Consider the following 114,931-nt stretch of genomic DNA (forward strand, 5'->3'; position numbering starts at 1 on the left):
TGATGGTCGCCGACGCGAGCATTGCGCTCTCCTCGCAGGGCCCCACCGTCATGATTCCCCGGACGGCGCTGGTGGAGAGCGGAATGGGCACCTACGTCCTGCGGGTGCAGGATGGCGCGGCGAAGCGCGTGCCTGTATCGCGCGGCATGCGTGCCGGCGAGAAGGTCGAGGTGTTCGGCGCGATTGAGACCGGAGACGTGCTCGTGTTGAAGGCGTCGGAGGAGATGAAGGAGGGAATGGCCGTTGCCGGTGGCTGAGCTCCGCTCAGGCGGCCAGGAGGCCACGGCGAAGGCCCCGCCTACCACCGTCTGGATAAACGACCCCGCGCGGCTCTCCGCCTCACAGGAAGCTGCGCAGTAATCTCTCGAACGCACTGCCTCACTCGCGTTGACGGGTTCCGAGCGCGCCCGACGTGGGCGCCACCAACGTTCCCGACCTGCCCACGCCCACCCACTGATGAGGCGTGGTGGTTTGTACGTAGGCAAAGCACCTGTCCGTCCGCGCGACTGTCAGGGACGCGTCGTATGACTCGGGCTGCCGTCACGCGCGAGGCATGGACAAGCACCAACTCCGTGCTCCAGTGTGCGCGGCACCAACGCTCCTGACTCAGGGAAGAAGGCATGAAGACGAAGCTCGCCGCGGTGACACTGGTTGCATCCCTGCTCGCGTCCTCCGCCGCGTGGGCCGCGGTGACGGTGCGCTACTACAACCGAGATTCGCGCGACCACTCGTGGTCCGTGGTGTGTAGCGGCGTGAAGACGTCGGTGACGTTCAGCAAGAGCCAGACGGCCTCCGTCACCATCCAGGGCTCCGGGCCCTGCTCCGTGAAGACGGACGCGGGAACCGTGGTCCTCAAGGGCGGTGAAGACCTGGAAATCAAGGACGGGCGCATCCAGGTGAAGTGAGCCCCCGCCCGCCAGACAGCCTTGATTTAGATTAAATCCAGACCATTTTAACTCTCCCAAGTGCAGATTAAGCCCAACCTGGATTGAATCTAACGCGAACCCGCCACATACTGCATTGCGTCAGTCTTCCGGGTGGAGGCGCAATGAAGAAGTGGTTCGCGATGGCCCTTCTGGTGGGTGTGGGTGTGGCGGGGTTGCTGGTCGAACCGGCGGCGCAGTTGAAGCAAGGGGGGCCCATCAACACCGCGGACACGGCGTGGATCCTCACAGCCACCGCGCTGGTGCTGCTGATGACGCCGGGCCTGTCCTTCTTCTACGGCGGCATGGTGCGGCTGAAGAACGTGGTGTCCACGCTGCTGCAGAGCTTCATCGCCATGGCGGTCATCAGCCTGATCTGGGTGATGGTGGGCTTCAGTCTGTGCTTCGGCGACAGCTTCCATGGGCTCATCGGCGACCCGCGAACCTTCTTCATGTTCAGCGGCGTGGGCGGTGAGACGCACCCGGACCTGGCGCCCACCATCCCCTTGATGCTGTTCGCGCTGTTCCAGCTCAAGTTCGCCATCATCACCCCGGCGCTCATCACCGGCGCGTTCGCGGAGCGCGTGCGCTTCAAGGCGTACGTGCTCTTCATGGTGCTCTTCACGCTCGTCATCTACGCGCCGCTGGCGCACTGGACGTGGCACCCGGAGGGCTTCCTCCGTCAGTGGGGCGTGCTCGACTTCGCGGGCGGCACGGTGGTGCACATGTCCGCGGGCTTCGCGGCGCTGGCCGGCGCGCTGGTGCTGGGCCGCCGCAAGGTGCACGTGGAGAACACGACGCACGCGCCCGCCAACATCCCCTTCGTGATGCTGGGCACGGGCATGCTGTGGTTCGGCTGGTTCGGCTTCAACGCAGGCTCGGCGATGTCGGCCTCGTCGCTGGCCACGCTGGCCTTCGCCACCACCAACACGGCGTCCGCGGCGGCGATGCTGGGATGGATTGCCTTCGACTGGCTGCGCGGCCGCAAGCCCAGCGCCATGGGTGCGTGCATCGGCGCGGTGGTGGGCCTGGTGGCTGTGACGCCCGCGGCCGGCTTCATCACCGTGGGGCAGAGCATCGTCGTGGGCCTCGTCGCCAGCTTCGTGAGCAACGCGGCGGTGCACTTCAAGAACCGCACATCGGTTGACGACACGCTGGACGTCTTCCCCTGCCACGGCCTGGGCGGCGTGGTGGGCATGGTGCTGACGGGCGTGCTGGCCAAGGACGTGGGCCTCATCCACGGCGAGACGCGCACCTTCATGATGCACATGCTGGCGCTGGTGCTGGTGTCGGTGTTCTCCTTCGCCGGCTCGTTCCTGCTCTACAAGCTGGTGGACCGCATCGTCCCGCTGCGCGTCACCCGCGAGCACGAGGAAGAAGGCCTGGACCTGAGCCAGCACGGCGAGACGGTGGGCGAGTCCATCATCGCCCCCGGGCCGCAGTCCGCGCTCACCGCGACGACGGCGGTCGCCACCGAGCCAGCGTCGGACGCCTCCAGCCTGCCTCAGCCCGCCTGAGCCTCACCGAGGCAGGTGTCGCGTGCCGCCGCTCGGAGCCCCGGGCGGCGGCCTCGTTCGAAGCCTGAGCAGGCTCAGCTGCTCTTCTTCCTCGCCGCGGGCGCGCGCGCCTTGCGTGTCGCGGCCCGGGTGGGCGCGGTTTCCGGCATGGGGCCCGTCGAGGGCGTCCCCGCCTCCGCGGTGGGCTTCTGCCGGCGCTTCAACCGGCGCGGCGGCAGCAGGTCTGGTTCGCCGGGCACCTTCTGCGCCATGAAGATGGCGGCATCCAGCTTGTAGAAGCTCCGCGTCCGGTACCACGTCAGGGCGGACTCGTTGTTCTCCGCCACCTCCAGGACCAGGTGCGTGCAGCCTCGCGTCCGGGCCAGGTGCTGGAGCTGATCCAGCATGAAGCTGCCCACGCCCCGCCCCTGGTAGTCCGGATGCACCGCCAGCTCCTCCACGAAGAGCGGCCGCATGCCCCGCTTCTCGAACCAGCGGGGGTTCACCCAGTTGTCGTCCCCGGTGGCCTCGAAGGCGCACTCCGAGTAACCGACGATGCTACCGTCCACCTCATAGAGGAGCTGTTCGATCCACTCCGAGGTGTAGACCTCCAGGAATCGCCGCTTGGAGCGAGGCCGCTGGTACTCCACCGTCTCCCGGTTCACGTCCCGGAAGACGAGCTTGAGGAACTCCCAGGTCCGGTTCAGGTCCCGCCTGTGGATGCGGCGCACTCGGACTTCGAGTGAGTCCGGGGGTTTGGGAGTCTTGGCCTTCGGCATACGCCCGCCTCCTTAGCAGGCTGCCGGTGGGACGCCCAGTCTCGTCGCATGCTACGACCCGGCTGGGTGTGCCGCGACATCAGGAGGGTTGCCTCATGGGGGGGTGGGAGGATGGAATGGGCGAAGTTTCCCCGGAATGCCCTGCCTGAGAGTCCCAGCCCCATGACCCTACCCGCTGATGGTGACCTCCGCATTGATGAGGTCCTGCGGAATACGTACAGGATTGTCTCCCTGCTGGGACGGGGAGGAATGGGCTCGGTGTACCTGGCCCAGCACCTGCGGCTCCCCGGCAAGCAGGTGGCGGTCAAGGTGCTGCGCGGCGGCGACCACCTGACGCCCGAAATCTTCGCGCGCTTCCGCCGGGAGGCGGAGATTGCCTCGCGGCTGGGCCACCCCAACATCGTCGAGGTGCTCGACTACGACACCCTGGAGAACGGCAACCCGTTCCTGGTGCTGGAGTACCTGCGCGGAGAGAGCCTCCAGGAGCGGCTGGAGCGCGGGCGCCTGCCCATGGAGGACGTGGTCTCATTCACCCGGCAGATGGGCTCCGCGCTCCAGGCGGCGCACGGCGCGGGCGTCATCCACCGCGACCTCAAGCCGGCCAACGTGTTCCTGGTTCCCACCGACTCCGGCGGCGTGGTGGGCGAGCGCGTGAAGCTGCTCGACTTCGGCATCTCCAAGGTCCTCAGTTCCACGACGGTGCAGACGCAGGAGGCGACCATCATCGGGACGCCTCAGTACATGTCGCCCGAGCAGGCCCAGGGGAAGAACCGGGACATCGACGCGCGCACGGACGTGTTCGCGCTGGGGTGCATCGTCTACGAGATGATGGCCGGCAAGCCCGTGTTCGGCTCAGGCAGCCTCGCGCAGATGATCTTCCGCGTCGTCTATGAGCCGCCCGAGCCCCTGGCCCCGCTCTGTCCCGAGGCCACGCCGGAGGCCATCTCCGCGGTGATGCGCGCGCTCGCCAAGAGCGTGGACGAGCGCTACCCGGACGTCTCCACCTTCATCGCGGACCTGACGGGCACGCCGCTGCACTCGCTGTCCACCACGGCGGGGAACCAGCCTGCCCCGCGTCCCCAGGCCCCGACGTCCGGAATCGCCCTGCCCTCCGCGGGCCCGTCGTCGCTGTCCGCCACCGTCCCGCCTGGCAGCCTGAAGGTGGCACCGGACACGGGCCGCGAGGGCTTCGATTCCACGATGGCGCCCGGCACCGGCCAGCAGGGCTTCAGTCCATCCGCCACGGGGCAGATGGGCGTGGCGCAGGCGCAGGGCTTCAGTCCGTCCGCCACGGGGCAGATGGGCGTGGCGCAGTTGTCCGCCGCATCGCTCATCGACCCGCCTGGCCTGGAGCCCACGCTCATCTCGAAGCAGCTTCCGGCCATTCCCGTGCAGGAACGTCCCGCCCAGCACCACACGGCCGTGAGCGTTCCCGTGCCCATCCCGAGCGCCGCCGAGGCCCATGCCGCCGCGGCGCTGTTGTCCGCCCCGTCGACGCCGGTCTCGTCGCCCCCCGCGGCGAAAGGCCGCGGCGCCATTATCGGCGCCACCGCGGCGGTCTTACTGGCCTCCAGCATGGGACTCGTCTGGTGGATGAAGGGTGGCACCTCCGGCTCGGGCTCGCCCACGACGCCCGTGACGGACACCCGCGTCCCTCAGGACGCGCAGCAGGCCAACGGCACTCAGCAGGCCAACGGCACGCAGCAGGCCAACGGCACGCAGCAGGCCAACGGTACTCAGCAAGCCAACGGCACCGAGCAGGCCAACGGCACGCAGACTCCGCCGGACACAGACAACCCGCAGCAGGTGGTCGTGGCCACCAACACCGTACCCGACAAGCCGACCTCGCGCCCGGTGACGCGTCCCGAGGCCAAGGAAGAACTTCCGGAGCAGGTCCGCAAGCTGCTGAAGGACGGAGAAAGCGCGTTGGCCTCGGGTGACGCCAGCCGCGCCATCGCGCTGGCACGCAGCAGCCAGCGCACGAAGCGCTCCATGGCGGCGTATTCGCTGCTCACCCGCGCCTACTGCCAGCAGAAGGACCTGGGCGGTGCGGTCAGCGAGTGGCCCAAGGTCGCGTCAGCGGAGCGTGCCAAGGTCAAGAAGTTCTGCCAGAAGCACGACATCGAGCTCTGAAACAGCGGGCCATCCAGGTAGGGGGGCCCTCATGCAACACGAGGTGATTCGCTTGAGAAACATGGTCGCAGTGATTGTCGCGGCAGTCGCGCTGGGGGCGTCACAGGCCCTGGCCGCCGCGCCGGTGGAAGCTGGCAAGGTGTACTCCGGCACGGAGGGCGAAGAGGTGGCCGTGGTGCCGCTCACGCCCCGTTCCGACAAGAAGTTCATCCTGCGCGTGAAGGGCACGGGCTCGGAGTTCGATGGACTGGTGTTCCCCTACGAGCAGAACGACTGGAGCACCCGCAGCACCGAGCAGTTCAACTACAGCACCCAGTGGCACGGCCGGAAGTACACGGCCCTGCACGTGCGCGACACGAAGTACGAGCTCTACGTGCCCGGCCGCCAGCGCCCCATCCGCCTGGCCTATGACGAGAAGAAGACCGCCGCGCTGAAGCCGGAGGAGGTCTACGCGCAGCACCAGAAGCAGATGAAGGACGGCTCCCTGGCGAAGCTGATGGCCTTCGACCGCAAGGGCGAGGAGTCCGGCCACGAGAAGGAATTTGCCGCCACCCTCCAGGAGATGAACAACGCGTGTGGCACGTCCGTGGCCGCCCGCATCGACTGGAGCAGCATCAACGAGGACCAGCTCAAGGAGCTGAGCATCTCCAGCTTCTGTGGCACCCCGCTGACCAGCCTCAAGGAGCTGTGTACGGCGTCCGCCATCGCGAAGCAGACCATCCAGGAGAAGGTGAAGCAGGTCAGCTGCCGCTTTGGCTCCGCGTTGGAACCCAAGATTGAAGCGGACCGCGTCATCTGGACGACCTCCCGCGACGCCTCCAATCAGGACAAGTTCGCCACGAAGTACTTCAAGCAGAACCTGTAGTCGGAGCCTTCACGATGCGATTCCAGCGTTTCGCCTTCGCGGCGATGTCTTTCGCGTGTACCGCCGCCATGGCGGCCGAGCCCATCCAGCCCCCCTGGGGCAAGGAGTCCAACCTCGGCGAGAAGATGATGTTGGAGGCCACGTCGGTGTGCACCGACGGCAAGGGCCACTTCGTGGCGCTCACGCCCGACGACGAGGACACCAACGCCGTCCTCTACTACGGCGATGAGAAGCAGTTCGTCCAGGTGCCCCGCCCCGGCCCCTACACGTCGGCCACGTCCTTCCTGGACCCGCGCTTCTTCAACAAGGGCGCGAACCCCAACTTCCGCGGCATCGACTGGCGGGTGATGTCGAGCGTGGAGATTGACCGCAAGGAGCGCACCTGCTCCCTGACCTGCGGTGAGAAGAAGATTCCCCTCACCATGTTGGACGGTGAGCCGGCCTCCGAGCTGCTGCGCAAGGCCAGCTTCCAGCCCAACCCGCAGAAGTTCGTGCCCTACGCGCTGCTGCGTGACACCAAGGGCGCCTACTACTTCGTGGACCGTGGCTTCCACGAGGCGGAGAAGAAGAGCTACCGCGTCTTCATCGGGCCCCGCGGCAGCCTGAAGGCCCAGAAGATGACCAACGTCATCTCCGACTCCGAAGGCGAAATCTTCTCCACCAAGCGCGGAGACCTCCGCCTGCTGCTCGACAAGGCGAAGCCCGCCCTGTGGATTGAGAACACCAAGCGCCGCCTGGAGCTGCGCCAGGTGCCCGTGGATGAGAACCTGCCGCTCATCTACAACGAGCTCGGTGTGTACGAAGGCGCCCGCCTGGGCACGCCCTGCGACGACCAGTAGCCGTCCATCAGCCCCAGGGCCGGGAGCCGGCGTCCCACGGACGTCTTCCCGGCCCTTCGTGTTTTTGGCGTCAGCGGCTCACGGACGCGGCAGCGACGCCTTCAACTGCGCCACGCTCGCCTTCAGCTCCGCCAGCTCCGCCTTGAGCGCGTCGAGCTCGGCGCTCTTTGCGTTCAGCTCCCGCGTTCGCCGCTCCAGCGCCTGGATGGCGGCCATGTTTACCCCGTCGATGTCGAGCATGCCGATGCTGGTGTCATCGGTCCCCAGGCCAAACGCGGCGCGGAAGTCCTGCGCCACGGGCCCCAGGTGCCGCACCTGCCGGTCTTCGCCCTTGTAGCGCCAGGACTCCACGGGCAGTTTCGCCACCTTCGCCAGGAGGGCCTCCCCATCGACGTGGCGGAAGTCCTCCTTCATGTTGCGGTCCGACGTGCAGGTGAACACACCCGAGTTCGCCGGAAGGTCACACCCCGTCCCCAGGTCGGCGCGGGTCCGCAGGCGGACGCCTCCCGCGGCGCGCACCATGAACTGGTTGTCCGCGGTGCTGGTGGCGGTGGTGGTCGACCCGTCGCCCCAGATGAACGCGCCTGTGCGGCCCCCCGTGGACACGCGATAGCCCAGCGCGACGCCGTAATCGCCCGTTGCCTGGGCGCTGTACCCGAGCGCCACGCTCCCCTGCCCCGCCGCGGTGCTGGTGTACCCCAGGGCCGTGGAGCCAAAGCCGCTCGCGGTGTTGGACGCACCACTGGTGAAGCTCGCCGTTCCCGTCGCCTGATTGCTAGAGCCGAAGCACACGGCCACCGTGCCGCTGGCGACGCACTGGTCACCGAAGGCGAAAGTGCCGTACCCGCTGGCCCGGCTCCGGTTGCCTCCGGCCCACGAATATTCCCCCACGTTGGCGATGTCCCACTCAGTCTCCGCGTTGCCCGCGCGGAACACTCCGCGGGCCGGCGCCCACATGAGCCGCATGCCTCTGCCGCTCATCGGCAGCGGCGCTCCCAGCTCATACGCGCCTCGCGCCAGCAGTCCGCCGCCGGAGTCCACCGTGAAGACCGGCAATGCGTCCCAGACCGGCTGGGCCTCGCTCGTGTTCGTGACACGAAGCAGCGGTACGGGGGACGAGACAGCCGCCGCCGCGTCGACGAACAGACCGGACCGCGTGCTGGCCGTGCCCGCGAGAGACAGCGAGGCGTCCTGGGGCTGCGTCCCATTCTGGATGTAGCCCCCACTGCCCGGCAGCGGCGGACGCGCATCGCTCAAGCGAGGGTCGCTCCCTTCCACGACGGTCCCCGGCCCCGTTCCATACGCGACACTGACGACGTTGCTGTCATCCAACCGGAGCCCCGAACCCACCTCCCAATTCTGTGCGGGTGGCCCCTCGGAACCACACCCCGTGGTGGCCAGGGTGATGCAGCTCATCGCGGCGAACAGTTCTCTGCCCCTCATCTCGTCTCCCGGTGTGGAATCCGGGTAGGAAACGACCCCGACCGATTTCCTTCGCGGAAAGGTCCATACTCCCGAGGGGGGATTCCGGGACGCACGCGCGTTGACTGAGCATCGGCCCCCACCATGGGCCGTAGATGCGGCCACGCGCCTCCTTCCACGAGGAGGCCATCCGAGGGGGAGACACCGATGCAGCCTGCCGTCTGGGTCCTGGGGCTTGTGAGCCTGTTGTCGTCCGGGCTGCTCGTCTTCACCGCCATCCGGCTCGCCGCCGTGAAGAGGCGCTTCAAGCCCGTGCTCGACGTGGAGGCCGAACGCCAGCGCGTCCTGTCGGAGCTGACGCGCGAGAAGGCCGAATCCACGCACACGCTGGCCATGGAACGGAACCGGGTGGCCGCGGAGCTGACCCGCGAGAGGTCGGACACCGCCCAGTCCCTGGCCGCGGAGCGGAACCGCGTCACGGCGGAGCTGACGCGGGCTCGAGAGGACGCGGAGGCCGCCATCCAGAGCGCCAGGCTGAACTTGGTGCACGCGAAGGAGGAGAATGAACGCGCCATCTCCCAGGCTCAGACTCAGGCCCAGGCCGAGGCAACGCGCATCCGGGAGCAGGCGGAGAAAGACGCCCGTGAGGCGGAAGTCCAGCGCCAACAGGCGCAGGTCGAGCGCACCCAGCTCGAGAACACCATCTCCCGGCTGGCCGCGGAGCTGCGCCCTTTGGAGGAGGAGTCGGTCCTCCGCTCCTACGGGCTCTACAAACCCGTCTACAACTTCTCCACATCGGAGAAGTACGAGGAGCGCCTGGAAGACATCCGCGAGCGTCAGAAGGAAATGCTCAAGGAGAAGAAGGCCGCCTTTTGCAAGATTGAGTGGGAGGTCAACGGCAGCAAGGCGGAGGGCCGCAAGCAGACGGAGCGGACGCTGAAACTGATGCTGCGCGCCTTCAACGGCGAGGCGGACGCCTGCGTCGCCAAGGTCAGCTACAAGAACGTCAAGGCCATGGAGGCGCGCATCCAGAAGGCCGCGGACGCCATCAGCGCCCTCACCGAAATCCAGCAGTGCTTCATCGCCACGAAGTACGTGGACCTCAAGCTGGACGAACTGCGGCTCGCCCACGAGTACCAGGAGAAGCTTCAGCAGGAGAAGGACGAGCAGCGGCGCATCCGCGAGCAGATGCGTGAGGAAGAAGCCGCCCAGCGCGAGTTGGAGCGCGCCCGGCTCGAAGCCGAGCGGGAAGCGCGGCGCGACGAGGAGGCCCTGCGCAAGGCCCGCACCGAGTTCGAGCAGAGCACCGGTGCGCAGCAGCAGAGACTGCAAGAGCGCATCGCGGAACTGGAGCGCCGGTTGGCCGAGGACCTGGAGCGTCAACGCGCCATCTCCCAGGCCCAGCTCACCCGCACCGGACACGTCTACGTTATCTCCAACATCGGCTCGTTCGGCGAGGACGTCTACAAGGTCGGGATGACGCGGCGGCTCGTCCCGATGGACCGCATTGACGAACTGGGTGACGCGTCCGTCCCCTTCGAGTTCGACGTCCACGCCATCATCCGCACCCATGACGCGCCCAAGCTGGAGTCCGAACTGCACCGCACGTTCGCCAACCGGCGCGTCAACCGCATCAACGAGCGCAAGGAGTTCTTCCGGGTGAGCCTGGACGAAATCGCCGAGGCCGTGCGCGAGCACCACGGTGACTTCGAGCTGACTCGCGTCGCCGAAGCCGCCGAGTACCGCAAGTCACTCGCGCTCATCGACGAGGAACGAAACGGCGCGGAAACATCCACGGCGTCCGCGCCACGGCGCGCCGTCGCTTGAGCCCGCCACTTCGACGCAGCGGGCCAGACAACGCACCGCGTCTATCGCGTCACACGCGCACGACACTGAGGACTCTCGCCTGGAGTGCGACCTACCCGCGCTCGTTGGACTTCCAATGACGTTCATCCGTCCACGTGGAGACATGCGCTTCGGCGGAGGGACACTGGGACGGAACTGGAAACGTGGCATGTTGCGCTCGCCATGGCCGTCAGCGTCTTCGACCTCTTCAAGATTGGAATCGGACCCTCCAGCTCGCACACCGTCGGGCCCATGCGGGCGGCGCGCATGTTCGCCCGGAAGCTGGCGGACACGGGCGTGCTGGAGCGGCTCACCCGGCTCAAGGTGGAGTTGTTCGGCTCCCTGGGAGCGACGGGCAAGGGCCACGGCAGCGACAAGGCCCTGGTGCTGGGCCTGATGGGCGAGACGCCGGAGGGCGTGGACGTGGAGGCCGTGCCCGCCATCATTTCCCGCTGGCGCGCGGAAGGCCGCGTGGCGCTGCTCGGTCAGCGCGAGGTGACGTTTCGTGACGGCGAGCACCTGGTCATGCACCGCCGGCGCTCGCTGCCCTTTCATCCCAACGGCATGCGCTTCACCGCCTGCGGCGGGGACGGAGCGGAGCTGGCATCGGCCGTCTACTACTCCGTGGGCGGCGGCTTCATTGTCGACGAGTCCGCCGCCGTGGCGGGCAAGGACCCGCTGAGCAAGGACACCACGCCGCTGCCCTTCCCCTTCCAGTCCGCCGCCGCGCTGCTGGCGCACTGCGAGCGCGAGCGCATGAGCTTCAGCTCGCTCATGCTCGCCAACGAGAAGACCTGGCGCGACGAGGCGGAGATTCGCGCCGGGCTGCTGCGCATCTGGGACGTGATGCAGGCCTGCGTGCGCCGAGGCTGCACCAGCGGCGGCATCCTCCCCGGCGGACTCAAGGTGGAGCGCCGCGCCGCGGGCATGTACCAGAAGCTCATCAGCCGCCCCGAGGCTGGCCTCACCAACCCGCTCACCGTGCTGGACTGGGTGAACCTCTACGCCCTGGCCGTCAACGAGGAGAACGCGGCGGGAGGCCGCGTCGTCACCGCGCCCACCAACGGCGCCGCGGGCATCATCCCCGCCGTCCTGCACTACTACTGGCGCTTCGTGCCCGGCGCGAACGAGGACGGCGTGGTGCGCTTCCTGCTCACCGCCGGCGCCATTGGCGTGCTCTACAAGGAGAACGCCTCCATCAGCGGCGCGGAGGTGGGCTGCCAGGGTGAAGTCGGCAGCGCCTGCTCCATGGCCGCGGGTGCGCTCACGGAGGTCATGGGGGGCACGCCGCTCCAGGTGGAGAACGCGGCGGAGATCGCCATGGAGCACAACCTGGGCCTCACCTGCGACCCCATTGGCGGACTGGTGCAGGTGCCGTGCATCGAGCGCAACGCCATGGCCTCCGTGAAGGCCATCAACGCCACGCGCATGGCCCTCTCTGGCGACGGGCGTCACTTCGTGAGCCTGGACAAGGTCATCCGGACGATGCGCGACACCGGCCGCGACATGAAGGACAAGTACAAGGAGACGTCGCGGGGGGGGCTGGCCGCCAACGTGCTGGAGGTGGCCAACCTGAGCGTGGGCCTTCCGGAATGCTGAGCCACAACCAATCTCCGTCGTAGTCGTTGTGCTGTGCGTGGGTTGCGCGGAGCGCCGGACACGCTCTAAGACGCGCGGCAAGAGCGCGGCCACGCCAGGCCGCCTCGTGAGGACCCACTCCCCATGCTCAAGAAGATTCTCGTCGGCCTCGCCGCCGTCATCCTGCTGTTCGTCGGCTTCGTCGTCACCCGCCCCGACACGTTCACCTATCAGCGCGCCGCGGTGCTCCCCGTGTCCGCGGACATCGCCTTCGCGCTGGTGAATGACTTCCACCGCTGGACCGAGTGGTCCCCCTGGGACGGTCTGGACCCGCAGGCGCAGCGCACCTACTCCGGCGCGGAGTCTGGCACCGGCGCGGGCTACGCCTGGGTGGGCAATGACCAGGTCGGTGAGGGCCGGATGACCATCACCGACAGCAAGGCCAACGAGCAGGTCACCATCAAGCTGGAGTTCATCAAGCCCTTCGCCGCCACCAACACCAGCACCTTCGCCTTCAGCGCCGCCGAGGGCGGCACCCAGGTCGTCTGGGCCATGTCGGGCGAGAACAACTTCGTGAGCAAGGCGATGAGCCTGTTCATGGACATGGACGCCATGATTGGGAAGGACTTCGAGAAGGGCCTGGCGACCATGAAGGACGTCGCCGTGGCCGACGCGAAGAAGCACGCGGAGGCCGAGGCCGCGCGCATCGCGGAGGAGAAGGCTCGCACGGAAGCCGCCGCCGCTGCACCGGCCGGAGAAGGTGCTCCCGCCGTGGCCGCGCCCGCCGTGCCGTGATGCACGCCTGACGCCACGGGGTTCGAGCGCGCAGTGGCGGACACTGCCACGCGCGCGAGTGCCGACTCGCCGACGTCCCCCCAAGCCTCATGGCCCCAGGGTGGACGCGGCCAGCGTAGACGGCGCCTTCACCTCTCTCGTTGGCGACAGGCACCCATGAAACCGCGCAAGCCCTCGGCGAAGACCCGGCCCACCACGCTCAAGAGCGAAAGCCTCGAACCCCACCGGATGCATGCGGAGGGGAAGGTCCTCACCACGGACCAGGGCATTCCCATCTCGGACACGGACAACTCGCTGAAGGCAGGCATCCGCGGCCCCACGCTCCTGGAGGACTTCCACTTCCGGGAGAAGATGATGCGCTTCGACCACGAGCGCATCCCGGAGCGCGCCGTCCACGCGCGCGGCGCGGGCGCCCACGGGTACTTCCAGGTCTACAAGTCGCTGGAGAAGTACACCCAGGCCCGCTTCCTCACCGACCCATCCCTGCGCACGCCGGTGTTCGTGCGCTTCTCCACCGTGGGCGGCTCGCGTGGCTCGGCGGACACCGTGCGTGATGTGCGCGGCTTCGCCACCAAGTTCTATACGGAGGAAGGCACCTTCGACCTGGTGGGCAACAACATGCCCGTCTTCTTCATCCAGGACGGCATCAAGTTCCCGGACTTCGTCCACGCGGTCAAACCCGAGCCGCACAACGAAATCCCCCAGGCGTCCTCGGCGCATGACTCGCTCTGGGACTTCGTCTCGCTCGTCCCCGAGACGACGCACATGATCATGTGGCTGATGTCGGACCGCGCCATTCCGCGCAGCTTCCGGATGATGGAGGGCTTCGGCGTCCACACCTTCCGGCTGGTCAACGCGGCCGGCAAGGCGACGTTGGTGAAGTTCCACTGGAAGCCGCTGCTGGGCAACCACGCGCTCGCCTGGGACGAAGCCCAGAAGCTGTCCGGCAAGGACCCGGACTTCCACCGCCGCGACCTCTGGGAGTCCATCGAGAAGGGCGACTTCGCCGAGTACGAGCTGGGGCTCCAATTCATCCCCGAAGGCGACGAGCTCAAGTACGGCTTCGACCTGCTGGACGCCACCAAGCTGCTCCCCGAGGAGCTGGTGCCGGTGCAGCGCGTGGGCAAGCTGACGCTCAACCGCAACCCGGACAACTTCTTCGCGGAGACGGAGCAGGTCGCCTTCTGCGTGGCCAACGTCGTCCCCGGCATCGACTTCACCAATGACCCGCTGATGCAGGCGCGGCTCTTCTCGTACCTGGACACGCAGCTCACGCGGCTGGGCGGACCCAACTTCGCGGAGCTGCCCATCAACAAGCCGGTGTGCCCCGTCACCAACCACCAGCAGGACGGCTTCGGGCGGCAGACGATTCCCACGTCTCGCGCCAACTACCATCCCAACTCCCTGGGCGGCGGCTGCCCGGTGCTGGCCAACCCCACGAACGCCTTCCGCCACTACCAGGAGCGCGTGGAGGGCCACAAAATTCGCGCGCGCAGCGGCAGCTTCAGCGACCACTTCAGCCAGGCCACCCTTTTCTACAAGAGCCTGTCGAAGCCGGAGCAGGAGCACCTCGTGGCCGCGCTCGAGTTCGAGATTGGCAAGGTGGAGCGCGTGGAGATTCGCGAGCGCGTGGTGAACCAGATTCTGGTGAACGTGGACCCGGAGCTGGCCGTGCGCGTGGCGCGCGCCGTGGGCGTCACGCCGCCCAAGGTGTCCAAGCCCCCCAAGCCGTCCAAGGCCGCGGGCAAGAAGGCGGCGCCCTCCGTGGAGACGTCCCCGGCGCTGAGCATGGAGAACTCGCCGCATGACTCCATCCGGACGCGGAAGATCGCGGCCCTGGTGTCGGACGGTTTCGCCGGCAAGGAGCTGGACGGCGTGCGCAAGGTGCTGGAGGAGCGCGGCGCGACGCTGGAGCTGGTGGGCCCCACGCTGAGCCCGGTGACGAGCCAGGAAGGCCGGGAGGAGCGGCCCCTGCGGACCTTCTCCACCGCGTCCTCCGTCATGTACGACGCCGTCTACGTGCCCGGTGGAGAGAAGAGCGTCGCGGCCCTGCGGCGCGTGCCGCTGGCGGTGGACTTCGTGCGCGAGGCCTACGTGCACTGCAAGGCGCTGGCGCTCTCCGCGGACGCCGACACCCTGCTGGACGCCGCGGGCGTGCGCGACCTGGAGGCGCCGCCGAGCAAGGGCCTGGACGCCACGCGCGGCGTCGTCCGCAGCGCGAAGATGGAGACGAAGGGCTTCGGCCAGCTCTTCGCCGAGTCCATCGCCCGCCGCCACTGGGAGCGTGAGGCCCCGCCCCCCGCGTAGCTCAGCCGCCCCACCCCATCCGCCCCGCGAGCAGGCCCAGCACGAAGGCCAGCACGGCCAGCAATCCCGCCCAGAGGGGCGGGACGCCCGTCGCGCGGGCGGAGGCGGCGGGGCCCGCGACGCGCACCGTGCCCGCTTCCTCGGGGACGATGACGCGGACCTTGATGACGGCCTGGGTGAGCACGGCCTCGACGTCGGAGAGGAAGCGCTCGTACTCCTCGGCCTGCATCTCCAGCGGCTCGCCGTGGTGAAGCTCGTACCGCTTCGCCACCGCCTCGAAGTTGCGGAGCTGGGCCTCGCGCTTGGACACGTCCACCCAGCCACACGTCAGCGAGCTCCCCGCGCCCTTGCGAGGCACCAGGGAGATGGCCTGCCGCGCCAGCTTCCCGCCCGCGGTGCTGGGCCCTTCCGGCTCGTCGATGCGCAGCACCCGGTGAGGGCCGCGGCCATACATCTTCGTCGACAGCGCGTCGCGGAGCTGCTCGGCCAGCAGCGCCGAGTGGTTCGCGAACATCGTCCGCAGCGCGGGGGCCTCTTCCGCGGCCACCACCTTCGCGCCCAGGGGCTCCAGCGGGCTCAGGCGCACCACGCCCACGCTGGCGGGGGACGCACTGGCCTTCGGCGGGCTGGCGCGCTTCTCCGGAGCGCCCACCACCCCTCCCGTGGCCTTCGCCTCCGGGCCTCCGCGTGGCCTGGGAGGCTTCGGGGGCATGACGTCCGTGTGGACCTCGGCAGGCGGCGCTGGCGGCTCGGTCCGCGCGCTCCTGGCAACGCCGCGTGAGCGACCCGCCCGGGCAGCCCGAGCGTCGGGGACGGGCCCCATCCGCATCTCCAGCGCGAGAGGCTCCAAGGGGGGCAGGTCTTCCACCTGGGAGAAGGACTCCACGGGGCCCATGCGCGTCTCCTCGGTGAGCGGCTCCACCGGGCCCATGCGCGTTTCCTCGAAGCGAGGCTCCACGGGCCCCATGCGCGTCTCCTCGGGGCGCGTGAGGAGCGGAATGTCCCGCGTCGCGTCCTCGTCCTCGTCCGGGGCGATGCGTGGCTCCTCGGAACGCCCCGGGCGACCGGGCCGCCTCTTCCCGTCAGACATGTCCGTCCCTCTCCCGGGCGAGCATACTTCAAGGCCGGGCCGGCGCCCCTTCACGGACGCCTCCCGGCCTTCACCGCCCTGGATGCCGCGGACTCAGGCCCCCGTCGCCGGGGCCGGCGTCTCGCCTCGTGGCAGGACGGCCTGCATCACCAGGCCCAGCACCACCACCAGCGCGCAGCCGATGACGTTGAACCAGAGGTAGCCCACGTCCGAGAGGAAGAAGAGGGCAATCACCGTCGCCTGGGAGATGACGGCCGCCGCGAACACGGCATGGCCGCGAACGTGCTTCACGAAGAAGGCCACCAGGAAGATGCCCAGCACCGTCCCGTAGAAGATGGAGCCCAGGATGTTCACCGCCTGGATGAGGTTGTCCAAGAGCGACGCGAAGGTCGCGAAGCCCACCGCGACGACGCCCCAGAACACGGTGAACAGCTTCGACGCCACCAGCACGTGCCGGTCGGAAGCGTTGCGCTGGAAGACCCGCCGGTAGAAGTCCACCGTCGTCGTCGTGCCCAGGGCCGTCAGCTCGCTGGCGATGGAACTCATGGCCGCGGACAGGATGACGGCGATGAGCAGGCCGAACAGTCCGCTGGGCAGCCAGCGCTTCACGAAGGAGATGAAGATGTAGTCGGAGTCCTTCGTCTCCGCGCCGGGCAGCGCGCGGACCACCAGGTCCTTGGCCTCCTTGCGGACGGCGCTCGCCTCCTGCGCATGGCCTTGCAGCAGCGCCCGCGACGCATCCCCGGCCGCCACGTCGCCTGAATCGACGGCCGACAGGTAGCGCTCCACTTCCGCGCGCTTGCCGGACTGGACCTGCTCCCACTTCGACTCCAGCGCGGCGTACTCGGCCGCCTGCGCCGTGCCCTGCACGCGGGTGCGCAGCGCCTCGTTGAAGAGCAGCGGCGGCGTGCTGAACTGGTAGAAGGCGAAGACGAGAATCCCGACGAAGAGGATGAGGAACTGCATCGGGATTTTCAGCACGCCGTTGAAGAGCAGCCCCAGCCGACTCTCGGAGATGGAGCGGCCGGAGAGATAGCGGCCCACCTGCGACTGGTCCGTGCCGAAGTACGACAGGGACAGGAACAGTCCTCCGGTGATGCCGGACCAGAAGTTGTAGCGGTCCTGCATGTCGAAGTCGAAGCTGACCACGTTCATCCGGCCGAATGCGCCCGCGACGTCCACCGCCTTGCCGAACGACACGTGCTCCGGCAGCCGCCAGACGATGACGATGGCGGCCACCACCATGCCGCCCATCATCACCACCATCTGCTGCTTTTGCGTCTGGCTCACCGCCTTGGCCCCGCCCGTCACCGTGTAGAGGATGACCACCGCGCCCATGACGATGACGGTGGGCTCCAGCGGCCAGCCGAGGATGGCGGAGAGGATGATGGCGGGCGCGTAGATGGTGATGCCGGCCGCGAGTCCCCGCTGGATGAGGAAGAGGAAGGCGCCCAGCAGCCGCGTCTTCAGGTCGAAGCGTGACTCCAGGTACTCATAGGCCGTGATGACGTTCAGCCGGTAGTAGATGGGCACGAAGACGGCGCTGATGATGATCATCGCGATCGGCAGTCCGAAGTAGAACTGCACGAAGCGCATCCCGTCCTCGTAGGCCTGCCCGGGGACGGAGAGGAACGTGATGGCGCTGGCCTGTGTGGCCATCACCGCCAGGCCGATGGTGGGCCATTTCAGCTCGCGGCCGCCGCGCAGGTACTCCTCGCTGGAGGCCGCGCCGCGGGACTTCCAGATGCCCCACACCACGATGAACGCGATGGTGCCACCGAGCACCACCCAGTCGAGCCCCGTCACGAATACACCTCCGTGAGCACCCAGCCCAAGGCGAGGAACAGGACGAAGGTGCCCAGCACCAGGATGTAGATGTTGCGCCACGAGCCCAACAGCGGCGGCGCGTCATCGAGCTCGGGCCGGGGCGCGGGGGCCTCGGCGGAGGGCTCACTCGGATTCAGATGGGGGGCAGTGCTCATTGAGAAAGGATGTTGGCCAACAGGCGGTAGGCGCCGGGAACTCCGGCGGGAAGCTGACGGAAGAAAGCGAGGCCCGTGTAGACGAACGTGCCCTTGCCATGGCGGGCGACCAACAGCGCGCCCTGGAGCGGCGCCTCGCCGGCATCGTGCATGGCGAACACGGGCTGGTAGCGAGCGTCCCACGACGACGCGAAGTAGAGACCGCGCTCCTGGACCCAGCCCTCGAAGTCCGCGGCCGTCAGCGCATTGGGCGTGCGCAGCAGCGGCTCATCGGCGCGGAGCGGCGTCATCACGGCCGTCTCGTCCGTCACCCGGTCGCGACCAATCTCCAAGGGATAGGGCCCGACAAAGGACGTGAGCGGCCCCACGCGGCTGTTGGTGTTGTACTGCACCACCAACCGCCCACCGCCTTCCACGTACTGGAGCAGCCGCTCCCGATGGACGGTCAGGTGCGTGTTTGCGTTGAAGGCGCGCACGCCCACGAGGATGGCGTCGAAGCGCTCCAGCTTCTCCCGGGCCAGCCGCTCCTCGGGAAGCAGCGTCACCTCATAGCCCACCGCGCTCAGGCTCTCCGCGACGCGGTCGCCCGGCCCGGGGATGTAGCCGATGCGCTTGCCCTTCATGGCCAGGGAGAAGGGCACCACCGTGGCCGTGGACGGCTGGCGCACCGTCAGCGGCGGGATGTGGGGATAGGACACGGAGCGGGCACGCCAGGACCAGGCGCGGTCCCCCACGTCGACATCCACGGAGAGGTCACCCTTCTGCGTCGAGCCCTGGGGCGGCGTCACCTGGAAGGTGATGGTGCGCTCGTCGCCGCGTGTCGCGAGCTTGAACTCGACCGACGCGGGCTCCACGCGCCAGCCAGGCGGCGCCACCATCCGCACCGTGCCCGGCACCTGATCCATCCCCGCGGCCAGCACCACCGGCACGACACGGGACTCGCCGTTGGGGAACATGAGCACGTCCTGCGCCAGCGTGGCGGTGACGGGCGGGACGACCTCGAAGTCACGGTAGAGCTCGCCGCTCACCGGGTCCGTCCAGACGTAGACCGCCGGACGCACCGCGCGGAAGCGCCGGCCCGCGACCTTGTATTCGAACGCCACCGACAGCGCGGGAACGCCCTCTGGCTGGCCGGTGAGCGCGCGGTCCTCGCCTTCGAGCGTATAGAGTCCTCCGGTGACGGGCTCGCGGAGCCAATAGGGAGTGGAGATGGGCGCCGTCGTCGGCAGCGTCACCGTGCGCGACAGCTTCAAGGGCACGTTCGCCCCCAGCGCCTTCCCCACGGCCTCGGGTTTCTCGCCTGGCAGCGTCAGCCCCACCCACTCGACGGCGGCGGGAGAGCGGTTCAGCGCCACCACGTCCAACGCCACCGGCAGTCCCGGGATGCCCGTGGGCGCGGAGGCTCGCACCTCCAGGAACAGGCCCGCGCAGGCGGCGATGAGCGCCTCCGTCTCCCGCAGCTTGGGCGCCTTCCACGGGTGGGTGTCCGGCAGCGCGGTCAGCGCCTCGTGGACGCGGACAAGCGCGGGAAGGGAGCGGTGGGGGGCGCGCGCATCGAACGCCTTCGTCGCAGCGGCCACCGCGCGGGACACGGCCTCGGAGCCCTTCCAACGTTTCCAGGAGAAGTCGAGCCCCTCGAACACATCGCGCTTTGGCAGCGTCCCCGCCAGCGGTGTGAAGTACTCCGTGCTGGGGCCTCGGTCCGTGGCCTGGCCGAAACCCTGGCTCTTGTGCTGGCTGCGGCTCTCCGCAGCCACCTCGCCCCACGAACGCCCGAGCAACGCGTCGTAGCCGCCCACCTCCAGCTTCACGTAGCGGGACAGGTCCTCATCGGGCTTGAACCACCATTGGGAGGCGTTCTGCAGCAGGCGGTCCGTCTTCCAGGGCTTCACCTCGGAGAGCTGCTCGGGGAAGCGCTTCGGGTCGGCGGCGGCGATGAAGGCCTCCGCCGCGAGCAGCGCCGAGGCCGTGTGGTGGCCGTGGTTCGGCGGCTCCGTGGTGAAGCGGGTGATGATGACGTCCGGCTGGAAGCGGCGGATGGCGAGCACCACGTCCGCCAGCACCGCTTCATGTCCCCAGATGCGCAGCGCCTCTTCCGCGCTCTTCGAGTAGCCGAAGTCCCGCGCCCGCGTGAAGAACTGCTCCGCACCGTCCACGCTCCGCGCGGCGAGCAACTCGTGCGTGCGGATGAGCCCCAACAGGGCGTCCTGCTCGGTACCGATGAGGTTCTGCCCACCATCGCCGCGCGTCACGGACAGGTAACCCGCGCGCAGGCCGCGGTCTCCCACCAGCCACGCGAGCAAGCGCGTGTTCTCGTCGTCCGGGTGGGCCGCGACATAGAGAACACTGCCCGTCACACCGAGCCGCTTCAGGCCCGCCGCGATTTCACCCGCGTGGAGCTGCCGAGGAGGCTGCGCCACCGCCGTCGACCCGATTCCAAGGCTCATGGCCAGCGTCATTCCGAGGAGCAGGTTCCGCATTCGGGCGGACCCTATAACAAGCCTCTTCCCTGCGCGCGGCTCGCGTTCGACCCGGGATGACACGCGCCGTCACGGCCGCACATGACGTGCAGGCGTGCACTTCCGGTGGCGCGTCCGCCGCGACCTGTTATCACGGCATGCCGTGACGTCCTCGTTCTCGACCGCGTGGCTTCGCGGAGATGCGTCCGCGCTCTCCTTCCTTTCCGACGACTATCGACACCGTGAAGCGCGCGCCCGGGCCGTGGCCGCCGCCGCGTCGCGCGCGGTGTCGCCCGCCTTGCTGGACGTCCTCGGTGCGCAGAACGCGCGCCTCGCGCCCAGTCCCGCGCGGGAGCGCAACCTCGCGCTGCTCGCGCAGCCCGGCACCGTGGCGGTGGTGACGGGGCAGCAGATGGGCCTCTTCCTGGGGCCGCTGTACACGCTCTACAAGGCCGCATCCGCCATCGTCACGGCGCGCGCGCTTCGGGAAGAAACCGGCCGGCCCTGTGTTCCCGTCTTCTGGCTCCAGACGGAGGACCACGACCTTCCGGAGATTGACCACTGTGTCATCCCACGTCCGGGCGGAGGGCCATGTCGACTGGCGCTCGAGCTTCCGGATGCAGCAGCGTCTCGAGCGCCCATCGCCCACCGTCACCTTGGACCGAGCGTCCTCCCCGCCCTGGCCACCCTCCGCGCCGAGTTGGAAGCAGAACCCCACGCGGAGGAATTCCTCTCCCTGCTGGAGCGGGCCTACCGTCCCGAAGCCACGCTCGCGGGAGCCTTCACCGACGTACTGTCATCCCTCTTCGCCGACGAGGGACTCGTCTTCGTCGACCCGAGAGACGCACGGCTGGCGCCACTGGCCGCGCCCGTGCATCGCTTCGCCCTCCAGGAAGCGGGGGCACTCGCCTCGGTGCTCGCGGCCCGAACGGAGGCGCTCACCCGCGCGGGCTACACGGTGCAGGTCCATGTCCGTCCGGGCTCGCCGCTCAGCTTCTTCTCTCCGGATGCGCTCGATGGCCCGCGCTACCGACTGGACCCGGCGGAAGCGGGGGCCTGGAGTCTGGTGGGTCACCCGGACAGCAGCGCCATCACCCAGGACGCGCTGCATGCCGCCCTGGAGCGAGAGCCGCTGCGATTCACCACGTCCGCGCTGCTGCGTCCCCTCCTCCAGGACACCTGGCTCCCCACGGCCGCGTATGTCGGCGGCCCGGGCGAGCTGGCCTACTTCGCGCAACTGGCACCGCTCTACGCCCACGCGGGACGTCCGATGCCGCTCGCCATTCCTCGGGCCCGCTTCCGGGTGCTCGATGATCGCGCGCGACGGTGGCTCGGCAGGGTGGGACTCCAGCCGGATGAGGTGAACGTGCCGCGCGACACGCTGCTCACGCGGCTGGCCACGCGTGATGCCCCGGAGTCGCTGGAGACGCCCGAGGCTCTTGAGGCCCGCCTCTTCGGCGCATTCTCCTCCGAATTGGAGCGCGTCGCCGGGCAGGTGTCGGCGGTGGACGCGAACCTCCAGGATGCGCTGCGCCGCACCGAGGGCACGGTGCGTGTCGCGGTGTCCCGTCTGACGGGCCGCTACCGCCGCGCGCTCGCCCGGCGCGATGCCACGGCGGCCGAACAGGTGGACCGCCTGCGCACCTTCCTCTTCCCGGAGGGCGCGCCCCAGGAGCGGGTCCTCGGGCTGCCCTACTTCGCCTGCCGCATCGGGGCGCGAGCCTTCACCCAGTTGGTGCTGGACGCGTGTGTCCCCTTCTCCGGTGACTCGAAGGACCTGACGCCATGAGCGCGAACGGCACCGCCTACGGCATCGACGTGCTCGCCTTCGGCCCCCACCCGGATGACGTGGAGCTGTTCTGCGGCGGGCTGCTGGCGAGCATGGCCGCCCGTGGCTACCGCACTGGCATCGTCGACCTGACGCGCGGCGAGAAGAGCTCGCGCGGCACGCTCCAGTCCCGCGCGGAGGAGACGGAGGCCGCCACCCGCGCGCTGGGCCTGGCCCACCGGGAGAACCTGGAGCTGCCCGACGGCTGGCTCAATCCGTGGGCGGGCTTCGACACGCCCGAGCCCGAGCGCGCCCGCACCGCCGCCGTGGCCCGCGTGGTGGAAGCGCTGCGCCGCCTGCGTCCGGAGCTGGTCGTCGTGCCCTGGGAGCAGGAGCGGCACCCGGACCATGAAGCCGCCAGTGCGCTGGTGACGCGCGCCCTCTTCTTCGCGGGCGTGCGCAAGTTCGACGCCGAGCCCGCAGCGGAGCCCTTCACGCCGCGGCAGGTCCTCTACTACCCGCTGCGGCACCTGGCCGAGCCCAGCGTCGTCGTCGACGTCTCCGCCGTCTATGAGCGCAAGCTGGCGGCGGTACATTGCTACGCCAGCCAGGTGATGCCCCGGCCGGACGCCCCGCCCACGCTGGTGGGCTCACCGCTATCGCTGTCCTCGCTGGAAGCCAGGGATCGCTTCTATGGCGCGCAGATTGGCGTCACCCACGGCGAGCCCTACGTCCTCCGCGAGGCGTTGGGACTGGCCGACCCGCTCGACCACTTTCGCAGGAATAGCTTCGCCCGACCCCTGTTCTTCCCGGCACGCACATGAACGCCCCGCTCAACGTGGCCATCACCTGCTTTCCGACCTTCGGTGGCAGCGGCATGGTCGCCACGGAGATTGGCCTCGCGATGGCGGACCGGGGCCACCGCGTCCACTTCATCGCTCGGGACCTGCCGGTACGCCTCCATGGCGCGAACCGGAAGGTCGTCTTCCACGAGGTGACGGAGAGCGACTACCCGGCGCTCCAGCAGTCCAGCACCTATCCCATCGCGCTGGCCTCCAAGATGATCGAGGTCGCCAACTACGAGCGCCTGGACATCCTGCACGTCCATTACGCGGTGCCTCACGCCACCGCCGCGTGGATGGCGCGTGAGGTGCTGGGCCACAAGGCGCCGCGAGTCGTCACCACCCTGCACGGGACGGACACCACGCTGGTGGGAATCGACCCCAGCTACCTGCCGATTACGCGCTTCTCCATCACGCGAAGCGACGCGGTGACGGTGCCGTCGGCCTACCTGCGCCGCGCGACGTGGCGGGGCTTCGACATTCCCGAGAGCGTCCCCATCGACGTCATCACCAACTTCGTGGATACCGCCCGCTATGCCCCGGTGCGAGACCGCGCCTGCCTGCGCGCGCTCTTCCCGGCCCTGCGTGACCACGAGCCGGTGCTCATCCACGTCTCCAACTTCCGGCCGGTGAAGCGCATCGTCGACGTGGTCGCCATCTTCACCGAGGTCCACCGCCACCGTCCCTGCCGCCTAGTGATGGTGGGGGACGGTCCGGAGCGCTCGCCCGCGGAGCGGATGCTGCGGGAGATGGGCCTGGAGGGCCGCGTCGCGTTCCTCGGCAAGCAGGACCGCTTCGAGGAACTGGTCGCCGCCTCCGACGTCTTCCTGCTTCCCAGCGAGCAGGAGAGCTTCGGGCTCGCCGCGCTGGAAGCGCTCAGCTGCGGCATTCCCGTGGTGGCCAGCGACCTGGGCGGAATCCCGGAGCTCGTCACGCACGGGGAAACGGGCTTCCTGGCGCCGCTGGGTGACGTCCCGGCCATGGCCCGGCACGTGCTCACATTGGTCGAGGACGCGGAGCGTTGGCAGGGCTTCTCGCACCGCGCGCGGGCGCAGGTCCTGGAGCGCTTCCAGAAGGAACCCGCCATCGACCGCTACGAAGCGCTCTACCGCCGGCTCCTGACGGGGCCCCTCCGTCGCTGAGGAGCCCCGGGAGCGGCTGGCTACTTCTTGTTCTTCCACTCCGCCAGCGCCTTGGAGACCTGGTCACGGTAGAAGAAGTTCTTGTCCTTCTGCCCCAGGTCCCACGCGGCCTGCGCGGCCTTGCGGGCCTCGCTGTACTTGCCCATCTGCGACAGGACACCCGCGCGAACCCAGTGGTTGTACCAGGTGGGGTTGGCGGCCACGGCCGCGTCGGCGTGATTCAGCGCGGCGGCGTAGTCCTTGGTGGCCTCCGCCACGTAGGAGGCGGCGCTCGCGTGCATCATGGCCGTGCTCTTCTGCGCCTGCTCGATGTTCGCCTTCGCGAGGGCGGCGGTGTCCACAGTGATGGGCACGGAGATGCGCAGCTTCTCCCACTCCAGGTCCAGCCGCGTGCCGGTGTCCGTGGTGTCGGTGAAGAGGTACGTCAGGCGCTCGCGCGACGGAATCTCCGTGGTGGTGGCGCTCACCGAGGCCACGTCCTTGGCGGTGTCGTAGGGCGCGCCGCCCCGCCACAGGCCCAGGTCCGTGTTCAGCATCACCTTCCAACCCTTCTGCGAGGGCAGGCTGACGATGGCGTAGGAGCCCGCCGGAACGGCCTTGCCGCCAAAGGTGACAGGGTGGCTGAAGGTAATCTTCGTCGCCGAGTTGGCGCCGCTGCGCCAGGCCTTGTCATTGGGGACCAGCTCGCCCCAGACCTTCCGGCCCTTCACCGCGGGGCTGGAATATTCGACGGAAATCTCGGAGACACCCACCTCTTGCGTCACCTTCGCCGCGGGGCTGGCGGCCGGCAGCTTGAGTTGAGCCAGCGCGGGCATCGCCGACAGGGTCATGAGCGCGGAGGCCATACAGCTGAGAAGCTGGTTCTTCATCGTCCTCACTTCGTCCTTTCCGACCCGGAGGGGTCGCAGAGCCGGCGGAGTGTATAGACGAGGTCTCGCTCCACCTCACGTTCCACCTTGGCCTGCACCGCGTCATGCGGCGACCGTCCAGGGAGGGGCTCGGGCGCCCTCTACACACGAATGGAGGTGGACATTCCGTGACATTGCGCGGTTCCCCCGCGCGCCCACACTGGCCATGCTGCGCGCCGAGGAGACCCATGAAGCTCACGCGGCTCGAGGTCCATCACTACCGGAACGTCGTCCCTGGCACCTCGCTGGTGTTCAGCCCGTCCTACAATCTGGTGCTGGGAGAGAACGGCACCGGCAGGACGACGCTGTTGGAGCTCATCTCCACGGTGCTGGGCTCGGACTTCTCCAGCCTCATCCACGAGCCGTTCGCGCTGGAGTACGACCTGGCATTCCCAGGCATGAAGCTGCACGTCTTCGTCCGGAACGAGGAGAACGCTCCTGCGCCAGACGCGGAGGCACCGCCGCGAAAGGGCTCCGCGCTGATGCCGCTGCGTACACCCGCGCTGGATTCCTCGCTGCACCCGCGCATCGAAGTGGACGTGCTGTTCCATTCGCCGTCGGCCAGGTTGGTGATGCGTGCGGACGCAGCGGGCATGGACTGCAAAGTGGACGGCGAGGCCGTGTGGTCGCGGAGCATGCACTGGTCGCTGCTGGACCGGTCGGTGTGGACGCTGCTGTTCATGACGGCGCAGTACATCGACGCGGGGATGAAGGAGCGGCTCAAGGAGCTGCTGCGCCGCACGTTCCTGCTGGCGCCGCAGCGCTTCGACGAAGCGCTGGGGATGTTCGAGCGCATCGGCGCCATCCGCTACGCCATGGAGGTGCGGGACGGCGAAGTGTTCCCGCTAGGGCTGATGGCCCTGCCCACGTGGATGCCGGGCTGGCTGCGTGAGCAGATGGAGCAGCCATCCGTTACGGACGTGCTCGAGCTGACGCACGACGCGCGCGAAGGCAGCTTCCTGGCGAAGTTCGTGGCGCTGGCGGGCTTCGAGGCAGGCCGCTTCCGCGTGGAGGTGCTGGAGAAGCGGTCGTTCGAGAACGGAGGGCGAGTGGGCTTTGGGGGCTTTGGCTTCGAGTTCACGAGGCGCGATGGCCGGGTGCTGACACACGAGGCGCTGGGCTTCGGGCAGAAGCGGCTGCTGTCACTGCTCTATTACTTGGACGTGAACGAGGACTTCGCCATCGCGGACGAGCTGGGCAATGGGCTGCATCCGCGCTGGGTGGAAGCGAGCATGCGGGAAATGGGCGCGCGGCAGGTATTTCTCACCAGCCAGAATCCGCTCCTCTTCGAGCACACGCTGTTTCCGTCCGCCGAGGCGCTGAGGGCGTCGCTCCTGCTGTGTGGCAACACGCGAGAGGACGGGCCGGAGCGCATCGCGTGGAAGAATCCCACACACGAGGTCGCGGGCCGGCTCTTCGACGCGCACGGGCTGGGCGCACACCCGCTGGCTGAGCTGCTGCGCCAGCAGGGCCTGTGGTGAGCCCCGGCCATCGGCACGGGCGTGCGGCCGTTTCATTCTGAGGCGATGGAATGCACCGCGGGCGCCTCGGTGTCCGCTGCGGCCAACCGGTACCTCCCCGCGGGCGCGCGTGTCTCCGGCGGGTGTCCCCGAGGGTGCCTGCTCGCTGGGGCATTTGCGTGATTGCCTCGCGAGTGCGGTCGAATCTCCCAAGAAACAGCGCCTCGGGACTCCTAGGGTGGCTCATGGGTGGCCCGGGTAGAGGGAGCGGTTCGCATGCGGCGCATTCGTGTCATCGACAGTCATACCGGGGGTGAGCCCACGCGCGTGGTGACGGATGGAGGCCCGGAGCTGGGAGCGGGCGACCTGGCGAGCTTGCGCGAGCGCTTCCGCGAGAAGTTCGACGCCTTTCGCAAGGCCATCGTCTGCGAGCCCCGTGGGTCCGACGTCATGGTGGGCGCGCTGCTGTGTCCGCCTGTCAATGCGTCGAGCGTCGCCGGCATCATCTTCTTCAACAACGTCGGCTATCTCGGGATGTGCGGCCACGGGACCATCGGCGTGGTGAAGACGCTGGAGTACTTGGGGCGCATCGGTCCTGGCGTCCACTCGCTGGAGACTCCCGTTGGCGTGGTGAAGGCCACGCTGCATCCGGATGGGCGCGTCAGCATCGCCAATGTGCCGAGCTACCGGTGGGCGCATGACGTGGCGGTGTCTGTGCCGGGACATGGCGAGGTGCGCGGCGACATCGCCTGGGGCGGCAACTGGTTCTTCCTCTCCCGTGCCACGCACCTGCCGCTGGAGCTGTCGCGGACTCCCGCCCTCCTGGCGTACACCTCCGCCATCAAGCAGGCGCTCTCGGACCAGGACATCACCGGGGAGGGCGGCGCGGAGATCGACCACGTCGAGCTGTACGCCCCCTCTCCGACGCCGGGGGTGGATGCTCGCAACTTCGTGCTCTGTCCAGGGCTGGCCTATGACCGCTCGCCATGTGGCACCGGGACGAGCGCGAAGGTCGCGTGTCTGGCCGCCGAGGGTGTGCTCGCGGAAGGCGCGACGTGGGTGCAGGAGAGCATCCTCGGCAGTCGCTTCGAGGCGCGCTACGTCCGGGACGGTGCGCGCATCCTGCCCACCATCACCGGCACCGCGTCCGTCAACGCGGAGGCCACGTTGCTGGTGGACCCGACGGACCCCTTTGCCTGGGGCATCGGATGAGCGCCTTCGACTGCGTCATCGTCGGCGGTGGCATCGTCGGCGCGGCGCTCGCGGATGTGCTCAGCGCCGACGGCGTGTCGGTGGCGCTCGTCGAGGCGCGGTCCATTGGTGCGGGGACGACGGCGTGCGGAATGGGCCACCTGGTGGCCATGGATGACAACGCGGCGGAGCTCGCGCTGACGTCGTGGTCCGTGTCGTTGTGGCGTGAACTCGCGGATGGATTGCCTCGCGCGGTGGAGTACGACGCGTGTGGCACCCTCTGGCTCGCCGCCGATGACGAGGAGATGGCCGCTGTCTCCGCGAAGGTGGCCAACTACCGCGCCGCGGGTGTCCGTGCCGAGGTGCTCGACAGCGCGGCGCTCCATGAGGCCGAGCCCGCGCTGGCTCCGGGACTCGTGGGGGCGCTGCGTGTCGTGGATGATGCCGTGCTGTATCCGCCGCTCGCCGCGCGGACCTTCGCGCTGCGTGCCCAGGCTCGAGGTGCGCGGCTGATGACAGGGTGTCCGGTTCGGGAGCTGCGCTCGGGAAGTGTCGTGATCTCCAATGGGGAGGTGCTGACGGCACGGCACATCGTGCTCGCGGCGGGCGTGGCCAGTCCCACGCTCTGCCCTGGGCTGCCCATCTCTCCGCGCAAGGGGCACCTGCTCATCACCCGGCGCGGGGCTCCCGTGGTGCATCACCAACTGGTGGAGCTGGGCTACCTCAAGAGCGCGCACGGCACGGACGGCGCTTCCGTGGCGTTCAATGCCCAGCCGCGTGTCACGGGGCAGCTCTTGCTGGGCTCGTCGCGACAGCCGGGCGATGCGACGCGCGAGGTGGACGCGGCGCTCCTGGAGCGCATGCTGAAGCGCGCGGCCATGTTCCTTCCGGGGCTCGATGGCTTGCAGGCACTGCGCGTCTGGACGGGGCTGCGTCCGGCGACACCCGATGGTCTGCCCTTGCTGGGGCCTCATCCGGAGAAGCCGTGGCTCTGGCTGGCTTGTGGCCATGAGGGGCTCGGTATCACCACCGCCACGGGCAGCGCGCGACTGGTGGCGGACCAGCTGCTCGGGCGCACCAGCCCCATCGATGCGCGTCCGTATTCACCCGCGCGCTTCCTGGCGGTGTCCTCTCGGGAGGTCGCTCATGCGTGAGCCCGCGTCGAAGGCCACCCCGCTCGTCACCCTGCGCATCAACGGACGTGCTGTCACGGTGCCGGTGGGAACGTCTGTCGCGGCTGCGCTGGCGATGACGGACCGCTTCGTCAGTCGCGCCGACTTGAGCGGGCGCCCCCGCGGGCCCCTCTGCGGAATGGGGGTCTGCTTTGAGTGCCGAGCCACCATCGATGGTGTGCCCGAGGTCCTCATGTGCCTGACGCCGTGCCGTGAGGACCAGGAGGTGGTGACCGATGCGTGAGGCCTGTGACCTCGTGGTCGTCGGCGCCGGACCTGGCGGACTCGCCGCCGCTTGCCGTGCGGCCGAGGCGGGGCTGGATGTGCTCGTCCTCGACGCCCAGCCCGAGCCCGGTGGTCAGGTCTGGAGAGGCGAGGCCCGAAAGGGCGCGAATCGCCTCGCGCGCCGGTGGCTCACCCGCTTCGCCGCGTCGGGCGCTCGCTTTCGTCCAGGCGCCCGCGTCGTCGCCGCGCCCCAGCCGGGAGTGCTCCTGGTCGAAGAGGGCTCCTCCTCGTTCGCGGTGCGCTACGGCCGCGCGGTGCTCGCCACCGGCGCACGCGAGCGCTTCCTCCCGTTCCCCGGCTGGACACTGCCGGGCGTGCTGGGCGTCAGCGGCCTCCAGGTGCTCGTAAAGGATGGCTTCCCCATTCGCGGCAAGCGCGTGGTGCTCGCCGGCACGGGCCCGCTGTTGCTCGCCGCCGCCGCGACGATTCACGCCCACGGTGGCGAGGTCCTCTACATCGCCGAGCAAGCCTCCGCCGCGAGCCATTGGGGCTTCGCCCTCCAGCTCTGGCGACACCCGGCCAGGCTGCTCCAAGGCGCCTTGATGTCCGCGGCGCTCATCAGCGTGCCCACGTCCACGGACGCCTGGGTCATCGCCGCTGAAGGCGAGGGCCGGGTGGAGTCGGTGCGCCTGTCCGTGCGCGGTCGCGAGGAACAGCCGCGGTGCGACTACCTGGGCGCGGCCTACGGGCTCGTGCCCAATCTGGAAGTGGCCCGGATGCTGGGCTGTGAAACCTCGGCCAGCGCGGTGGTCGTGAACGAGCGCCTGGAGACGCGAGTCCCCAAGGTCCACGCCGTGGGCGAGCTGCTCGGCATCGGCGGCGTGGACCAGGCGCTCGTCACTGGAGAGCTGGCCGGACTCGCCGCCGCCGAGCAACCCATCCCCGTCGAGCTGGAGCACACCTGGCATCGCGTCCACGCGTTCGCCGCCCAGCTCGCGCTGCATGACGCGCCACGCGCGGAGCTGCGACGACTGGCCACGCCCGACACGCTGCTGTGCCGCTGCGAGGACGTGCCCATGTCCGCGCTGGAGGGCTGTCAGAACCTCCGCGAGGCCCGGCTGTACGCCCGGCTGGGCATGGGCGCCTGCCAGGGCCGCACCTGCGGCACGGCGGCGCAAACCCTCTTCGGCTGGCCGGGCGAGGACGTGCGCCCACCGTGTCTTCCCGCGCGCATCGGCAGCCTGCGCCTTCCCTCGGACGTTTCCTCTACCCACACGAGAGAGTCATGAACCTCTGGACTGGTGTCCTCCCCGCCATCACCACCCCCTTCAACGCGGACCTGTCCGTCGACCACGGCACGGTGCGCTCACACGTGCGCTGGCTGGTGTCGCAGGGCTGCACCGGCATCATCCCCTGCGGCTCACTGGGCGAGGGCGCGACGCTGAGCCAGGAGGAGAAGGTCGCGGTGATGCGCACGTGCGTGGACGCGGTGAAGGTGCCCGTCATCCCGGGCATCGCCGCCCTGTCCACGGCGGAGGCCGTGCGGCTGGCTCGCGCCGCGGAGGAAGCGGGCTGCGCCGGGCTGATGGTGTTGCCCCCGTATGTCTATTCCAGCGACTGGCGCGAGATGAAAGCCCACATATCCGCCGTCCTGCGCGCCACGAAGCTGCCGTGCCTGCTCTACAATAACCCCGTCGCCTACAAGACGGACTTCACCCCCGCCCAGCTCGCGGAGCTGGCCGCCGAGCATGACAATGCGGTCGCCGTGAAGGAGTCCTCCACCGACGCCCGTCGCGTCACCGCCATTCGCGCCCTCCTGGGAGACCGGCTGGCCGTGGGCGTGGGCGTGGACGACTGCCTCGTCGAGGGCGTGGACGCGGGCGCGCGCTTCTGGGTGGCGGGGCTGGTCAATGCGTTCCCCGCCGAGTCCGTGCGACTGTTCGAGCTGGCCCTCGCTGGAAAGAAGCAGGCCGCTTTCGAGTTGTACCGCTGGTTCCTGCCGCTCTTGCGCCTGGACACCGTCACCCGGTTCGTCCAGCTCATCAAGCTGGTGCAGCAGGAAGTCGGCTGGGGCCACGAGCGGGTGCGTGGACCTCGGCTGGAGCTGGCGGGTGCCGAGCGCGAGGAGTGTCTGCGCGTGCTGCGCGAGGCCCTGGCGAACCGGCCCGCGTTGTAGCGACCCGTCGCGAAGTGTCCTGTATCGAAGCTGGAGGGGCGATGGCCCCCTCCCGGAGTGAGGTCGCCGCATGAACTGGATGGGACTGTCCTTGATTGGCGCCGAACGCGGCGAGCCCGGTGGGCCGACGTTCACCGGCTGGAATCCCGCGGAGGGCGTGGCGCTCGAGCCTCGCTTCCACGGCGCGCGGCCCCAGGAGGTGGAGCGGGCCTGCGTGCTCGCGGAGCAGGCCGCCCCCACGCTCGCGGCGCTGCCCTCGCGTCAGCGCGCCGTGTTCCTGGAGCACATCGCCGAGGCGCTCCTCGCGGCGGAGGCGGACTTCCTCGCCGTGACGCCAAAGGAGACCGGACTTCCCCCCGCGCGCATCCAGGGAGAGCTGGGCCGCGCGGCCGGACAGTTCCGTCAGTTCGCCCGACTGCTGGAGGAAGGCAGTTGGGTGGATGCGCGCATCGACCGGGCCCTGCCCGAGCGCCGTCCCTTGCCGCGTCCGGACCTGCGCTCCCTGCTGCGCCCCGTGGGGCCGGTGGCCGTGTTCGGCGCGAGCAACTTCCCGCTCGCGTTCTCCGTCGCCGGAGGTGACACCGCGTCCGCGCTGGCCGCGGGCTGTCCCGTCGTCGCCAAGGCCCATCCCGCGCACCCCGCGACGTCGGAGCGCGCAGGCCTGGCCATCCGCGAGGCCGTGGCGGCGTGTGGGCTGCCCGAAGGCGTGTTCTCGCTCCTGTTCGACGCGGGCACGGAGGTGGGCGCCTCGCTCGTGAGCCACCCCGCCATCCGCGCCGTCGGCTTCACGGGCTCTCGTGGCGGAGGACGCGCGCTGATGGCGCTGGCCGCCGCTCGGCCTGTTCCCATTCCCGTCTTCGCGGAGATGGGCTCCATCAACCCCATCTTCCTCCTGCCGGAGGCGCTGGCCGCCCGTCCCCAGGCGATGGCGGACGCGCTGGCCATGTCCATCCTCCAGGGCGCGGGCCAGTTCTGCACCTCGCCTGGCCTGCTCGTGGCGGTGGAGGGCCCTGGGTACGAGGTCTTCCGCGCGCGGCTCGCGGAGAAGCTGGGGGCCGCCTCGGCCGCGCCCATGTTGACGCCCGCCATCGCCGAGCGCTTTCGCGAGGGCGTGAGCCGTCTCGCCGCTCGCACGGACACGCGGACCTGTGCACGGGGTGAGTCGAAGGCCGCGCTGGGCGCTGCCGCGCTGTTCGAGGCGGAGGCCCGCGTGGTGCTCGCCGAGAGCGCGCTCACGGAAGAGGTGTTCGGAAGCTGCGCGGTGCTGACGGTGGCGCGTGACGCGGCGGAGCTGGTGCACGTGGCGTCGAGGCTGGAAGGCCAGCTCACCGCGACGGTGATGATGGATGCGGGAGACACGGCGCTGGCCTCCGAGCTGCTCCCCACGTTGTCGGACCGCGTGGGGCGCGTGCTGATGAATGGTGTCCCCACGGGCGTGGAGGTCTGCCCGGCCATGGTGCATGGCGGTCCCTTTCCGGCCAGCTCGGATGGCCGCTTCACCGCCGTGGGCACGGGCGCCATCCGCCGCTTCGTGCGGCCGGTGTGCTTCCAGGATGTACCGGACGCGCTGCTCCCGCCGGAGCTGCGCGAGGCGAATCCCTTGAACCTGTGGCGAACGGTGGAGGGGGTACTGAAGCGGGAGTGACTCCCGGGTGCCCCGTCTTCACCCGGGAGTCATCCCGGGCTTCACGGCGCCGCGTCGAAGCGGGACTCCAGCTTCACGCCCGCGAACGCCGCGCGGGACCTCACCATGGCGTAGTAGTAGACGCCGGTCAGCGGCGAGGGGATGTCCACCACCTCGTCGTTGCCGGCCAGATACGGCCGGTAGTCATACGCCGTCGTCGACGGCCACTGGTTGGCGCGGATGTAGAGGTCCGCGTTGCCCGTGCCGCCGCTCATCTGGAAGCGCAGGTTGCGCGCGCCGGCGGGCACCCAGAGGTAGAAGTACTGGATGTTGTTTCCGGCCAGCGGGCCCCGGTAGCAACCGTTGTCCAGCATCCGGGTGTCCGCGCCCGTGCACGGCGTGCCGTTGCCGGGCCCCGGGCCCGGGTCCGGATTCGCGCAGGTGCTCGGGTCGGTCGCGGTGGAGACGCAGTCAATCCACTGGTGGAACTCCGCGTCGTTCGCCGAGCCCAGGCTGTCCAGCGACGTGCGATACCCGGTGTAGTTCCCCGCGCGGAACTGGCCAACGAAGGTGTCCACCTGCGCCGGGTGGCGCTCGAACATGAAGCGCACCGCGAGGTAGCCCCAGTAGTACACGCGCTCGGTGCCACTGTTGTAGTCGTTGCGCAGAATCTGGCTGAGCTGGAAGCTCTTGCTGGTGCCCAGCTCCACCGCGGACGCGTTGTCGTCCTTCTTGGAGACGTACTCACCCAGCCCTTCAATCCACCAGATGGTGGGCTGGCTGATGCTGTCGCCGAAGTCGCCCTTCATGTTGAAGCGGCCATCCAGGTAGTGGACGTACTCGTGGCGCAGGTTCCAGATTTCGAACGCGGGCCGAACCCACTCCGCCTCGTAGGCGATGAAGCGGGCCTGATTGCCGGACGCCGCCGGGTCTCCCTCCAGGTACATGCCGCCGTTGTTCGTGTCGATGCCGAACAGCGCGCCGGCATACGTCTGGTAGTCCAGGCTGCTGTCGAAGATGACCATCTCCAGCGACGTGTTGTTGTCACTGGCGACGGGCAGGCGGCCCGTCTTCAGCTTGTCGTGGAAGTAGGACTCCTGCGTGGCGAGCTGGCCGCAGCTCTGCGTGAGTTGCGTGGCCGTCATCTCCTGGGCGCGCATGCGCAGCGTGGCGCCGCAGTCGTGCGTCACGCGGAGCACCGCCTGCTCCAGCGTCCGCCGGAAGTCGCAGATGCCGTAGTACGCGCAGTTGGCGCCGTCGTAGTAGTCGGCCATCTCCGCGGCGCCCACCCAGACGCCCGCGGTGGGGCCCGTCATCGAGTGGCTGGTGATGAGCGCCTTCACCTTGGGGCGCGTCTTCGTCTGCACCGTCCCCGGGTACTGGAGGAAGCGGGACAGCTCGCGGGCCGCGTTGACGGCGAGGTACTGGTTGTCGGTGCCCAGCAGGTGCTCGGTGCGCAGGCCGAAGGAGTCCAGCGAGTCGATGATGGACGGGTCCTGCTGTACGGCCGCCACGAAGTCGTCGTTGTAGTGGCCGCGGAACAGTCCGACGAAGACGTTGCTGGTGGCGCTGCGCATGTACCAGGAGGCCAGGGTGGTGTCGTTGAAGCGGTCCAGCAGGCCCTTGAAGGTGCCCAGGTGCCGCGCGTTCTCCCCCGCGCTGTCGATGAGCGTGACGAACTCCCGCAGCACCGCGCCGTGGTCGTCGTTGACGTCCCGGAAGTGGCTGTTGGCCACGAAGGCGGCCAGGGCCGGGCGGATGGCGTTGGCCAGCGCCGTGCCGTAGCTGCCCACGACGTCCGGGGCGTAGTACTGCACGTAGTACCCCGCGCGCAGGAACATGATGAGCTGGAGCGTCTGGCCATTGTTGTTGCCCCCGTAGCCTTGCGCGCTGGTGGTGAGCGCGTTGGCGATGGTGACCATCTTGCTCTCGATGAACACCTGCCGGGCGAGCGTGCCCGTGACGCTGAACAGCGTGTTGATGCACTCCGTCGAGGAGCCCTTCACCAGCGTGACGAGCGCCGTGCCGGTGGCGGCCCCGAAGGCCGCCGTGTCACACGCCAGCAGAAAGCGCTTCGGTGCGGGTGGGGTGAGGGCCTGACGCAGCTGCTCCGGGGAGACATCCGGCTGCCGCTCGTCGGGTTGGATGCGTTGGTGCGCGTGCTCCAGTCCATGAACGCGCTGAGCAGACTCGGCCGGGAGAGGACCTCCGGGACGGGCGTCCGCTCCGGGTGCGAACAGGGTGAGACAACAGATGGCGAGGACGATGTGACAGCGACACCAATCCGTGACTGGACTGCGCATGGCTTCGTGCTCCGCGAATGGGGGGGCTTGCCGCACGGTGTCGTCCGTTCCGAGTAACACCGACGTGGGTTTCACGCGGCTTTCAAGGTATTCGTGAGCACGTGTGACATTCTTGTGTCTTTCCCATGTGGGGACGAATGGAAACCACCAAAACGCGTGAAACCTTGGAGCACTGGCGGATGGGCTTCATGGGGCGGGTGGCGAATCCGCTGTTCGCGGAGGAGCTGTTCGACCGGGTGCCGGACATCGTCTTCTCGGTGAAGGACATCCGGGGGCGCTACGTGTGCATCAGCGAGGCGTGCGCGGAGCGCTGTGGCCTGAAGAGCAAGGCGGCGGCGGTGGGGCGCACGGCGCACGAGCTGTTCCCCCAGTACATGGCGGACCGGTACGTGCGACAGGACGAGAAGGTGTTCCGGACGGGGCGCGCGCTCGTGGACAACCTGGACCTGACGTTGTTCAACAACCGCAAGCCGGGCTGGTGTCTGACGAGCAAGGTGCCGCTGTTCGATGCCACGGGCGAGGTGATGGGGCTGGCGTGTCTGTCCAAGGACGTGCACGAGCCGGGGCGCGCGGGGCTGGTGGACGAGCGCTTCGCGGGGACCATCGATTACATCCAGGCGAACTATGGGGAGCGGCTGCGCATCGACTCGCTGGCGCGGCGGGCGGGGATGTCCGCGGCGCAGTTCGAGCGGCGGATGCGGCGCATCTTCCAGCTGTCGGCCGGGCAGTTCATCATGAAGACTCGCATCGACGAGGCGGCGGAGCGGCTGGTGGAGGATGCGCAGCCCATCGCCGCCATCGCCCTGGGGGTGGGGTTCTGTGACCAGAGCGCGCTGTCTCGCCAGTTCAAGCAGGTGACGGGGTTGAGCCCGCGACAGTACCGGCAGCTCGTCGTCGCCACGTCCGTGCCGGGAGCGTCACGGGGCAAGAGGACTCGCTGAAGCCAGGCCACCGGCGTGAAGTTCACGCCGGAGCAACCACGTAACCCGCCTAGAACTGCCCCGCCCGAGCCTGGTCGAAGTCCACGCGGTGCTTCATGTACAGCGTGTCCAGCATGTGGTTGCTGATGGGGTTGGCATTCCCATCCGTGAACCGGTGCACCACCGCGCCCTTGCCCGCGTCCTTCAGGAAGGCCGTCGGGTCCACGCTCCCGCCCAGGCCCGTGAGCGTGGGCACCGGGTCCGCGTTGTTGACGTAGTGCACATACTTGGGCCCATCTACATACCGCGTGGACGCCGCGCCAAACGTTTCCACGCTCAGCTTGCCCAGCGTCTTCTCCACCTGCGCCTGGGACATGCCGTCCTCGATGCGCAGCCGCTTCGCCACGTCATCCAGCGCCCGCGCGGTGATGAGGCCGCCCTGGCTATAGCCCATGAGGTGCACCTCACGGCCCGCCTTCAGCTCGCTGTAGAGCGAGTCCGCCAGCGTATCCACCGCGGGGTTGCGGCCCTTGTCCAGCTTGTCCCCCACACACTGCGCCAGGTCCGCCACCAGGCCCTGCGTCGCGTTGTGGATGCCCACCACCTTCGCGTCCGCCGTCTCCGCGATGGCCTGCATCTCACTCAGCTGCCCCGACGTCGGCGTCATGATGCCGTTGACGTAGAGAATCGTCTTCGACGGGTTCGGGTTGTCCAGCGGCGTCACGCCCGGGACATCCTTCAGCGGCGTGCCGGGCGGAAACGTCCGCCCCTTGGCCCCCACGAACTTCCCGTCATTCATCCGGTCCGGCTTCGCATCCCCGCCGAAGATGCGCTTCAGCTCGTTCACATGCGCGGCCTGGAAGACGTCCTTGCCCATCTCGATGAAGCGGGGCACGTCGGCGATGCCGCCCTTGATGGCATCCACCACCCCGCCCACCAGGGAGTTCTTCGGAGCCGCCGTGGGTGCCTTCACAGTCGTAGGGGTGACGGCGCTGCGGCTGCGGTCGATGGGGCTCACGAGGACCTCCTGCCCGGTGGGGACGGGTGTTCTCCCCATCTTCTCGAAGTCCCAGAGGGAAGTTGCGTCCTCCCACTTCGCGCGAGTCGATCCATACGGAGGGCACGCGACATGCCGCGTCAATGCGGTACGGGCGGTGAGGGCTCACGCGTTTCGGGGCAGTGGTGGTTCAGCGTCTGCTCCGCCTGCTCGCGATGGAGGCGCCGCGTGGCCGTCTCCTCCTCTTCCGTCCGCTGGCGCCGCTTCACCAGGCCCTGCGTCTCATCCACGAACCAGAACACCACCCGGAAGAAAGCCGCGATGACGGTGATGAGCAGCGTGGACAGCACCCAGCTGAGCACGTAGCCCGGCCAGCCGCCCACCGTCACCCGGATGACGTTCGTCCCCGTGAGGGGCACCAGGACGAACGCCACGTAGTGCGACACGCAATAGGGGCACGACACCAGATAGCCCAGCCACGAGTCCTTGCCCCCCAGCCGCGCGCGCAGCGACGCGAAGATGCGCTCCCGGGACAGCGTCTGCGACACACCCATCACCACGGCGGAAACGGCGAAGAGCTGGAAGAGGTCCCCCATCCCGCCAAGGTGGCGATGACGCGCCGGGCAAGAAACAGCGGGTCTCCGTGAAGGGCCCCGCCCGCTCCCCCTGCCTGCCCCCCGGCGCCAACGGCCGCGTTGGCCAGTCAACGTTCGGAAGAGACTTCCGTGGGGCTGGCTGTAAAAACGACCGATTACCGCCCTTATGCACGGGCCGTTTTGGATGCAAACCCCTGGATTCACTTGGAAACGGTGGTGCCACCCCTTGGCACGCGGGTCGCAAAGGGCAACCCCCCGTAGCGGCATCGCGGTCCCCCAACCAGATCTCTTTTTCCCCGAGAGACACCATGCAGGCTTCCAACTCCTTCTCCTCCCCTGATTCGCTCTCCACCTACCTGTCGGAGATCAACCAGTACCCGCTGCTCACCCAGCCGCAGGAGCAGGAGCTGTCGAAGCGCTTCCGCGCGGGAGACCTGGCCGCGGGCCACCAGTTGGTGACGGCGAACCTCCGCTTCGTGGTGAAGGTGGCCTACGAGTACCGCTCCTACGGCCTGAAGATGTCGGACCTCATCCAGGAGGCGAACATCGGCCTGATGAAGGCCGTGCAGAAGTTCGACCCGGACAAGGGCATCCGCCTCATCTCCTACGCCGTCTGGTGGATTCGCGCGTACATCCAGAACTGCATCCTGAAGAACTGGAGCCTGGTGAAGCTGGGCACCACGCAGGCGCAGCGCCGCCTCTTCTTCAGCCTGGCCCGCACGCGCCGCGAGCTGGAGAAGATGGGCGCCGGCGACGCGAACGTCGTCAACGCCGAGGAGATTGCGCGCAAGCTGAACGTGAAGGCCTCCGAGGTGCGCGAGATGGAGCAGCGCATGGGTGGACGGGACCTGTCCCTGGACGCGCCCATGGGCGAGGACGGCGACGCCACGCACCTGGACTTCGTGGAGTCCGAGTCCGCCTCCGCGGTGGACGAGGTCGCCGACCGGCAGCAGGCCAACCTCACCCGCGAGCTCGTGCAGCGCGCCCTGCGCCGCCTGGACCCGCGCGAGCGCTTCATCATCGAGCAGCGCGTCATGGGTGACGCGGAGATGACGCTCAGCGAGCTGGGCGAGCACTTCGGCTTCTCCCGTGAGCGCGCCCGTCAGCTGGAGATTCGCGCGAAGGACAAGCTCAAGCTCGCGCTGGCCACGCTGATGGCCGAGGCCGGCGTCGACGAGAGCACGCTCAACGCCTGAGCCTCACACCTTCCTGGGGAAGACGACGGCGCTCCAGCCCGGCCCGGCTGGAGCGCCGCCTCCCCGCACCGGCTCGACATGGAGCGGGCTCACCCCACCCGCTCGAAGCGAATGTCGGCGTGCTGGACGTCCGCGGCGGCGAAGGCGAGCAGCCGCGCGCCCTCGTCAGTCAACGCGCTGCGGTCCTCACGCGACAGCCGCGCGAAGGGCGTGATGCTCAAGGTCGCGGTGCCGCGGGCGCGTTCAATGCGCCAGGTTCCTCGAACGAAGCCATCGACGAGGATGGTGGCGCGCACGATGCCGTTGATGGTGAAGACACGCTTGCGGGCGGCATCGGAGATGATGCGCGTGCGGTCCGCGTGGGCCAGCAGCACGCTGTCGAACTCGGACAGGAAGCGGACGGGCGCGGGCGTGTCCGGGTCGGGCCTCCGGGCATCGGGGGTGTCGAACAGCTCGACGCCGTGCTCGTCACGGAAGGCGCGCAGTCCAGGCCTCAACCGCTCCAGGACAGCGCCCATGCGTGACAGGCCCGACCAGGCCTGCAGGTCCTTGGCGCTCGCGGGGCCAAACGCGGCGAGGTAGCGCATCACCAGCGCGTCTGGCGGCGCGGCGGGCTCGAAGCGCTGGCCGAGCCAGGACTCGGCGGTGGCGTACACCATCCGCTCGCCATGGCCCCACGTTCCACAGGGTGGCACCACGACGAGCGGCTCCAGGCTCGAGAAGCCCATGCTCAGGGCGCTCGCATCATGGCCGGGCCACCTCTCCTGGAGCCGCTGGCCCAGCTCGCCCCGGGGACTGGGACGTGCCTCCAGCAGCGCCCGTCCCTCCGCCACCAGCGCCTGAGCCTCCACGCCCGCCAACTGCTTGCCATGGGAGGAGTGCTTCAGCCCCCTGTCCAGCGCGGGTTGCAGCACGGGACGCAGCGCGAGGCAGTCTCGCGCGGTCACCAGGTGCAACGTCCCGCGCATCATCCCGGCGCGCACCACCTGACGCTCGGTGATGAGCCGGGTCAGCGACTCTTGCTGGAAGCCGTCCAGCCGCGTCCACAATGCGCCGTAGGGAGGATGGGTGGCCTGGGCTTGAAGCCCCACCAGGTGCTCCAGTGCATCCACCACGCCCGCCCGGGAGCGCTGCAACAGCCACTGACGCTGGAGCAGGGCCCGGTTGAGGGCCCGCTGCCCCAGGACCCGGGCCGGCACGCTCCGCCGCCGCGAGGAGGCACGGACAGGCGGCGCGCTTCCGGATTCCTTCGTGGGTGAAGGCACTGGACTCAGCACCCCTTCCCTCCGTGCCTTGCTGGAGCGTCCACGTTTGACACCCGCGGGGACGAGCATCGGCAACATCATCAAGAAGGGAATCATGTCGGGTGGCACCTGGGGGTGGGATGCGAACGCCCCTGGGTCGGGAGAACCCAAGGGGCTTCGTGGACGCCATCCTGCGACCCGCCCCTGACAGTCCTATGTCAGGAATGTGCAACCCGCCGGGCCCGGCTCAGCGCCGCGACATGCCGTGGAGCGCCATCACGATGTGCTCGAAGGTGCGCCCGGGCAGCAGGCGCTTCGACACCAGGCCGACGCGCTGCGACAGGTGCCCCACGGAGTAGCGCACATCCACGCGCTGCCGCTCCATCAGGGCCAGGAGCTTCCGGGCGACCTGCTCGGGAGGAACGCCCGTGCCTTCTCCTGACTCCACCAGGTTCATGACGCGCTCGAAGGCCTCCTGGTAGGCGGACCCGGGACCGGATTGCCGGGCGCGCTGCCGGTACTCGCGCACGCGCGTGAGGACATCCCCGGGCTGCAGCAGCGTGGCCTCGATGCCGAAGGCGGCGACTTCCTGCCGGAGGCTCTCCGTCATCCCCTCCAGGGCGAACTTGCTGGCGCTGTAGAGCCCCTGGAAGGGAAGCCCGGCGGCGCCGCCCATGGAGCTGATGTTGACGATGAGGCCCGACCGCTGCGCGCGCATCGTGGGCAGCACCGCCCGGCAGACGCGCAGCACGCCGAAGAAGTTGGTGTCCATCTGCCGCTGGGCTTCTTCGACGGACACGTCCTCCACGGCGCCGGCCATCACGAAGCCCGCGCAGTTCACCACCACATCGAGCCGGCCCTCGGCCGCGAGCACCGACGCCACCGCGCGCTGAACGGAATCCTCATCCGTGACGTCCAACACGGCCATCCGATGGTGGGCACCATCCGCGCGGGGATGGCGGCTGGTACCATGGACGGCGTGGCCATGTGCCCCCAGGAGCTCCGCGCAGGCCTGACCGATTCCAGAGGATGCGCCAGTGATGAGGACCACCTTGCGTCGCGACTTGCTCATGCGTGTTCCCGCCCAGGCTCGTGACGAGCATCAACGTGGGAGCGCATAGTGAACCTCATCGAGCCCTGTGTCCTGGCGGGCGCGGTGGTGGGCACCCTCACCGGCGCCATCCTGGGCTTTCCCCATGGCCTGCTGTGGGGACTGGGCGGCATGGCGGCCGGCTTCGTCGGCGGCGTGCTCGTGCTGCCCTTCGTCATCCTCTTCCTCGTCATGGCCGGAATGGCGCTGTTCTTCTGGCCGCGCCACCTGCTCAGGCAGCTCCGGGGCACGCGGCCCGGGACGGATGACGCGCCGCGAGAACACGGCGACCACTGAGGCGTCTGTCTTTACGAGTCGCCGAGTCCTCGCTTAAGAGGCCGGCTCATATGATTTCCACGGACAGTGCGCATTCCCGCCGTCGAGGTTCCTCCGATGTCATGGGCGTCCCATCGCCGCGCGTGAAGTCGCTCCTGGCGTCGCTACTCCTGTGCCTGGCCCCCGTCACCTGGGGCTGTGGCGGTTCGGAGCCGTCGCCCTCCCCCAGACCCGATGCGGGCACCCAGCGGCCGGACGCGGGGGCATCGACGAACGACGCGGGCACGGATGCCGGCACGGAGGACCTCGACGCGGGAGAGCCGCCTCCCGGCTTCACGCTCCAGGCTCCGACTGAAGTCACACTCCGGTTCATCCCGGAGGTGAGCGCGGGGGTGCTCGTCACCATCATCCGCGAGCCCTCGTTCACCGATGCAGTGCACCTCTCCATCGAGGGAATTCCCGAGCACGTGCACTTGACCAGTGATGTGCTCGACGAAACGGAGACGGTGGGCCTGCTCTCGCTCTCCGTCCAGGAATTCGCCCACTACGGCACGGTACCCGTCACGGTGGTCGCGAGCAGCGGAGCGACTCGCGTCGAGCAGCCCATGAACCTCGTCATCCAGCCCGGCCCGGCGGCGTTGGACTCGTCGTTCGGCGGCAATGGCGTGGCGATGCCCGCCTTCGGCCAGCCGGAGGTGCGCATCCACGCCCTGGCGACACAGCCGGATGGCAAGTGGATCCTGGCAGGCGCCACGGGCTCCACCGGCCTGCGCGACGTCCTGGTGGCGCGTCTGCTCCCGAACGGGACGTTGGACCCGGACTTTGGCAACCAGGGCACCGTCACCCTGGATGTCTGCGGAGGTGATGACTACGTGGACGCCGTCACCGTGCTGCCCGACGGGCGAATCCTCGTCGCGGGGGGCGCCATCTCGGGTCCTGGGAGCTGCGCGGGGAGCCAGTACCAGAGCCTGCTCTTCGCCCGGTACACCTCGGCGGGCGCCCTGGACACCACCTTCGGCGACATGGGTGTACGCACCTTCCAGATTTCAGCGGGCAACGCCGCGCTGCATGCCGTCACGGTGGATTCGAAGGGGCGCATCGTCGGTGCAGGCACCGTGCAGCATGATGACCTGGACTTCGTCATCATGCGCCTCACGCCCACGGGCGCCGCCGATACGACCTTCAGCTCGGATGGACTGGCCTGGGATGACCTGGGCGAAGACGAGGACGGACTGGCCGTTGTCACCCTGGCCGACGACCGCATCGTGGTGGCGGGAACTACGAATGCCAGCCGCAATCGAATGGCCTTGCGTCGCTACAACGTCAACGGTACGCCCGACTCGAGCTTCACGTACCGCAGCGTGTCGGACTGGCCTCGCCTGACGCCCCGGACCCTGCATCTACTGGACGGGGACAAGTTGCTGGTGGGCGGCAGCGCGCGGTGGAATGCGGGCACCGATTCCCCCAACAGCGGCGCGGTGACGCGGGTCCATGCAAACGGCAGCCCTGATACGAGCTTCGGCTGGGATGGCGACAGCGTCACCCACTGGTCCGCGTCAGGACCCCAGCAGGAACGGCTGGTGGGCACGGGTATCCTGCATGGCGGCAACCTGGTCCTGGCGGTGGCCAGCACCATCGATGGCGCCACGGATGGCATCGGCATCATCCACCTGTCCGAGGATGGGAAGACCGCCTTGCGCACGCACCGCACCAACCTGCCGGGAACCGAGGTTGCCCTCGCCGCCGCGCTCGACACCGATGGCTCCATGTGCGTGGCGGGCCTCCGCGCCGACGAAGGCTCGTCCACCACGGCCCCCTTCGTGACGCGCTTCTGGCCCTTCAGGTGAGCGGGACGCCAGGGCCCCGAGCCTATGCGCTGGAGAATGGCGTCCACCTCCTCGCGGGTGGACGTCGCATGCGACACATCCGAACCTCACTCATGTCGCGCGCCCTTCCTGGCGCTGCCGCGCTCGGGCTTGCGGAGCTCCCGCTCCAGGGCATCCAGCCGGTCATTCCAGAAGCGCTCGTAGAAACGCAGCCAGTCGGCCGCTCCGGCCAGCGGCGCCGGCGCGAGGCTGCACCGATGCGTGCGCCCCTCCACCGACCTGTTCACCAACCCCGCACGCTCCAGCGTCTTGACGTGCTTGGAAGCGCCCGCGAAGGACATGCTGAACGGCGCCGCCAGTTCGCCAATGCTCCGCGGTCCCGAGGACAGGCTGCGCAGCATCTCCCGCCGCGTCGGGTCGGAAAGCGCGTGGAAGACCGCGTCGAGCTGCTCGGAACGTTGCTGAACCATGGGGGTGACCATAACGACCTCCGCCCAAAATTAAACCACCCAGTTAAACAACATGCCAGAGGGGCTGACAGGCGAGCAGCGACTGGAAGGCGCTCGCGGACGACCCGCCCTTCGCGCGACGGCCACGTCCCCAGGACCAGGCCAGGAGCACCAGCGGAATCAGGCCGGGGTTTCCGCTCCCTGCCGCCGCGCACCCTCCCTGCGCTGTTGCATCCCGCGGCTCGGAGCAGGGCAGCCACAGCCGGCACGCCGAGCCCGCCTTCACACACGGATGCTCCCCCAGCGCGCCGGTGCAGGCAGGCCCGAAGTGGCCCGCCTCGAGCCCCGCCACCGCGCAACTCCGGGTGCCGTCTTCCCTCGCGACACACGCCATGCCCACGGGACAGTCCACATGCGCACGGCACCGCTGCGCGCAGGAGTCCACGTCTGGCTCCACCGGCGTCCGGACGGGCGCGCCTCGTGAGGCGTCGTCAATGGCCGCCTGGATGAAGTCCGCGTGCACGTCGACGCGGGTGTTCGTCCCCGTGGTGCAGGTGAGGTCACCAAACGAAGTCACACCGACCAGGCGCTCGAGGCCGTCCTGTTCGATGAACACCGGGCCACCGCTGTCCCCGCCGCACGACATCGCTGGCGCCGCTTCGACGGAGAACGCGTCCGCTTCAACCGACGTGATTCGGGACAAGCCACCTCGGCGCAGGCCCGAGCCGCCCTCCCCGTCCACGCCGAAGCCCACCACCCGCGCCAGCCGCCCCACGCCGTCGGCGGGAAACGCCCGCGCCTCCCAGGCCAGCGGAGCGACTGGCGCATCGCTGGCGAGAATCAACACGCCCAGGTCGCTCACACCCGGACGCCACGCGGGATGGAGCCGGCCCTCCACCACGCGGATGCGCTGCGCGGCCGAGGCACGGGCCGTCTCCGCGGCGAACACCACCGAGAACACCCGCGGCGCATCCGCGGTCTCCACGCAGTGCGCCGCCGTCAGCACCACCCGAGGCGCCACCAGCGTGCCCGTGCAGAGCACGCGAGCCGCCTCGTCGGGCTCACCACAGAAGGGCGAGACGGGGACGATGGCGGCCACCGCGGGGAATCTCGGCTCGGGCGCTCCGCCCACCACGGCCCGCCGCGCCGGGGTGAGCGCCTCCGGGGAGACAGGGACGACAGAAGGACCACACGCTCCCGCCGCCAGCAGGAGTCCCACGGCGGCGGACGTGACGTCACTCGCTGTCGAAGTCGCCCTGCGGAACGTCCGTGGCGGCGCCCGCGACGTCCCAGTACTTCCAATCACCCGTCTTCTCCCCCTTCTCGTACTGGCCCTGCACGGCCAGCGCGCCATTGGGGTGCCACTCCGCATAAGCGCCCTGCGAGCGATGCCCCGCCAGCGTCCCTTCCGCCCACTTCGAGCCGTCCGAGCGCCAGGCGGTCCACTTCACCGGGCCGGAGCCGGGCGAATGGAGCTCCTCGCGGTTCTTCTGGCCCTCCTCGTAGTAGAGGGTCCACAGGCCCTGCTTGAGCCCGCCACGATAGTCGCCCTCGAACTGCTTCACGCCGTCCTCGAAGTAGCTGACCCAGCGGCCCTCCATCTTCCCGTCGACGTAGGTGCCCTCCGTCTTCAGCTTCCCGGTGGCGTGCCACTCCGCCCAACGGCCGTGCTTCTTGCCATCGAGTTGGGCGCACCACTGGAGGACGCCGTCGGGCGGCGCGCGACCCTGGAGCCGCGCGCCATCGGGACAGGGCCCGGAAGCCCGGTTGCACCCCAGGGCCATCCCGGCGGCGAGCGACAGCGCCGCACCTGTCAGCACGCGCTTCTTCAACTGCACGAACCCACGCCGCTGCAGCTGCAGTTGTTGCGCGCGAACGAGTAGTCATCCGACGCCGCCGCGAAGCTGCCCAGGCCGTAGTCGTGCTTGGCGCAGTCCTGCGTATAGGCCGTGGTGCCCACGCAGCGCGGCAGGCTGGTGACGCCGCAGCCCTGGCCGCAGCGGCCCTTGCAGCCGTTGCCCGAGCCGCCGGTGCAGCCGCAGCCCATGCCCGCCGTGCGGTAGTAGCCGGAACCGATGTACTGCTGGCCGCAGGAGCAGGAGATGTGCGTCCAGCCGCGCTCGGACACGTACTCGTACGCCGTGAGGACCTCGCCCACGGGGACGATCTGCATGAAGCTCGTCTGGCGCTCGGCGGCGTCCTCGACGCGGGTGCGGCCCTCTTCGGGAAGCTCGCGGGCAAGCCCCTCCAGCAGCGACGCGAGCAGGTGCGAATGGGTCGCGTCGAGCGGGCTGCCCGATGGCATGAACTGGCCCACGCCCTGATTGAAGTCGATGTGGAACCCAATGACGGGGTCGCCAAAGTCGTACGTCACCTCGACGACGTTGGCCTGCGTCTCCACCGCGAGCATCCGCACCACAGCGCCCCCGGAGCCGTACGTGGCCTCCAGCGTCGTCGCGTCGTGCTGGAGGACCTTGAAGCCCTCCTGCTCGATGGACTGTCCAGGCGGCGCGTCGGAACAGCCCACCACGACAGCCAGCGACAGGGCACAGAGCAGAAGCCTTTTCATGTCTCTCTCGATTCCAGGGATATGAGAATTCTCAGCACCCGAGAACCTAGAAACATGCGCACATGGGCGTCAACAGGCTTACCCTGAAATCAACACCATCCCAGCATAGACTCGACACCCGGCGATGGACGCCGCCCTCAGGAGAGACCCATGCCCCAGAATCGCGCAACCCTGATGTGCATTGCCGCCCTGCTGATGGGTGGCTGTGGTGGAGCCATGGACGAAGCCGCGGCGGAGCCTTCCGCGACGGAGTCCACGTCCCAGGCCCTCTACCCGGAGTACAACCCGGACATCCACTGCCTGGTCTGGTCCCAGTACGTGTCCTGCGGCAGCGGTCCGACGATGTACGCCTACTACAGCCCGGACTGGGGCTACTACATCGAGCGAAACGTCTGTGGCCGCAACGGGCCGGTCATCTGTCCGCTGTACTGATTCACAGGACGGGCATCCATCCCCGGCGCGGGCGGTGCTATCAAGCACCGCACCATGCCTGAAACGCCCCCTTCCCTGTTCGATGCGGTGCCCGCGGAGATGGACTTTCCTTCCGACGAGCGCCGCATCCAGGCCTTCTGGAAGGACCGCCGCATCTTCGAGCGCTCGCTCGAAACGCGTGAGGGTGCCCCCAGCTTCGTCTTCTACGAGGGACCGCCGACCGCCAACGGCCTGCCGCACAACGGCCACGTCCTCACGCGCGTCATCAAGGACCTGTTCCCCCGCTACAAGACGATGACGGGCCACTACGTCCCCCGCAAGGCCGGCTGGGACACCCACGGCCTGCCCGTGGAGGTGGAGGTCGAGAAGGAACTGCGCATCCACGGCAAGGCGGAGATTGAACGCTACGGCGTGGAGCCCTTCACCGAGCGCTGCATCGAATCCGTCTTCCGCTACACCTCCGAGTGGGAACGGCTCACCGAGCGCATCGGCTTCTGGGTGGACCTGAACCAGGCCTACGTCACCTACCACCGTCCGTTCGTGGAGAGCGTGTGGTGGGCGCTGGCGGAGCTGCACCGCAAGGGCCTGCTGTACCAGGGCCACAAGGTGGTGTGGTGGTGGCCGCAGGGCGGCACCGCGCTGAGCGCCGCGGAGGTGGGCCTGGGCTACAAGACGGTGGACGACCCGAGCGTCTACGTCGCCTTCCCGCTGCGCGACACGCCGGACACCGCGCTGGTGGTGTGGACGACCACGCCCTGGACGCTGCCGTCCAACATGTACGCGGCCGTCAACCCGGGCGTGGACTACGTCACCGTGGACGCGGGCGAGCGCAAGCTCATCGTCGCCGCGGCGCTGCGCGAGGCGCTGGCCAAGAAGCTCAAGCAGGACCTGCCGGTGCTCGCCACGCAGAAGGGCAGCGACCTGGTGGGCCAGCGCTACCAGCCGCCCTTCGACCTCTACCACCAGCGCGCGGGCGACACGCGGCTGCCGCTGAAGGACGGCGGTGAGGATGCGCAGGCCTGGCGCGTGCTGGGCGCGGACTTCGTGACGCTCGACAGCGGCACGGGCATCGTCCACATCGCCCCGGCTTTTGGCGAGGACGACTACGAGGCATTCCGCAAGGACAAGGCCCGCTTCGCCCAGCCGGAGGCGCTGGAGCTGTTCTGCGCGGTGAAGCCGGACGGCACCTTCTCCGACGACGTGCCGCTCGTCGCGGGGCGCTTCGTGAAGGAGGCGGACAAGGACATCCAGCGCCACCTGAAGGAGCGCGGGCTGGTCCTCTTCACGGAGCAGTACAAGCACGAGTACCCCTTCTGCTGGCGCGCGGACGACGACCCGCTCATCCAGTTCGCCCGGCCCGCCTGGTACATCCGCACCACGTCCGTGAAGGACGAGGCGATCGCCAACAACCGCGCCGTCAACTGGGTGCCCGAGCACATCAAGGAAGGCCGCTTCGGCGACTTCCTGGCCAACAACGTGGACTGGGCCCTGTCGCGCGAGCGCTACTGGGGCACGCCGCTGCCGCTGTGGGTGCACTCGGAGACGGGTGAGGTGGAGGCCATCCCCTCGCTCCAGGCGCTGCGCGAGAAGCCGGGCAACAACGTGGCCGCGGTGGAGGCGGAGCTGAATGCCTTCCTCGCGGGCAAGCCGCACGAAGCCAACGCGAAGCACCTCATCGTCCACAAGCCGTGGATCGACAAGGTGACGTTCGAGAAGCCCGGCACCCCGGGGCGCTTCCAGCGCGTGCCCGAAGTCGTCGACGTGTGGTTCGACTCCGGTTGCATGCCCTTCGCGCAGTGGGGCTTCCCGCACGCGCCGGGCTCGCGGGAGATCTTCAACCGCGCCTTCCCCGCGGACTTCATCTCCGAGGCCATCGACCAGACGCGTGGCTGGTTCTACTCGCTGCTGATGGTGAGCACGCTCATCTTCGACGAGGAGACGCAGGCGCGCATGGGCCTGTCACCCCAGCGCGGCTGGCCGCAGCCGTACAAGAGCTGCATCGTGCTGGGCCACGTCTCCGACAAGGAGGGCCGCAAGGAGTCCAAGTCCAAGGGCAACTACACGCCGCCGGAAATCATCCTGGACGAAGTGCGCATGGACTTCGCCGTCCTCACGGCCACTGAGGCCGGCGTTCCGGGTGAGCCGGGCGTAGCGCTCATCGCTCGCGAGGACCTGGAGGGCCTGGACATCCAGGAGGGCGCCAAGGTGCAGCTCTTCCGGCCGGACCGTCCGAACGTGGTCGTCACCGCGACGGTGAAGGCGCACAAGAAGCTCAAGCGCCGCGTGCTGCTGCTGGCGCCCGCTGACCTGCAGACGCTGGACGTGGCGCCCTCCGCGCGTGGCGCCAGTGTCATGCCGGTGGAGGTGCCCCGGCTGGCGCCTTCGGAGCGCGTGGTGCTGAAGGACCCCGCCGCCAAGGCGCCGGGCGCGGACGCGTTCCGCTGGTTCTTCTACGCGGCGAGCCCCACCTGGTCGAACACGCGGCACTCGCTGAGCAACGTGCGGCTGTTGCAGAAGGACTTCCAGGTCAAGCTGCGCAACGTCTACTCGTTCTTCACCATCTACGCGAACATCGACGGCTTCACCCCCGCGGCCGGCAACACGGACGCGTCCGACTCGCCGTGGGAAGCCATCCGCCGCAGCCAGGGCTGGCGCGAGGTGAAGGCGCGGCCGGTGCTGGACCGCTGGATTCTGTCCGAGGTCCACCTCACCCTGCGCGACGTCACCCGCGCGCTGGACACCTACCAGGTCTACGACGCGGCCCAGCGGATGGTGGCGCTCGTGGACGCGCTGTCCAACTGGTACCTGCGCCGCAGCCGCTCGCGCTTCTGGGCGCCGGGCTTCGAACAGGACAAGCAGGACGCGTACTTCACGCTCTACGAGGCGCTCACCACCATTGCCTCGCTATCGGCGCCCTTCATCCCCTTCTTCGCCGACGAGATGTGGGGCAACCTGGTGCGCAAGCCCTGGCCCACCACGCAGCCGGAGAGCGTCCACCTGGCGCGCTTCCCCACCGTGGATGCGTCCCTCATCGACGAGGGGCTCGCGGCGGAGATGGGCGCGGTGCGGGATTTGGTCTCCCTGGGCCTCAAGGTGCGCACGGACAACCGCCTCAAGGTGCGCCAGCCGCTGGCGCGCGCGGACGTCATCCTGGCGCGCAAGGAGCTGACGGACCGCGTGGCGGTGTATCGCGACCTCATCGCGGACGAGCTGAACGTCCACGAGGTGCGCTTCGTGGAGCCGGGCAGCCCGGAGGCGGACGTGGTGCGCTTCCGCGTCCGGCCCAACCTGCGCGCGGTGGGCGGACGGCTGGGCCCCAAGCTGGCCCCGGTGCGCAAGGCCTTCGACACGGGTGACGGCGCCGCGCTGCACCGCGAGTTGCTCCAGACGGGCCGCGTGGCCATGACGGTGGCCGGCGAGGACCTGGTCTTCACCGCCGAGGAGCTGGAGACGCTGGTGGAGGCCAACCCCGGCTATGCCGCCGCGGGCATGGGCGTGGGCGTGGTGGTGCTCCACACCGAGCTGAGCGAGTCCCTGGTGGATGAGGGTCTGGTGCGCGAGCTGCTCGCCCGCGTGCAGGGCGCGCGCAAGGACATGGAGCTGGGCTACACCGACCGCATCCAGCTCTGGGTGGACGGCGACGCGCGCGTGAAGCGCGTGACGGACGAAGCGCGGGAGCTGATCGCGCGGGAGACGCTGGCCTCCAGCATCCTCGTGGGCCCCGAGGGCCTCACCGGCCAGGAAGAAGAAGTCAGCATCAACGGCCTGCCCGCGCGCATCCGCGTGGAACGGGCCTGAGCCGCGAAAAAACACGGGCTGCCTCATCCCCGCGATGAGGCAGTCCGCAAGTCACGGCAAGACAGGGACGCGCCAGCCTTCACTCAGTTCGCGGTGAAGGTCGTGTCGTTCCGGTACAGCAACGTCTGGGACCAGTTGGACGTGTAGACGAGCGTGTCCACGCGGTACGTCCCGGCCGGCCACGAGGTGGGTCAGGTTGGCGTCGTGGGCCGCGCCGGCCAGCAGCACCGCGAGCAGGCACAGGCCCAACTCGGTCGCGAGCACGAACGCGGAGCCGCTGCGCATCGAGAAGCTCGCGCGCGTGGCGCACATGAGCACGTCCGCGCTCCATCACCACTTCAAGAGCATCACCGCCATGAGCCCGCTCCAGTACCAGAAGCACCTGCGGCTCCAGGAGGCCCGGCGCCTCATGCTGGGACAGGCGCTGGACGCGGCCTCGGCGGGGCACTCGGTGGGCCATGAGAGCCCCTCGCGGTTCAGCCGGGAGTACAGCCGGCTGTTTGGCGCGCCGCCCGCGCGAGACATCTCCCGGCTGCGAAGCACGCTCCAGGGCCAGGCACCGGCCCGGCAGGCCAATGCGTCAACTTGACGCACACCCCACTGCCATCGCCGGGATATGACGTGCGGGTGTCCACCGCGCCGACTCACGCCGAGGCGCCGTCGCCTGACGTCCCGGCCTCGCCCCCGCGCCAGCCGCGCTCCGCCTTCCGACGCTCCACCGGGGACATGGCGGCGAAGTTGTCCTCCAGCGACATCGCGCTCGGGTGGCTGGTCCGCCTGCGCTGGCACGCCGTCGCCGGACAAGCGCTGACGGTGGGCGTCGCCGTCCGGGTGCTGGAGCTGGAGCTGCCCGTGGCGCCACTGCTGGCCCTGGTGGCCACGACCGCGGTGTCCAACCTGCTCCTCGCGCTCTGGCTCCGCCGCGAGCCCGAGGTCCGTCCCGGCCTGCTGGGCGCCGTGCTCGCGTTCGACACCGCGTTGCTGACGGGGCTGCTCGCGCTGTCCGGTGGCCCGGCCAACCCGTTCGCCATGCTGTATCTCGTCCACGTGACGCTGGCGGCCATCGTGCTGGGCCCCCGTTGGACGGTGCTCATCGCGCTGCTGTCGGTGCTGGGCTCGACCAGCCTCTTCGCGTTCCACGTCCCACTGCCCGACACGGTGAACCCACCGGGCAGCCACGGCCTGGACTCGCTCCACGTCGTGGGCATGTGGGTCGCCTTCACGCTGACGGCGCTCATCATCGCCTTCGTCGTCGCCCGCGTGGCCGCCGCGCTGAGAGACCGGCATGCCGCGCTGGCGCGCACGCAGCGGCTGGCGGCGCGCGCGGAGAAGCTGGCGTCGCTGTCCACGCTGGCGGCCGGCGCGGCACACGAACTGGGCACGCCGCTGGGCACCATCGCCATCGCGGCCAACGAACTGGACGCCCTCATCCTGGAGGCGCCCCAGGAAGCGCTGGAGGATGCCCGCCTCATCCGGGACGAGGTGGAGCGCTGCCGGGACATCCTGGAGCGCATGAGCGCCCGCGCCGGACAGACGATGGGCGAGGTCCCCGAACGGACGACGCCGAGCGACGTGCTCGCCCGCCTCCGGGACCAGCTGGGCACCGCCGACCAGGCGCGCCTCCAGCTCGAGCCCGGCCCGGACGTGCCCTTCTGGTGCCCCGTGCGAGGACTGGTGCAGGTCCTGACGAACCTGGTGCGCAACGGGCTGCATGCCAGCGAGGCCACCGGAGCGAACGTCGTGGTGTCCGCGCACCGCGAGGTGGACCGCCTGCGCTTCATCGTGGAGGACCAGGGCACCGGCATCCCGCGCGCGCTGCTGCCCCGGCTGGGCGAGCCCTTCTTCACCACCAAGCCCGCGGGCCAGGGCATGGGGCTGGGCCTGTTCCTCACCCAGACGTACGCCGAGTTGTGTGGAGGCCGCCTGGAGCTCAGCTCCGAGGAGGGACAGGGAACGCGCGTGACGCTGGAGCTGCCCTTGAGGAAGGAGTCGTCCGATGCCACCAGGTGAAGCCCCCGCCACGGTGCTCGTCATCGACGACGACGAGCGCTTCCGAGAGCGGCTGGTGCGCGCCTTCGTGCGGCACGGCTTCCAGGCCCACGGCGCGGCCAGCACGCAAGCGGCGCTCGATGCCGCGCGGGCGTTGCGTCCGGGTTACGCCGTCGTCGACCTGCGCCTGCCCGACGGCTCCGGCCTGGAGTTGGTGCGCGAGCTGAAGGCCCTGGACGCGAGCATCACCGTCGTGGTGCTGACGGGCTACGGCAGCATCGCCACGGCGGTGGAGGCCGTTCGGCGAGGCGCCACGCACTACCTGGCCAAGCCCGCGGACGTGGACGACATCCTGCTCGCCTTCGCCGGCGCCACCCTTCCCTCCGGCCAGGAGGCCGCGCTCACCCACGAGGTGCCCTCCCTGGCGCGCGCGGAGTGGGAGCACATCCAGCGCGTGCTCGCCGACTGTGGAGGCAACATCTCCCAGGCCGCCCGGCTGCTGCGCATCCAGCGGCGGAGCCTGCAACGCAAGCTGTCCAAGTATCCCGTTCCCAAGTGAGCACCCCGGGGTGCGTCAGCAAGACGCACGAAACGCGGCGACCGAGCCGGTAGGGTGGAAGGTGTCAGGAGGTCCGATGTCCACGCCACGCACGAGTGCGCTGCTGCTCAGCATCATGGTGTCCGCCGGAGGCTGTACCAAGACGCCCACCGATGCGGGCTGGAAGGAAGCCAACGGCGGCATCCAGTGCCAGGAGCTCCAGCACCTGGCCTGCACCGGCCTCTACGGCGAGGGCGGCACGGGGTGGGCAGCCCGGGTGATTCCTCCCGAGGTGCGCCCCTACGAGCCCGGCCTCCAGCTGTGGAGCGACGGCTCGGACAAGGCGCGCTTCATCTACCTGCCGCCCGGCACCAAGGTGGACACGTCCAAGAGCGACGAGTGGCGCTTCCCCGTGGGCACGAAGCTCTGGAAGGAGTTCAGCTGGAAGGGGCGCCCCATTGAGACGCGCTTCCTCTGGAAGCGTCCGGACGGCAGCTGGCTGCGGACCACCTACCGCTGGAGCGACGACGGGAAGACGGCGCTCGAATTGACCGATGGCGAGAAGAACGTGCCCGGCACGGAGGGCTACGAAATCCCCAGCCAGCTGGACTGCCAGTCCTGCCACCGCGGGCGCGGCGACGAAGTGCTCGGCTTCGAGGCCGTCGCGCTGGCCCATGACGGCGCGCGGGGCCTCACGCTGGCGAAGCTGGTGGAGGAAGGGCTCTTGAGCCATCCACCCGCGAAGGCGCCCCGCATTCCCGGCACGCCGGTGGAACAGGCCGCCCTGGGCTACCTGCACATGAACTGCGGCGTGTCGTGCCACAGCGCCAACCGCATGGCGCTGGGCAGCGGCTCCGGCCTGCACCTGCGCCTGGAAGCGGGCGAGCTCGGCTCCGTGCAGGAGACGGACACCTGGCGCACGTCCGTGAATGTGAAGGCGCTCATCCAGACGTCGGGCATGTTCGAGAAGAGCTCGCAGCGCGTCGCGCCGGGTGACGTCCAGCACAGCTCGCTGCTCCACCGGATGAGCCAGCGCGGGGACTTCATGCAGATGCCCCCCCTGGGCACCCGCGTGGTGGACGAACAGGGCCGGGCGCTCATCCAGCGCTGGATTGAAGCGATGCCCGCGAAGAAAGAGGGCTAGGCGTCATGCTCTACTCGGGGGTGTTGCTCCTCCACTCCTGGCTGCGCTGGGGGGTGGTGGTGCTGGGCGTGCTCGCGCTCGTGAGGGCGCTGGCGGGCTGGGCGCGAGGCCGTGACTGGACGTCCGGCGACCGGCGGCTCCAGCGCTTCTTCGTCTCCGCCTTCGATACCCAGATGCTGCTGGGGATGACGCTCTACTTCGCGCTCAGCCCCGTCACGCCCCGGAGCCTGGACGCGCTGCGGATGAGCATGTCCATTGGCCACCTGCGCTTCTTTGGGCTGGAGCACCCGCTGCTGATGCTCCTGGCCCTCACGGCCGCGCACGCGACCTCCGCGATGACGCGGCGGGATGCGCCCTCGCGGTCCAAACACCGCACCTGGGCGGTGGGGCTCCTGCTGGCCATGCTGTTCGTCGTCCTGGCCATTCCCTGGCCCGGCCTGTCCCACGGCCGGCCCCTCCTCCGGGGCGTCTAGTCAGACAAACCGCTAGAGTGCCGCGCATGCGCGGACACAGAAGTTGGACAGACACGTCAGTGATTGCGGTGACGATTTGGCTCGCTTGCGGCGTGGCGATGAGCGGCTGCGGCAGGGGAAAGGAGCGCGCGGCGCTCGCCACGAAGCTGGAGCAGCGCGTCCACGCCGCCTCGGAGACAGGTGGCGACTTCCGCCTGTCAGAGGTGGCGGACTTCGACTGGGACACCTTCCACGTCTTCACGCCCTACGTGGGCGCGGAGGAGGTCAGGAAGTGGCTCGGCATCGATTGGTCCGGCGCCAGGGACGTCTACGAATCGGAGTGCCTGCTCGTCTTCGTCAAGGGAGGCGAGGTCGTCATGGACCTCGACTTCGCTCGGACGAAGGGCGACTTCTCCGCACTGAAGAAGCACCGCTTCACGCGGGACGAGGCCCGGTTCGCCGCCACCAAGGGCGGCAAGGACATCTCGCACGCGGTGGATGCGCCCTGAGCCTCCGGGTGCAGCGACGTGCCTCGGCCCGTGAGGAGAGGCACGCCCGCGAGCACTGCTAGGCTTTCACCCATTTCCCTTGGAGCACGTCCCAGCGCATCTCCTTGCCCTGGAGCGGCTCGGCCTGGTTGCTCGCGAAGCTGCCCGTCTCCTTCACGTTCGTGCAGCCAATGGCCTTCAGGTAGGCGAGACAGTCCTTGGTGAACTGATTGGCCTGGTCGTGGTTGTGGGCCCCCATGGCGCCATACATCTTCGAGCTGCCAGGACCGTCGTAAGTGAAGTTCTGCACATAGTACAAAGGCATGTCAGTCGCTCCCCTGAAGGCGTTGGTTGCCTTCACGACTATCGCACTTTCCGTTCCTCCTGTGAAAGTACGCCCGGAGCCATGCCCACGAGGTGGGAACCCCACCACCGCGCAGGCCAGCCTTTTCCCCCCGCTCCGCCAGACACCGACCCTTCTTCACAACGGGAATATTGCGACAAAACGATAAAACAATAAATTCAAGAAACCGAGAAAAGGAGCACCCGATAACGCCATGGGGCCTCCCCACGTCGTTTCCTCCTTCCTCGGTGAGAGATGAGAAAATCAATCCTCGCGCTCGCGACGCTGACCCTGGCCGCAACCAGCGCCACGGCAATAGAGCGCATGAACCCCGCGGACCTTCGCCGCGTCACAAAGGCCCGCGAGAGCATCGCCCCCGCGGTCCAGAGAGAGTTCGGTCCCAAGGCCCGGTTCATCAACCTCTTCGGACAGGGCCCGGGAATGCTCGCGGGCATCGTCGCCGAAATCCCAACGCAGCCCCTGGGCACGGATGAACTGCCGCTGCTGGCCATCGTCCACTACGACGAGGCGACCGGCGCCGTGAAGGTGGTGGACCGCGAGTTCAAGTATCGCGAGGCGCGCCTGGTGGGGCCCAACGTGGCGCTGCTGGACGGCGAGGGCAACCTGCGCCTGCGCGCCCCCGGCGGCCGCGAGAAGCTGCTGGCACAGCGGGTGGGCGGAGACCTGTTCCCGACAGCGAAGGGTGACGCGCTGGTGGCCACGCTGAAGGGCCGCGGGAACGAGGCGCACGAGACGTCCGTGGGCATCATCGACCTGAACGGCCGCGTGAAGGTGCTGGCGGACGGGCCTGGCGTGGACGCGACGCCCTCCATCTCCCCGGACGGAAAGACGGTGGTCTTCGTGTCCGGCAGGACCAGCGTGGCGTCATTCTACGTCACCTCGGTGGAGGGTGAGGCCCCCCGGCAACTCACCAATATCGGCATGGAGAACTGGATGCTCTTCGAAGGGGTCCCCGTCAACTTCGTGCCCCCTCCCGTCTCGAGCCACCACATGGAATGGCTCGACAATGACGTCCTTCGCTACAACGCCGGCGGCGGCGCGTTCTGGAAGATCAACGTACGCACGGGTCAGGCGGCTCCGGACCTGGGAGATGCCCGATGATTCGCGCGATGGCACGGAAGCTCACCCTGGCGCTGGCCCTCACCCTGCTGGCGCTTCCCGCCGCGTCTCATGCCCAGACGATGTTCCGCTTTCCCATCTCGATGCTCGGGGACCAGTGCGGCAACGGAGGCTGCGTCGTCAGCGCCTACAAGGACTACGGCGGCAGGGACTACGCGTGCGGCGGCGTGCGATACAGCGGCCACACCGGCACGGACTACGCCCTGTCGGGTGGGTTCGCGAAGATGGACTACGGCGTCTGGGTCATGAACGCCGCCAGCGGCGTCATCGAGTCCGCGGTGGATGGCTACTACGACCGCTGCAACTACTGGAACCAGAGCAACCCCTACGCCGCCTGCGGCCTCTACACCGCCAACTACATGATCATGCGGCACGGGGACGGCTCCAAGACGATGTACTGGCACCTGAAGAAGTTCACCCAGCAGTTCGCCCGGAACACCTCGCTCGCGTGTGCCTACTGGGTAGCCCAGGTGGGCTCGTCCGGCGCATCCACGGGACCGCACCTGCACTTCGAATACTGGGTGCCCGGCTACGGCACGGATGACCCCTACGGCGGATCCTGCGGGACGCCCTTCACGCGTTGGACGTCGCAAGGCGCTTACCGCGGGCTGCCTGGCATCGCCTGTCAGTAACCCGCGGACAGGGGGCCCTGGCCACACCAGGCCAGGGCCCCTCCACCGGCTACTGCCGGGCGACGCGCTTCAGCCGGGTCGGCACCGGGCTCTCGCTCATCGTGAAGTAACCGGCGCCATCCGCCTGGTACTCGATGGCCTCGCCCTGCCCTTCCACCGTGTCCGTCAGCGACACGGGCGTGGCCGCGAAGGCCGTCTCGAAGGCCGCGCCCGGCGCCGCGCGGAACTCATAGACCTTGCGGTAGGTGCGCAGCAGGAAGCGGTTGGCGCACGGGTGGATGGCCGCCGAGGTGGCACGCGCGAAGTTGGTGTCATCCGAGGTGGGCAACTGGATGTCCGCCACGAAAATCAGCGTGGACATCGTCCCCGGCGCGGGCAGTGGCTTGGGGAACTTGTAGACCTTGCTCAGCCCGCTGGCCGCCTTGGTGATGACGTAGATGTCCCCGTCGTCGGGTGCTCCATGATGGACTCCGCGTCCTTCGCCGGGTCCGGGTACACGAAGGGGAACTTCTCCGCCGTGAGCGCGCCGCTCGTCTGGCCCGCGCCGATGTCGGGCTCGGGGATGCGGTAGACGGCGAACTCGTTCGGCGGCACGGGGAAGTTCGCGCTGGAGCGGCCAGTGTCTCCCATGAAGATGCAGGAGCCGGCCGGGCACGGCCCCGTGGCGACGTCCTCCCAGTCCGCGGGCGTTACGTTGGCCACGTTGAAGGTGCCCAGCGTGCCCGCGTTGGTGGTGCTGATGGCGACCACCGTGGTGGTGTCCTCGTTGTGGACGTAGAGCACGCCCGGCATGATGCGGCTGGCGGCGATGCCCGACGGCTCGATGACATCCGGGGACGCCACCGTCCCCACCGTGGTGTAGGTGCTCGCGAAGGTGTCTCCCACGGAGCACGTCGGTGCCCACGCGGCCCGCAGCGCGACGACCTGCGCGACGTTGGTGTTGGGATACGGCGAGCTGCCATTGAACGCCGGATGCGCACCCGCCGCGCCCAGGCCCTTGTGGGCCATGTTGTACACGAGCCCCGTGTCCGGAGAGGCGAGGCACGTGTCGAACGCCTCCGTGAACCCTGAAGGCGGACCAATGGGGCTTGAGGGGCACGCCGAGCCCACCCAGATTTGCGAGCCGAACCAGACCGCCCGCCCCTGCGCCGAGCTGGTGGTGATAGGGGGCGTGTCGAAGTTCGGCATGAGCCCGTTCTTCTGACCGCTGTGCGTATCAATGGGGTTGGCCGTGTCCACGCCGGAGAACGCGGAGATGCTTCCCGCGACGTTGTTCATGACGCTGCCTGGCGGGGTGATGCCGAACGTGTAGCTGGCGGGCTCGGCGCCACCGGGGACCTTGTAGAAGACCCACGCTCAACGTGAGGGACGTGGTGTTCGTCGCGCTGGCCGTGGAGCTGCTCCCGTGGCTGATGGTCGACAACGCCTCACGCGAAGTGCCGACCTCCGCCTCCTCCAGTTCCGTATCCATCGGCCCACAGGCCGTCATGGCGAAGAGTGAAACAGAACCCACGAGCAGGGATGCGCATTTCCTGAAGACATTCAACGCCATCACAACCTCCAAAACACACCTGAGACACTCAGGATGGCGCTGACATGTCAGGATTTTCGTGAACTGGGGAGCCGGGGGCCGCGAGGTGTCCAACGCCCAATCACAGGCATCCACTCCCCATTCAAACTTCCATCCAGGTGCACCTGGGGCGCGCTAGGCCTTCAGCGCGGACACCAGGTCACCCGCGGCCAGCCGTGCAACGGACTCCGCGGACGTGTGGAGGAAGCGCAGCGCATAGCCCTCGCTGCCTGCCGGGAGCGACGGGAGGTCCGTCATCCCCGCGAAGAACGTGGGCGACGTGCCGGGCGTGAAGCCGTGGGTGGTGGCATCCGCTTCAATGCCACGCAGCCTGCGCAGGAAGGCGGCGGTGTCCTCGCCCGAGCCCCGCTTCAGGACGGACACGGTGCCATCTCGTCGCCGGACCTGCACCGTGCGGCTGCGCGCGGCGGCGTGAAGGCAGGCCAGTTCCCAGAGCGTCGGACGGGCGCCGGTTCCGAAATAGGCCAGGGTGTCCTTTCCAAGGTTCGCGAGCTCCCCCCGGGAGCGGTGCACGCTCTGGAAGCCATCCTCGGGAGGAACCTTCACATCCACCCAACGGAGCTGCTTCTCGACGAGGTCGATGACGAGCGGCACGGAAATCTGCCCGCTCCCTTGCAGGTCGAAGCGCTGCTCCACCGCGCGCGCATCGAAGTGAGGTCCGCCCTCTCCCTCCCGGACCATGAAGCCCGCGAACGCGTCCTCCATGCGGTCGAACGAGACGCTGTTATAGGAGAACACCACCGGGATGGCGTAGCGAACGCCCTGCGCCAGCAGTCGCGGGGCATGGACGTCCAGGAACTCGGCGCCTCCCATCGGCAGTGGGCCGGACGTGACATCCCCCGAATGCACCGCGGCGTCGTCGGCCAGCCGCAGGTTCGTGAAGTCACACAGGTCCACCAGCCACCAATCCTTGTCGTAGAAGGCCACCGACAAGTCCAGGTCCACCCGCGTCCCCTTGGGCTCCGTCCAGTGGACGAAGAAGCGCAAGGTCTTCCCTTCCGGCAGCGGCAGCAGGCTTCCACGCGGAACCGCCACCAACGCCCGAGAGGCCGTCTTCTCCGCCAGCGGCACCAGCAGATCGGCCAGGGCCTCATCGAGCACCGCGTGAGGGAAGGCCGGCAGGGCCTCCGCCCGGCGCAACAACTCCCGCTCCAGCGGCGCCACCAGCTGGCCAATGGCGTCACCGGGGAGCAAGGGGCGCTTGTCCTCCATGCCCCAGGCGTGGGTGGCCTCGCCCTTGGGAAAGAACACGCGTTTGGCGAACGGCTTGTGCCGCTGACGCAGGTGCGCCGCGGCGGTGAGCAGCAGCGCGGGCGCGCCCCGAGGCAGCACGGCCTCGAGCGCCGCGAGCAGCTCCGGGTCGAGCGCGGCGGAGCCCGACTGGGCCACAGCCAGGCGGCTCACATGGTCCAAGCGGCGCAGCAACTCGCCGGGCCGCTGCCGCAGCAGCCGCAGCGCGCCGCGGACATCGCGCTCGTCCAGCGCCGCTTCGACGTGCGAAGCCCAGGAGCGAAAGTAAAGGCGGATGCCTCCGTCGACCTCCAGCCTTTCAAAGGCCGCCGGATGCTCGCTGGCCAGACGCAGCACTGCTGCTCCGAAGGGTGTCTCCGGCACCAACACCGTCTCACGCAAGACAGCGAACGCGAGCGCGACCTTCGGATGGCGCTGCCACTCCTCGAAGACATGCAGGAGCTTCGCCTGGGCCTTCCACAGGCCAGGGTGGCGCCGGAGGTCCTCGGTGAGGTTCAGCAAGGAGAAGCCTTCCAGCATCCGCAGGACGGCGCGCCGTACCGGACGCGGAGGGCTCTTCAACGGAATCTTGACGGTGAGGTCGGGGTTGCCGCCTGCCCACGCGACGAGCACCCGGAGCACGTCCGTGGCGGTCTTCACGTGTGCCGAGGCGCTGGCCAGCACGTCTCCCGCCGTGTGGGCATCCCGAAGCAGGAGGCCCATGACGTGCGCCAGCGTCTCCTTCACCGGGATGCGCGGTGGGAGCCATCCCAGGATGCGCACACCCACGGCGGAGACGAGCATCCTCAGCAACATCACTTCGCTGGGGCGAAGCACCGTGGACCGGGCCACCAGGCGTCGCATGACCTCCCTTCCCGTGGCATCCGGGTCGGTCCCCAGCGACAGCCGCGTCAACCGGCCGGCGGCTGGGCCATACACGACCGCGGCGGCCTTGAGCTCCGTGGGCTTGAGGAACGGCTCGGACGGAGACAAGCGGCGGTGACAGATGGGACACGCGCTGTAGTCGCTCCCGTCGAAACACCGCTCGCAGACCAGGTGGGCGCACGGCGACAGCGCATGCACCGTGCCCTGCGCGCCACAGTGGATGCACGGCTGTTCCGGCGACTGGAACAACCAGCCCAGCATCCGTTGCACATACAACCGCCGGGTGTCGTGCGGCACGCTTTCGGGGAAGTTCCGGAACAATGGAACGAAGGGCCGGTTGGTCCCCCGGAGCGCCGCGCAGTTGTCGTAGATGAAGCGGCCGGAAGCCGCCATGACCTCGGTGGGCAGCGCGAGCAGCGCCTCCCGGAGCGTGCCGTCCAGCGTGTAGCCCACCCCCGCGAGGTCCGCCTCCAAGGCATCCATGCCCTGCTCCCGTGCCTGCGAATCACCGCTGGGCGAGAGTCCGGCGGGGAGGAAGACAAGCCCCGTGGTCCGGAGCAGCAGCGCGGCGGTATCGCCCGTCACGTCGAGCGAAGGGGAGCCCATGGTGACTCCAAGCGGGAGGAAAAACGGGGCGGAGAGCGGATCCGCTACCTCTAGAGTGAGAAGGAAGCACACCCAGGGCCGCCCCGTGGGGAACCCTATCAGGGCCCGGCGGGGCGCCGCTACCGTTGAAGCACGCGGCTGTCTCCCCGGGCGTCAATCACCACGATGCTGTCGTTGGGCGCCCGCCCCCTTGCCTCGGAAACCTGGCGGGCAGGTCCGCCGATTGATTCGAGTCACGCAAGGCGCCCTTCCTCGCACTGAGACGCCGGGCATCGCGCCTGACAGGGATTCTGAAACAAGCCGTGTGGCGCTCTGAACGAGGCGTGGAGGCCATGCGCGCTCCGTGATGAAGCCGTAACCTTCATCCCTGAGCACGCCGCGGTGGACGTGGGCCACACCGCGCTCAACGAACGGATGCGGGAAGAGGTGCTGCGCGACCAGCCGGAGGCAGGCGAGAAACGGGCGGCGTTTGGTTCGCGCGGCCTGAGCCGGGCGGACGCCCCGCCTACAAACTTCCCGGTGCACTTCACCCGTGTCCTTGAGGAGCGTCAGCCCTCGTGGACCTGGACCGGGCGGAGCCGTCAGACTGCGAGACATGAACCTCTCGCGAGCCGCCCTTCTCGTCCTGCTCCAGCCGCTGGCCGTCCAGGCCGCGGATTACCGCGTGGGCCCCGACCAGCAGTACACCCGCCTGGGTGACGTGCCGTGGGAGTCACTCGAGCCCGGGGACACCGTCTTCGTCCACGCACGGCCCACGCCCTACGCGGAGAAGTGGGTCCTGGGCCGCAGGGGCACGGCCGCCGCGCCCATCACCGTGCGCGGCGTGAAGGACGCGCAGGGCAATCTGCCCGTCATCGTCGGCGAGAACGCCACCACGCGCTCGCAGCTCAACTACTGGGGCGAGGAGCGCGGCATCCTGAAGATTGGTGGCTCCAACCGGCCCGCGGACACGCTGCCCGCGCACCTGGTGGTGGAGAACCTCCACCTGCGCCGGGCACGCGGCGCATTCACCGGCCGCAATGGCGCGTCCACCTACCTGGACAACGCCGCCGCCATCTTCATCGAGAAGGGCGAGCACATCACCATCCGAGGCTGCGTGCTCGAAGACAGCGGCAACGGCCTGTTCATCGCCAATCAGGCGTCGAATGTCACCGTCGAGCACAGCCACATCCTGGGCAACGGCAATCCCGGCAGCATCTACGAGCACAACACGTACACCGAAGCCCTGGGCCTCACCTACCAGTTCAACCGCTTCGGCCCGCTCTGCAGCGGGTGCCCGGGTAACAATCTGAAGGACCGCTCCGCGGGCAGTGTCATCCGGTACAACTGGATTGAAGGCGGCAACCGGCAGCTCGACCTGGTGGACTCGTCCAGCGGCACGTTGCGCGCGGCGCCGTCGTATGCGCGGACCTTCGTCTACGGCAACGTCCTGCTGGAGCCCGAGGGCGCGGGCAACCGGCAAATCGTCCACTTCGGCGGCGACTCTGGCACCACGGCCAACTACCGGGGCACGCTCTACTTCTTCCACAACACCGTGGTGTCCAGCCGCACGGACCGGACCACGCTGTTGCGGCTGTCGCACCAGAACCAGACGGCGCACGTGACGAACAACGTGGTGCTGGTGGCCGCGGCCAATGGCAATACGCTGTCCCTCACGGACGAAGCGGGCACGCTCCGCCATGGCGGCAACTGGTACAAGCCCGGCTACGTGAGCACCTTCGGCACGCTCACTGGCGCCGTGGTGGATGCGGGAGGGAATCTCACCGGAGCCGACCCCGGGTTCATCAACCTCGCCGGACAGGACTTCCGCCTGGCCGCTGCCTCCGCCCTGAGAAGTCAGGCGGTGACACTCCCCGCCGAGACCAGCAGCGAGCCCGTCACCTGGCAGTACGTGAAACACACCGCGGGAGAGCCGCGCGCCCAGGTGAGCCCGGCCCACATCGGCGCGTATGGGGATGCCTCCGAGCCAGGGACAGAGACGCCGGACGCAGGCACGGGCACCGAGCCCGACGCGGGGCCAGGAACACCCACGGATGCGGGAACAGGCACGCCCACTGACGCGGGCACGGGCACACCCTCGGATGCGGGCACGACGCCGCAGCAGCCGGACGACGCCGAGAGCTCGGGTGGCTGCGCGGCCGCTGGAGCCAGCTTCGCGGGCCCACTGGCGTTCGCACTCCTCGGTGTCCTGGGCCTCCGGCGGAGGCGGAACCCGGCGCGAGGCCAGTAGGTCCGTTCAGGTCGCGCAGGAGGCGGAACGCTCCGACGGGAGCCTCGACGCTCGAGGCCCCCGCCACGGCTTCAGAAGACGTCGGGACGCGGAAGGACTTGCGCGGGATAGACGAGCACGTGTCCCCCTTCGTCGAAGAAGGCCGGGTCGTGGCTGGAATTCACCTGGGTGGGACCACCCACCGTGGCGATGGACTGCCCCATGGAGACAAGCGGCGCATTGCATCGCTGAGGGAGCGCGGGAGCGTGCTTGGAGCAGGTCGTCCCCACCTTGTATGACTCAGGACATGGCGCGGGCGGGCCACCACAGGTGGGGCAAGGCGGGCCCATGGGGAATTCCTTGCTGCATTTCAGACACCAGTTGAAGCCAAGCGGAGGAGGCGCTGGGGGATAGGGATGTACGAGGCAGGGCATGGTATTGGTACAGCCGCCCACCCCACACTGCCACCTTTGCCAGGCGTAGCCGCACAGATGCCGCGCCTCGGTCGGACCGTGAGTCGGGCAGTCCCCGGGCGCGCTCCGCGTCTTGTTACAGCCGACGCACCACCGCAGTTCCTTGTCATGGGTGCAAAGGCCCGGCACGGTCGCATGCATGGCCGGATGGTCATCGCAGGAGTAGGCGCCATCCGTCACGCGTGCCACCGATGCGCACCGCTGACCATCGACGTTGAACACCAGACCGGGCCGCGGGGCCCCTTTCCAGGTGCACAGCTTCCCACGGCCAATGGACATGCCGAACGACGGGATGAGCTGGACCTGCACCCGCGGGTCGCCAGCCACTGCGCCAGGGGCCTGCGGCCCGAATGGGGGAACGGGGCTGTTCCCCCCGTGGTAGAAAAGGTCCAACCGGTTCATGGCGTGGTCCAGGCAGACTTCCAGGCCCAGGGTGACGCCATCCACGGTGACCACCGAGCCACCTCCGTCGCCCGACAGGTTGATTTCCGACCCGACGCGGTTCGGCCGGTTCAACCAGGTGGCTCCCAGCCCCACCCGGTTGGGGCTCGCCGCCGGTACGTCCGTGGAGCCTTCCGTGGGAAGCGCCAGCCTGTCCGTGGCGCCATGGACTTCGATACGCCGGCCCAAGCCCGTCGCGTCGAACCAGGCATTGGCATTGTGGGAGTTGGGTCCCACGAAATCGATGGCGGAGACATACTCCTTGTAGACGGCGGCCCCTTTCAGCCCCTGGCTGAGCAGGGGTGCTGGCCAGCCCTTCTGGACCATGACGACGTTGAAGATTTCCGTCGACTTGGGCTCGACGAGCTCCGCCGACCCGCTGGCGAAGCCCGCCTTCTTGTTCGCCAGCGTGAGGCGGTACCGGCCCGCCCCCAGCGGCACACACCCCTTGATGTCGTCCTCTTCGGGCCCCGTGCGCAGCTTCCACGGTGCAGCAGGCGCGGCGCCCGACGACGGGATGAAGATGCGAGAGCACACCCTGGAGTTGACCACGACCTCCGTGCAGGCCCCCGTCTGGTCAACGGTGTCAATCCAAGCCACGGGCTCGGACAACACGACAGGGCCTGGAGCAAGGCCGCTCTTGCCGTCCACGGTGAGCTGGTACTCGTCGGGCGTGAGCGTCGTCGCGACGCCCTTGAGTGCGTGGTTCTTCCCAACCCCACGCACCTTCCAGGTCGTGTCGGGAGGGCGCGAAAGCGTGACCGTGAGGACGTCATCCACGCCGGTCGTGTCGGCATCGAGGAGGACCGCGTGGACCTGCCCCTCCCCGCCATGTGTGAGCGGCGTCCCGGTGGGCGCCCCCGTTACCGCATCCAACTCCTCGTGCGGGAGGTAGCCGATGGCGCTGCCAAACACGAAGAGCCAGTCTGCATACTCCGGCTTGTCCGTCTCCTGCCGGAGCTGCCGCGTGACGTCCCAGAGCTTCTCGACCGGATATCCACCGTCCTTTCCTCGGAAGTAGAACTCCGGCGCCATGAACAACTTGAGGACGTTCTCCTCGGGACGTACGTGGCCATCCGCCGCCGCGAGCCGAATGGCATCCTTCATCACATCGCAGCGCTTCTGGATGTCGACGTCCGGGTCCGCGTCGCCCAGGTAGTCGATTCCGGGTCCAGGCACGCGAGGCTTCGTCCCCGGCTTGACGTTGAAGGCGATGAACTGCACCTGCGCATAGTCGAAGGCGCGGACCTGGGTGGGCATCACGGCCAGCGCGAGGCCCAGCGGTTCGTCTTCGTCACTGTGCGCCTGGAGCTGCACCCGGTAGGGCAACTGGTCGCGGCGAATCGCGGCCTTGTCCCACGTCTTCCGCGCATCCTTCAGGAACTCGTAGCGTTTCCGGGTCCGGAGCTGCTGCTCGTCCAGGGGCGCGAAGAACACCACGTTGTCGTCCTTGTCCCAGACGACGAGTTGCCCCCGCTTGAGCTTGCCGTGGTCGCCTTGCAGCTCCCACGAGACACTCAGCGTGTCCTCGTCGAGCTCGGGGTCCGCGCCCTTGACGGGCTTCCAGCGTGGAGCGAACGGCGCCAGGAGGATTTTCGCCGCGTTGTCCCGGTCATCCTTGTAGTACCGAACCAGCACGTCATAGGGCGCGCAGCCGTGGTGGATGAAGGTCCCCGTGCCCTCCCGCTTCAGCACGCCCTGCGTGGCCTCGCTCTCCCCTTTCCAGTCCGGGAGCTTCTGGGCCACGGCGGGCGGCCGCCTGTCAGCGACCTCGTAGCATTTGCGCCGGCGCAACAGGTGCGTGGAGCCCGCCTCCGTCGCATCCGTGTCGCAGGCCACCTGCCCGCCCTGGGGCGAAAGCGAGTGATACCCATGGGCGTGGACCTCGAAGTCCACCTTGTCGGCACTGGAGGCAACACCTTCCAGCACGTACTCCGCTTCGCAGGTGCCGGAGGAAGGCAGGAACCACCGGGTGAGCTTGCGGATGGACACCGCCGGAGCAGGAAACCGTCGCCGCACCTGCACGGTGTGCTCCGTGTCCAGGGCGAGCGGCGCGGCGGGCTTCCACGGCTCGGGTTTGTGAATGAAGGGCTTCGGTCCAAGCGCGGGGTCGAGCAGCGACGCGAGTGGGTCCGTCTCCGGCCTGGCGCAACCCACGAGCTCGACCAGCGCGCGGTTGATTTCCACCGGGACGAGGGTGCCCCAGTTGTAGAGGGCCACGTCGTTCAACCGGCCGCTGAGGCCGTTCGTGTCGAGCAACTCACCCAGCGTCTGCGGGTGCGTCACATCAATCTTGTTGGAATCCGACCGGAGGGCGAAGACAGGAGGCATGGACGCCCTCCGTTACGGGTTCAAGGCAATGAACTCGAAGACTTCGGGGGCACCGTCGTCCTCGAGTTCGAGTGCGTCGAGCGTCAACGCGGTCTGAGGCCCATTCACCAGGGGAATGTCCGCACTGACGCCCTGGTCGAGCACCCACTCCTTTGGCGAGGCACTCGGCGGCCATTGGACGGTGACGTGCGGCCGGTCGACGGGCGCCGTCGTCCCGTCGGGCCGCTGGAGCTGGACGGCGAGCTTGAACTGTCCCAGCCGCTGGACCTGGAAGTGGAAGTGAGGCCGGCCCGCGGGGATATCCAGCACAGGTGCGGCGTCCAGCAACTGGCCCGTGGCGGAATAGAGCTGGAACTTGCCGCCTCCCGCGAAGCGCAGGGCGAGCGGATAGGACCCGGGCACCAGCGGTTCCCCGCTCCATCCCGCCAGGCCCGAGGTCCCCGTGGCCTGAGCCAGGGGATGGGCATCCCCCAGCATGAGTTCCACGCCGCTGACGCCCGCGGCATCGTGCTTCCATTGCAGCAGGAACTCGGGGCGCGCCCCCACTTCGACTGGGACCAGGCACACCGGGCAGGTGTTCAAGAGCACCGGCTGCTCCCGGGCCCCTGGATTCAGGAGCAGGTCGTCCACCGCCGAGAGGCCATCCACCGTGACGGTGTAGGCCCCCGCATCCAAGGGCAGGAACCGAGCCACGCCGTCGCCTTGCGTCGCGGCCGTCATGTCATCCACGGCGTAGCGCAGGACGCGGCCCTTGGGCTGCATGGACTTGCTGCGGTGCGGATCGTACACGGGAGGAATGAGCCGTATGGCACGTCCCGACAGCGACACCTGGACCTGCCCCAGCATCTCCTGGGTGTCTGTCCGATAGACGAGCACCAACAGTCCCGTCCGGTGCTCGGCACAGGGAAGGGTCGAAGTCCCCACGACGGTCGACGCGGTCTTCTCCGCGGCCTTCAGGGCGGCGTCGAGATTCATCCTTCCCCCTGGCGCGCCTGAGCCAGCTCCAAGCGCGCATAGATGAGATTGAGCTTCTCGGAAGCCGGCCGCCGAGCGTCCGAGAGCAGGTCTCCCATCCAGCGGGTGGCTGGCGCCTTCTCGAACCCGGGTCCGTATTCGATGAACAAGAAGACGTACAACGTCACCTCACGGGCGTCCGTGATGCCGTGACGCTCGGCATGGGCGATGCCATCCTCCACCGCGCCGCGCAGGGCCCGGGCATCCTGGAGCCGCACGTCTCCCGGAAACACCGAGGGCAGGCTTTGGAGCGTCTCCTCGATGAAGCGCTCGCGCCCTTGCGCGTTCATGAAAGCCATCTGCTCCGGACGGATTCTCAGCATGGCGGGCACGGAGGCTATCAACAGCCCCAAAGCAGGAATAGAAGTAATCGAAGTAAAATCAATGCTCTTGGAATGCCACTTCCAGCCTGCCCTGCCGGAGGGCTTCGCGCCGGGACTACAGTGCGCGGCCATGACAACCCGATTCCACCTGCGGTCCCTCTCCATGGGCCTGGCACTGTTCCTGGCGGGCCCCGCGGGCAGCGTCTCCGCCGCACCGAAGGCCGCCGCGCCGAAGGTGACCATCAGCGACATCCAGGCCCAGGTCTACGACCGGCAGCAGGGCGCCGTGGTCGCGACGGATGCGGCTTCCGACCCCTACGGGATGAACGTGGACGCCTTCATCGTCGTGAAACTCCAAGGGACCTATGAGGGTGACGCGCCGCTGAAGCTGAAGCTGCTGGTCAGCGCGCCCAAGGAGTCCTCCGAAGCGGCGGGTGACCGGCCTGCTTGGAAGGTGACTCAGACGCGCGAGCTGGCGGTGCTCGCGGAGAATGGCGTCACGCAGGTGCCCTTCATCCTCCCGTACCACTGCGCCACCAAGGTCAAGGTGACGGCCACGCTGACGGGCGGTGGACTCAAGGACAGCAAGACGCTCGACACATCCTTCCCCTGCGCCGAGTAGCCCGTATGCTCGGGGCGTGAGGTGGATGCGTCAGGCAGGACAAGCGTGGGGCCCGAGGCCCTGGAGGACGGCACTCGCCAGCTCCGCCCGGTGGCAACCGAAGGAGCCTTCACGAGCGAGGCAGCGCCACCGAAGCGTCGTGGCCCTGGCGCGCGTCTCCCGCGCCTTCGAGTTTCCCCGCACGATTCTGCACGTCGCGCAGTCCGCCAGTGGTCCCATCATCGTCAGTGAGGACGACGAGGGCCGCCGCTACCTCCAGTTCGGGTGGATTGGCGCCTTCCAGAGCGCGATGTGGCCAGGTTTCCCTCTGCGCCTGGAGCTGGACTACACGCGAGCGGTGGCGGCGACGCTGGCCTTCGTGCCCGAGCCCTCGCGCCTGCTCGTCGTAGGACTGGGAGGCGGCACCATCCCCACCTTCCTCCGCGCGGTGCTCCCGCACGCGCACATCGACGCGGTGGAAATCCAGCCCCAGGTGCTGGACATGGCCCGGCGCTACTTCGACTTCCACGAGGACGAGGCCCTGCACGCCCATCTCACGGACGGACGGCGTTTCATCGAATCACCCGGGGCGCCATATGACGTCATCATCCTGGATGCCTACGGCACGCGAAGCATCCCGCCGGCGCTGGCGACGCAGGAGTTCCTGCGGGCCACGCAGGCGAGGCTGACGCCGGACGGGGTGGTGGTGGGCAACGTGCTCCGGACGTCAGGCCGGCCCGGCTCGCTGATGGACCCACTGTGGAAGGCCAGCTTCCCCCAGCTCTATGCCTTCGACGTGAAGGCATCGGACAACCGCATCCTCGTGGGGCTGCCCCATGCGCACAGGCCCCTTCGGGCGGAGCTGCTGGCACGCGCCGGGCGGCTCGCGCGCGAGTGGGGCGTGCCCTTCAACCTCCGCGCGCGGGTGGCCCGCCGTGTGAGCCGAAGCCGCCTCCCCGCGAGCGGCCGCGGCTGACGCGCCCTACTCCTGGACGAAGCGCTCTCCTTCGAGCCGGAACAACGCGCCGACAGGGGCATCCAGGATGGCCTCCAGGGCCTTGAACCGGGCCACGAGGACGCGCAACGGCACCACCGTGAAGTTCGACGGCTCGTCCATGTAGGCCTCATCCTCGACACCCGATGAGAAGGCCCAGCCGCTGTCCTCGGACGCGTGCGGCGTCATCCGCTCGGCGAAGCGGATGGGCTCTCCGTCATCCAGGATGGTCCGGCTGACAATCGCACCCCGCTGAAGCAACTGGAGGCGGCGCATCATCTTCTGCCGCTGTTCGGTCCCCAGCTCCACCCGGATGCGGACCGTGTGGCCCCGCGCGTCCAGGTGCCGGCTGACGTTGAAGATGCCATCACCCCAGCGATTGCCACATCCGACGACGCGCGCACCGTCGAGCACGAGCATCCCCGTGTCCTCCGGACTCTCGCGCAGCTGTGCATTCAGGCGTTCGAGGTTGCAGTGCGGCCGGTAGTCGACGCCAACGGCGAGAGACTCGGCTTCGATGCGCGCCTGCAACGGCGTCGCCTTCTCCCCCACGCGTTCCATGGGCAGGTCCTTCCAGCCGAACAGCCCGTTACCGAAGTCACTGGCGCCCAGCTCCCGGGCGAGCGCTGGCGCGTCCTCACCGCGGAAGACATAGTCCGCCAGCCCATCGAGCGGCTCCCACATCCGGAAGTGTCCCAACGGTCCGAGCCCCGCGAACAGCAGCTGGCCATGGTCCACCATCACCCCCGCCACCTCCTCCGACCGGACGGGCTCCGCCGTGTCATCCACGACGATGTCGATGGATTGCCAACGCCCCTCGAACGCGCCCCGCGGCATGGGAATGCCCCAGACACGCAGGCTCCGCTCGCGGGGCAGTCCACCCGCCGCCACGGCCCAGAGGCCGTTGTACTTCACCACGCCCAGGCCTCCTCCATGTTCGACGGCAAGCCGGGCTCGCTCGGCATGAGGGATGCGCGTTGGCATCACCTCCGCGCGGGCATCCAAGCCATTCTCCCGGGCGAACAGGGCGAAGTGCGCCATGGCGTCTTCGGGGTCCGTCCGATCGAACAAGAACCGGGCGTCGAACTCGCGGTCATAGGCACGCCCGGCCGCCGCCGCATCAGCGCCCGTGAGGCGCAAGTCGTACTGCGCGGGGTCCTTCTTCCTCGGAGACGCCGGCTCCGCATCGTGACGCCAGAAGCGCGCAAGTCCCGGGTCGAGGATGACGAGCACGCCCTCGGGAAGGTCGACTTCGCCCAGCAGCACGGGCGCCAGAGTCACTGCGGATTTCACCATCAGACCACTCTAGCTTCAGCGCGGACGCACACACTTCCGAAAGGCGCAGGCCGCACCTCAAGCGCCAGACGCGGCTCCGGCAGCCCAACTCCAGCCGAGCGCAAGCACTGCTCAATAACCAAATTTCGAGAATTAGACTGACATTGCGCATTCCGGCTCATTTGTGCGAATTTGAACTGCGGGGCTTGAAGCCAAACAAATCCACAGTTGGCCCTCAACCCAAGGCCATGAGCGCAGCGGCCTCCAGAACGCCCCGAACGTGAGAACATCCATGAATAGGAAACCTGACGTCTACACACTCATCCTGACATCCTGGGCCGCCCTGGCCGGCGGATGTGGCACGCCCAGCGAGCCCCCCCTCCTCCACGGCTTCCACGGAGGCTGGCTTCACAGCCCAGGTTGAGGAGGCGAACGAATCCTCCGAGGACGTATCCACAGAAGGGCTCGACACCGCGCTGTCCAGCTCAGCCACGGTGCTGGGGCGCTTCTCGCGCTACTGCGGCAAGGTCAACAGCCACCAGTCTCCTGGGGGCGCCTGGACGGAGGACCCTGACTGCACCTCGGGCTGCAACATCGGCGGCCTCTCCTACTGCCAGAAGTTCTGGCCGGGCTCCACCGCCATCCGCCAGGTCTCCGTCTCCTCGAAGCCCAACAATGCCTGGCGGACGGCCGGCTGTGGCTTCATCGTCGACGACTACGACGGCACCGACGAGTTCGAATGTGTGGCCAACTCCCCCTTCGCCACCGTGATGGCGCAGGAACAGCTCAAGGGCGAATCAGGTGGCGACAAGTGCAACCCGTCGCTGCCCGCCTATCAATTGCTGACGGTGGGAAGCGGGTTCAACAAGGAAGGCACCACGCAGTTCGGTGACCGGCGCTTCATCTTCAAGACGAAGAAGCTCAACCTCTTTCTGTTCCGCTCCATCTCCATCAAGGGGAAGCTCCAGCGCAGGAAGAAGGCGCTCTTCGTGAAGTACTGGGGCCCGTCGTATGCGGATGAAATCGTTGTCGGCTTCGACAACATGGACCTGCATACCAGCTACATCTTCCCCACACCGCAAACCTACAACACGCTCTTCAAGCCGAACTTCACGAAGCTCGTCAAGTTCAAGCTAGGCAACTGGCTGTTCGACGCGATGAACATCGACGTCAACATCAACGCCCTCCGCTTCAACCTCACTCAGGCGCAGATCAACTCCTTTGTGAACAGCCAGCTCAACCAATTCATCGGAGGCCAACTCAACAACGTGTGGGCTGGCATCGAACGAGGAATCATCAACGCAATCGACGCGTCCTACATCACCCGGTACGCGGAATACACCAAGAAGGTCAACTCACTGAAAGAGCAGAACCGGTTCCGCATGACGCTCGGAAAGGCCGAGAAGCACCAGGGCTACAGCCACAAGAACAGCTGGACCTTCGACTGGAACGTGGCGATCGGCCAGAGCACGTACTCGTACGACATGAAGGCCGGCAGCTTCCTGGGCCGCGCCAGGGTCGGCTGCAGCTGGCACGGAATCCGGATCGTGCGGCAGTAATGCGTTGAAAGCGGCCCCCTGCCCCGTACGGACAGGGGGCGGCACCACCCCGTGCCGTCGGGCAACCTACCTGCCCGCTCCGTCGTACGCGCGCTGCAAGCCCTGGATATCGAGCTTCACCATGCCCAGCATGGCTTCCATCACCCGGCGCGCCTTCTCCGGGTCCTTGTCATTCAGCATCGTCCCCAGCACGGACGGGATGATTTGCCAGGACAGGCCGAAGCGGTCCTTGAGCCAGCCACATTGCTGCGTCTGGCCTCCTCCCTCCAGGAGCTTCGACCACAGCTCATCCACCTCTTCCTGCGTCTGACAGTCCACGAACAGGGAGATGGCCTCGGTGAACTTGTAGTGAGGCCCTCCGTTCAGCGCCATGAACCGCTGTCCATGAAGCTGGAACGTGCCAGAAACGACCGGCGCGGTGTCCGAATCCCCGGCGCGGTTGAGGCTGAGAATCTTCGCGTCCTTCTTGAAGACGGACACGTAGAACTTCATCGCTTCTTCCGCGTTGCCGTCGAACCACAGGAAGGGCGTGATCTTCTGCATGGTGCGTTCTCCTCTGTTCAGGATGCGCCCGGCGTCAGGCGCGCTTGGATTGCTTGGACTTTGATTTCACCGGCGACTCGAAGAGCCCATCCAGGTACGTGCGCATCTGGCGCAGGTTCTCGATGACTGTTTCAGGCCGCTGCCGCGTCTTGCCCACCAGCATCGAGCCCTGCCAGGTGCTGTAGAGCATCCAGGCCACGGCGTCGGGGTCGAAGCCCACGCGCGGCGGATGCAGCCGCTTCGCCTCCGTGAGCAGCCCCGCCACCGCGCCGACCCAGGCCTGCATGTGGCCTTCGCCCGCCTGGCGAACGGTGGCGTTGGACAGCGCCAGCTCCTGGGACAGCATGCCCACCATGCAGGTGAGCAGCTCGCCGTGCTGGCGAGCCAGGTCGCTCATGACGTCCAGCAGCCGGTGCAGCTTCTCCAGCGGGTCCACGTCGGGCCCGTCCCAGGCCTCGGCGTACAGCCCCATGCCCATCTCCGCGAAGGCGGCCATCGCGGCGAGGCCAATCGCCTCCTTCGACTCGAAGTGGTGGAAGAAGCTGCCCTTGGTCAGCCCGGCCTCGGCGCAAATCTGGTCCACCGTCGTCGCAGAAAACCCCCGACGCATCATCAGGTGTGTCGCGGCCGCGATGAGTTGACGCCGCGTCTCGGGGGCGTCACGCCTTCGTCGGGTGGGCACCTGGCTCATACAAACTGGTTGGTATGTATTGAATCCGCGCCCACCCTGTCAAGCAACGGGGTGACACACCCGCTCCGCGACAGGGGGAACGGAAGCTTCCAGCACAGTGAGCCAGGAGACACACAGAACGCACACCTGAGACATGGTCGACGTTGCCCATCCGAGCATGCAGCGGATAATCCGTTGGAAATGACTCACAGCGTCGGGGACACGGCTCGAGCCGCCCCGCCGCTCCTTTCGAACCGGAGTTCCTGGATGCAGTCACATCGCGCGGTCTGGAGCAGGCGCCTGATACTCGTGGGGAGCGTCATCCTCCTGTCATGCGGGAAGGAGGGATTGACGCCTCCGGGTGACGACGCGCTGGCCGCCGCACGAGGCCAGGCCTTGTCCCAGTGGAAGCAGGCCCCTTCCGCCACCAGCGCCCTGGCGCTGGCGCTGGCCTACTTCCCCGACCTCGAAACGGGTCCGGCCCCTTCAGCGCCCTCGGCCCGGCAGCTCGAGGCCCAGCTCGGGAATGACGGAGGGCTGACGCTGACCACGCGTGGACTGACCTTCCAGGTCCAGCCGGCGGCCTCCACCCCGGGCACGCTCCACCGCGAGCGCTTCGCCGCGTTCCAGGGCGAGCGGCACCTCTGGTGGCCCGCGGGGAGCACGCAGACCACCGCACAGGGCTGGCGCACCTCGCGGGTCGAGGAGGCGTGGATTCTGGACGCGGTACCGGAGGCGCGCGGCGACAAGCCGTCGCACCGCGCCGAGTACACCGTCACGTTGCCGGCCTCCGTCCGGCGCATCCAGGACACGGGCGACTACCTCCAGTTCCTCGATGAAAGCGCGCGACCCGTGCTCCGCTTCCATCCCGCCGTGGTGCGAGACGCCAACGGCCACTCGCGCGCGGGCAGCACGCGGCTCGCGGGTGGACGCATGAATCCGCGCACCCAGGTGTTCGACGTGGACGGCGCGCAGGTCCGCATCACGACCGAAGTCTCCCTCGCCGGGCTCACCGCGCCGCTCGTCGTCGACCCGGGCTGGTCCTCCACCGCCGCCATGGCGGAGGCCCGCGCTCAGCACACCGGCGTCCTGCTCGGCACCGGCCAGTTGCTGGTCGTCGGTGGCGTCAACCGCCTGGGCTTCGTGGCTTCGTCCGAACGCTACGACCCCGACACCGACACCTGGAGCGCGGCGGCCGCCGCCGGGATTTCAGGCAACGTCGCCATTTCCGCGCGCCTCTCCGACGGGCGGGCGCTCGTGCTGGCGGACGGCGCCACGTCGGGGCGCATCTACGACCCCGCGACGGACACATGGTCGGCCACGGGCCCCATGGCCGCGCCCCGCTCCCTTGCCACCCTCACGCGGCTCGACTCCGGTCAATTCCTCATCGCGGGCGGCAGCAACCTCGCGACCGCCGAACTGTACGACCCCGCGAGCAACACGTTCCTCCCGACCGGCAGCCTCCTGAGGGTCCGGCGCTCCCACACCGCCACGCTGCTGCGGAACGGGCAGGTGCTCGCGGTGAGCGGCTTCAACAACGTGGACGACGAAGTCCCGGGCGCCGACCTCTACGACCCGGTGGCGGGAACATGGACCGCCGCCGCGCCGCCCCTGGTCCCAAGGCACTACGCCACCGCCACCCTGCTCCCCGATGGCCGCGTGCTGCTCGTGGGCGGATTCACCTCGGGCGGTATCGTCACCACGCATGCCGAGCTCTATGACCCGACGGCCAACACGTGGACGGCCACCGGCGGCCTGAACTTCGCGCGCAACGGCCACACCGCCACGCTGCTGCCCGACGGCCGGGTGCTCGTCGTGGGCGGCTCCAACGCCGCGCGAGATGCCCAACCAGCATCCGAACTCTACGACCCCGCCACCGGCACGTGGACCCTCGCGGGCTCCATGGCGACTGGCCGGGAGAACAGCACGACGACCCTGCTCCCCTCCGGCAAGGTGCTCACCACCGGAGGCTTCCACTCCAATCCGTCACTCACGTTCTACGCGGACACGGAGGTCTACGACCCTGGCGTCCAGAGATGGGCCGCGGCGGGGACCCTGGGCGCTCCTCGCATTGACCCGCTGATGGTGCTGCTGCCCACGAACCGCGTCCTCGTGGCGGGTGGCCGTGACGGAGCAAGCACCGCGCTGGCGTCCGCCTCGCTGTATGACCGGACGACGAACGCCTGGTCCGCGGCCGCGGGCCTCTCCACCGCGCGAGCGGATGCCACGGCGACGACGCTGGCCTCGGGCGAGGTGCTCGTCGTGGGTGGCACGAACGCAGGCGGCACGCTGAACACGGCGGAGCGCTATACGCCGACCACGAACACCTGGAGCCCCGCGGCGTCACCCACCCGCGCGAGACATCTGCACACCGCGACGCGCCTGCCGGATGGACGGGTGCTCGTCATCGGTGGCCAGGACGGCGCGGACGTGCTCGCCTCCGCGGAGCTGTACGACCCGGCCACCCAGGCGTGGACCGCCGCGGCGTCCGCGGCCGGGGCGCGCACCGCGCACGCCGCCGCCCTGCTGCCCGATGGACGGGTGCTCATCGCGGGCGGACGTGACGCGGGTGGAGCAGCCCTCGCGTCGGCGGAGGTGTACGACCCCACCACCAACACCTGGGCGCCCATCGCCGCCCTCGCCCTGGGCCGCGAGAGCTTCACGCTGACGCTGCTGCCCTCCGGCGAACTCCTGGCGGCGGGCGGCGTCGCGGGAGGCGTGGCGCTCGCCACCACGGAGCGGTACTCCGCCGCCGCGAACACCTGGACGCCGGACAGCCCGCTGACACAAGCGCGCTGGCGCCACACCACCACCCTGATGCCCTCCGGCACGCTCCTGGTCGCGGGCGGCCTGAGCGCCCCAGACACCTACGTGGCCTCGGCCGAAACCTACGGAGCCCCCTCGCGGACCTGGACACCGGTCATCGCGCCCGACGTGCGGGGTGGGGCCGTCGCCGTTGCATTGCCCACGGGCGAGGTCCTGCTCGCGGGAGGCACAGCCGCCACCACGGCCCAGCGCTACGAGGAAGTCCTCGCGCTTCCCGCCTGGCGTCCGGTCGTCTCTGCGCCAGAGACGCTCTACCAGACCTGCCCCACCGTCATCGAAGGCCAGGGCTTCCGGGGCATCTCGAGCGCATCCAGCAGCAACTACCTGGACTCGCCAACGGACTTCCCCCTGGTGCGCCTGGGCGCCGCCGAGGGCGGGCGGCTCTGGACGCTCCCCGCCACGGACATGTCCGCCACGCGCGCGACGGTGCGAGTGCCCGCGGAGGTGCTTCCGGGCCCGTATGCCCTGTCCATCTTCGCCAACGCCATTCCGGGCGGGCGCATGGTGCTGGTGCGCGCCAACACCGCGCCCACCGCGGAGGCCGTGAGCATCGCCACGATTTCCGGCGTCCCGCTGGACGTCACGCTCACCGCGACCGACCCGGACGTGGACCAGACGTTGACGTGGACCATCGTCACGCCGCCCCAGCATGGAACGCTGACCGGCACGCCGCCGAACCTCCGGTACACGCCCAACGCGGGCTACGTGGGCGCCGACAGCTTCACCTACCGCGTCAGTGACTGCGGCATGGACAGCAACGAGGCCTCGGTGGGCGTCACCGTGAATACCCCCACGCCCCTGACCATCACCTGCCCCGCGAACACCGTCCTGGAAGCAACGGGACCGGATGGCGCCCCGGGCAACTGGCCGCCCGCCACCGCGACTCCCGGGGACGGAGGGCCGGCCGCCATCACCTATGAACCCGAGGAAGGCAGCACGCTGCCGCTGGGGACCACCACCGTCACCGCCATCGCGGAGAACGCCTCGGGCGACCGGGCCACGTGCACGTTCCAGGTCGAGGTGCGGGACAGCACCCCGCCCGCGCTGACGTGCCCCGCCGACATCCGGACGACCTCCGATGATGCGTCGGGCACGACGGTGACCTTCGAGCTGCCCGAGGCCACGGACGGCGTCTCGACGCCCGCCGTCACGTCCTCGCCGGCATCGGGGAGCACCTTCCGGCACGGCAACAACACCGTCACCGTCACCGCCACGGACGCAGCGGGCAATGAAGCCCGCTGCACGTTCCAGGTCACCGTCCAGGCAACGGTCATCTCCATCGCCGGAGGCGGCTGCCAGGCCTCAGGCGGTGGCGCTGCCTCGTCCCTGGCCATCCTGGTGGTTCTGGCATCGTGGAGCGGCCTGCGTCGCCGCTCGCGCCACGCCTCGCACTGACCCGTACGTCACCCTCTTTCGCGAATGGACTTCACCTTGCGTACACAGGCTCGGAGCTGGGCGCTGGCAGCGCTCATCGCATCAATCGCGCCCAATGCCCTGGCACAAAGCACCACGGGCACAATCGTCCCCATCGACCTGGAGCGGCTTCGCTTCACCCCCGCGGCCACGGACTCCATGCTCGTGGACACGGGACACGTGCTCCCCAAGGGCGCCTACCGGCTGATGCTCATGGCCGGCTACGAGCGCGGCATCCTCCTGCTCAAGGGCAGTGATGGACAGGAGCGCTCCATCCTCGACTACCGCGTCTCCGGATGGCTCGCGGGCGCCTGGTCGCCCGTCGACAACCTGGAGCTGTCCGCGCGGCTGCCCGTCATCATCCATCAGGGCGGCAGTGGCGCGGACTCGCTGGTGGGCATCTCCGCGCCAGACGCCTTCGGCCTCGGCACGCCGGAGCTGGGCGCCCGCTACGCGCTGCTGCGGCGCGAGGACGGCGCCCCCGTCTTCCTCAGCCTGGGCCTGGACGTGGGCACGCCCGGTGGCACCGCGGGTGCCTTTGGCCGGCAACAGGGCTGGGCGGGCCTCCAGGTCGCGCCCCGGGTCGCGGTGAGCCGGGAGCTGGGCCCCGTCGTGCTCGGCGCCAGCGCGGGCGTGCGCATCCGCTCCACGGAGAACGAGCCCGGACGCGACTTCGGCACCGAGCTGGAGCAAGGCGTCGTCGTGTCCACGCGCGGCAAGGGCCTGCGCGGCGAAATCGCGCTGCAAGCCGCGGAGTCGCTGGTGGAGTCGGACTTCGCGCTGGAGCTTCTGGGCGGCGTGCGGCTGCCCGTGGGCGGCGGCTTCGAGGCCTTCGCCATCGCCGGCCATGGCTTCACGGACATCCCGGGCACGCCGTCCATCCGCGCGGCCGCGGGCATCGCCTGGGCGCATCAGCCGCCCGCCCGGGAGGACGTGTGCCGGAGCGGCCGGAGTCACACGCCGGAGCAGTGCCCCGCGCTGGATGACGACGGAGACACGGTGCCCAACGGGCAGGACCGCTGCCCGCTCGAGGCCGGCCCGCCTGAGAACGACGGCTGCCCTGACACCGACTCGGATGGTGATGGCGTCGTGGACCGCGAGGACGCGTGCCCGAACGAAGCCGGCTCCGCCGAAAACAAGGGCTGCCCTGACACCGACTCGGATGGCGACGGCGTCGTGGACCGTGAAGACGCATGCCCGAACGAGGCCGGTGTCGCCGCCCACCGTGGCTGCCCCGAGCCCAAGCCGGAGCCCGCGCCCCAGGCGCCCGCCACCGAAGCGCCGACGCGGCTGCCCACCGAGCACCACGTCCAGTTCCCGGTGGGCCAGTCGACGCTCTCCGACGAGGAACGGCGAAACCTGGACGCCGTCGCGGACTACCTGAAGGCCAACCCGGACCTCTCGCTGCGCATTGAAGGGCACACGGACAACACCGGCCCCGACGAGCTCAACCGCACGCTGAGCCAGGAACGCGCGGACGCGGTGCGCACGTACCTCATTCAGCGCGGTGTCACGTCCTCGCGGCTGACGGCGAAGGGCTACGGGCCCGACCGCCCCCTCACCACCAACGACACGCCCGAGGGCCGCGGCACGAACCGCCGCGTGGAGTTCGTCACGGAGACCGGAGGCGCGTCACCGGCGCGCTGAGCCCCCGCGCCAAACTCGCGGCCAGGGTTTGGCGCGTTCGTTCAAGCCCGCCCTCCCCTGCGCTCCTACCCTGGTGATGAAGCTGTCACCAGGAGGAGCGACATGGGAGCAACCACTTCGACGCAGGCTCCAGCGTTTCGCGCTGGAATGACCATGACGCGGCGCCTCGCCCGGCTCGCGCTCGCATGCTTCGCGGGTGCACTGGGCTGCGCCACCGCGCCGACGCACCAGGTCATCTTTCCTTCCGCGGAGCGACAACCCCCGGAGGTCCATCCCCCTGGGAGCGTCCTCATGGTCCTCTCGGCCGCGTCGGAGCAGAAGCTCGCGAATGGAAGCACGCGCCAGACGGGCGTCTTCCTGAACGAGTTCTATGAGCCCTACCGAGCGCTCATCGACGCCGGCTACGACGTGGTGGTCGCGACGCCCGAGGGCCGTGCACCGGCGTTCGACCCCGAGGGCATGAACCCTTCGTATTGGAAGGAGCACCCCGGGGCGCTCGCCGAAGCCCAGGCGCTCGTCACGCAGCTTCCCCAGTTGCACACGCCGCTGAACCTGTCCGAGGTCCGCGCGCGCGCAGACGACTTCCAGGCGCTGCTCATTCCAGGAGGACAGGGCGTCATGGTGGACCTGCTCGACGACGCGGACCTGCACGGCTTGCTCATCGACTTCGGTGCCACGGACCGTCCCGTGGGGCTCGTCTGTCATGCCCCGGCGCTCCTCACGCGCCTGCCAAAGCAGCAGAGCCCCTTCGCGGGCCGGCGCGTCACTTCGGTCTCCGGCTTCGAGGAGTGGTACATCGAAACCTTCGTCATGGACGCACGCGCCCAGGTTCGTGGGATTGGAGACCAGCTCGACGACGCCGGCTACCGCCATGAGACGGCGCTTCCGGGCCGCTCCCGCGCCGTGCGGGATTGCAACCTGGTGACCAGCCAGAATCCATTCTCGGGTGCCGACTTCAACGTGCACTTCCTCGCCGCGCTGAGCGACTGGCGCAACGCGGGCCGGTGCGCCGAGGACACCGGCGAGCCACCGCGCGCCTCGCGCTGACCAGGAGCTGCCGTTCATGGGCGTGGACCAAGGCACCATGACGAGCCCGTCCCTGAACGCCCTGTTGAAGGCGGCCGTCGCGCGGACCTACCCGGAGATTCCAACCGAGGGGCGCGACAAGGTCACCGTCCTCCAGGCCGTCATGGATGCCCATGGCTGGCGACCCGTGCTGGAGCTCGGCCGCGAGCTGCGGGCCCTTGCGTCCCATCCCGTCCTCCGGGCGCTCGTCGCGGGGCCCACGCCCCGGCACGCCGTGGAGCGGTGGACCACCCTGGAGCGCTTCCTTCACTCCCGCCACCGCACGCAACTGCTCTCCCACGACCTGGCCCGCGCCCAAATGACGTTGCGACATGCGGCCATCGACGGCGGGGCGATTCTCACCGTCAACGACCTGTTCATCTGGGGGGTGCTCGTCGCGCTCCTGGAGACCGCGGGTGTCACGGAGCTTTCCGTCACACTCGAGTCCGAAGGTGAAGCGCCCATGGCCATTCATGGCCCCGCCCTGGTGGACGAAACGCGAAGCCTGCCCGCCACGACGAACGTGGCGACGTTCCACTGGAAGCCTGGGAAGCCCCTCCGTCTCCAGGAGCCTGCTGCGCCGCGCGAGGGAGCCCCCCGCGAGGTCCGCGAGCGGCTCGAACAGGTGATGCGGGACGACCTGCTGCACCCCTGGACGCTCGAGGAGACCGCGCAGCGGCTCGCCCTGTCCCGCCGCGGCCTCCAACGCGCCTTGCAGCAGGAAGGGACCACCTTCTCGCAAACCCTTCAACGCGTCCGCGTCGGCGCGGCACACGCGCTGCTGGCAGACGCGCGCCTGACGCTCACGGACGTCGCTTTCTGTACCGGGTTCTCCGACCAGGCCCACTTCTCGAGGACGTTCCGCAAGCACAACGACGTCCCGCCCTCGGCACTGCGCGAGCTCGTGCTCACCCGTTCGCGCCGCTGACGCGCCACCCGGTTTCTGGCTCCGCCACGGCGAACAACGCACTCACGGGGAGTCGGTCAAATAAATTCTCATAGTGAAAACAACATCTTCTTGTAAACGTCGCATAATCAACAAAGCGCTGGAAGGCCGTTCAATCCAAAACTATAACGCCTCCCCTGAGTTCAACGAGGGGCGTCCATGGGTACGGCGAAAAACAAGCAGCCATTCGAACTGCCAGATTTCTATGTTCCCTGGCCGGCGCGCTTGAATCCCAACCTCGAAGGCGCCCGGGTGCATTCGAAGGCCTGGGCGCGCGAGCTGGGAATCATTGGCCGCCCGAAGGATGGCAGCGCTCCGGAAATCTGGAGCGAGGCGAAGTTCGATGCCATGGACTACGCCCTGCTCTGTGCCTACACGCATCCGGAGGCACCGGGCCCGGAGCTGGACCTCGTCACCGACTGGTACGTCTGGGTCTTCTACTTCGATGACCACTTCCTGGAGCTCTACAAGCGCTCCCAGGACCAGGTCGGCGCGAAGGCCTACCTGGACCGTCTGCCCTTGTTCATGCCGGTCGACCCGGCCGCCACGCCTCCGCCCCCTACCAACCCGGTAGAGGCCGGACTGCTGGATTTGTGGAACCGGACCGTCCCCAGCCGCTCCATGGCGTGGCGGCGCCGGTTCTTCGAGAGCACGAAACACCTGCTGGACGAGTCGAGCTGGGAGCTGTCCAACATCAGCGACCGCCGCGTCTCCAACCCCATCGAATACATCGAGATGCGCCGCAAGGTGGGCGGCGCCCCCTGGTCCGCCAACCTGGTGGAGCACGCCGTCTTCGCCGAAGTCCCCGACCGGGTCGCGGCCAGCCGCCCCATGCGGGTGCTGAAGGACACGTTCTCCGACGCGGTCCACCTGCGCAACGACCTGTTCTCCTACGAGCGGGAGATTCTGGAGGAAGGCGAGCTCTCCAACGGCGTCCTGGTGATGGAGAAGTTCCTGAACATCTCCCCGCCGAGCGCCGCGCACCTCGTCAACGAGGTCCTCACCTCGCGCCTCCAGCAGTTCGAGAACACCGTCCTCACGGAGCTGCCGTCCCTGTTCGTCGAGTTCGGCCTGAACCCGGTGGAGCAGGCCCAGGTGCTCACCTACGTCCGGGGGCTCCAGGACTGGCAGTCCGGCGGGCACGAGTGGCACATGCGCTCCAGCCGCTACATGAACAAGGGCTCCGGCGGCGCGGGCGGCTTCTTCCTGGGCCCCAACGGCCTGGGCACCTCCGCGGCGCGGCTGCCGCAGTCACCCACCGCCCTGGGGCTCACCCGCCTCAAGAGCTTCTCCCACGTGCCGTACCAGCCCGTGGGACCGGTGAAGCTGCCGAAGTTCTACATGCCGTACTCCACGAAGCCGAGCCCTCACCTGGATGCCGCGCGGCGCGACTCCAAGGCGTGGGCGCGGCGCATGGGCATGCTGGACGTGCTCCCCGGAGTCCCCGGCGGCTACATCTGGGATGACCACAAGTTCGACGTGGCGGACGTGGCGCTCTGCGGCGCGTTGATTCATCCCCACGCCACCGCCGCGCAGCTCAACCTGTCCTCCTGCTGGCTCGTCTGGGGCACCTACGCGGACGACTACTTCCCGGCCTTCTACGGGCACAGCAAGGACATGGCTGGCGCCAAGGTGTTCAACGCCCGGCTGGCGCTGTTCATGCCGGAGGACGCCGGCGCGGGAATTCCGCCCCCCACCAACCCGGTGGAGCGCGGGCTGGCGGACCTGTGGGCCCGCACCACCGAAGGCGTGACGCCCGCCTCACGGAGCCTGTTCCGCAAGGCCATCCTGGACATGACGGAGAGCTGGCTGTGGGAGCTGGCCAATCAAATCCAGAACCGCATCCCGGACCCCATCGACTACGTGGAGATGCGGCGCCAGACGTTCGGCTCGGACCTCACCATGAGCCTGTCCCGCCTGGCCCATGGCGACGCGCTGCCGCCTGAAGTCTTCCACAGCCGTCCCATCCGCAGCCTGGAGAACTCCGCGGCGGATTACGCCTGCCTCATCAACGACGTCTTCTCCTACCAGAAGGAGATTGAGTTCGAAGGTGAGCTCAACAACGGCGTGTTGGTCGTCCAGCGCTTCCTTGACCTGGACCCGGCGCGGGCCGTCTCCGTCGTCAACGACTTGATGACCGCGCGGATGCAGCAGTTCGAATACATCATCGCCAACGAACTGGAGCCGCTGGCGCGCACCTTCAACCTGGACGGCAAGGCCCAGGACAAGCTGAAGCAGTACGTCCAGAAGCTGCAGTGGTGGATGAGCGGTGTGCTCATCTGGCACCAGACGGTGGACCGCTACAAGGAGTTCGAGCTGCGCGCGTCCCGCAAGCTGGCGCCGCAGCTCTCGTCGGGCCCCACCGGCCTGGGCACCTCCGCCGCACGCATCACATCCCTGTTCGCCAACCTGCGCTCCGGCGCCTGATCTTCCATTCCACTCGAAAGGCCTATCATGTCGAACATCATCAAGCCGGGCGGTGACGCCGAGAAGTCCCAGTTGAGCTTGGGCACGGCCGCCGCGCGCCAGCTGGCCACGACGACCAAGTCCGTCCCGCAGATGCAGGGCATCTCCTCCCGGTGGCTGCTCAAGCTGCTGCCCTGGGTGCAGGTGTCCGGTGGCGTGTACCGCGTCAACCGCCGGCTGAGCTACGCGGTGGGAGATGGCCGCGTGACGTTCACCACCACCGGCGCCAAGGTGCAGGTCATCCCGCAGGAGCTGTGCGAGCTGCCCCTGCTGCGCAGCTACGACGACGTCGAGGTGCTGACGGCGCTGGCCAACCGCTTCGAGCAGAAGACGTACAAGGCCGGCGAGGTCATCACCGAGGTGGGCAAGGAAGCGGACTGCATCGTCCTCATCGCCCACGGCAAGGTGAACATGATTGGCGCCGGCAAGTACGGTGACGCCACCGTGCTCGGCGTGCTGGCGGACGGCGACCACTACAGCTACGAGGCGCTGCTGGAGTCGCAGGACTACTGGAAGTTCACGGCCAAGGCCGTCACGGCGACCACCGTGCTGGTGCTTCAGCAGTCCGACTTCGAGGCCGTGGTGGCCCAGTCGCCCTCGCTGAACAAGCACGTCGAGCGGTTCAAGGCGCGCTCGAAGAAGAAGCAGGACACCACGGGCCAGGCCGAAATCGAGCTGGCCGCGGGCCACACCGGCGAGCCGGTGCTGCCGGGCACCTACGTGGACTACGAGACGTCGCCCCGCGAATACGAGCTGAGCGTGGCGCAGACGGTGCTCCAGATTCACACCCGCGTGGCGGACCTCTTCAACGAGCCCATGAACCAGACGGAGCAGCAGCTCCGGCTGACGGTGGAGGCGCTGAAGGAGCGCAAGGAGCACGAGCTCATCAACAACCGCGAGTTCGGCCTGCTGCACAACGCCGGCCTCAAGCAGCGCATCCACACCCGGCACGGCCCGCCCACGCCCGACGACATGGACGAGCTGCTGGCCACCGTGTGGAAGGAGCCGTCCTTCTTCCTGGCCCACCCGCGCGCCATCGCCGCCTTCGGCCAGGAGTGCAGCCGCAAGGGCATCTACCCCACCAGCGTGGACTTCAACGGCAACATGGTGCCCGCCTGGCGCGGCATCCCCATCTTCCCGTGCAGCAAGATTCCCGTCAGCGACTCGCGCACCACGTCCATCATGCTGATGCGCGCGGGTGAGAAGAACCAGGGTGTCATCGGCCTGCACCCGGGCACCATCCCCGACGAAATCGAGCCCGGCCTCAACGTCCGGTTCATGGGCATCAACGAGAAGGCCATCATCAACTACCTGGTCACCAGCTACTTCTCCACGGCCGTCCTCGTGCCCGACGCGCTGGGCATCCTGGAGAGCGTCGAAATCGGCCGCGGCGACTAGCCCTCCTTCCGCTCGGATGACGTGAGGGAATCCACATGGCGAATTTCGTGAAGACGGGTGGCGACGACACCCCGCGCCTGAGCCTGGGCACGGCCGCGGCGCGTCAGCTGGCGACGACGACGAAGACCGTCCCGCAGATGCAGGGCATCACCCCGCGGTGGCTGCTGCGCATGCTGCCCTGGGTGGAGGTGACGGGCGGCACGTACCGGGTCAACCGTCGGCTGAGCTACGCGGTGGCGGATGACCGCCTCGTGTTCAGCAACATCGGCGCGAAGGTGCAGGTCATCCCACAGGAGCTGCTCAAGCTGCCGCTGCTGCGGGGCCTGAGCGGCGACGACGAGGTGATTGCGGCCCTGGCCAGCCGGTTCACCCAGGCGGAGTACAAGGCGGGCGACGTCATCGTCGAGGCGGGCACCCCCGCCGAGCACGTGTTCCTGCTGGCCCACGGCAAGGCGCGCAAGCTCCGCACAGGCCCGTATGGCGCGGCCGTCACCCTGGATGTGCTGGCGGACGGCGACCACTTCGGCGACCAGGCGGTGGCGGAGTCGGATGACGTCTGGACCTACACCGTCAAGGCCACCACGCCGTGCACGGTGCTGTCCCTGCAGCAGCAGGTGTTCGAGGACCTGATTGCCCGGTCCGCCACGCTGCGCGCCCAGGTGGAGCGGTACCGGGAGCGCCTGAAGAAGCCCCAGGACAAGCTGGGGCAGGCCGCCATCCCCCTGGCCGCCGGCCACTCCGGTGAGCCGGACATCCAGGGCGGCTACGTGGACTACGAGCTCACGCCCCGCGAGTACGAGCTGAGCGTGGCCCAGACGGTGCTCCGGGTCCACACGCGCGTCTCCGACGTGTTCAGCGACCCCATGGACCAGACGGAGCAGCAGCTGCGGCTGACCATCGAAGCGCTGCGGGAGCGGCAGGAGCACGAGCTCATCAACAACCGGGACTTCGGCCTGCTCCACAACGCCGACCTCAAGCAGCGCGTCCACACCCGCAACGGGCCGCCCACGCCCGATGACCTGGACGAGCTGCTCAGCCGGCGCCGCAAGTCGCGCTTCTTCCTGGCGCACCCGCGCACCATCGCGGCGTTCGGCCGGGAGTGCACCCGCCGGGGCATCTATCCGACGCCCGTCGAGGTCCAGGGCACGCCGTGCATGGCCTGGCGCGGGGTCCCCCTGCTGCCGTGTGACAAGATTCCCATCACCGAGCAGCGCACCAGCTCCATCCTCGTGCTGCGCACCGGCCAGGAGGACCAGGGCGTCATCGGCCTGCGCCGCACCGGCCTGCCGGACGAAGTCGAGCCCGGCCTCTCCGTGCGCCGCATGGACGTGTCGGACAAGGCCATCTCGAACTACCTGGTCAGCACCTACTTCTCCGCCGCGCTGCTCATCCCCGATGCGCTGGGTGTGCTGGAGAACGTGGAGCTCGGCGTCTGATTTTTCAGAAAGTGACACGGCGGGTTCAGGCGCAATGCCTGGACCCGCTGTGCCGCCTGAAACGCTCACATGCCGCATCCGTCAACCGGCGGGCCAGGTTGATTCCCTTTGTGTGACGGAGCATCGTCCGCGGCCATGAGTTCGAGCGAACAAGCCCAGACAGTCATGGCCCTGGCCGACATCTTCGTTCCGCTGGCCGTGGGCATCATCCAGGGCATCCTGGTGATGAAGTTCGTCAGGCCGCTGCTCATGGAACGGCTGGGCGGGCTCGCCGGCATGGTCCGCTCCCGGGCCAACACCTTCTTGGGCATCGTCCAGATGTTCCTGTTCCTGGGCGTGGTGGCGGCCTGCAACGCCGCCTACGCGCCGCAGACGCTCGCCTGGCTCCAGGAACGCGACATCCTCCCTTTCGAGCCCACGCTGCTCGTGCTGCGCATCTCCGCCATCATCGCCTCCTACCTGAGCGGAACCAACCTGGTCCATCTGGTCTCGGCCCTGTCGGACGACACGGAGTCGAACACGCTGGAGCCGCTGCCGCTCAACGACCGACGCCAGCGGTAACGCGCTCGATGAGCGCGAGCATCGCCGCGCGGTAGGCGTTCGCATCGCCGCCGGTGCTGATGGCCAGGGCCGCGCGGTCGAAGGCGGCGGACAACAGGCTGGCGAGCGCGGGCACCAGCGGCCCGTCCCCCAGCAAGGCGGCGAGCCCTTCTCGCAGCGAGCCCGCGGCGGAGGCCTCGTCGAGTGCCATCATCTCCGCATGGCCGAACACCGCCGGCCCATCCACGAGGAGCAGGCGCGTGCGGCCCGGGACGGCCATCGCGTCGAGGTAGGCCAGGCTTCCCTCGATGAGCGCCTCACGCGCGTCCAGGGCCGGCGGCGTCGCCTGGTCGATGGCACGGCGCAGCTCGGCGAATTCCCGTTCGAGCACCGCCCGCAGCAGCGCCTGCTTGTCCTCGAAGTGGTGGTAGAGCGCCCCGCGCGTCACGGCGGCGGCGGCCACCACCTCCGGCGTCGACGTCTGCGCGTACCCCTTCTCCACGAACAGCGCCCGGCTCGCGCTCACGAGCGCCTGCCGCGTCGTCGCGCTGCGCTCATCGTTGCTTCTTCGTGCCCTTGGCTGCATACATGCAGCCTGTATGTTACCTCATCGAAAGACAAGCACGAAGGAGAGCGGGAGCCCATGAAAATCACCAGTTACTACCCGGTCATCATGACGAACGACGTCGCGGGTACGGCGGCGTTCTACACGGCGCACTTCGGCTTCAGCCCGCGCTTCACCAGCGACTGGTACGTCCACCTCCAATCGGACGATGCCGAGCATGTCGCGCTGGCCATCCTCGACGGCCGGCACGAAACGGTGCCGGCGGTGGCCCGGGGCACGGTGGCGGGGACCATCCTGAACTTCGAAGTGGAAGACCCGGACGCCGTCTACCGGGACGTGCAGGCCGCCGGCCTGCCCATCCACCTCCCGCTGAGGGACGAGGCGTTTGGCCAGCGGCACTTCATCACCGCGGACCCCAACGGGGTGCTCATCGACGTCATCAAGCCCATTCCGCCGAGCGAGGACTTCGCGAAGCAGTACGAGGCCAGCGCGCTTCCCGTCGGGTGACGGGCTCAGTGCGTGACGATCTTGGGTGCAATCCCACGCAGCGGCCCTGGCAGCGCGTCCAACATGCCGCCCAGCGCGGGCAGGGAGTTGCGCCCCTGGTACACGGAGGCCAGACGGGGGCGCCAGTAGGGGTTGAAGAAGTTGGGCTGCTCCGCCCAGTTGCCCGGCCGGTGGTAGTAGGACTGCCCGCGGGAGATGACGTTGAGTCCCTCGACCATGCCGAGGAACTTCTTGCGGTTGTTCATCATCTCCAGGCCCTCGCTCTCCGGAGAGAAGGCGAAGGTCACCTTGCCCTGGTTGTTGAGCAGGGCAGGCGCGTTGCTGCCGGCACCATCCGCGTTCTGACGGTTGATGACCTCGTCAGGCGACTTGTTCATCGCCACCCAGGTGGAGGGCTGGTTGAAGTCGACCTGACGCGTCGCCGCTTCCCGCATGTTGGCGTTGGCCATCGGGTTGCACACCGACCCGAACTGGCCGGGCTCGAAGTGCATGAAGGGCACGAGCCCCGCCCAACGGTGATTGCCATCCTGCACGGGCCGGACGTTCGCCGCGTAGACATTTGTCTCCAGCAAGCACACCAGGCCCCGCACCACGCAAATCTCCGTCTCATGGATGCCGAATCGGCCCTCGCGCCCGGCGGGCCGCACATGGCCTCCCCAGGACCGGCCATAGTCCGAGTAGTTGACCCGCCAATGGAGCCCTCCTCGCCGGCTTCCGCTGTCCACGTCGTTGAGCGCCCAGATGCTCGTCTTCATCATGTGCCTGTAGGGCAGCTGGGCTCGGTTGTTGTCGTTCTTGCGCCGGCGGTTGTCGCCAAAGCACTTCCAGTAGTCGTCGTCCTTGGTGCAGGCCAGGGGATTGTCAATCTTGAGGGGGCCGCGCCCCAACTCGGCGGGACCGATGTTGATCCAGTACGGGTCATCCGAGCCGATGTTGTCGCCTTGCGCCATCATGCCCCACGGCTGCAGGTTGTCGTTCCAGTCCCGGATGAAGTTCCGCCCATCGTTGCCAGGCCCTCGGCCCTCCCGGAGCTTCCCCGCGTTGGGATAGCTCGAGGAGAGCATGCGGGTCTGGCCCATCTTTCCGAACTGCATGACCCCATCGACGTCGATCCCCTCGTTGAGGAAGTCCTTCAGGAAGCCGAGCATGTTCGGTATCGGCAGGAGCCCGCCCAGACCGCGATTGCCGACGAAGCCTTCCGGGCACTCCAGGACGCCTCCGGACGAAGCGGTATCGCAGGGATACCGAGTGGCATTGGTGATGCCTCCCATGGCGCGCTTGGCGCGCGCGACAGGGTCATTCGCGGCTCGCTTGGTCACGTCCAGGGCGCCGAAGGGGTTCTTCAATGACAGCGGCCCTCCGCCCGCGTGGGTGTTGTGCGCCTGGCCGAACAGGCATTGGCTGTAGGCTCCCGTGGCCAGCTGGCTCATCATGGAATTGACGTTGCTGTCATTCGCCTCGACGACGGACTGACTGGACTGCACCACGTGAGTGGATGCCGAGACCATCACCGCTTGGGATGCGAAGAACATCACGCCATTCAAGGCCCGATGCGCGGGGATGACGAGCTGTCCGATGATGGCATCCGGATTGAGGGTCCGGATGGTCGTCTGGACCAGCCGCAAGAAGGTATCCCGGTAGAGCGTCATGATGCGGCTGACCACCCGCAGGAGGGGCCCGACGATGGGGACGAGTTGCAAGACCGGACAGATGAGCATCCAGTAGCCGGAAGGTGACCCCGCGCAGGGATTCAGCGTCTTCATGAGCCCATAGAGGTCCGTCAGGAACGCCTCGATGGAGTAGACGAGCGACAGCAACGACTGCCACATCATCGCCGACACGTAGTGCGACACCTGTGTACGATTGGCGTATGCGTAGAAATTGAAGGCCCGGGCCTCCATGGCCGCCATGGAGTACGCCGCCGCATCCGCTGTGTTCTGGAGGCGAATGCGCTCATGCACCGTGTGGCCGATGTTGACGGTGGCCAGCACGGCCAGGGACATGATCAGCACCATCAGCGCCATGAGCACCAGCGCCTGGCCCTCCTGGCGGCGGAAACTCTGGCGAAGGCTCCGGGTCAGCATGGGGCAGGTCTCCTCGCGCGGGGGCGCAATCCCAGAGGAGCTTTGGCATGGTGGACGCGGCTGGCGCAAAAAGCCTTGCGCCCCCTCCAGCGGCCCCCCCAGGAAATCTGGACCCTATGACAATGAATTGCACCACGCAAGGCGCGCTCCCGCCACTCATTCCCATTCGTGGGTGAATGAAAATGGCGCACCGCGCAACTCCTTGCGGCACCGCCCCTGCCCGAAAGCCAGGCTTCCGCGCGCCAGTGCGACGTCGTCCCGCTCCGGCCCCAAGACACGTCGTTCTTCGCGTCAGTGGCGGAGGAGGCTTCACCGAAGCGAGGCCGAGCCATCCGCGGCCGGCGGGAGCGACGAGCGAGGGCTCTCCACGGAGGGGCCCGACGTCGTCGTCCAGCCCCCCCAAGGGCCCCGCCGTTCCCGCGCCCGCGCCGGCCTGCTCATTCCCCCCAGCATGTTCTCGGAGGCAGAGGGGCGGGGTTCGCCTTGACGAATCGCACGACCTGACGGGTACGCACCAACGTGGGAGGCGCCAGACCCACCCGGTGCGCGAGCGACCACGCCCCACGGCCAGTGACATCCGCTTCGACCCAGCGCTCACCGCCCGCATCGACGCTTGCCTGGACACCGCGTGCAGCGGACGGCGCCGTGCCACCTGATGCCCCCGCCAGGGCCCGGCGCCGTCCGGAGAATGCGCTCCGCCATGCCTCAGGCACGACAGGCGCGGAAAGGCTGTGTTTCACGCAACCTCATCCAATGGCTTCTCACGAGCTGAGAACGCCGATTGTTTCTCGAATTCGCCGCACCTGAGCAGCCCCGAAACATCACACGGGGTATGAGACACTGGCGAAATGCGCCACTCTGGCTTCACCCTGAGCGCATTCGCGAATCCCATCGAAAAGACACACGCAATTGTTTATAGATGCGTGTACTTTTCGATACGGCTCTGGAGGCTTCACTGAAGCGCTCGCACACCCGGGAATTCCCCACGCACGTCCTGTACTGGCTCGCCGCTGGCTTCGCCCTGATTTACGTGGTGGCCGCGGCATTTCTCTCGTTCGGCAAGATTTACCTGCTCCCGCAGGACTTCATCAAAGGGCTCTTCCGCTACCAAGCCGCGCCCATCATCCTGCTGGCGGGCATCCCCTGCGGCCTCTACTTCATCTTCTGGCGGGCCAGCGACTTGTTCGCATGGCTGGCCGCGCCGCCCAAGCTGGTGGTGGATGAGGAGTACCTGCGCGCGGGCGACACGCGCATCGCGTGGCGGAACGTGAGCGCCATCATCACGGTGCAGAACCACGACCGGCTCGTCCTGCGCCACCGCGGGGGCACCTACCGGCTGAGGCTGAACCTGTGGAGCGACGCGGACGAGCTGTACGCCCACGTAACGGACCATGTCGTCGATGCGCTGATCGAAGGCGTGCACCGGCAGGTCAACGCCGGCAAGGCGGTGCAGTTCGGGCCCCTCACGCTCAGTGGCGCCGGGCTGACACACAAGAAGCGGCTGATGCGCTGGGACGACATCGAGAGCATCCGCTTCCAGGACGAGTTCGAGGAGGGTGTCTCCACCCGCGAACTGGTCATCGCCGCCCAGGGCAAGCCGCTCAAGATTGACGAGGCCCGCATCGTCAACGCGCCCGTCCTCCTGGCCTACCTGTCGCAACGGCTGGCCAACTGATTCCCCTCTCCCCTCACAGGTCGCACGTCATGGAAATCTACAGTTCCTCACAGAACAAGCAGAAGACACAGAAGCCGCGCGAGGTCTACTACTCGCGCACGAAGCTCATCATCGGCGCGGTCATCTGGACGGTGGCCTCGGGCCTCTGTGGCATCCTCACCTTCCGGCTGGCGGACAGCCCGGGCGTGATGGCCCTCTGCGGGGCGGTCAACCTCTGCATGCTCTGGATGCTCTACGGCTGCATCAGGCCGCTGGGCAACCTGGACAAGCCCGCGCTGATTATCGGCCGGGATGGCATCCGCTTCGAGGACGGCCTGCTGATTGAATGGGCCGACATGACCGAGAATACCTATTACAGCCAGTCCTACATGGGTATCCCCACGCTCAAGCTGATTCAAATCAAGACCACGCTGGAGAAGCCCAAGCTGAAGAAGATCCGGGTGGCGGCGCTCGACATCGACAGCGACGAGTACCTGGAGCTCTGCGACACCTACAGCAAGCGCTCGGCGCTGGCCCCCGCCCGGGCGTAGTAGGAAACCTGGCACCCCTGGGTAGATACCGGGGGCGTCCGGTCAGCGGTAGCAGGGTGACACCGCCGCGGAGACACGCGCGAGCAGGTCCTCGGTCTCCAGCCGTGCGTCACCCCTCAACTGCCTCAGTCCGTGAAGCGCTCGATGAGCAACTCCAGACGCTGACGCAGCACCCGCGTCGTGGGCAGGTCGGACTGGAGCCCGTCGACGGCCAGCATGAACACCTCGGCGAGCGGCCGCGACTCCAGGACGGCCTGCGTGTACTTGAGCCAGCGCCGACGGTGTCTCGCCTCGACCTCCGGCAACAGCCGCTCGCAGGCGGCGTAGAACTCGGACGCCATGGGCGCCCCGACCATCAACTCCCACGGCTCCAGGAGGATGATTTCGTACACCTGGAGCAGCTTGTCGCGCGCGGCGCCCGGACGCGCCAGCACCTGCTCCACGCGGGGGTAGCGCGCCTCGAACAGGGATTCGAAGACGGCCGAGAAGATGTCCTCCTTGTTCTTGAACTTCAGATACAGGAGCGGCCGAGACAGGTTCGCCCGCTTCGCGATGTCGTCCAGGGACGTCTTCGCGTAGCCGAAGCGTAGGAAGCACTCCAGGGCGGCGTCGAGAATCGCCGCCCGGCGCAACGCATCACGCTCCTCGCTCCTGGTGCCCGTCATGCGGAACAAATTGACAAAAATAGCCTATTTCGTCAATTCATCACCGCACAACGACGAGCACGGGTGGACGGCATGACGTGGCGCAGAAGGCTGGCGTATGCGGCAATGGGGATGGCGGCGCTGCTGGCCCTGCTGCTGACGGTGGTCGCCATCGAGGCCTGGCCGGCACTGGGCCAGGCCGCGGACGGCGCGCGGAGGGCACGCATGGCGCGCTCGCCCCAGTGGCAGGGCGGCCACTTCGACAACCCGCAGCCCCTGCGCACTGATACCTGGGGCTCCATCGCGAGCATGTTCAGCGCCAGTCCCGACGTGAGCCCCGCCCAGGGGGCGCTGCCCTCGGTGGCGCTGGACGGAAGCGCTTTCGGCGCGCCGCCCGCCACCGGCCTGCGCGTCACGTGGTTCGGACACTCGACGTCGCTCGTGGAGTTGGACGGGCAGCGGATTCTCATCGACCCGGTGTGGAGCGAACGCGCGTCCCCTTTGAGCTGGATAGGACCGCGCCGCTGGTACGCCCCGCCCCTGGCGCTGACAGAACTGCCCGCTGTCGACGCGGTCGCCATCTCCCATGACCACTACGACCACCTGGACCATCGAACGCTGCTGGCGATGAAGGACTGGGACACGTCCTTCATCGTGCCGCTCGGCGTCGGTGCACACCTGGTGGGCTGGGGCATCCCCGAGTCGCGCATCATCGAGCTCGACTGGTGGGAGCGTGCACGCGTGGGAGCGATGGAGGTCGTCTGCACCCCCGCCCGCCATGCCTCGGGCCGGACGGGCATCGACAAGGACGCGACGCTGTGGTCGGGCTTCGCGTTCCTGGGCCCCACGCACCGCGTGTACTACTCGGGCGACACGGGCCTGTTCCCCGCCATGAAGGACATTGGCGAGCGGCTGGGGCCCTTCGACCTGACGATGATTGAGGTGGGCCAGTACCACAGCGCGTGGCCTGACTGGCACATCGGCCCCGAGCAGGCCGTCACCGCGCACCAGTGGGTCCGGGGGCGCGTGCTGCTGCCGGTGCACTGGGGCTTGTTCACCCTCGCGCTCCACGGGTGGACGGAGCCCATCGAGCGCGTGCTCGCGGCGGGCGAGGCCGCGGGCGTGAGCGTCATCGTCCCGAAGCCGGGTGAGCGCGTCGAACCCGGTGCGCCGTCCTCCCCCGAGCGCTGGTGGCCCTCGCTGCCGTGGAACACGGCGGTGCAGGACCCCATCGTCTCCACCCAGTTGGACTGACGTCCCTGCCCGTCTGACTTCAGGAGTCCCCCACATGCGAGTCATCCTCTTTGGCGCCACGGGCATGGTCGGCCAGGGCGTCCTGCGCGAATGCCTGTTCGCTCCGGACGTGGAGCGCGTCCTCACCGTGGGCCGCGGTGCCACGGGGCAACGCCACGAGAAGCTCACCGAACTGGTCCACACGGACCTCCAGGACTTCTCCGCCGTGGCGGAGCAACTCACGGGCTACGACGTGTGCATCTTCAGCCTGGGCGTGTCGTCGGCGGGCATGACGGAGCAGGCGTACCGGCGCGTCACGTTCGACCTCACGCTGGCTGCGGCCCAGGCGCTGGGCCAGTACAACCCTGGCATGCGCTTCCTCTACGTCTCGGGCGCGGGAACCGACAGCTCGGAACGCGGGCGCACCATGTGGGCGCGCGTGAAGGGAGAGACTGAGAACACGCTGCTCCGGCAGTCCACCCTGTCCGCGTACATGTTCCGGCCCGGCTATATCCAGCCAATGCACGGCATCCGGTCGAAGACGCGGCTGTACCAGGCGCTCTATACGGTGATGGCGCCGCTCTATCCCGTCTGGAAGGCACTGTTCCCCACCTTCGTGACGACGACGGAGCAGCTGGGCCACGCGATGCTCGCCGTCGCCAGGCAGGGCGCTTCGAAGCGCGTGCTCGAAAATCGGGACATCAACGACCTCGCGGTGGCAGCGAGCTGAACCGGACTCCAGGTTGCCCCCAGGACTTCGAGGGCGACCGGGCGTTCACTCCCTGGCAGGCCGAGCCGCTCGCCTGCCGCCCGAGTTGGCGCCTGCCCGTCCGCCCGGCCCAGGTGCCCCTCCCTGCGCCAGGAAGCACCTTGAGCGCGGGAGGCAGAGAGCGGATGAACAGACGACTCGCTTCGTTTTTCCGAAGAGACCCGGCCGAAGTCCAGGGCGCGTATTTCCTGCTGAAGGGCCTGTTGCCCTGGTTCCAGCCGAAGCGGGTCACCCGGTTCACCGGGCCCATCCGCGAAGGCTGGCTGATGAAGACGGTGGGCGGACTCGCCGGCACGGTGGGCGCGACGCTCCTGTCCGCGCACCGCCATGGCCGCGTCACGCCGGAGCTCAGGAAGCTGGGCATCTGGAGCGCGCTCACACTCCTGATGGTCGACGTCTCCACGTACGCCACGAACCGGAAGCGGCGCTCCGTCGTCTTCCTGGCCGATGCGGCCGTTCAGTCCGCGCTGCTCGCGGCGCAGTGGCGCGCGTGCAGCCGCAGGCCGGTGGTCATCGACGCACGCGCCTCCAGCCTTCGCGACCCGTCGCGGTACGGCGCGGGCGAGCATGGACGGTGGAACATCCTCCCTGGCGAGTCACGCGACGCGGCGGGCAATCGCGACATCGTCGCCGAAGGCTCCATGTCTTCGTTTCCCGCCAGCGACCCGCCTTCCTACATGGGTTGACCGCTCACCACTGTGTCTCCCAGAGCGGTCGGTGTAAACCGGGGAGCGTGAACGAAAGCTGGGAGCGGCGATTCCGCCGAGAGGTAAAAGAGATGGACGCCGCCCTGCGTGGCGTCCTGTCCCGGACACAGTCCGACGAAGAACTCCGTGCCGCCCTCGAGGAACTGGCGCGCCGCTCCGCCTTCCGGTCCTTCACCTGGCTGTGGGGGCCCGCCCTCCACGCCAGGGACCGCGTCCGCTTCCGCCCCCTCATGCTGTCCTGCTTCTCGCCCAGCAGCATCACCGCCGACGGGCAGTGGCAGAACCCCTGGCTCGGGGAGAATGCCTCCGCGCTGGAGGTCTGGCTCTTCGACGCGGACCGCACCGACGACGTGGAGATGTTCCGCCGCCTCCTGGCCTGGAAGCTCGCGGGTCTGCGCCTCCCCCGGCAGACGGAGTTCTGGCAGACAGAGGTGGTGCGGCGTGTCCAGAAAGCGCCCACGCGCGCGGCGCGGCACACCGAACTCGCCAAGATGGACATCGGCTGGGGCCGGCTGGACGAGCCCACCGCCCTGGCCCTGGACGCACTGGACGCGGAGGCCGCCCGGCCCTTCATCCTGGAGCACCTGCCGTTGAGATGGCCCCGCGAGCGCCAGCCCATGTGGAACACGCTGCGCGAGCGGGCCCAGGCGCGGGGTGACGCGGCCCTGGCCTCCGCGCTCTACCGGCGATGCGTGGATGAGCCCACATGGTGCCGTGATGCCCTGGCGCTCGCACGCACCGTCCAGCCCCCCGCCGAGCTGGTCGCCGCGCTGAAGGCACACCACCCGGAGACGCCCATGCCCGGCGCGGCGCAGCTCTTCGTGGAGCTGGCGGAGGCGCGCGGGCGGGACGTAGTGCCCTACCTCCTCGGCCATCTGCGGGCGGTGGCTCCTCGCTGGGGCGCGCTGGGACGAAAGGACGCGAAGGGCTTCCCGGAGCTGCTGGCGCTCGCGCGGGCGCGGGACTGGGACGATGTATGGGGCGCGCTCCTGCGCACCTCGGCCATGGCGGAGACGTATGACGCGGAGGTGCTGCGGCTGGTGCGGGACGACGCATCCCTCCCGGCCCGGACTCGACGCCGGCTGCTCCAACTGGCGGGCGCGGGCGGCGAATGGAATCTCCCCGGCCTGGGCCTGGCCCGGGTGCAGCGGCTGACGGACGCCACCGCCACCGCACTGTACGCGCGCTTCCCGGAGTTGGTACGTGGCCCCTTCCGCATGCACGTCGCTTCGAGCTGGCGCGCCGCGTACCCCAAGCTGGTGATGCGCGCGCTGGAAGCGAACGACGAGGACCTGCTGGACTTCCTCGCCAGTCGCGCCGCCATGCACGTCCCGACGACGGGGAGCGCGAAGGAGTGGGAGAAGGTGCTCGACGCGATGGCCGCGCACTACGAGGCCCTGCCGAAGGAGGGCGGCGTCTTCGCCCGCCGCGCCGCCAACGCGCTGGGCACCCTGCCCGCCTATTCCATCTGGACCTTCGACACGCTGCTGGAGAAGAACCGGCTGGCGCGGCTGTTCTTCCTCCGCTCGGATGACTTCTACCTGGCCGAGCCCCGCGCCGTGCGCGACCTGCTGGAGGCGCCGCAGATTCACGTCCAGGCGCTGGCCTTCCGGCTGCTCGGCCGCGACTCCGCGAAAGCCCGTGAGGTGGCCGCACAGAACGTGGACCTGCTCCAGGCCACCCTGCTGAGGCCCCTGCACCGGCGCACGCGTCACGCCGCCTTCGACGCGCTGGCCAACGCCGCCGCCCACAGCGTGGAGGCCGCCCGCGTGCTGGTGCCGCGCGTGCGTGACGCCTTCGCGCTGCCGGACTCGCGCTATCCCAAGGAGTCGCTGATGGCGCTGCTGGCCCGCATGCTGACGCGCTGGCCCGAGCTGCGAGGCTCCGCGGAAGTCCCCCACGTCTTCGGCCTGCCCGCGAAAGGAGACGGCGCGTGACGGCCTCCAGCTTCCTCTACGCCACGCCCTCCGTGTTCGAGTCCACCCGGGAGCGCGCGCAGCTCAGCCTGTCCGCGGACGCGCACCGCCCCGTGCGTTTCCACGCGCGCGTGGCCCGGGACGTCCTGTCCCTCCGGATGGCGCTCCAGGCGCTCGGCGGGCTCATCTGGCAATCGGACGCGTGGAACGAGACGTGGGGCGGCGGGTTGCTGGACCCGCTCATCACCGTGCACCCCGACCGCGTCTTCTTCGAGGCCTTCAGCCAGGACCAGAGCGCCTACGGGCTCGTCATCGTGGACCGCGGCCTCTTCGAGCCCGAGGGTGAGGTGCGCTGTGGCACCACCAACGTGGACTTCACCGCCTGGCTGTGGGCGGCGCTGGCCGAGATGCGCTCCACCCGGGAGACACACCTGCGCATCGGTCCGGAGGGACTCGACGTGCGCACCACCGGCGCGGGCGGTCGCTTCGAGCAGAAGGTGGACGTCCCGGAGCCCTGGGTGCGGGGCCTGCTCCAACTCCAGGGCGGCATGGCGATGCCCGGCACCCGCCTGACCGCGCGGCCGGTGGACCTGCTCTCCGCGGTGCGCTTCCTCAGCCACACCAAGGCCAAGGTGTCACCGCGCGCGCTGCGCTACGAACTCCACCCGGGAAATGACGCGCGGCTGATGCTGGAGCCTTGGGAGCACCCCGTGCCCTTGAAGGGCGCGGTCCACGGCTACACGGCGCCTCGCATCATCCGGGCCTGGGGCCGCCGGCGGCTGCGGCTGCTGGAGCCGCTGCTGCCCTACGCGGAGCGGGTGGACATCTACCTGAAGGGCCGCGCGCTGCCGCACTTCTATGTCGCGCACCTGCCCGGCGGCGTGCGCTTCCTGTTGGGCCTGTCCGGGTGGACGGCGAATCATTGGACGAACACCGCGGGCATGGACCTGCTGCTGGAGCCGGCGCGCGACGACGCGCTGGCGGAGCGTGTGCTCGGCGTGCTGCGCGAGCGCTTTCATGCCTCGACCGAGGACGTGGCCACCGCCCTGGGCGTGGACACGGCGCGGGCCGCGGGCGCCCTGGCGGCGCAATGCGCGGCCGGGCGTGCCCTCTTCGACGTGGAGGCGCGGAACTGGCGCCACCGCGAGCTGTTCGCCACGCCGGTGGACCTGGGCCGCCTGTACCCGCCTGACGCCCGCCGTGAGGAAGCGGAGCGCCTGGAGGCCGCGGGCGAGGTGGAGGTGACCTCCGCGGCGCCGAGAGAGAAGCGCAATGTCCGCACGCTGAACACGCCGGAGGGGCCCGTCACGCGCGAGGTGGTCCACCGGGACTGGGTGGTCCATGGCCGCGCGGGCCCGCAGTCGGGCGTCGAGCTGGTGATGAACGACGAGGACCGTGTCCTCTTCGGCCGGTGCGGCTGCGAGTACTTCAGCGAGCACCTGCTGAACCAGGGCCCCTGCGCACACCTGCTCGCGCTCAGCCGCCTGGCGCGAGCGCAGCGCCGCGAACTCAGCAGCTCCGAGCCCGCCTCTGCGGACGCGCTCGCGGCCCGGGCGGCGGAGGCGGGCGCGCGGCGGCGGCCCACAGAGGCGCTTGACCCGGGAGACGACGAATGACGATAACAGCAGGTGCTCTCGGGAGAGGCCAGGGCTCGCAGATGAGCCATGAGTACCGCGGTGTTTCGCCGCGGGGGTGTTCTGTCCCCATCTCTTCGCCAGGGTCCCAGCGTACGCAACGCCGGGAGCCCCGGGTCCAACGCCTCGCAGGTCGTCCCCTGGCCTCTTCCGGAGCACCATGAGCTGGTTCGACAACGCCCTCTCCCGGCTCAAGGGGTTGTTCAGCCGTCCCGTGACGCGGAGCACCACCGGGCTGGACGTGCCGCTGGATGCCCACGGCCGCCCACAGGACGTGGTGAGGGAGACGGTCTCCACGTCGGGCCCTCTGAAGCCGGGGCACCTGAGACAGATTCGCCGGGATGCGCGGCTGCTTCCCAAGGGCATCCGCCGCTACACGCCTGGCCGGAAGAAGTGGATGGAGGCCGCCGAGGCCCGGCGGCTGTTCTCCGCCACGCTGCGCACGCGGAACCGGAACCTGAGGGACTTGCTGCCCGACGAGGCACAACTGGCGCGCTACGGCCTGCCGCTCTGGCGCACGGAGGAGGACGTGGCCGCGGCGCTGGGCGTCTCGGTGGGCGTGCTCCGGCACTACAGCATCCACCGACCGCGTGAGCGGGTGCGGCACTACGTGACCTTCGCGGTGCCCAAGCGCTCCGGAGGCGTCCGGCTGCTGCATGCGCCCAAGCGGCGCCTGAAGGCCCTGCAACGCCGGCTGCTGGCGCTCCTGGTGTCGAAGCTCCCCGTGAGTCCACAGGCCCATGGCTTCGTGCCGGGCCGCTCCATCAAGACGGGCGCCGCGCCGCACGTGGGCCGGCGGGTGGTCCTGAAGCTGGACCTGAAGGACTTCTTCCCCTCCGTCACCTTCGCGCGGGTGCGGGGGCTGCTCATCGCCCTGGGCTACGGCTATCCCGTGGCGGCCACGCTCGCGGTGCTGATGACGGAGTCCGAGCGCCAGCCCGTGGAGTTGGAGGGCACCCTCTTCCACGTTCCCGTGGGCCCGCGCGTCTGCGTGCAGGGCGCCCCCACGAGCCCTGCACTGTGCAACGCGGTGCTGCTGCGACTGGACCGGCGGCTGGCGGGCCTGGCGCGGCGGTACGGCTACACGTACACGCGCTACGCGGATGACCTCACCTTCTCCGGCGATGACGTCACGGCGCTGGAGCGAGTCCGCGCGCTGGCCGCGCGGTACGTGCAGGAGGAAGGCTTCGAGGTCAACCGCGAGAAGACCCGCGTGCAGCGCCGGGGCGGTGCCCAGCGCGTCACTGGCGTCACCGTGAATACGACGCTGGGCTTGTCACGCGAGGAGCGGCGGCGGCTCCGGGCGATGCTGCACCAGGAGGGGCGGTCGGAGGACGGCGAGGCACACCGCGCGCACCTCGACGGCCTCCTGGCCTACGTGAAGATGCTCAACCCGGAGCAGGCGGAGCGGCTCGCTCGCCGGCGCAAGCCGCGCGGGACGTGAGCGAGGGCTCAGCTCCGGATGGGCCAGGGTCTGTCGCGCGTCCCGGCCTCCCAATTGTCATGGCGGCCGTCCCAGTACACGACCTTGAGCTCACCGGGGTCGACGTCGTCCAGGCACTGGATGTTGACGGACCGGAACTCTCCACCGAGCTCCTCGACGAACCCGGCGGAGAAGCAATGGATGCCGCAGTGCTTGCAGAACGAGCGGAAGTTCGGGCTCGAGCCCTTCCGGAACTTACCCAGGTGCTCCGCGCCCGCGGTGACGCGGAAGGCGCTCGGCTTCGGGTAGGCCTGCGTGCCACCCACCTTGGTGCAGATGCTGCAATTGCAGCGGCTCACGGGCTCCGACAGGTCCATCTCGGCCTCGAAGCGCACCGCTCCGCAAAGACATCCCCCGGTGTAGTGCTTCAGCTTGCTGTCCTTCGACATGGCGGAATCTCCTCGAACGAGTGAAACGACGCCCATGACTTAGGCAGCCCGCATGACAGGGGTATGTCAGGTATCTACCGGCCCGCCGCCGCGGCAGGGACTCCCCGGCCCGGAGACTGGAGACAGCAGCCCCCCCCCGGCCTTCGACACCTTGCGTCATGTCACTACGGACGCAGAGTCACTGGAAACTGCAACGCAAGGTGGAATCCAGCCTGCCCGCTCGCCGCTGAGGGATGACACTTCCCACCTCGGCGTGGTAACCGGACTCTCCCTCGTTGGTGGTCAAACGGTGTGCGCTCACGCCCGGCCACCAGCCAGGGTGGCCGCTGTGGACCTCGTGGCCGCCCTGACTACCGCAGGAGAAACGAGACATGAGCGTTATGTCAAACGCAGCACTGGCTCTGTCCACGGGTCGCCGGTACCGTGCCTACACCACGCGACACCTGGACGAGCTGACGACTCGGGCCGGGCTCTCAGCGGATGAACGGCTCGCGGTGCAAGCGGTGGCGCACGTGCTGCCCTTCCGGACCAACAGCTACGTCGTGGACGAGCTGATCGACTGGGCCGCCGCGCCCGCCGACCCCATCTACCGGCTCGTCTTCCCGCAGGCGGACATGCTGCCCACGGACGATGTGGCTCGCATGGCGGACCTGCTGAGCTCCGGTGCATCAACCCTGGAGCTGAACGCGGCCGCCAACCAGATTCGCGCGCGGCTCAATCCGCACCCCGCCGGGCAGATGCAGCTCAACGTTCCCAAGCTGGCCAACGAAGAGCCCGTCCCGGGCCTCCAGCACAAGTACAAGGAGACGGTGCTCATCTTCCCCAAGCAGGGCCAGACGTGCCACGCCTACTGCACGTACTGCTTCCGCTGGGCGCAGTTCGTCGGGGACGCGGACCTGAAGTTCGCCTCGCGGGAAATCGAGCCGCTGGTGAACTACATCCGCGCGCACCCCGAGGTCACCAACGTGCTGTTCACCGGTGGTGACCCGATGATCATGACCGAGGCCGTGCTGGCCAAGTATATCGAGCCACTGCTGGACATCGAGCACCTGGAGGCCATCCGCATCGGCACCAAGGCGCTGGCCTACTGGCCGCAGCGCTTCGTCACGGATTCGGACGCGGACGACATCCTGCGCCTGTTCGAGAAGGTGGTCGCCTCCGGCAAGAGCCTGGCCTTCATGGCGCATTTCTCTCATCCCAACGAGATGGTCCCCGAGATTGTCCAGGAGGCGGTGCGCCGCATCCGGGGCACCGGCGCGGTCATCCGCACCCAGGCGCCGCTCATCCGCACCATCAACGACACCCCGGACACTTGGGAGAGCATGTGGCGCACGCACCTGCGCCACGGCATGGTGCCGTATTACATGTTCATCGAGCGGGACACGGGGCCGCAGGACTACTTCGCGGTGCCGCTCGCCGAGGCCTACGACATCTTCCGCAACGCCTACCAGAGCGTGTCCGGACTGGCGCGCACGGTGCGCGGCCCGTCGATGTCCTCCACGCCGGGCAAGGTGTGCGTGGACGGTGTGACGGAGATTGCCGGCGAGAAGGTCTTCGTCCTCCACTTCATCCAGGCGCGCGACCCGGAGCTCGTCGGCCGGCCCTTCTTCGCGAAGTACGACGAGAAGGCATCCTGGCTGTTCGACCTCAAGCCCGCGCTGGGCGCCACCCACTTCCCGTGGGAGGAGCCGTCCGCGCAGTCGTAGCCGCCACGCGGCGGGAGGGTTTGTGACTTCCAGCGTCACACGCCCGCGACGCCTCCCAGGCCAGACGAGCACCCACCCGGCACCTTCCTCCTGGGGCGCACGGTGCATACCGTGGCGTCATGCTCGGCGACCGTTCCTGGGAGGCGTGGATTTCGGAGTACTCGAAAAGCCACACCCATGCTGTCAACCGTCTGTGTCATACGGTGGGCATTCCGATGATTGCGGCCTCGGTCCCCCTGGCCGCCGCATCCCCGTTCGTCCCTCGCCTCTGGAAAGTGCCCGCCGCCCTCTTCGTCGTCGGGTGGAGCTTCCAGTTCGTGGGCCATGCCTTCGAGCGCAAGCCCCCTGAGTTCCTCAAGGACTGGCGCTTCCTCTTCGTGGGCCTGCGGTGGTGGGCCGCGAAAGTGGCGGGCAAGGCTTGACGCCCGCCGGAATCGCTCAGGCCCTGGGAGGCGCCGCTGGCGTGCGCACGTGTTCGGGCCGTATGCCCATGCCCACCAGGCGCGCCGGAATGCGCCGCAGGAAGGGGACGTGCTGGACCAGCCACAGCGGCAAGGGAAGCGCGGTGGACGCCGCCGGGCTTCGCAGCGCGGGCCCAAGCACGCGATTCTGGATGAGGACCTGGGCCCGCTGGGTGAAACGCGTGGGCCACTCCCGGCGCTCCTGGACGCGCCGCAGGTCCATGGGCGTCACATGCCGGGCGAGCAGTGGCCCCGCGAGGATGTTGGCGGCGGCCACCGCGTCCTGCACCGCCAGGTTGATGCCTACCCCACCCACGGGTGACATGGCATGCGCCGCGTCGCCAATGCAGAGCAGGCCCGCCTGGTACCAGGTGCGCAGCCGATCCACCCGCACGGTGAGCAGCTTCACGTCGTCCCACGTCGCCAGCTCGTGGGTCCGGTCCGCCAGAAAGGGCGCCAGCCGGGCGAAGTCCTCGCGGAAGGACGCCAGCCCGGCCTCGCGCAAGGCGTCGAAGCTGCCCTTCGAGATGACACGCCCGCACTGCCACGAGTCGCCCCGGTTGATGAGGACGAAAATCTGTCCCTGCTCGAAGCGGCCCATGGGGTCCTCGGGGTCTTCGGGCTTGCGCGCGACACGGAACCAGAGGACGTCCATGGGCGCGCCCAGGACCTCCACCTCCAGGCCGGCGCGCTGACGCACGACGGAGGTCCGGCCATCCGCCGCCACCACCAGCGACGCACGAACCTCCAATGAGCCCTCCGGCGTCCGGGCCTGGACGCCGACGACACACCCCTTCTCACGCAACACATCCGTCACTTCCGCGCACCGGCGCAGGTGGAAGCCCGGGTACTCGGCGGCCTTCCGCGCGAGGAAGTCGAGCAGGTCCCACTGCGGCATGAACGCGATGTAACGCGCGCGCGTGGGCAGGTGAGAGAAGTCTCCGACGACCACGTCATGGGCGCCGCGCTGGAAGCGCAACACCGGCGCCTTTTGATGCGGCAGGGCCAGGAGTTCCTCCAGCCACCCCAGCTCGTGCATCAGCTCCAGGGTGGAGGGGTGGATGGTGTCGCCGCGGAAGTCACGCAGGAAGTCCGCGTGCTTCTCCAGCACCGTCACCTCCACCCCCGCCCGTGCCAGCAACAAGCCCAGCATCATCCCCGCCGGGCCTCCTCCCACGACACAACACTGCGTGATGCGCACCTCGTCGGCCATGTCAGTCCCCCGCCATCTCAGCCCCAGCCAGCAAGATTCTACGAGCGCCCCCACCCGGAACGACCAGACCTTCCAGGACCGAACGTATCTCCCTGACAGCAGGGCGATTCAAGGGGGGCGCTGCTCGGCGCACAAGAAACGATGTCATTTCAAACCCGTCATGACACACCGCCAGGCCGTCTGCCGAGTCCGACAGAAAGTGTCGGAAACAATGGCTAACAAATATTTCTGAATTTAGATGAAATTCACGGACGCCGGCCGCTGGCTCGAAACCCGGTGCGTGTCCGCGTGAGTGGGGCGGCCCTGGCCTGAGGTGAGGCCTGGGGTGCCCGGCTCGTGTTCGTCGTCTCATCCCAAAGGACGCATCCACATGTCTCGTTTTCGCGCTGTCTCAGTGCGCGCCCTCCAGGGCGCGTTGGTGTCATCCGTTTGCCTTGCTTCAAGCGCCCTCGCCCAGGACCTCCGCGGGACCCCGGCCCCGGTCTTCCTGAGCGGAGAGGACGCGCATTGGGGTTATTCACAGACGGTCAGCCCGCAGCACTGGGGCGAACTCCCGGGCAATGCGTTGTGCGCGGCGGGACTGGACCAGTCCCCCATCGCGCTGGTGACGGCGGAGACGGACCGGCAGCATCACCTGGACGTCCCCAGCTTCCATTACGGCGCCAGCCGCGTGCGCATGACGAACAACGGCCACACCGTGCAGTTCACCTATGACGCCGGCAGCACCCTCCAGGTGGGTGGCAACACGTATCACCTGGCGCAGTTCCATTTCCATACGCCCAGCGAGCACACGAAGGACGGCGTGGAGTACCCGCTCGAAGTGCACCTGGTGCACACCGACGCCCATGGCACGCCGGCCCTGGTCGTGGGCGTGCTCATCAAGGAGGGCCTCGTGCACCCGGGGCTGCTCACCGCCTTCCGGAATCTGCCCAAGCACGCCGGTGAGCACAGCCAGCCCCTGTCCGCGCTCATCAACGCCAGCTCGCTGCTCCCGTTCAACAAGGCGTTCTACAAGTACGTCGGCTCACTCACCACGCCCCCGTGCACCGAAGGGCTCCAGTGGTATGTGATGAAGAACCCCATCGAGATGTCGGACTCGCAGATTGCCGCGTTCCAGCGTCTGCCCTACCTCAACCCGAACAACCGCCCGCTGCAGCCACTGAACGGCCGCGTCGTGAGCGCGCAACGCAGGCACTGAGTTCTCGATGGACACGTCCCAGGCCGGCTCGTTCCGGCCTGGGCGGTATCGCGCCCTACTCCCGCCCCCGCGGCGCGGGACTTGCCACGCCGCAGCCCCACGAGCCCGGCCACGTCGCTCTGCCGCGGGGACTCCGGCGCGCGCCATTCTCCAGCACCCCATGCGACGGGAAGTCCACCGTCGGCTCATGGAACAACCCAATGGACACCAGGCCCTTGCCCGCCAGCTCCTCCCAGATGGCCGAGCCAGGAATGGTGTTGTACCTCTGCAGGTAGACGCGGACGTTGTATTTGACGAGCAGCTTCGAGGCGAACTCGATGGTCCGCAGGCAGTCCTCGCGCGTCTCGAACGGGAAGCCGATGACGAACGAGCACACACACTTGTGGGAGAGCCCCACCTCCTGAAGCATGGCCGCGGCCCGCTCGAGCACCTTCGTCGTGCAGCCCTTGGCAATCTTCTTCAGGCCCTCGTCGTAGCCACACTCGGCGCCGATGAGCATGTGGTTGGTGATGGGGGCCAGGGCTTCGCAGACCTCACCCCGGATGACATCCGTGGCGCGGGCATCCAGGGTGGCCTGGATTTTCATGCCGCGGCGCTTGAGCTCGCGGGTGACGTCGGCGACCCGCTGGATGTCCAGCGTGTAGAGGTCATCGATGATGCTGAAGACCTTGTAGCGCGTGCGCTTGAGGTAGGGATGAAGCCGCTCCAACCGGTCCACGAAGTTGCCCGCGGACACGCCCCGCCAGCTCCCGAGGAACCTGGTGGAGCAGAACGTGCACTTGAACTTGCAGCCCCGGGCGGACTCGGCTGACCGCCCCCCTCTGGCCCACGCTGTTCGCGGTGGCTTCGTTCTCCCTGACGGATGGCTGGGCGAACCTGGGGCATGAGCGTCACTGGAACTGGTACGCCCCCCCGGACCTTCCGGATGTTCCATGGCGGATGCGCGGCCATCGCGGCGGCGGAGCTGATGCTCTTTTTCGCCCTGCTTCAAAGACTGCCCGCATCAATTCTCACCCCGTGAGATTTCGACTCAGCGAGCATGGCATTCTGCAACGCCGTGCTCCCGAAGCCCGAGAACTCCAGAGACACCGGCGGGAATTTGAGAACGCCGCTCGAGCGAGTGCATGACGAAACCTTCCCGCGCCGGGAATGACAGAGCCATGCGTTAGGGTCTCGCCCAGCTGGGAGATTCTTCCCGGCATTCCACTTCGTAGAGGTTTCCTGATGCGTTTTCCTGCCTGGGCGCGCGCGTTGCGCACGACTTCCTTCTGTCTCGTGGGTGCCTGCTCGCTGTTGACGGCCTGCGATTCCAGCGAAGAACCAGGGCCCGGCAACGAGCCCCCGCCCGACACCACCCCTCGTACGCTGACGCTGCTGCAGACGAGCGACCTGCACACGAACATCTTCCCGTGGGACTACTTCTCCGGGAAGCCCGACGCGAAGCGAGGCGTCGCCAAGGTGGCCACGCTCGTCAAGCAGGAGCGGGAGAAGAACCCGGACTGCACGCTGCTCGTCGACACCGGCGACACCATCCAGGGCTCGCCGCTGGGCACCTACTATGCCCTGGTGGACAACACGCCCCAGCATCCCATGGCCGCCGCCATGAACGAGATGGGCTATGCCGCCATGGCCCTGGGCAACCACGAGTTCAACTTCGGCCTGGACGTCCTCAACAAGTTCAAGAGCGAGGTCAACTTCCCACTGCTCGGAGCCAACGTGCGCAACTCCGCGGACGGCTCCGAGGCCTTCACGCCCTACATCATCAAGACGGTGTGTGACGTGAAGGTCGGCATCCTCGGCCTGGTGACGCCTGGCGTGACGACGTGGGAGCGCGCGGAGAACATCGCCGGCCTGCGCTTCGATGACCCGCTTCAGACGGCGAAGGACTACGTGCCGCGGATGAAGGACGCCGGCGCGGACGTCGTGGTGGTGGCCATCCACAGCGGTCCCGACCGGCAGCCGACCGGCAGCGCGAGCAACCCTGAATCGTGGCTGGCCGACTACGCGGATGATTCGAAGTGGGCGGACCGGGGCAACCTCCCGGGAGAGAACCAGGCCGTCCAGATTGCCCAGCAGGTCCCCGGCGTGGATGTCCTCCTCACGGGCCACACGCACCAGCCCATTCCGAAGATGCTGCTGCGGAACGTGGACGGGAGCGAGGTCCTCCTCACGCAGCCCAACCGCTGGGGCAGCCACCTGGCCGACGTCCAGCTCCAGGTCACCTGGGATGGCGGGCGATGGGGCGTGAACACCCATGACGCCCAACTCCACGTCGTGGACGACACGGTGGCGGCGGATGCCGCCGTCACCCAGAGCACCCAGGTCCACCACGACACGACGGTCGCCTACGTGAACCAGAAGATTGGCACCACCACCGGCGTGTTCCCGGGCGGCTTCGCCGGACGCTACGTGGACGGCCCACTGGGGGACCTCATCAACATCGTGCAGGAGCAGGCCGCGCTCGAAGCCGGTTTCGCCGTGGACCTGTCCCTGGGCGCCATCTTCACCAACGATGTCTCGCTGCCCGAGGGAGACGTCACCCTGCGCGATGCCTACAGCGTCTACATCTACGACAACACGCTGTACGTGATGGAGATCAACGGCTCCATCCTCCGGCGCGCGGTGGAGATGAACGCCAACTACTTCGCCACGATTGACCCGGACAACCTGCCCCCGACGCCCGCGGCGGCGAAGGCCACCTCGCCCTCCATCGCGGACTACAACTGGGACCTCTACTCGCACATCGAATACGGCTACGACCTGACGAAGCCCGCGGGCTCGCGGACCACGCACCTGCGCTTCAAGGGCAATGAAGTCACCGATGACCAGGTCTTCATCGTCGCCATCAACAACTACCGCGCGGGCGGTGGTGGCGGCTACAGCATGTTCAAGGAAGGCCGTGTGCTGTGGACGTCCGCGGATGGCGTGCGGGACTACGTCGCGCGCTACCTGCAGCAGAACCAGGGGCTGTCGCCGGACGCGGTGAACACCTGCAACTTCACGCTCGGGCCCGACCTCTACACGCCGTACTACGCGGCCACGTTCGGCCCGGCGAAGTGCCTGACCGTGGAGTAGGCACACGCTGATTTCACGCGGGGCCGGGCGCACGCCGTTCAGGTGCGCCCGGTCTCCGGCGCGAAACTCACTTGCGCCGGGGCGGAGTGGGTGGCGCCTGGTCCTGCGTGCCTGAGATGTTCTGTGGGCTGGCGAGCCGCATGTCTCCCTCGGGCGTGACGACCACATCCGCGCCCAGTCCATCCGTCCCCATGAAGCCGGGCTTCGAGGTCACGCAGGACGTAGCCCGCGAAGTCACGAATGGCCTCCGATTCCTCCCTGAACAGCGGGAGGAGATACGGAATCGCCGCCGCGCCATGAGCCTGGATGCGGCTCGCGAGTCCTTGCGCTTCCGTGCCGACGCCACCGCTGTCATCGACGACCTCAAGGATGCGCTCCACGAGCTGCTGGAGCGAGGTGCTTCCGCCAGGCACGGGTGCGCTGGCCAGCGGGGCGGGCACCATGGGCGTGACGCCATCAATGGCCGGCTGAAGCCCCTTCGCGCGCCGCCAAGGGGCTTCGAGCCATTCTTCGCCGCTCAGAGACAGTACGACGTGGGGAAATAGCATTCGGACACGTTCGTCGAGTACCAGGCCCCGTAGATGCAGATCTCCTGGCGGCGTCGGGTTGCCGTCTGTGTGCAACACCCATCCCGCACCCAGCGGGTCGAGTTATGGGAACAGGCGGCCGCTGCCACGGTGCCCTCCTCGGAATGAAGCGGGACGATGTCCTCGGAGTACAACGCGGACTCGGGTGACACCTCCAGCACCGACATCTCACCCTCGGCGCCGCATCCAGCGACCAGGGCACTTGCTCCCACACACATGGCCAGCATGGGCATGAACCGGAGTTTCAAGGGACCGCTCCTTTCGTGTTTGACATTGCCAGGATCAACATCCCGCGGCCTGGTGGCGAGGGCGGATGAACAGACGGTGCTCGCCCCTGAACACTCTTCGCATTGACAACCACGGCGACATGACCTCTCCGCACGCATGCCAGGCGAGCGCCATCTACAGACACTGGAAAGGTCTGTTCCCAGGCATTCAGCACTGTCGGGCAGAATGCCACCATCCATCAGCACGCGCGGTGCCGTCAGACTCTCTCGGGAATACGCACGCAGGGTCGCGCTGGTGACACGGGTGGTGGGGAATGATGGACGGGAGAAGAGCATCATCAACGTCCACCTCGCCTCGGGCAACGAGAACGCGGCCCTGCGCGCGAAGCAGCTCGACTATCTGGCGGACGTCGTGCGGGCGGAGAGCAAGGGCCCTCCAGCCCGCGAGGTGGTCGTGCAGGGAGACTTCAATGACTCCACGAAGAACGTCGGCGCGGCACTGGAGGACGCCGGGCTGCGCCGCGTGGTGGGCGGATAGAAAGCGAATGGCGATAACTTCAACCAGGTCTGGGTGTCCGCGGGGCTCGATACCGACACCAGCGCCCAGGTGAAGGCGGACGGCGTCACCGACCACAAGCACGCCGGCTACACCGTCCTCCGCTGAGACCATCCACGGCCAAGGGACCGCCGCATCGACAGCGCGTACTGCTCGGCAGGGGGTTGTACTCCCACCACCAGGGCATGTCGGTCAGGCCGAGGACGCTTCGCCGACATTCAAAGCGGGGAACGCACGCAGTGGCACCTGCCGGGAGGCGTGGCGCAATGGGCGGACCGCAGCATCCCAAGCCCCTGTACTAGCGGCGGACATCCACAAGGAACTCCAGCCCATCCTGGTGGAAACACTGCGTGAACATCGCGTGTCGCCGAAGCGGCTGAAGTTGCGCGCAGCCCGCTCGCGGTAGCCCCCCCTTGATTTCCGGGTGCGCCGTGTGGGGCTTTCCGGGGAAGAACGCGCCCACGCAGCGCGGAAGAATCAAGGAAGCATCGGACTCTCAGAATTCTTCCATACCATGAGGCAGACACGGCGCCACCGTGGGGGGGCCGGCTCGGTCCCGCTTGAGGGAAGTGTGGTACGAGAAGCCCGTTCCGCGAACCGGAGGATTGCTTTGACGTTGTTTCGAGTGTGTCTGACTTCGCTGCTGGTCTTCGTGGCCGCCTGCGGGGGGGATTCGGATCCCGTAGTGACTCCTGACGCCGGCCAGACGCGACCGGACGCGGGCGGCGAAACGCCGGACGCGGGCGGCGAAACGCCGGACGCGGGGGAAGAGGCGCCTGACGCCGGTGAGGAAACGCCGGACGCCGGCAGCGAGACGCCGGACGCGGGCGAGGAAATCCCGGACGCCGGCGGCGAGACGCCGGACGCGGGCGAGGAAATCCCGGACGCTGGCAGTGAGACGCCGGACGCGGGCGAGGAAATCCCGGACGCTGGCAGTGAGACGCCGGACGCCGGCAGTGAGACGCCTGACGCGGGTGTGGAGCCCGGGGGGAGCGTCATCGACAACTGGGGCTTCGAAGAGTGGCCCGGTGCGCTTCCGGAGATGTGGCTCGGGAGCAAGTCGAACATCACGTCGGACAGCGTGCAGAAGGTGACCACGAACGCCTTCGAGGGCGTGAACGCCGTCCGCCTGACCAACACTTCGGGGACGCACCGGCGCTTCACCACCGGAGCGAAGTCGATGCCCGCGGGCCGCTACGCCTGCACCTTCCAGGCGCGGGGCATTGGCGACGTTCGAAACGCCTTCTTCGACGACGACTACTCCAGCTACTCGTCCTACACGGCCGTCAACAGCGCGACGTGGACGCAGGTGGCGTACAGCTTCAACCTCGCCAACAACGTCTTCGACACCTTCGAGCTCATCTTCAGCATCCGCAACACCAGCGGCGAGCACCTGAGCATCGATGACGTGCGCTGCACGCGGGCCGCCGAGCCGTGTGACGATGTCAGCTGCGAGTCCTGGGAGCGCTGCGTGAATGCCACCGCGACCTGCGAGCCGCTCGCCGGCCGGTGCAACGCTGCCGAGGACTGCAGCGAGTGGCAAGCCTGCGACGAGACGAACACGTGCGTGGTCGCCGCCGACCGCTGCACCCGCCACGCGGATTGCGCGGGGACGCCGGAGACGCCGGTCTGCGATACGGCCAGCCACCTCTGCGTCGAGGGCGACCCTTGCGCCGGCGTCGTGTGCAATCACCCGGCGACGAGCTGCAACCCCACGAGCGGCGTGTGCGAGCTGTCCGCGGGAGCCTGCTTCACCACGTACGACTGCGTGGGTGAGCTGCCGGCCTGCGACACGGCGACCGGACGCTGCGTGTCCGCCGACCACCCCGCGAACATCATCCGCAATGGTGGGTTCGAGAGCTGGAACACCTACAACATCCCCTACCACGGCAACCATCTCATCCCGGACTACTGGTACGGGCTCGACAACGGCGTCGCCGACCCGGGCACGGAAATCAGGCCCTCGCGACTCGTGCGCTACACGGCGGCGGTGCATGGCGGTTCGTCGGCGCTGCAGTTCGTGGTCCCCATCCAGGTCGCCGAGCGCTTCACGCTCGAGAAGTTCAACGTCCCCAGCGGCAACTACTCCTGCTCGTACCGGGTGCGGGGCCACGGCACCATCCGGCATCGCAGCTACTCGAGCGCCGGCTGGAGCCCGGCCACCGACTTCCTCACCGTCGACAGCGACGAGTGGCAGCCGGTGTTCTTCCGCATCACGGGCAACGTGCGTGACTGGCGCCTGTTCTTCTATCCGAGCCGCAGTGAAGCCGACCGCGACCACCTCCAGGTCGACGACGTCGTCTGCACGAAGGACTAGCGAGCCGCGGCGAAGGACCGCGGGCTTCCAAGCCCGCGGTCCTCCGCCTCCCGCCCGGTGCCCTCAAGAGGGCGACCTGCCCCCGACGCCGCCATGAGCCACGACGCCGGGAAGGCGCATCAGGAGCGGCGATGCGCCCAGGCGCCGTGGCTCAGGGCAGCGGCACCGGGATGGGGGCCGGGTAGGACCAACTGTTGATGACGCCGTCCGGGCCGAGCGAGCCGTTGAGGTTCCAGCCCCAGGCGAAGACGGAGCCATCCCCGCGCACGGCGATGACGTGGGTGGCGCCCATGCCCATGGAGGACAGCGGCGCGACCTCCGCCGAGGAGGCCGTGGGCTCCGGATGCGACTGCACCGTGGAGCCCAGGGCGAGCTGGCCGTTGTGGTTCTGTCCCCACGCCATCAGCGAACCGTCCGCGAGCCGCGCGAAGCTGTAGTTACCGTTGGCGAACACCGCGCGCGCCTGGGTGACGTTCTTCACCTTCACCGGCGTGGCGCTCTCGCCGCCCGGGGTGAGGGCGCCCGTCCCGAGCTGGCCGCTGGCGTCCAGGCCCCACGCGGACACCGTGCCGTCCGCGTGCACCGCGAGGATGTGGTCGCGGCCGTTGGCGATGTCCACCACGTCCGTCACGCCCGGCACCTGGTTGGGGAGCGGGTGGCTGTCACCGTCGACCACGCCCGTGCCCAGGTTGCCGTAGTCGTTGCGCCCCCACACCCACACGGTGCCATCGCGCTTGAGCGCCGCCGAGTGCATGGAGCCGCCAATCACCTTCACCACGTCCGTCAGGCCCGACACCACCACGGGGTAGTCCCGCGACGCGGTGGTGCTGTCGCCCAGCTGACCGTTCTGGTTGTTGCCGAAGGCGCGCACCGTGCCGTCCTCCATCAGCACCAGCGAGTGGCGGAAGCCCGGGCCCACCGCGACCGCGCCCGTCAGCCCCGGCACGCGCGTGGCGGAGTAGCGAGGGGTGACGTCCGGCGTCCGCGTCTCGCCCTCCACGGGCGGCGTGCCCAGGCCGAGCTGGCTGTCTCCGTTCTCTCCCCACGTCCACACCTCGCCGCCAGCGGTGAGCGCCATGGCGAAGTTCTGGTTGAAGGCGATGGAGGTCACCGACTCCAGGCCCGGGACCGCCTGCGGGTTCTTCTGGTCCGTCGTCACGTCCGCGCCCAGGCCGAGCTGGCCACGGTTGTTGCGACCCCACGTGTAGACAAGGCCATTGCGCACCGTGCCGCTGTGCAGGCCGCCCGCGGAGGCCAGGCCGCCGAAGTGGAAGGACACCGTCGACTCGCCCGTGTTGCCCCGCGCGTCACGCGCCTTCAGCGTCACGACGTTGGCGCCCGGCCGAGGAGTCACCTCGAAGGCCAGCGTGCCCTCGGCGTTCGCAGGGGCGTCCAGGGACTGCTCCGCACCGCCGTTGAGCGAGTAGCTCACGCCCGCCACGCGCTTGTTGTCCGTGGCCACGGCCTCCACGCGCACGCGGCGCACGCTGATGGCGAGGCCCTCGTCCGGAGACACCACCTGCACCTGGG

At 68.5% G+C, this 114,931-nt stretch carries 98 protein-coding genes (2 of these 98 only partly in view); 63 read left to right on the forward strand and 35 right to left on the reverse strand.

Features of this window, described 5'->3' with window-relative positions:
• The 3 genes from BHS09_RS31860 to BHS09_RS31870 form a co-directional block, all read left to right on the forward strand.
• Positions 1–257, forward strand: the end of a protein-coding gene (locus BHS09_RS31860) for an efflux RND transporter periplasmic adaptor subunit (RefSeq protein ID WP_140799895.1). 847 nt of this gene lie to the left of the window's left edge; only the last 257 of its 1,104 coding nucleotides appear in the window; its start codon lies beyond the left edge, outside the window; the stop codon is at positions 255–257.
• A 363-nt stretch (positions 258–620) separates the two neighbouring features.
• On the forward strand, positions 621–905 hold the full coding sequence (locus tag BHS09_RS31865; RefSeq protein WP_140799896.1) for a hypothetical protein: 285 nt from the start codon (positions 621–623) through the stop codon (positions 903–905).
• A gap of 143 nt (positions 906–1,048) precedes the next feature.
• Entirely contained in the window at positions 1,049–2,440 is a 1,392-nt protein-coding gene (locus BHS09_RS31870; protein WP_140799897.1) for an ammonium transporter, read from the forward strand.
• Between the two features lie 74 nt (positions 2,441–2,514).
• Here BHS09_RS31870 and BHS09_RS31875 read toward each other — a convergent pair whose 3' ends face one another.
• Positions 2,515–3,198: a GNAT family N-acetyltransferase gene (locus BHS09_RS31875; protein ID WP_140795163.1), complete on the reverse strand. Its 684-nt coding sequence runs from the start codon at positions 3,196–3,198 to the stop codon at positions 2,515–2,517.
• 162 nt (positions 3,199–3,360) lie between these two features.
• Between BHS09_RS31875 and BHS09_RS31880 the strand changes: the two genes are divergently transcribed.
• From BHS09_RS31880 to BHS09_RS31890, 3 genes are all read left to right on the forward strand, one after another.
• Positions 3,361–5,331: a serine/threonine-protein kinase gene (locus BHS09_RS31880; protein WP_140799898.1), complete on the forward strand. Its 1,971-nt coding sequence runs from the start codon at positions 3,361–3,363 to the stop codon at positions 5,329–5,331.
• 61 nt (positions 5,332–5,392) lie between these two features.
• Positions 5,393–6,196: a hypothetical protein gene (locus BHS09_RS31885; RefSeq protein WP_237077639.1), complete on the forward strand. Its 804-nt coding sequence runs from the start codon at positions 5,393–5,395 to the stop codon at positions 6,194–6,196.
• 14 nt (positions 6,197–6,210) lie between these two features.
• Entirely contained in the window at positions 6,211–7,035 is an 825-nt protein-coding gene (locus BHS09_RS31890) for a hypothetical protein (RefSeq protein WP_140795166.1), read from the forward strand.
• Between the two features lie 78 nt (positions 7,036–7,113).
• Here BHS09_RS31890 and BHS09_RS31895 read toward each other — a convergent pair whose 3' ends face one another.
• Positions 7,114–8,478 carry a tail fiber domain-containing protein gene (locus tag BHS09_RS31895; protein WP_237079940.1) on the reverse strand — a complete coding sequence of 455 codons (1,365 nt, stop codon included), beginning with the start codon at positions 8,476–8,478 and terminating at the stop codon, positions 7,114–7,116.
• Between the two features lie 186 nt (positions 8,479–8,664).
• Between BHS09_RS31895 and BHS09_RS31900 the strand changes: the two genes are divergently transcribed.
• The 4 genes from BHS09_RS31900 (at position 8,665) to BHS09_RS31915 (ending at position 14,982) form a co-directional block, all read left to right on the forward strand.
• Positions 8,665–10,284: an SNIPE associated domain-containing protein gene (locus BHS09_RS31900; protein ID WP_140795168.1), complete on the forward strand. Its 1,620-nt coding sequence runs from the start codon at positions 8,665–8,667 to the stop codon at positions 10,282–10,284.
• 201 nt (positions 10,285–10,485) lie between these two features.
• Complete coding sequence (locus BHS09_RS31905) at positions 10,486–11,901, forward strand: L-serine ammonia-lyase (RefSeq protein WP_140795169.1); 1,416 nt, start codon at positions 10,486–10,488, stop codon at positions 11,899–11,901.
• 123 nt (positions 11,902–12,024) lie between these two features.
• Complete coding sequence (locus BHS09_RS31910; RefSeq protein WP_140795170.1) at positions 12,025–12,675, forward strand: SRPBCC family protein; 651 nt, start codon at positions 12,025–12,027, stop codon at positions 12,673–12,675.
• A gap of 156 nt (positions 12,676–12,831) precedes the next feature.
• Entirely contained in the window at positions 12,832–14,982 is a 2,151-nt protein-coding gene (locus tag BHS09_RS31915; protein ID WP_140795171.1) for a catalase, read from the forward strand.
• A 1-nt stretch (position 14,983) separates the two neighbouring features.
• Here BHS09_RS31915 and BHS09_RS31920 read toward each other — a convergent pair whose 3' ends face one another.
• From BHS09_RS31920 to BHS09_RS31935, 4 genes are all read right to left on the reverse strand, one after another.
• Positions 14,984–16,072, reverse strand: a complete 1,089-nt coding sequence (locus tag BHS09_RS31920; RefSeq protein WP_140795172.1) for a hypothetical protein — start codon at positions 16,070–16,072, stop codon at positions 14,984–14,986.
• Between the two features lie 93 nt (positions 16,073–16,165).
• Positions 16,166–17,878, reverse strand: a complete 1,713-nt coding sequence (locus BHS09_RS31925; RefSeq protein ID WP_140795173.1) for a sodium:solute symporter family protein — start codon at positions 17,876–17,878, stop codon at positions 16,166–16,168.
• Complete coding sequence (locus BHS09_RS31930) at positions 17,875–18,054, reverse strand: hypothetical protein (protein WP_140795174.1); 180 nt, start codon at positions 18,052–18,054, stop codon at positions 17,875–17,877. The genes BHS09_RS31925 and BHS09_RS31930 overlap by 4 nt, the downstream gene beginning before the upstream one ends.
• Positions 18,051–20,534: a PIG-L family deacetylase gene (locus tag BHS09_RS31935; RefSeq protein ID WP_140795175.1), complete on the reverse strand. Its 2,484-nt coding sequence runs from the start codon at positions 20,532–20,534 to the stop codon at positions 18,051–18,053. The genes BHS09_RS31930 and BHS09_RS31935 overlap by 4 nt, the downstream gene beginning before the upstream one ends.
• 94 nt (positions 20,535–20,628) lie before the next feature.
• Between BHS09_RS31935 and bshC the strand changes: the two genes are divergently transcribed.
• From bshC to bshA, 3 genes are read left to right on the forward strand one after another with little or no spacing between them, the layout of a single operon-like run.
• Positions 20,629–22,302, forward strand: a complete 1,674-nt coding sequence (bshC, locus tag BHS09_RS31940) for a bacillithiol biosynthesis cysteine-adding enzyme BshC (protein WP_174260604.1) — start codon at positions 20,629–20,631, stop codon at positions 22,300–22,302.
• On the forward strand, positions 22,299–23,105 hold the full coding sequence (gene bshB1 / locus BHS09_RS31945; RefSeq protein ID WP_140795177.1) for a bacillithiol biosynthesis deacetylase BshB1: 807 nt from the start codon (positions 22,299–22,301) through the stop codon (positions 23,103–23,105). Before bshC ends, bshB1 begins: the two co-directional genes overlap by 4 nt.
• The gene (bshA, locus tag BHS09_RS31950; RefSeq protein ID WP_140795178.1) at positions 23,102–24,265 is read left to right on the forward strand and encodes an N-acetyl-alpha-D-glucosaminyl L-malate synthase BshA; all 1,164 of its coding nucleotides are present in this window, start codon (positions 23,102–23,104) and stop codon (positions 24,263–24,265) included. Before bshB1 ends, bshA begins: the two co-directional genes overlap by 4 nt.
• Before the next feature lie 20 nt (positions 24,266–24,285).
• Here the strand turns inward: bshA and BHS09_RS31955 are convergent, their stop codons facing one another.
• Positions 24,286–25,134: a DUF2911 domain-containing protein gene (locus BHS09_RS31955; RefSeq protein WP_237077642.1), complete on the reverse strand. Its 849-nt coding sequence runs from the start codon at positions 25,132–25,134 to the stop codon at positions 24,286–24,288.
• 227 nt (positions 25,135–25,361) lie between these two features.
• Between BHS09_RS31955 and BHS09_RS31960 the strand changes: the two genes are divergently transcribed.
• The 7 genes from BHS09_RS31960 (at position 25,362) to BHS09_RS31990 (ending at position 33,042) form a co-directional block, all read left to right on the forward strand.
• Positions 25,362–26,654 (forward strand): ATP-binding protein, encoded by a 1,293-nt coding sequence (locus BHS09_RS31960; protein WP_174260605.1) that lies wholly within the window; start codon positions 25,362–25,364, stop codon positions 26,652–26,654.
• A gap of 255 nt (positions 26,655–26,909) precedes the next feature.
• Positions 26,910–27,845, forward strand: coding sequence for a proline racemase family protein (locus BHS09_RS31965; protein ID WP_140799902.1), 936 nt, complete (start codon positions 26,910–26,912; stop codon positions 27,843–27,845).
• Complete coding sequence (locus BHS09_RS31970) at positions 27,842–28,978, forward strand: NAD(P)/FAD-dependent oxidoreductase (protein ID WP_140799903.1); 1,137 nt, start codon at positions 27,842–27,844, stop codon at positions 28,976–28,978. The genes BHS09_RS31965 and BHS09_RS31970 overlap by 4 nt, the downstream gene beginning before the upstream one ends.
• Complete coding sequence (locus tag BHS09_RS31975; protein ID WP_140795183.1) at positions 28,971–29,240, forward strand: (2Fe-2S)-binding protein; 270 nt, start codon at positions 28,971–28,973, stop codon at positions 29,238–29,240. Before BHS09_RS31970 ends, BHS09_RS31975 begins: the two co-directional genes overlap by 8 nt.
• Positions 29,233–30,510 (forward strand): NAD(P)/FAD-dependent oxidoreductase, encoded by a 1,278-nt coding sequence (locus BHS09_RS31980; RefSeq protein ID WP_140799904.1) that lies wholly within the window; start codon positions 29,233–29,235, stop codon positions 30,508–30,510. The genes BHS09_RS31975 and BHS09_RS31980 overlap by 8 nt, the downstream gene beginning before the upstream one ends.
• Positions 30,507–31,397: a dihydrodipicolinate synthase family protein gene (locus tag BHS09_RS31985; RefSeq protein WP_140799905.1), complete on the forward strand. Its 891-nt coding sequence runs from the start codon at positions 30,507–30,509 to the stop codon at positions 31,395–31,397. The genes BHS09_RS31980 and BHS09_RS31985 overlap by 4 nt, the downstream gene beginning before the upstream one ends.
• A 70-nt stretch (positions 31,398–31,467) precedes the next feature.
• On the forward strand, positions 31,468–33,042 hold the full coding sequence (locus tag BHS09_RS31990) for an aldehyde dehydrogenase (NADP(+)) (RefSeq protein WP_140795186.1): 1,575 nt from the start codon (positions 31,468–31,470) through the stop codon (positions 33,040–33,042).
• A 41-nt stretch (positions 33,043–33,083) separates the two neighbouring features.
• Here the strand turns inward: BHS09_RS31990 and BHS09_RS31995 are convergent, their stop codons facing one another.
• The gene (locus tag BHS09_RS31995; RefSeq protein ID WP_140799906.1) at positions 33,084–35,324 is read right to left on the reverse strand and encodes a M9 family metallopeptidase; all 2,241 of its coding nucleotides are present in this window, start codon (positions 35,322–35,324) and stop codon (positions 33,084–33,086) included.
• A 137-nt stretch (positions 35,325–35,461) separates the two neighbouring features.
• Between BHS09_RS31995 and BHS09_RS32000 the strand changes: the two genes are divergently transcribed.
• Positions 35,462–36,265: an AraC family transcriptional regulator gene (locus BHS09_RS32000; protein ID WP_237079941.1), complete on the forward strand. Its 804-nt coding sequence runs from the start codon at positions 35,462–35,464 to the stop codon at positions 36,263–36,265.
• Between the two features lie 49 nt (positions 36,266–36,314).
• On the opposite strand, the gene BHS09_RS32005 is transcribed toward BHS09_RS32000, so the two are convergent.
• Both BHS09_RS32005 and BHS09_RS32010 read right to left on the reverse strand, forming a co-directional pair.
• A complete protein-coding gene (locus BHS09_RS32005; RefSeq protein ID WP_140799908.1) occupies positions 36,315–37,262 on the reverse strand; it encodes a hypothetical protein in 948 nt (315 codons plus the stop codon).
• 119 nt (positions 37,263–37,381) lie between these two features.
• The gene (locus BHS09_RS32010; RefSeq protein WP_140799909.1) at positions 37,382–37,837 is read right to left on the reverse strand and encodes a hypothetical protein; all 456 of its coding nucleotides are present in this window, start codon (positions 37,835–37,837) and stop codon (positions 37,382–37,384) included.
• Between the two features lie 308 nt (positions 37,838–38,145).
• Between BHS09_RS32010 and BHS09_RS32015 the strand changes: the two genes are divergently transcribed.
• The gene (locus BHS09_RS32015) at positions 38,146–39,033 is read left to right on the forward strand and encodes an RNA polymerase factor sigma-32 (protein WP_140795191.1); all 888 of its coding nucleotides are present in this window, start codon (positions 38,146–38,148) and stop codon (positions 39,031–39,033) included.
• An 89-nt stretch (positions 39,034–39,122) separates the two neighbouring features.
• Here the strand turns inward: BHS09_RS32015 and BHS09_RS32020 are convergent, their stop codons facing one another.
• Together BHS09_RS32020 and BHS09_RS32025 are read right to left on the reverse strand one after the other, a co-directional pair.
• Entirely contained in the window at positions 39,123–40,232 is a 1,110-nt protein-coding gene (locus tag BHS09_RS32020) for a winged helix DNA-binding domain-containing protein (protein WP_237079942.1), read from the reverse strand.
• A 292-nt stretch (positions 40,233–40,524) separates the two neighbouring features.
• A complete protein-coding gene (locus tag BHS09_RS32025; RefSeq protein ID WP_140795193.1) occupies positions 40,525–41,349 on the reverse strand; it encodes an SDR family oxidoreductase in 825 nt (274 codons plus the stop codon).
• 48 nt (positions 41,350–41,397) lie between these two features.
• Here BHS09_RS32025 and BHS09_RS32030 point away from each other — a divergent pair, with 48 nt between their 5' ends.
• Both BHS09_RS32030 and BHS09_RS32035 read left to right on the forward strand, forming a co-directional pair.
• A complete protein-coding gene (locus BHS09_RS32030) occupies positions 41,398–41,664 on the forward strand; it encodes a hypothetical protein (protein WP_140799911.1) in 267 nt (88 codons plus the stop codon).
• Between the two features lie 101 nt (positions 41,665–41,765).
• Entirely contained in the window at positions 41,766–43,490 is a 1,725-nt protein-coding gene (locus BHS09_RS32035) for a hypothetical protein (protein ID WP_261344752.1), read from the forward strand.
• 86 nt (positions 43,491–43,576) lie between these two features.
• Here the strand turns inward: BHS09_RS32035 and BHS09_RS32040 are convergent, their stop codons facing one another.
• Genes BHS09_RS32040 through BHS09_RS32055 form a run of 4 tightly spaced genes read right to left on the reverse strand, consistent with a single transcriptional unit; the run spans position 43,577 to position 46,487 of the window.
• Positions 43,577–43,951: an ArsR/SmtB family transcription factor gene (locus BHS09_RS32040; RefSeq protein ID WP_011556159.1), complete on the reverse strand. Its 375-nt coding sequence runs from the start codon at positions 43,949–43,951 to the stop codon at positions 43,577–43,579.
• A 31-nt stretch (positions 43,952–43,982) separates the two neighbouring features.
• Positions 43,983–45,137, reverse strand: a complete 1,155-nt coding sequence (locus tag BHS09_RS32045) for a S1 family peptidase (protein ID WP_140799913.1) — start codon at positions 45,135–45,137, stop codon at positions 43,983–43,985.
• A gap of 16 nt (positions 45,138–45,153) precedes the next feature.
• Positions 45,154–45,756 carry a toxin-antitoxin system YwqK family antitoxin gene (locus BHS09_RS32050; RefSeq protein ID WP_140799914.1) on the reverse strand — a complete coding sequence of 201 codons (603 nt, stop codon included), beginning with the start codon at positions 45,754–45,756 and terminating at the stop codon, positions 45,154–45,156.
• Positions 45,747–46,487 carry a hypothetical protein gene (locus BHS09_RS32055; RefSeq protein ID WP_140799915.1) on the reverse strand — a complete coding sequence of 247 codons (741 nt, stop codon included), beginning with the start codon at positions 46,485–46,487 and terminating at the stop codon, positions 45,747–45,749. The genes BHS09_RS32050 and BHS09_RS32055 overlap by 10 nt, the downstream gene beginning before the upstream one ends.
• 150 nt (positions 46,488–46,637) lie before the next feature.
• Between BHS09_RS32055 and BHS09_RS32060 the strand changes: the two genes are divergently transcribed.
• The 8 genes from BHS09_RS32060 to BHS09_RS32095 all read left to right on the forward strand — a co-directional run bounded on the left by BHS09_RS32060 (position 46,638) and on the right by BHS09_RS32095 (position 55,349).
• Entirely contained in the window at positions 46,638–46,919 is a 282-nt protein-coding gene (locus BHS09_RS32060) for a hypothetical protein (RefSeq protein ID WP_140795199.1), read from the forward strand.
• Between the two features lie 54 nt (positions 46,920–46,973).
• Positions 46,974–50,717 (forward strand): isoleucine--tRNA ligase, encoded by a 3,744-nt coding sequence (ileS, locus tag BHS09_RS32065; protein ID WP_140799916.1) that lies wholly within the window; start codon positions 46,974–46,976, stop codon positions 50,715–50,717.
• 196 nt (positions 50,718–50,913) lie between these two features.
• Positions 50,914–51,306 carry a helix-turn-helix transcriptional regulator gene (locus tag BHS09_RS32070; protein WP_269467613.1) on the forward strand — a complete coding sequence of 131 codons (393 nt, stop codon included), beginning with the start codon at positions 50,914–50,916 and terminating at the stop codon, positions 51,304–51,306.
• Between the two features lie 38 nt (positions 51,307–51,344).
• Positions 51,345–52,727, forward strand: coding sequence for an ATP-binding protein (locus tag BHS09_RS32075; RefSeq protein WP_140800810.1), 1,383 nt, complete (start codon positions 51,345–51,347; stop codon positions 52,725–52,727).
• Complete coding sequence (locus BHS09_RS32080) at positions 52,714–53,265, forward strand: response regulator transcription factor (RefSeq protein WP_140799917.1); 552 nt, start codon at positions 52,714–52,716, stop codon at positions 53,263–53,265. The genes BHS09_RS32075 and BHS09_RS32080 overlap by 14 nt, the downstream gene beginning before the upstream one ends.
• A gap of 76 nt (positions 53,266–53,341) precedes the next feature.
• Positions 53,342–54,388: a hypothetical protein gene (locus tag BHS09_RS32085; RefSeq protein WP_237077647.1), complete on the forward strand. Its 1,047-nt coding sequence runs from the start codon at positions 53,342–53,344 to the stop codon at positions 54,386–54,388.
• 5 nt (positions 54,389–54,393) lie between these two features.
• A complete protein-coding gene (locus BHS09_RS32090) occupies positions 54,394–54,861 on the forward strand; it encodes a hypothetical protein (protein WP_140799918.1) in 468 nt (155 codons plus the stop codon).
• Positions 54,862–54,929: 68 nt separating this feature from the next.
• Positions 54,930–55,349 carry a hypothetical protein gene (locus BHS09_RS32095; protein WP_237077648.1) on the forward strand — a complete coding sequence of 140 codons (420 nt, stop codon included), beginning with the start codon at positions 54,930–54,932 and terminating at the stop codon, positions 55,347–55,349.
• A 58-nt stretch (positions 55,350–55,407) separates the two neighbouring features.
• Here the strand turns inward: BHS09_RS32095 and BHS09_RS32100 are convergent, their stop codons facing one another.
• Entirely contained in the window at positions 55,408–55,653 is a 246-nt protein-coding gene (locus BHS09_RS32100; protein WP_140795204.1) for a hypothetical protein, read from the reverse strand.
• A gap of 273 nt (positions 55,654–55,926) precedes the next feature.
• Here BHS09_RS32100 and BHS09_RS32105 point away from each other — a divergent pair, with 273 nt between their 5' ends.
• Together BHS09_RS32105 and BHS09_RS32110 are read left to right on the forward strand one after the other, a co-directional pair.
• On the forward strand, positions 55,927–56,793 hold the full coding sequence (locus tag BHS09_RS32105) for a TolB family protein (RefSeq protein ID WP_140799919.1): 867 nt from the start codon (positions 55,927–55,929) through the stop codon (positions 56,791–56,793).
• The gene (locus BHS09_RS32110) at positions 56,790–57,443 is read left to right on the forward strand and encodes a M23 family metallopeptidase (RefSeq protein WP_237077649.1); all 654 of its coding nucleotides are present in this window, start codon (positions 56,790–56,792) and stop codon (positions 57,441–57,443) included. The genes BHS09_RS32105 and BHS09_RS32110 overlap by 4 nt, the downstream gene beginning before the upstream one ends.
• A 49-nt stretch (positions 57,444–57,492) precedes the next feature.
• On the opposite strand, the gene BHS09_RS39720 is transcribed toward BHS09_RS32110, so the two are convergent.
• Entirely contained in the window at positions 57,493–57,804 is a 312-nt protein-coding gene (locus BHS09_RS39720; RefSeq protein ID WP_237079944.1) for a hypothetical protein, read from the reverse strand.
• A 44-nt stretch (positions 57,805–57,848) separates the two neighbouring features.
• Positions 57,849–58,721: a hypothetical protein gene (locus BHS09_RS39725; protein ID WP_237079945.1), complete on the reverse strand. Its 873-nt coding sequence runs from the start codon at positions 58,719–58,721 to the stop codon at positions 57,849–57,851.
• Positions 58,722–58,816: 95 nt separating this feature from the next.
• On the opposite strand from BHS09_RS39725, the gene BHS09_RS39730 reads away from it, so the two are divergent.
• Positions 58,817–59,038, forward strand: coding sequence for a hypothetical protein (locus tag BHS09_RS39730; protein WP_237079946.1), 222 nt, complete (start codon positions 58,817–58,819; stop codon positions 59,036–59,038).
• Between the two features lie 110 nt (positions 59,039–59,148).
• On the opposite strand, the gene BHS09_RS32120 is transcribed toward BHS09_RS39730, so the two are convergent.
• On the reverse strand, positions 59,149–61,755 hold the full coding sequence (locus BHS09_RS32120; protein ID WP_140799920.1) for an MXAN_6230/SCO0854 family RING domain-containing protein: 2,607 nt from the start codon (positions 61,753–61,755) through the stop codon (positions 59,149–59,151).
• 595 nt (positions 61,756–62,350) lie between these two features.
• Here BHS09_RS32120 and BHS09_RS32125 point away from each other — a divergent pair.
• Positions 62,351–63,985, forward strand: coding sequence for an MYXO-CTERM sorting domain-containing protein (locus BHS09_RS32125; protein WP_140799921.1), 1,635 nt, complete (start codon positions 62,351–62,353; stop codon positions 63,983–63,985).
• A gap of 71 nt (positions 63,986–64,056) precedes the next feature.
• On the opposite strand, the gene BHS09_RS32130 is transcribed toward BHS09_RS32125, so the two are convergent.
• The 3 genes from BHS09_RS32130 to BHS09_RS32140 are packed head-to-tail and all read right to left on the reverse strand — an operon-like array spanning position 64,057 to position 68,513.
• Positions 64,057–67,209, reverse strand: coding sequence for a hypothetical protein (locus BHS09_RS32130; protein ID WP_140799922.1), 3,153 nt, complete (start codon positions 67,207–67,209; stop codon positions 64,057–64,059).
• A 12-nt stretch (positions 67,210–67,221) separates the two neighbouring features.
• Entirely contained in the window at positions 67,222–68,184 is a 963-nt protein-coding gene (locus tag BHS09_RS32135) for a hypothetical protein (protein WP_237077653.1), read from the reverse strand.
• Positions 68,181–68,513: a hypothetical protein gene (locus BHS09_RS32140; RefSeq protein ID WP_237077654.1), complete on the reverse strand. Its 333-nt coding sequence runs from the start codon at positions 68,511–68,513 to the stop codon at positions 68,181–68,183. Before BHS09_RS32140 ends, BHS09_RS32135 begins: the two co-directional genes overlap by 4 nt.
• Positions 68,514–68,676: 163 nt before the next feature.
• Between BHS09_RS32140 and BHS09_RS32145 the strand changes: the two genes are divergently transcribed.
• Both BHS09_RS32145 and BHS09_RS32150 read left to right on the forward strand, forming a co-directional pair.
• Complete coding sequence (locus tag BHS09_RS32145; RefSeq protein ID WP_237077655.1) at positions 68,677–69,168, forward strand: hypothetical protein; 492 nt, start codon at positions 68,677–68,679, stop codon at positions 69,166–69,168.
• A 139-nt stretch (positions 69,169–69,307) separates the two neighbouring features.
• Entirely contained in the window at positions 69,308–70,123 is an 816-nt protein-coding gene (locus tag BHS09_RS32150) for a spermidine synthase (RefSeq protein WP_237077656.1), read from the forward strand.
• Between the two features lie 6 nt (positions 70,124–70,129).
• Here BHS09_RS32150 and BHS09_RS32155 read toward each other — a convergent pair whose 3' ends face one another.
• Complete coding sequence (locus tag BHS09_RS32155) at positions 70,130–71,437, reverse strand: DUF2185 domain-containing protein (protein WP_140795210.1); 1,308 nt, start codon at positions 71,435–71,437, stop codon at positions 70,130–70,132.
• A gap of 335 nt (positions 71,438–71,772) precedes the next feature.
• Here BHS09_RS32155 and BHS09_RS32160 point away from each other — a divergent pair, with 335 nt between their 5' ends.
• On the forward strand, positions 71,773–72,975 hold the full coding sequence (locus BHS09_RS32160; protein ID WP_237079947.1) for a hypothetical protein: 1,203 nt from the start codon (positions 71,773–71,775) through the stop codon (positions 72,973–72,975).
• 66 nt (positions 72,976–73,041) lie between these two features.
• On the opposite strand, the gene BHS09_RS32165 is transcribed toward BHS09_RS32160, so the two are convergent.
• Complete coding sequence (locus BHS09_RS32165) at positions 73,042–73,518, reverse strand: VOC family protein (protein ID WP_140795211.1); 477 nt, start codon at positions 73,516–73,518, stop codon at positions 73,042–73,044.
• 34 nt (positions 73,519–73,552) lie between these two features.
• Complete coding sequence (locus tag BHS09_RS32170; protein WP_140795212.1) at positions 73,553–74,209, reverse strand: TetR/AcrR family transcriptional regulator; 657 nt, start codon at positions 74,207–74,209, stop codon at positions 73,553–73,555.
• 327 nt (positions 74,210–74,536) lie between these two features.
• Here BHS09_RS32170 and BHS09_RS32175 point away from each other — a divergent pair, with 327 nt between their 5' ends.
• The 8 genes from BHS09_RS32175 (at position 74,537) to BHS09_RS32210 (ending at position 87,946) form a co-directional block, all read left to right on the forward strand.
• Complete coding sequence (locus BHS09_RS32175) at positions 74,537–78,409, forward strand: Kelch repeat-containing protein (protein ID WP_140799923.1); 3,873 nt, start codon at positions 74,537–74,539, stop codon at positions 78,407–78,409.
• Positions 78,410–78,433: 24 nt separating this feature from the next.
• The gene (locus BHS09_RS32180) at positions 78,434–80,074 is read left to right on the forward strand and encodes an OmpA family protein (RefSeq protein ID WP_140795214.1); all 1,641 of its coding nucleotides are present in this window, start codon (positions 78,434–78,436) and stop codon (positions 80,072–80,074) included.
• A 153-nt stretch (positions 80,075–80,227) separates the two neighbouring features.
• Positions 80,228–81,121 (forward strand): type 1 glutamine amidotransferase domain-containing protein, encoded by an 894-nt coding sequence (locus tag BHS09_RS32185; protein WP_237077659.1) that lies wholly within the window; start codon positions 80,228–80,230, stop codon positions 81,119–81,121.
• 16 nt (positions 81,122–81,137) lie between these two features.
• On the forward strand, positions 81,138–82,067 hold the full coding sequence (locus tag BHS09_RS32190; protein WP_140795215.1) for a helix-turn-helix transcriptional regulator: 930 nt from the start codon (positions 81,138–81,140) through the stop codon (positions 82,065–82,067).
• Positions 82,068–82,244: 177 nt separating this feature from the next.
• Entirely contained in the window at positions 82,245–84,512 is a 2,268-nt protein-coding gene (locus BHS09_RS32195) for a family 2 encapsulin nanocompartment cargo protein terpene cyclase (protein ID WP_140799924.1), read from the forward strand.
• A 27-nt stretch (positions 84,513–84,539) separates the two neighbouring features.
• Positions 84,540–85,949 (forward strand): family 2B encapsulin nanocompartment shell protein, encoded by a 1,410-nt coding sequence (locus tag BHS09_RS32200; protein ID WP_140795217.1) that lies wholly within the window; start codon positions 84,540–84,542, stop codon positions 85,947–85,949.
• Between the two features lie 35 nt (positions 85,950–85,984).
• A complete protein-coding gene (locus BHS09_RS32205) occupies positions 85,985–87,385 on the forward strand; it encodes a family 2B encapsulin nanocompartment shell protein (protein WP_140799925.1) in 1,401 nt (466 codons plus the stop codon).
• Positions 87,386–87,520: 135 nt separating this feature from the next.
• Positions 87,521–87,946 (forward strand): hypothetical protein, encoded by a 426-nt coding sequence (locus BHS09_RS32210; protein ID WP_237079948.1) that lies wholly within the window; start codon positions 87,521–87,523, stop codon positions 87,944–87,946.
• Here BHS09_RS32210 and BHS09_RS32215 read toward each other — a convergent pair.
• Entirely contained in the window at positions 87,924–88,451 is a 528-nt protein-coding gene (locus BHS09_RS32215) for a TetR/AcrR family transcriptional regulator (RefSeq protein WP_237079949.1), read from the reverse strand. The two genes, BHS09_RS32210 and BHS09_RS32215, sit on opposite strands and share 23 nt — an antisense overlap.
• A gap of 117 nt (positions 88,452–88,568) precedes the next feature.
• On the opposite strand from BHS09_RS32215, the gene BHS09_RS32220 reads away from it, so the two are divergent.
• Positions 88,569–88,997 (forward strand): VOC family protein, encoded by a 429-nt coding sequence (locus BHS09_RS32220; protein ID WP_011556194.1) that lies wholly within the window; start codon positions 88,569–88,571, stop codon positions 88,995–88,997.
• Between the two features lie 5 nt (positions 88,998–89,002).
• On the opposite strand, the gene BHS09_RS32225 is transcribed toward BHS09_RS32220, so the two are convergent.
• Entirely contained in the window at positions 89,003–91,081 is a 2,079-nt protein-coding gene (locus tag BHS09_RS32225) for a TadE/TadG family type IV pilus assembly protein (RefSeq protein ID WP_140799927.1), read from the reverse strand.
• Positions 91,082–92,000: 919 nt separating this feature from the next.
• Here BHS09_RS32225 and BHS09_RS32230 point away from each other — a divergent pair.
• Complete coding sequence (locus BHS09_RS32230; RefSeq protein ID WP_140795221.1) at positions 92,001–92,756, forward strand: DUF6585 family protein; 756 nt, start codon at positions 92,001–92,003, stop codon at positions 92,754–92,756.
• A 29-nt stretch (positions 92,757–92,785) separates the two neighbouring features.
• Positions 92,786–93,286, forward strand: coding sequence for a hypothetical protein (locus BHS09_RS32235; protein ID WP_140799928.1), 501 nt, complete (start codon positions 92,786–92,788; stop codon positions 93,284–93,286).
• A gap of 125 nt (positions 93,287–93,411) precedes the next feature.
• Here BHS09_RS32235 and BHS09_RS32240 read toward each other — a convergent pair whose 3' ends face one another.
• The gene (locus tag BHS09_RS32240; RefSeq protein WP_174258952.1) at positions 93,412–93,951 is read right to left on the reverse strand and encodes a TetR/AcrR family transcriptional regulator; all 540 of its coding nucleotides are present in this window, start codon (positions 93,949–93,951) and stop codon (positions 93,412–93,414) included.
• Positions 93,952–94,023: 72 nt separating this feature from the next.
• On the opposite strand from BHS09_RS32240, the gene BHS09_RS32245 reads away from it, so the two are divergent.
• From BHS09_RS32245 to BHS09_RS32270, 6 genes are all read left to right on the forward strand, one after another.
• A complete protein-coding gene (locus tag BHS09_RS32245; RefSeq protein WP_140799929.1) occupies positions 94,024–95,184 on the forward strand; it encodes an MBL fold metallo-hydrolase in 1,161 nt (386 codons plus the stop codon).
• Positions 95,185–95,218: 34 nt separating this feature from the next.
• On the forward strand, positions 95,219–95,893 hold the full coding sequence (locus BHS09_RS32250) for an NAD(P)H-binding protein (protein WP_140799930.1): 675 nt from the start codon (positions 95,219–95,221) through the stop codon (positions 95,891–95,893).
• Between the two features lie 164 nt (positions 95,894–96,057).
• Positions 96,058–96,618 (forward strand): hypothetical protein, encoded by a 561-nt coding sequence (locus BHS09_RS32255; protein ID WP_140795226.1) that lies wholly within the window; start codon positions 96,058–96,060, stop codon positions 96,616–96,618.
• A 92-nt stretch (positions 96,619–96,710) separates the two neighbouring features.
• A complete protein-coding gene (locus BHS09_RS32260; RefSeq protein ID WP_237079950.1) occupies positions 96,711–98,576 on the forward strand; it encodes a gliding motility protein in 1,866 nt (621 codons plus the stop codon).
• Entirely contained in the window at positions 98,573–100,171 is a 1,599-nt protein-coding gene (locus BHS09_RS32265; protein ID WP_140799932.1) for a hypothetical protein, read from the forward strand. Before BHS09_RS32260 ends, BHS09_RS32265 begins: the two co-directional genes overlap by 4 nt.
• Positions 100,172–100,349: 178 nt before the next feature.
• Positions 100,350–101,633 carry a reverse transcriptase family protein gene (locus BHS09_RS32270; RefSeq protein WP_140799933.1) on the forward strand — a complete coding sequence of 428 codons (1,284 nt, stop codon included), beginning with the start codon at positions 100,350–100,352 and terminating at the stop codon, positions 101,631–101,633.
• Between the two features lie 8 nt (positions 101,634–101,641).
• Here the strand turns inward: BHS09_RS32270 and BHS09_RS32275 are convergent, their stop codons facing one another.
• Positions 101,642–102,061 (reverse strand): GFA family protein, encoded by a 420-nt coding sequence (locus BHS09_RS32275; RefSeq protein ID WP_140799934.1) that lies wholly within the window; start codon positions 102,059–102,061, stop codon positions 101,642–101,644.
• 371 nt (positions 102,062–102,432) lie between these two features.
• Between BHS09_RS32275 and BHS09_RS32280 the strand changes: the two genes are divergently transcribed.
• Both BHS09_RS32280 and BHS09_RS32285 read left to right on the forward strand, forming a co-directional pair.
• Complete coding sequence (locus BHS09_RS32280) at positions 102,433–103,767, forward strand: KamA family radical SAM protein (RefSeq protein WP_140795231.1); 1,335 nt, start codon at positions 102,433–102,435, stop codon at positions 103,765–103,767.
• A gap of 119 nt (positions 103,768–103,886) precedes the next feature.
• On the forward strand, positions 103,887–104,189 hold the full coding sequence (locus BHS09_RS32285; RefSeq protein ID WP_140795232.1) for an Mpo1-like protein: 303 nt from the start codon (positions 103,887–103,889) through the stop codon (positions 104,187–104,189).
• Between the two features lie 16 nt (positions 104,190–104,205).
• Here the strand turns inward: BHS09_RS32285 and BHS09_RS32290 are convergent, their stop codons facing one another.
• The gene (locus BHS09_RS32290; RefSeq protein ID WP_140799935.1) at positions 104,206–105,441 is read right to left on the reverse strand and encodes an FAD-dependent oxidoreductase; all 1,236 of its coding nucleotides are present in this window, start codon (positions 105,439–105,441) and stop codon (positions 104,206–104,208) included.
• Positions 105,442–105,811: 370 nt separating this feature from the next.
• On the opposite strand from BHS09_RS32290, the gene BHS09_RS32295 reads away from it, so the two are divergent.
• Positions 105,812–106,639, forward strand: a complete 828-nt coding sequence (locus BHS09_RS32295) for a carbonic anhydrase (RefSeq protein ID WP_140799936.1) — start codon at positions 105,812–105,814, stop codon at positions 106,637–106,639.
• A 55-nt stretch (positions 106,640–106,694) separates the two neighbouring features.
• On the opposite strand, the gene BHS09_RS32300 is transcribed toward BHS09_RS32295, so the two are convergent.
• Positions 106,695–107,573: a B12-binding domain-containing radical SAM protein gene (locus tag BHS09_RS32300; protein WP_140799937.1), complete on the reverse strand. Its 879-nt coding sequence runs from the start codon at positions 107,571–107,573 to the stop codon at positions 106,695–106,697.
• 290 nt (positions 107,574–107,863) lie between these two features.
• Between BHS09_RS32300 and BHS09_RS32305 the strand changes: the two genes are divergently transcribed.
• On the forward strand, positions 107,864–109,714 hold the full coding sequence (locus BHS09_RS32305) for a bifunctional metallophosphatase/5'-nucleotidase (protein ID WP_140799938.1): 1,851 nt from the start codon (positions 107,864–107,866) through the stop codon (positions 109,712–109,714).
• 67 nt (positions 109,715–109,781) lie between these two features.
• Here the strand turns inward: BHS09_RS32305 and BHS09_RS38765 are convergent, their stop codons facing one another.
• Positions 109,782–109,952, reverse strand: a complete 171-nt coding sequence (locus BHS09_RS38765; RefSeq protein ID WP_162520987.1) for a hypothetical protein — start codon at positions 109,950–109,952, stop codon at positions 109,782–109,784.
• Positions 109,953–110,010: 58 nt separating this feature from the next.
• On the opposite strand from BHS09_RS38765, the gene BHS09_RS38935 reads away from it, so the two are divergent.
• Entirely contained in the window at positions 110,011–110,259 is a 249-nt protein-coding gene (locus tag BHS09_RS38935; RefSeq protein WP_174258953.1) for a hypothetical protein, read from the forward strand.
• Here BHS09_RS38935 and BHS09_RS38770 read toward each other — a convergent pair.
• Positions 110,232–110,549 carry a hypothetical protein gene (locus BHS09_RS38770; RefSeq protein ID WP_140795237.1) on the reverse strand — a complete coding sequence of 106 codons (318 nt, stop codon included), beginning with the start codon at positions 110,547–110,549 and terminating at the stop codon, positions 110,232–110,234. The two genes, BHS09_RS38935 and BHS09_RS38770, sit on opposite strands and share 28 nt — an antisense overlap.
• A gap of 286 nt (positions 110,550–110,835) precedes the next feature.
• Here BHS09_RS38770 and BHS09_RS32315 point away from each other — a divergent pair, with 286 nt between their 5' ends.
• Positions 110,836–111,066, forward strand: a complete 231-nt coding sequence (locus BHS09_RS32315; RefSeq protein WP_140799939.1) for an exonuclease/endonuclease/phosphatase family protein — start codon at positions 110,836–110,838, stop codon at positions 111,064–111,066.
• 703 nt (positions 111,067–111,769) lie between these two features.
• On the forward strand, positions 111,770–113,401 hold the full coding sequence (locus BHS09_RS32320; RefSeq protein WP_261344753.1) for an invertase recombinase-like protein: 1,632 nt from the start codon (positions 111,770–111,772) through the stop codon (positions 113,399–113,401).
• 151 nt (positions 113,402–113,552) lie between these two features.
• Here the strand turns inward: BHS09_RS32320 and BHS09_RS32325 are convergent, their stop codons facing one another.
• Positions 113,553–114,931: the 3' portion of an RCC1 domain-containing protein gene (locus BHS09_RS32325; RefSeq protein ID WP_237079951.1), read on the reverse strand. Its footprint extends 382 nt past the window's final position; 1,379 of the gene's 1,761 nt are visible here — the last part of the coding sequence; its start codon lies beyond the right edge, outside the window — the gene reads right to left on this strand; its stop codon occupies positions 113,553–113,555.

It is taken from the genome of Myxococcus xanthus, assembly GCF_006402735.1.
Lineage (GTDB): Bacteria > Myxococcota > Myxococcia > Myxococcales > Myxococcaceae > Myxococcus > Myxococcus xanthus_A.

What these genes read in the sequence shown, in the direction of transcription:
- BHS09_RS31865 (WP_140799896.1), top strand. Translation starts at nt 621, where the DNA reads ATGAAGACGAAGCTCGCCGCGGTGACACTGGTTGCATCCCTGCTCGCG.
- BHS09_RS31870 (WP_140799897.1), top strand. Translation starts at nt 1,049, where the DNA reads ATGAAGAAGTGGTTCGCGATGGCCCTTCTGGTGGGTGTGGGTGTGGCG.
- BHS09_RS31875 (WP_140795163.1), bottom strand. Translation starts at nt 3,198, where the DNA reads ATGCCGAAGGCCAAGACTCCCAAACCCCCGGACTCACTCGAAGTCCGA.
- BHS09_RS31880 (WP_140799898.1), top strand. Translation starts at nt 3,361, where the DNA reads ATGACCCTACCCGCTGATGGTGACCTCCGCATTGATGAGGTCCTGCGG.
- BHS09_RS31885 (WP_237077639.1), top strand. Translation starts at nt 5,393, where the DNA reads ATGGTCGCAGTGATTGTCGCGGCAGTCGCGCTGGGGGCGTCACAGGCC.
- BHS09_RS31890 (WP_140795166.1), top strand. Translation starts at nt 6,211, where the DNA reads ATGCGATTCCAGCGTTTCGCCTTCGCGGCGATGTCTTTCGCGTGTACC.
- BHS09_RS31895 (WP_237079940.1), bottom strand. Translation starts at nt 8,478, where the DNA reads ATGAGGGGCAGAGAACTGTTCGCCGCGATGAGCTGCATCACCCTGGCC.
- BHS09_RS31900 (WP_140795168.1), top strand. Translation starts at nt 8,665, where the DNA reads ATGCAGCCTGCCGTCTGGGTCCTGGGGCTTGTGAGCCTGTTGTCGTCC.
- BHS09_RS31905 (WP_140795169.1), top strand. Translation starts at nt 10,486, where the DNA reads ATGGCCGTCAGCGTCTTCGACCTCTTCAAGATTGGAATCGGACCCTCC.
- BHS09_RS31910 (WP_140795170.1), top strand. Translation starts at nt 12,025, where the DNA reads ATGCTCAAGAAGATTCTCGTCGGCCTCGCCGCCGTCATCCTGCTGTTC.
- BHS09_RS31915 (WP_140795171.1), top strand. Translation starts at nt 12,832, where the DNA reads ATGAAACCGCGCAAGCCCTCGGCGAAGACCCGGCCCACCACGCTCAAG.
- BHS09_RS31920 (WP_140795172.1), bottom strand. Translation starts at nt 16,072, where the DNA reads ATGTCTGACGGGAAGAGGCGGCCCGGTCGCCCGGGGCGTTCCGAGGAG.
- BHS09_RS31930 (WP_140795174.1), bottom strand. Translation starts at nt 18,054, where the DNA reads ATGAGCACTGCCCCCCATCTGAATCCGAGTGAGCCCTCCGCCGAGGCC.
- BHS09_RS31935 (WP_140795175.1), bottom strand. Translation starts at nt 20,534, where the DNA reads ATGCGGAACCTGCTCCTCGGAATGACGCTGGCCATGAGCCTTGGAATC.
- bshB1 (WP_140795177.1), top strand. Translation starts at nt 22,299, where the DNA reads ATGAGCGCGAACGGCACCGCCTACGGCATCGACGTGCTCGCCTTCGGC.
- bshA (WP_140795178.1), top strand. Translation starts at nt 23,102, where the DNA reads ATGAACGCCCCGCTCAACGTGGCCATCACCTGCTTTCCGACCTTCGGT.
- BHS09_RS31955 (WP_237077642.1), bottom strand. Translation starts at nt 25,134, where the DNA reads ATGAAGAACCAGCTTCTCAGCTGTATGGCCTCCGCGCTCATGACCCTG.
- BHS09_RS31960 (WP_174260605.1), top strand. Translation starts at nt 25,362, where the DNA reads ATGAAGCTCACGCGGCTCGAGGTCCATCACTACCGGAACGTCGTCCCT.
- BHS09_RS31965 (WP_140799902.1), top strand. Translation starts at nt 26,910, where the DNA reads ATGCGGCGCATTCGTGTCATCGACAGTCATACCGGGGGTGAGCCCACG.
- BHS09_RS31970 (WP_140799903.1), top strand. Translation starts at nt 27,842, where the DNA reads ATGAGCGCCTTCGACTGCGTCATCGTCGGCGGTGGCATCGTCGGCGCG.
- BHS09_RS31975 (WP_140795183.1), top strand. Translation starts at nt 28,971, where the DNA reads ATGCGTGAGCCCGCGTCGAAGGCCACCCCGCTCGTCACCCTGCGCATC.
- BHS09_RS31980 (WP_140799904.1), top strand. Translation starts at nt 29,233, where the DNA reads ATGCGTGAGGCCTGTGACCTCGTGGTCGTCGGCGCCGGACCTGGCGGA.
- BHS09_RS31985 (WP_140799905.1), top strand. Translation starts at nt 30,507, where the DNA reads ATGAACCTCTGGACTGGTGTCCTCCCCGCCATCACCACCCCCTTCAAC.
- BHS09_RS31990 (WP_140795186.1), top strand. Translation starts at nt 31,468, where the DNA reads ATGAACTGGATGGGACTGTCCTTGATTGGCGCCGAACGCGGCGAGCCC.
- BHS09_RS31995 (WP_140799906.1), bottom strand. Translation starts at nt 35,324, where the DNA reads ATGCGCAGTCCAGTCACGGATTGGTGTCGCTGTCACATCGTCCTCGCC.
- BHS09_RS32000 (WP_237079941.1), top strand. Translation starts at nt 35,462, where the DNA reads ATGGAAACCACCAAAACGCGTGAAACCTTGGAGCACTGGCGGATGGGC.
- BHS09_RS32010 (WP_140799909.1), bottom strand. Translation starts at nt 37,837, where the DNA reads ATGGGGGACCTCTTCCAGCTCTTCGCCGTTTCCGCCGTGGTGATGGGT.
- BHS09_RS32015 (WP_140795191.1), top strand. Translation starts at nt 38,146, where the DNA reads ATGCAGGCTTCCAACTCCTTCTCCTCCCCTGATTCGCTCTCCACCTAC.
- BHS09_RS32025 (WP_140795193.1), bottom strand. Translation starts at nt 41,349, where the DNA reads ATGAGCAAGTCGCGACGCAAGGTGGTCCTCATCACTGGCGCATCCTCT.
- BHS09_RS32035 (WP_261344752.1), top strand. Translation starts at nt 41,766, where the DNA reads ATGGGCGTCCCATCGCCGCGCGTGAAGTCGCTCCTGGCGTCGCTACTC.
- BHS09_RS32040 (WP_011556159.1), bottom strand. Translation starts at nt 43,951, where the DNA reads ATGGTCACCCCCATGGTTCAGCAACGTTCCGAGCAGCTCGACGCGGTC.
- BHS09_RS32055 (WP_140799915.1), bottom strand. Translation starts at nt 46,487, where the DNA reads ATGAAAAGGCTTCTGCTCTGTGCCCTGTCGCTGGCTGTCGTGGTGGGC.
- BHS09_RS32060 (WP_140795199.1), top strand. Translation starts at nt 46,638, where the DNA reads ATGCCCCAGAATCGCGCAACCCTGATGTGCATTGCCGCCCTGCTGATG.
- ileS (WP_140799916.1), top strand. Translation starts at nt 46,974, where the DNA reads ATGCCTGAAACGCCCCCTTCCCTGTTCGATGCGGTGCCCGCGGAGATG.
- BHS09_RS32080 (WP_140799917.1), top strand. Translation starts at nt 52,714, where the DNA reads ATGCCACCAGGTGAAGCCCCCGCCACGGTGCTCGTCATCGACGACGAC.
- BHS09_RS32085 (WP_237077647.1), top strand. Translation starts at nt 53,342, where the DNA reads ATGTCCACGCCACGCACGAGTGCGCTGCTGCTCAGCATCATGGTGTCC.
- BHS09_RS32090 (WP_140799918.1), top strand. Translation starts at nt 54,394, where the DNA reads ATGCTCTACTCGGGGGTGTTGCTCCTCCACTCCTGGCTGCGCTGGGGG.
- BHS09_RS32100 (WP_140795204.1), bottom strand. Translation starts at nt 55,653, where the DNA reads ATGCCTTTGTACTATGTGCAGAACTTCACTTACGACGGTCCTGGCAGC.
- BHS09_RS32105 (WP_140799919.1), top strand. Translation starts at nt 55,927, where the DNA reads ATGAGAAAATCAATCCTCGCGCTCGCGACGCTGACCCTGGCCGCAACC.
- BHS09_RS32110 (WP_237077649.1), top strand. Translation starts at nt 56,790, where the DNA reads ATGATTCGCGCGATGGCACGGAAGCTCACCCTGGCGCTGGCCCTCACC.
- BHS09_RS39720 (WP_237079944.1), bottom strand. Translation starts at nt 57,804, where the DNA reads ATGTCCACGCTGATTTTCGTGGCGGACATCCAGTTGCCCACCTCGGAT.
- BHS09_RS39725 (WP_237079945.1), bottom strand. Translation starts at nt 58,721, where the DNA reads ATGAACAACGTCGCGGGAAGCATCTCCGCGTTCTCCGGCGTGGACACG.
- BHS09_RS32120 (WP_140799920.1), bottom strand. Translation starts at nt 61,755, where the DNA reads ATGGGCTCCCCTTCGCTCGACGTGACGGGCGATACCGCCGCGCTGCTG.
- BHS09_RS32125 (WP_140799921.1), top strand. Translation starts at nt 62,351, where the DNA reads ATGAACCTCTCGCGAGCCGCCCTTCTCGTCCTGCTCCAGCCGCTGGCC.
- BHS09_RS32130 (WP_140799922.1), bottom strand. Translation starts at nt 67,209, where the DNA reads ATGCCTCCTGTCTTCGCCCTCCGGTCGGATTCCAACAAGATTGATGTG.
- BHS09_RS32135 (WP_237077653.1), bottom strand. Translation starts at nt 68,184, where the DNA reads ATGAATCTCGACGCCGCCCTGAAGGCCGCGGAGAAGACCGCGTCGACC.
- BHS09_RS32140 (WP_237077654.1), bottom strand. Translation starts at nt 68,513, where the DNA reads ATGAACGCGCAAGGGCGCGAGCGCTTCATCGAGGAGACGCTCCAAAGC.
- BHS09_RS32145 (WP_237077655.1), top strand. Translation starts at nt 68,677, where the DNA reads ATGACAACCCGATTCCACCTGCGGTCCCTCTCCATGGGCCTGGCACTG.
- BHS09_RS32155 (WP_140795210.1), bottom strand. Translation starts at nt 71,437, where the DNA reads ATGGTGAAATCCGCAGTGACTCTGGCGCCCGTGCTGCTGGGCGAAGTC.
- BHS09_RS32165 (WP_140795211.1), bottom strand. Translation starts at nt 73,518, where the DNA reads ATGCAGAAGATCACGCCCTTCCTGTGGTTCGACGGCAACGCGGAAGAA.
- BHS09_RS32170 (WP_140795212.1), bottom strand. Translation starts at nt 74,209, where the DNA reads ATGAGCCAGGTGCCCACCCGACGAAGGCGTGACGCCCCCGAGACGCGG.
- BHS09_RS32180 (WP_140795214.1), top strand. Translation starts at nt 78,434, where the DNA reads ATGGACTTCACCTTGCGTACACAGGCTCGGAGCTGGGCGCTGGCAGCG.
- BHS09_RS32185 (WP_237077659.1), top strand. Translation starts at nt 80,228, where the DNA reads ATGACGCGGCGCCTCGCCCGGCTCGCGCTCGCATGCTTCGCGGGTGCA.
- BHS09_RS32190 (WP_140795215.1), top strand. Translation starts at nt 81,138, where the DNA reads ATGGGCGTGGACCAAGGCACCATGACGAGCCCGTCCCTGAACGCCCTG.
- BHS09_RS32195 (WP_140799924.1), top strand. Translation starts at nt 82,245, where the DNA reads ATGGGTACGGCGAAAAACAAGCAGCCATTCGAACTGCCAGATTTCTAT.
- BHS09_RS32200 (WP_140795217.1), top strand. Translation starts at nt 84,540, where the DNA reads ATGTCGAACATCATCAAGCCGGGCGGTGACGCCGAGAAGTCCCAGTTG.
- BHS09_RS32205 (WP_140799925.1), top strand. Translation starts at nt 85,985, where the DNA reads ATGGCGAATTTCGTGAAGACGGGTGGCGACGACACCCCGCGCCTGAGC.
- BHS09_RS32210 (WP_237079948.1), top strand. Translation starts at nt 87,521, where the DNA reads ATGAGTTCGAGCGAACAAGCCCAGACAGTCATGGCCCTGGCCGACATC.
- BHS09_RS32220 (WP_011556194.1), top strand. Translation starts at nt 88,569, where the DNA reads ATGAAAATCACCAGTTACTACCCGGTCATCATGACGAACGACGTCGCG.
- BHS09_RS32225 (WP_140799927.1), bottom strand. Translation starts at nt 91,081, where the DNA reads ATGCTGACCCGGAGCCTTCGCCAGAGTTTCCGCCGCCAGGAGGGCCAG.
- BHS09_RS32230 (WP_140795221.1), top strand. Translation starts at nt 92,001, where the DNA reads ATGCGTGTACTTTTCGATACGGCTCTGGAGGCTTCACTGAAGCGCTCG.
- BHS09_RS32235 (WP_140799928.1), top strand. Translation starts at nt 92,786, where the DNA reads ATGGAAATCTACAGTTCCTCACAGAACAAGCAGAAGACACAGAAGCCG.
- BHS09_RS32240 (WP_174258952.1), bottom strand. Translation starts at nt 93,951, where the DNA reads ATGACGGGCACCAGGAGCGAGGAGCGTGATGCGTTGCGCCGGGCGGCG.
- BHS09_RS32245 (WP_140799929.1), top strand. Translation starts at nt 94,024, where the DNA reads ATGACGTGGCGCAGAAGGCTGGCGTATGCGGCAATGGGGATGGCGGCG.
- BHS09_RS32250 (WP_140799930.1), top strand. Translation starts at nt 95,219, where the DNA reads ATGCGAGTCATCCTCTTTGGCGCCACGGGCATGGTCGGCCAGGGCGTC.
- BHS09_RS32255 (WP_140795226.1), top strand. Translation starts at nt 96,058, where the DNA reads ATGAACAGACGACTCGCTTCGTTTTTCCGAAGAGACCCGGCCGAAGTC.
- BHS09_RS32260 (WP_237079950.1), top strand. Translation starts at nt 96,711, where the DNA reads ATGGACGCCGCCCTGCGTGGCGTCCTGTCCCGGACACAGTCCGACGAA.
- BHS09_RS32270 (WP_140799933.1), top strand. Translation starts at nt 100,350, where the DNA reads ATGAGCTGGTTCGACAACGCCCTCTCCCGGCTCAAGGGGTTGTTCAGC.
- BHS09_RS32275 (WP_140799934.1), bottom strand. Translation starts at nt 102,061, where the DNA reads ATGTCGAAGGACAGCAAGCTGAAGCACTACACCGGGGGATGTCTTTGC.
- BHS09_RS32280 (WP_140795231.1), top strand. Translation starts at nt 102,433, where the DNA reads ATGAGCGTTATGTCAAACGCAGCACTGGCTCTGTCCACGGGTCGCCGG.
- BHS09_RS32285 (WP_140795232.1), top strand. Translation starts at nt 103,887, where the DNA reads ATGCTCGGCGACCGTTCCTGGGAGGCGTGGATTTCGGAGTACTCGAAA.
- BHS09_RS32290 (WP_140799935.1), bottom strand. Translation starts at nt 105,441, where the DNA reads ATGGCCGACGAGGTGCGCATCACGCAGTGTTGTGTCGTGGGAGGAGGC.
- BHS09_RS32295 (WP_140799936.1), top strand. Translation starts at nt 105,812, where the DNA reads ATGTCTCGTTTTCGCGCTGTCTCAGTGCGCGCCCTCCAGGGCGCGTTG.
- BHS09_RS32300 (WP_140799937.1), bottom strand. Translation starts at nt 107,573, where the DNA reads ATGGAACATCCGGAAGGTCCGGGGGGGCGTACCAGTTCCAGTGACGCT.
- BHS09_RS32305 (WP_140799938.1), top strand. Translation starts at nt 107,864, where the DNA reads ATGCGTTTTCCTGCCTGGGCGCGCGCGTTGCGCACGACTTCCTTCTGT.
- BHS09_RS38935 (WP_174258953.1), top strand. Translation starts at nt 110,011, where the DNA reads ATGAGCCTGGATGCGGCTCGCGAGTCCTTGCGCTTCCGTGCCGACGCC.